The organism is Paenibacillus sp. EB106-05-06-XG162 (assembly GCF_058791655.1).
Map to the genome: position 1 here is coordinate 1 of NZ_JBYTDT010000009.1, position 115,343 is coordinate 115,343.

Genomic DNA, 115,343 nt, shown 5'->3' on the forward strand with positions numbered 1-115,343 from the left:
CAGAGGGTGGTTTGGGTAAAGATCTTTTGCGCATTCAACAGCCCCACATTTTTCTTTATCTTCAATTTGGTTCCACTAAGAATTTATCTGTAAGCGGTCAAATTCTAAGGATACGTGAGCAATTAAGAGAAAAGCGTTTCTCCATAGAGGGAGTTTAGTAAATTAGATAGAAGGTAATATTTAGATTGCATCGAATTATTAAGTGTTTAAAAAATCGTGGAGGATAAGAATAGCTGAAGATGCACTTTTGCTTAATTATCACCCTCCAAAAATTGAACTGGAAAAGTCGGATGTCAAATATGGGACCCTGCTATTCTATAGCAGAATGGAGGCCATTGAATGAATATGCTGGAAAATTTGAACGGGGCATTAGAATACATTGAACAAAACCTTGAGAATGGAATAGATGAACATGAGGTGGCTAAACGCGCATATTGTTCTGTATATCATTTCAAGAGAATGTTTTCATATTTGGCGGGTATTCCTATCCAAGAATATATTCGTCGTAGACGCCTTACACTTGCAGCTTTTGATTTGCAAAATAGTAGGCTCAGGGTGATCGACATCGCAGTAAAATACGGATACAGTTCACCCGATGCGTTTACACGTGCATTTATAAGCTTACATGGAACAACCCCAACCGAAGCAAGAACTAACAACCGTTCACTAAAAGCATATCCTCCAATGACCTTTCGATTATCTATAGGAGGTAGTGAGCCAATGAAGTATAGGATTGAGTATAAGGATTCGTTTCAACTGGTTGGGATCACGAATCGTGTTACAGCAGTAGATGTTGGGGAGCATCCAGGTGTAGAACAGGTTTGGAAATCAACAGAGATTGAGACGTATGCCGAACTAAAATCTCTTAACAATCAAGAGCCTTACGGAATTCTACATGTGAGTTTTGGAGAAGGTGTACGTGAGAAGCGAGATTATGATTATTACTTGGCCGTGGCAACTACGAACCCTTGCCCCGAAACCTTCTCACAATTCATTGTGCCAGCTAAGACATGGGTAGTATTTGAAATGAAAGTTCCTTGGGAAAAAGAAAAATGGCATCGCATCTATGGGGAATGGTTTCCTTCCTCAGGATATGAGCAAGTTGAAGGACCTATGATACAGGTTGGTCCTGAAATCCAAATTGGCGTTGAAAAACAGGTGTTTACTGAAGAATTGGATGTCGAATTATGGATTCCCGTTACTAAGGTTCAGCATAATAGATAATTGTACAGACTGCCGATATTGAACGGCAGTCTTGCTGTGTTTTAAGAAAGGTTCATTGAAGTAACGGGCAGTTTAATGAAAAGATATTGAGTTAATTTAAAAGCTATTAAGCTAGCAGTACACTATACCGCAATAAGCATTTGGGAATAAGGTTAATTATTACATTTTTGTATCTTTTATTGGTGCATATCGGTATTCGTCTAGACAGGAAAGATAAAGAGGATAGACCCCACGAATAGGAGTTGATTTGCTTTTGAGAGGCTATTTTCTTGATGAAAGGCTCATAAATAGTGCATTGTATTATATGGTAGTGCAGAGAATATATAGATAAAAATTTAAAATATTGAATTTGTGAAAAGGTTGACATCGATTACTCGGTATATTAAAGTATAAATAGTTACAAAATATTAACCAATTGCCGAATTTCGTTTTTGAAAACGGGGGAACCATCCCGGGTGAATTATTCTTGTAAGCAAGAGAATATAGGGAACCTTTAACCGAACCCTCAGCTAACTCCGTAGGCATCGAAGGGAGAACAAGGTTCTGAAGAAACTCATCTTATCTTTATTAGGAGCTGCAGTCGTATTCACTGCCGCTGCACCAAGTACATTTGCAAGTGAGGTTAAGCTAGAAAGTGAAGTGAATCACGTACTAGGGACACCATATTTATGGGGTGGTACCACTGTTGCAGGGTTTGATTGTACCGGATTTATCTTGTATGTATTAAAAAAATTTGATGTGACTGACCTACCGCGCACATCCCAGTCACAGGCTAAAGTAGGGACACCGATAGCTAAAAAGAACCTACGAACGGGAGATTTAGTGTTTTTTAATACCTTAGGTACGGGTATCTCCCATGCAGGAATTTACATAGGTGACAATCAATTCGCTCACTCCTCTAGCAGTAAGGGAGTAAGAATAAGCAAGTTGACGGATACGTACTACCAAGATCGTTATGTTACAGCTCGGCGTGTAGTAGATGAAAAGAGTTATCATGAAATGGTGAATTAGTGTTTGCATGAAAAAGGATAAGCCTGATCTATACCCCATAGAGTAGACACCTAAAAAAGGTCTACTCTATGGGGTACTTTTCTATATACTTAAGGAAATAAAAATTCGGCAGTAGCGGCTTTGGATGAATTCGAGAGGGAATGGGGCAATAAATATGCCTATACCTCATAATACGATTGGGCAGGATAGTTTAAAACATTTTCAAATGAGATGATGTAACTAATACGGTAAAATCACGTCTATATATAGGTGATTTTATGTTAAAAGGAGCTTGGGATGCGTCGAAAAAAAACATTTATTATACCTGTTACGGGATTTTTAGCTTTACTGGTAGTGTTCATTTATTTAACTCCATTTGTAGGAAACCTAGTAGCAAATACAAGGTTTGAAGGATACGCTAGGAACGTTGGTATTAGAATAATTAAAAAATCCCCACCTCTTCCCAGTGTTGCTTCGGGGCAAACTCAAATTCCAGTTATCCAGAGTAGTTATTGTTGGGGCAATTTAGGATGTGCAGATTATGCAGGAGGAAATACAATGTTAAGAGGCATTACACCTACTGCTATAACTCCTGAAGGAGACATTACAGTTTCTTTTGCTTATAAACCAGCACCTAATGGGTTGAACATTCAGCAATTTGTCGATGATAAAACAATACCAATTCCTTTGAAAAATGGATCTTTTAATGCTCCAAAAGAACAAGGTACTTATTACTACGGGATTTCAGCGTTCTGGACAACCGATGATGGTGAATTTTCGAAAGGTGATACATCAGCAGTTTTTGTTATTGAAGTTAGATGATTGAACTTACGGGCAGATTTATTCAGTTCAGAAATAAACAATAAATGGTACAATCAACTGAATGTGGGTTATGATAATGTGAGGTGAGATGAGGTGAAAAGAGTATGTTTGTACTTGCTCATACTAGTGACGATGGCTGGATGTAACTCAACATCAAAATCAAACACAACGTCATATTTGATGATTATTAATAAGGACATAACAGGAAAGGAATACTGGATAACCGCTACTGACCCCTTCGCTAAATCAAAACAACAATTTAAAATAACAATTGATGATGAGAATACTTGGAATCTTATTGAAGAAAATCATGAGTATCTGGCGAGTTACGAATACACATCCTTAGAAAAAACGGTGAACCTGTTAAGTATAAAACATCCTTCGAAGCCAAAGTAAGGTTTTGTCGTGATATTTCGCTAACGGGACACGATAGTTGAATCATGATATAGAGGCAGCTGGTCAAACGATTAACATGTGTCGCAGCCATTGCCGGACTGTCCGCAAAAACGGTCGATACCGCGAGCGCCTTTGCCTACCCGATTATCTTCCTGCCATTTATCAGCTCGGCGTTTGTGCCAACCGAGTCGATGCCGACCGTCGTTCGCGTCTTTGCCGAAAACCAACCGGTGACCTCGATCGTGGAAGCCATCCGCGCATTGCTGTCAGGGCAGCCGGTGGGTAACGATATATGGATCGCGATCGCGTGGTGTGTTGGAATTATGCTCCTGGCTTATATCTTTGCAATGAGAGCGTATAAAAAGCGAGTATAAAAAAAGACATTCTAGCTCTTGCTTGCGGGGGAACATTAATTCAATAGTATTTTGGAGGCAGCCGGCATTTTGTGTTGGATGCCTTTCTTAGTTAATGGGCAGATTACGTTAACTAAAAAATAAAACCGGTACAATCGTTCTATGTCCTTACAACCAATGGGGGACATCCATTTCCATTTGCCATTTACTCGGATGTTAACGCAACTATATTTTCAATTATCCGTCTGTAACCATGATCATACCGACGAATTGTGGGGTGTCAGATAAATGAAAAAAGTGTTACCGATTGTTTTGTTTATATGTATGATCGTTAGTGTTAGTGTACTCAGCCCTAATAAGGTTTTCGCATGTAGTTGCGGCGAACCTAGCGTCCAAGAAAGATACGAGCAATCTAGCGTCGTGTTCACTGGAACTTTAGTCAGTAAAGATAAAGAAGGCGGAAATATTTTTAGTGTAGATAAGGTATGGAAGGGAAGCCTTGAAGATGGTTATGTGCACAGTGGCTTCTATGGGATGTGTGGGACTGAATTTGATGTCGGAAAAAAATATTTAATTTTTACATATAATCATAAAGGCAAAGAATTAACCAGTCTTTGCAGTGGCAATAAACTGATTACTGAGGCAAGCAAAGATATTAAAGCGCTAAACCAATTAACCAATCCCGAATGGGGAAATATATATTTTCTGATATTTTCATTTTTATTCGTAGCAGCAATCTTAATAATAATATGGAGGGTTAAATTGAGGTTCAAAAATAATTAAGAATTTACAAGGGCAAGATGGAGGTCAGTTTTTTCACATTTGATGTTTCTCCCAAAACGGAATTAATAGATGAGATGTTAATAAGTTTATTCACTGAACTAAGAAAGCGATATAAGCTTGGGATCGTTACAAATGGGATATACGATCCTAAATAGAAACAAGGAGCAGGATGCCACGGCAGCTGCTCCTTATTGTATTATGCTATTGGGCAGATATGTTGATAAGCGAAGGATATGGTATCTTGAGAAGGGAATGATTGTATGGCGTGGGCATCAATTAGAACGTTTCTGAATATCCCGGAAAATCTTACTGGAAAGAATGTTAATATTGCGGTTATAGATAGTAGGTTTGCACATCATCCAGATATATCGTCAAATCAGCAACGTGATACATACATTGTAAAAATTTCAGACCCTCTTGCACAGCCTGTTTTAATGTTATCAAATGAAGGACCTTGGAATAAAGGATTGCACGGACTTTCGAGCTCTGCCGCCGCAGCCGGATCCGGGCAACTTTCCAATGGTCATTATTCGGGTGCAGCACCAGCTGCTAACCTCTACTTGCTGGAGACAGGTCCATTCTATACTCCTGATGAAGTTGAAGAAAAGGTTGGCATGGCTCTGGAATGGCTAAGAAAAAATTGGCGTACATATAAAATCCGTGGTGTTGTATTGACAGTCACAGCAACACGAGATACAGGATTACTACCTTGGCAAGCAGACCCTGTTCGTATTTTATGCGAGGAATTAGTTGACGATGGGCTATTGGTTGTTTCATCATCCGGAAATACGAAAGAGTTAACCTGTAATGGTCCGTCAGCATCTCCCTCTGTACTGTCTGTTGGTGGTGTCATTGTTCCAATTGATGCAGATTTTCATCATGCACAAGCTTATCATGGGTGCAGAGGAAATACTTTTGAGAATAAATGGGTACCAGAGATCCTTGCTCCTGCGGAAAACGTTGTTTTGCCAACGCCTTTTCAGTCAGAAGAAGAACGGCTGAATCATTTCACAGCTCCTTATGATGGCTTACCTGCTGATTATGCGAGAACGGAAGGAACATCTTTCTCAGGCCCGATTATCCTGGGTGCCGCTGCATGTATCTGGGAGGCTAAGCCGTCATGGTCCGCGTTTCAAGTAAAACTAGCCCTCCTTAGGTGCAGCAGTTTTTCTCCACATGTATGGAACGAGCTGCAGTCCGGGCTAGTAGATGTTTCTGCCACAGTGAACTTTTCGTTCGAAAATGAACGACTGCCTGCTACCACTCCATATTTACTATGGAAGAGCTGGAAAAGAAGAGAGGATACAGAACGTTTATCCGCAGTAATGAGTCAGGATGATGAGGAAGCTCTTACAGCGCTATTATCTTATTTTTCCGAGACTCTTCCGTTGGAAATGTCTCATCATGCTCACACATTATTACAACACGCTTCATATAAAATTCGTGCTGCGTCAATTATTCTTTTGTCTTACAACCCTGAGTTTGTAACAAATGATGACTTACGACAATTATTTAAAGATAACAACAGATATGTGCGAATGGGAGCTCTACATGCATTCAGCAGGTGTCCGGACTTGTGGGAAGAATTGATAGAGGATCTTGCTTGTCTTTTTTCTGATATTGATTTAGATATCCAATATTTTTCAATGAATCTTGCAGCGAGAGTGAAAAATCCTTTCTTTGTAAAACCTCTCATTTCAGGGTTAAAGAATGATGCGTTAAATCAAAGAGTCTCTATCTTTGGTCAACGATGCAATACGCTTGAACAGATTACCGGTATGAATTTCGACTCGGAGCCTGAGTGGCGTGAAGGTCAGTGCTGGTATTCGGAAAGAAGTACCGAGACAAGACTCGGTATTGCTCAAAAGTGGTTAGAGTGGCAAAAAGGCAATTTAATAAGCTAACTGTTTTTTTGCTTCAAGCCCCTGTGCCGTCATATATGTAAAGTTAAGTAAAGGTATTCATTGCCTATAACCCAGCAATTTCCCAATGTTATGATATTTTCATATCAGATGCGCAGCTGATGTTATTACAATGTGAAGATGGAAGGGACGATCAAATGATGGGTAAAGATAATATCATTAAAGCGATGCTCTCTGAAAAGGTAAGTATGACACCTAATGGATTTGTTGCAGATCATTTAAGCCCACAACAGTTTGCAGATAGCTACGAATTGTTTTTTGACAAGATTCTTGAGATCAGTTCATCAGATATAGCGGGAGTTGAAGGCTATGGTGAATTTAATGATGATTGTAAAACAGAATATGGGACCTGCAGGGAATTTTTGATCGATACATTTGCAGATGATCATGAGGGGTATTGGTTTAATTGGAGGGAAATGTTCGAAACAACGGTTTTAGAACGTGATTTCTTTGAGAAATACTTTAAGGAAATGGAGGGTAGAACTCGTTATTGTGAAGGAAATCGATATTTAGTTTATAATAATACGTTTTTCGAGAATATGATTACGGATGGGAAGACGATTGTCGGTTTCCCTGATTGGAGCAGATCCGGCATTTGCGATTTCCTATTGGATTTTGCCATTATGGACTTAAATAAGCCTTACTTGAAGATACCAGAACTGTTAGCTGAGTATTGTAAGAAAAGGGATATCGTCATACCGGATTTTAAAGAAAGATACTTATGTATGGCTTATTATAAAGGGATCGATACCTTGCGTTGGCATGCATCAATTGATGACACGGAATCCTGCATGTCCATCATGAAATCCATCAGCGAATTGAAAGATCGACTTTACGTCTTATAGATGGTGATGATATGAAATATGAAAATGCTGGCGATGTGATACCAGAGGAGCTATTGAAAGAAATCCAGAAATACGCGGCAGGCAAACTTCTTTATATTCCTACTGGTGAAGAAAAAAAGGCTTGGGGTGAGACGTCCGGTTACCGAGATCAACTCCAGAAACGCAACCTCATGATTCGCAATAAGTATGCTCATGGCGTTACGGTTTCGGAACTTGCAGACGAATACTTTTTATCCTTGGATTCCGTAAAAAAAATCATCTATTCGAAGAAGAGCAATAGACATTTATCATATGCTCCGACTTTGGAGTCAGCTGTACAGTATGCGAATGACGGGATGTTGGAAGAATGGATTCAATGCTATCTGCTGCTTACCCGAAAAGTTATTCCCATTCTACAAGATTTCGTGAAGGAAGATCATCTATATATTGGCGTCGTAAAGTTTCCACTGCGTCTCATTCAGCGTGATGAAATAGAGATCGAGGAAAACCATGAAGCTGAAGATGATGACCATGCAGCCGCTCCGCCACCGCTTCTCGTTCAGTACGAAGAAGGCAAATTTCATTGCATCGTTCAGAAGAAGTTATTAAACGTATTAAAACAACGCAAAGTAAATGCTTATCCGACCATAATCGTTATGAAAGGTAATGACGATTATAGAAGGTTTATGAAATACTACGGAACCATATTCTTTTTTGTTGATAAAGTATGATTTTGATAATAGAGATAGTAATTCCACTATAAAGTCACGAAGGCAGCCGGTCAGCACGATCGGTTGCTTTTGTTGAACGAACGGGCAGTTATCTTCAACAACTTTGAGTACTTGTAGGTTCCTATCCTACTGGATGTAAATTGGAATATTATAGTATAATTATTGAAGCATTTAGCAAAAGGGGGAGTTGGTTGTGCGAGTTGTCAAATTTGATTATCCTGTGAATGAAATACCCTATAAAGAAATAGGGGAACGTAATTTAAAATTCTATATATTAGAGCCTGACTCCCGCAAAAAGGACAGAACAGCTATTTTATTCTTCGTTGGTGGTAGTTTTGGAAAGGGGCCACGAACGCCAGCAGATTTTCAACATCAAGCAAAGTATTTCTCTTCAAAGGGTATAGTTTCAGTCTGTGTTGACTATAGGACAGGTCATGATGAAGGTTTTTCTCCAGTTCAAGCAATTTGTGACGTTAAATCCGCTGTTCGGTGGTTGAGGGGGAATTCCGATGACTTGGGAGTAGACCCCAATAAAATCGTTGTGTGTGGTTCATCTGCGGGTGGATACATTGCTGTGTCCTCAATTATGTTTGAGGATGTAAACGATGACAGTGATAATCAAAGTACAAACTATATTCCAAATGCGTTAGTCGTTTTCGGTGCTGGAATGGATGGTGTTGATATCATGAGGAGACGTTACCCGGAACTGCTTGAAAGGGCAATGGACCTGTCACCTCTTCACAATATTAAAAAGTGCTTACCTACAACCTTATGGCTATGCGGAACAGCCGATGAACTATATGAGCAAAATAAAAACTTCGTTAATCTCATGAAAAATGAAGGTAATGACATAACGTTTGTTACATATGAAGGCATGGAGCATGGTATCCCCAACTATGGAAGCCACCCAAATAAGTCATATTATGATACCACTCTTAAAATTGATGATTTTTTGAAAACGATAGGATTTGTTTAATCCATGTTACTTAACTTACAGGACACGAGAGATAAGGGGCTTGCTTGGAGGCAGCTCCTTCTTGCTTTGTTGAAGTTAACGTAATAATAATCTCTGGACCGAAGATATTGTTGCTACTTTCATCCTCCATCTTCCTTTTGTGTCTTGATGCTATGATCCTCATTCTTACATGCCTCCTGGAAATGAAAAATGACCCCTCGAAAGGGGTCTTGTTACAGATGAGAGATTCGGTTAGACCATTTTCAACCATCTCGAAATCAAGGTAGGATTCAAGTGGGTGAAGAGCAAAAAGTGAAGGATGGCATAAAAAATGATGACCCCCGTCGATTTCAGAGGTCATCTCTTTACTTATGCAGTGTATTATTTCTGAATGAGAACCAGCGTATTGACTTTGATCTTATCGTACAGCCAACGGATATCTTTGTTATGCATCCGGATACAGCCTGCGGATACGTATTTGCCAATGGAGGATTCATTGTTGTTGCCATGGATGCCATACGCATACGACGTGTGCCCGTTTTTCTTCACTTCCAAGCCTAGCCAGCGGTCTCCGAGGGGATTCTTCGGATCACCGCCTTTGATTTTATCTTTGTAGTAAGGCCTGTTTTTGATTTTCTCTTGAATTGGGAAGAGTCCTTCAGGCGTGTACGATGACTTCTTGCCTGTTGCTACAGAGAAGGATTTGATGGCTTTCCCCTTTTCGAAGTACGTCAACTTGTTCGTCGACTTATCAATGACTATGAATTGGGTGTATTCCGCATACTTGCTGTTCAGCTTGGCGGCTTCCGCATGACTAGACGCAGGAAAAAAGATGATCCACAGCAAGGTAAAAAGAATACCGGTAACGAACAACTTCTTCAACCAAGTTCACCTCTCCGAATGGTGTTATGCACCATTCATTCTATGAGGTCAACGGTCAATTATTGTATGTCCCCGAAAATTATAACGAATGCGTCGATCGAACATTATAATTAAATCATTGGCTCTTAATTGCTGGGTCATAGATTTAACAATAAGAACAAATAAAAGGTGACCCTAGAAAACATCAAAGGTCACCTTTTGTGAAATTTTAAACTTTATAACTCAGCTTAAAAGCCTTTTCCACCAAAGGTCTTGTAACAAAATTATAAACAACAACAGAAATTATTAAACCTACACCAAGACTCCTAATATTGGTGCAAATAAGATAAAAAATTAGAAGCATTACTACTAAATCGACTATATAATATCCAATTTTTTTCTTCTCAATTGTCATTCTGTTCACCTTATCTTAAGTTTTTTTTAATCAGCATTGCTGGCTTAATGGTCTGTTTAATAATTGACTAACAATCTTTATTTTTGAATAAGGAAATAAATGAGAACATTCCCTAACCAAAGATTAACCACTCTCTTTATTTTTGTCTACTTAATTTGGTGTTGGACGACAAGAACATCCAATTGAGCCGATTAGATACTCACCTAATCGACATTGGATGCAGAACGCCTTTCTATTAACATACGTAAGTTTTGGATTAACGATCAGATAGCCGTTATTGGTGGGTGGATTATATACGATAGTGAAATTCGTATGCAGAAGGTATTAAATAACCAATTTGGATTAAATATGGGGTGATTCGATGTATACTTTGCGTGAACTGAAAACCTGTGATCTATCCAGTATATGTTCCTTTCCTCAAACCGAGGAGGAAATGATATTTTCGTTCCCAAGAGCGGTGTTTCCATTAACACCGGATCAGATTATCGGAACAATCGGAAGCAGATTAAAGCCAACTGTCGTATTACATAATGATAATGTCGTTGGTTTTGCATGTCTCTATGACATTCAAGAGAATATATGCTCCCTGGGTAATGTAATTGTATCGTCGGAATATCGGGGAAAAGGAGTCTCTGAATTTCTTCTTCAAGCATTATCAACAATTGCAAAGGAAGAGTTAAAAGTAGATACTTTACAGTTGATATGTCAAAATACTAACACACGTGGTCTAATTTTCTATAAAAAACAAGGTTTTAACCCAGTTGAACTATTCTGGAATCAGAGACAATCAGACGAATATGTAGTAGGAATTCGTATGCAAAAGTCATTGTGATTATGAACTATCTGGTATATTTGTTCAGCTTTAGTAGGCTCTCGTCATGTTATGATGATTCAACTCACGGGAGAGAAGTTCAACAATATACCTGATGAGGTGGAGAAAATATCACTAAAATTGGTATAATTTAGTGGATGCGGATGTCTAAAGGAGTGAGTTTTATGATACCGGATACTATAAAGAACCAAGTTTTTGCCCAAATCGGTTGTCAGTCATCAGATGCTAAACTCCTTGGAGGTTACAACAGTAATGTTTTCGAGGTTAATATAGGTGTAGATATTGTAGTCAAAATTCTGGACAGATCTGTTACTACCGTTACGAGTCTTTTATCTGAATTTGAATGGTTAGAGTATATACATGCACATGGGCTTAATGTGGTGAAGCCATTACGCCTAAACGCAGATAAATACATTCATCACATATCAGACGATTTTTATTTTGTCATATTTGAAAAGGTTAACGGTGTGCACGTTGGTCCTCATGACAACGAAGTTTGGAATAAAAAGCTATTTGGAAAATGGGGAGAGACCATGGGAAGGGTTCACTCACTTGCAAAAAGTTATAGAGCAAAAAACGAGCGTCCTCATTGGTTTCAAAACAATCTGTTTTATGAAGCAGCTATCCATCTTGAACCGTTTCTAGTGCAAAAATGGAGGCAATACGACAGCGATTTTAAAAACTTGCCTGCAACCCAAGATAATTTTGGATTGATTCATGGTGATCTCCATCATCACAATTTTATACTTAGTGGAAACGAGTTAACACTTATTGATTTTGGTGATAGTGAGTACCATTGGTTCGCTTATGATATAGCCGTCGCCATCTACCATGTTGCACAAGCCGAACAGATGCGATCAGATAGGCAAGAGTTCATCAAATCCTTTTTCAACTCTTTTATGAGCGGATATTCTCGCGGCAATTCAGTCACTGAGTTCATTTCACAAATTGATTATTTTATTGACTATAGGCATCTATTCTCATATACGTATCACTCACGTTATTCGGATAAGAGCCAATTGGCGGAGCAACAGTTAAAGTATCTCGATGAAATGCGATTATCCCTAATCAAGGAGTCATCATTTTTAGGGTTTTCGTTGCTATGATAATGAGCGGACTCTCAACGAGGGATAAGAGAGTAAACGACAATATTTCACACATAATGACTCAAGGAGGATTAAAATGAAATTTTTTTTATCATCATCATTTAATTATGGAACTGAAGAATTAAGATTGAAAGAAATGACAGCAAAAGGGAATAAACATGTTGCTTTTATACACAATGCACTAGACTTTGCGACTGATTTGGAAAGAAGGAATAAAAGTGATGCAATGAACATTTCCGATCTTGAGAGATTGGGTTTTAATGTAGATATTTTAGACTTAAAACAGTATTTTAATAACTCAAAAGAACTAGAAGAAAAACTCGAACATTACGATGTTATATGGGTTAGAGGCGGCGATACATTCGTTCTGGCACAAGCCATGAAATTGAGTGGTTTTGATGAGATTATTAAGAAATATCATAGAGACAGTAAAAATATTGTCTATGGGGGATATAGTGCAGGTATATGTATCCTAGGACCAACACTAAGGGGACTTCACCTAGTAGATGACCCCAATCAGAAGCCGTACGGAGAACAACATCAAACCATTTGGGAAGGCCTAAATATTTTGAATTATGCTATTGCCCCACATTATAAGTCGGATCATAAAGAATCTGAAGATATGGATAAAGCAGTTGAATATATGATCGATCATAAAATCCTTTTTAAAGCTTTGAGGGATGGAGAAGTCATTATTACCGAATGAGTGTAGGGTACAGGAAAACGGGACACGATAGTTAATCATCAAAACAAGGAACAAATCGCCGCGGATATGTTATTTGATTCTACCGTTGATACAGAAATTCAACCACTGGTTTAGTTGTAAAATACACCTCAATACCATAGAAATTCAGTTACGATATAATCAAAGTATACATTGATGGAGGTGTTCTAAACCATGCTAGAAGATGCTAATAATCTTGGTGAAAGAATCAGTCAGCTTCGTCGCAGCAAAAGTATGACACAAGAACAATTAGGGCTGTTACTTAATGTTTCCGCCCAAGCGGTTTCCAAATGGGAAAAAAGTGACTCCTTGCCCGACATTTCTCTTATGACAAAGTTGGCAGACGTTTTTGATTGCACAACAGACTATTTGCTCGGAAGACCTAGCAATTTGCAAGCCATGTTGCCTCAGATAAGAGTGGAACTTCGGAAGATGACCCAAGAACAGAAAATAAATTTTATGGGCGAGCTGATTGATGCAGCATCTCACAACGAAATGACACCTGCATCACACCCCGCACTAACTCAAATCCAACTAGGTCCAACTGGATTGGGTCTGTGGGCAAAAGATAGATTAGTTTGTATTGCTACTTCACTTTTTTTAAACGAAGCTACTGAATCAATGCATGAATCAGTCGAATTTCCAATGAATATTTTACCTGCGAGTATAATTACAGTTCTATATGAACTGTTGCTTAATAATGAAAACTTACAGCCAGACTTCACTCCAATTGAAGATTCGATACTTCGCTCACGACTACCCACGGACATGAATTTTGACAAAGTAATCATAGATTGTATTGAACTCGGTTTTGTGGAAAGAGTCCGAGGTGGGTATAGACTTAATGTTAAAGGTGATATTGCAACACAATTGTTTTCAATCGTGCATCGGGTTGTAAGTAAGCCTGATTCGTTTTCTTTTAGTTTTTCGTAAAATTAGTGTTCATCGGTGTCGCTTTACCTTATACATGATAATTAAATACTTAATTAGCATTGGGCTGTCGGCATGGTTCGGCAGCCTATTGCTTTAACGGGCAGAATTCTTCGAGATCAAAATTTTTTTCTAAATACATGTCAAAAAGATTCTCCATATGAAGCTTTAGGATCATCGCAAGCTGGAGGCATTCAATGAAAAGCATCATATATATTAGATGATATTGGAAAAGCACCATCTCTGCCGTCTCGCGGTGAGGATGGTGCTTTAGCACTCGAACGGTACGCAATCAATGATTAATGTCGCACTTGTTCATGATGAAAGAAATCTGATTCTCGAGTCGGTTGATCATTTCCTGCGATTCGGCATCTTCTGTACCCCGTCCACGAAGATCTGCGAGCTCTTGCTTGAGCTGATGCAGGTCATCGCCTGCGTTCGCGCAGTTGTAATGGCTCTCTAGATTATCGAGCATGTCGGATCCTCCAATCGGTAGTGGGTTTACTTCCCTATTATGGAGATTTTCGCTGAACTTATTCAGGGAGGTATAGGTGTATTTGGACGACTGCATAGGGAAAGGGCGAGAAAGCCGTTTTATTCGTTTACAAACTTGCTGCCAGCAATGTTCTTACCACGTGCAAGCCAGAACTTGAAGTTTGGATTTTTGTCGGGAATGACTTTTGCTTCCGTAGAAAAATATCTCATTGTATAACCACACCGACGATACGTACTTGTATTTGCTGCGGTGCCGTGTATAATACGTGAGTCGTGTAGCGAACATTCGCCCCATAAAGATATTTTATAAGTTATGGTACTAGCTCTTCAGAACCGTTGGAGCAGCGGGGGAACTAGAGTTTTTTCATGATGATGTTGGCAGAGTGGTGAAAGTACTCTTTCATTTATTTAACAAAACAATGAATCTGACACCAGTTAATGCTAATCAAGAATTTAACTAAAGGGCACGATAGCATTCCTGTAATGAATTATTGGAACAAATACTTAGAATAATAAGAGTTAAAACGTATTTCACCAATTGACTCCCCAGTTACAAGAAATGTATGATGATAGTGGGACTATCATCATTAATTATTCTTTTGTGAAGAAGGAGGGTCTATATGAATTACAGAGAAAGAGAGTATGAGTTTGTCACCATTGACAATGAAAGCTTTGGCGGTTACATTCGTTTGCCGTCACTTGTCACCAAATTTTTCATTAAAGCAAATGTGAAAAAAATTAGAAAAATGATGGGTGGCGTCAGTAAAGATATCTCCGTAAGGCCGATTCATATCGAAGACCGCAATATCAAAGGGGATAATAGCGATTTTCGGATTCGTCTTTATAAACCGGAAGGCGATGCAAAACGTCCGCTAATGGTTTTCCTTCATGGCGGTGGTTGGTTTGGTGGCTCTATCGACGCGGTTCACGATTATTGCAAGGCGGTAGCTGACCAGGCTGATTGCGTTGTACTATCTGTCGATTATCATTTAGCACCGGAAGCTCCTTTTCCGGAAGGACTCGAGGATTCCTATGCGGCGGTGAAGTGGGGTGTCGAACATGCCGAAGAGCTCAACATCGATGTCGATAACTTGATCGTATCAGGGGATAGCGCAGGGGGCAATTACTCTGCAATTATTTCAATTCTAGCTAGAGATCGTGCAGAATTCCATATTTCTAGACAAATTTTACTTTATCCTGCAACAGATTTATCCGTTATGGGCAGTGATATGACGAATAAGTCAGAGCGTGCTTTTGGCGAAGCGATCCTAGAGATGTATTTGAAAAAATCGAAGGAACCTCTAGATAGTCCGCTCGTTTCTCCGATGCATTGTAAAGATCATACCAAATTACCGGATGCATTGATCGTCGTTGGTGATTTGGATTTCTTAAAAGACTCGTCTTTGGCCTATGCGAATAAGCTGAAAGACGCTGGCAACAAAGTTCATTTCTCCTTATATAAAAACACAAGACACGCTTTTATCGATAACACAGGGAATTGTAAACAAGCCGAAGATTTCATCGGTGAAGTTAATGATTTTATCAACGGCCGACTATAAGCTTACACATTGTCAGTATAATTCCAGTGTGGAATCAAGAGGGGCCGTGCCCCTCTTGATCATATCAACCGAATCTCATCGCTCCACATTTTCCTGCAACATCCTCGTATAAACAGATCTCTTATCTTCCGCGATAAATTGATCCAAGATTGCAATGCAGTTCTGTAAAGTCCCTGGCAAATCCTCATTTCTCTCGTCTTCCTGCTTCAGATGACAGCCTTCTTCTGTGAACGATACAATATCTTCGATCTCCATTCCCGTCTGCTTCAAGCCATGAATGAACGCACTACTATGAAATTTAAACAAAATGATGCACAAAAACAACGGATAGAACGTATCACCAGTAATCACTTTGTTGTCGGTATCGACATAAGCCTACTACAGGAATAAAGTTAATGGTAAAATATAACTATTATTACTCGTTATTTGCTCTGAAGGGGCGCACAGTTACTCAAAATGCTGTAACTTGCAACTTTAGAAGGTTTGCCTTTAAGACGCTTTTGCTGGTAATATCGCCATGGATTTCGAGGGCCATGGTCACTTCGTTCATATGTATGAGTATTCTAAGAAGTGAATATGAGTAGTTATAGTCAGAGAAGTCGTCGGCATCATACCAACACAATATTCACATCGGGCCGACCCTTTGGGGGTTAAGGCGATGTGTGACGTTATGAATATAAGAACTTTATCCGAAACTGCTGATCTATAATAAAATTTACAAGGAGCAATTTTTCATGAAGAAAATTCAAGTAGGTATCATTGGAACTGGATTTGGTGCTAATGTACATGCTCCTATTTTTGGATTACATGAAGGATTTGAAGTAAAAGCTATTACGAGTGTCTATAGAGGAAGAGCCAATGGGACACTTATAGATATTGATGTGAACAACATATATACAGACTGGAATGAGATGCTAGAAAAAGAAGAGCTAGATTTAGTATCAATTGCCTCATCTCCAAATTATCATTATGAGATGACCTTAGCATCCATAAATAAAAATATTCATGTATTATGTGAAAAGCCTATGGGAATAAACTCAACACAAACTTTGAAAATGCTCGAAGCACAACAAACAACAAATGTGATGGGGTTTGTTAATTTCCAGTGGAGACTGACTCCAGTAAGGCTAAAGATTAAAGAAATTCTTCGCAACAAAGAACTAGGTGAGATTCAATATATAAAATATCATGGAAGTTTCTCAAGTTATAAAAATCTAACATCTCAGTATAGAGGATGGGAGGGAAGAAGAAAGGAAGGAGGGGGTCTTTTATTTGCAGTAGGATCACATATGATTGATTCATTGATGTGGTGGATGGATCAACAAATTACTGATGTCTACGCAGATTTAAGAACCATAGTACCAGTCTATTACGGAATCGATGGAATTGAGGAAAGAGACTCTGAAGATGCATTTAGTATAATTGGACATTTTCAGAATGGTGTATCCTTTACTGCAGATTTATTCTATCCTGCATTGCGAGGAAACGGCTGGGAATTGGAGATCTACGGGACAAAAGGATCGCTGATCATGAACAATGACAAAGACATTAAGATAAGTTTTGGAGGAGAATTTCATAAAATAACTATTGAAAGTCAGGAAGTGCCTAGTCAATTACCAGCTCCTGCAAATCAATATTTCAATGGATTATACCCAATGGTTAATTTGATTTATAAATCTATTGTTAATCATAAAGTATATCCAGACATACCAACTTTTATTGACGGACATCAGGTTCAGATGGTGATGGACGCAATCTATCAATCTGCTATAAACAAAAAAATAGCACTAGTAAAGAATAAATGAGATAAAAAATCGTGTACGTAGTTTCATGAGGTCAGCAGCATCGGATAAACCAACACCGCATTCACTCGCTGGGCCGTTGGCCCTTGGATCGCAAGAAGGTAAGAAGCCAAGAAGCGAAGTCAAGCGATCAACCCTGCAAGGCTAAGTCTTCAATCCGGCGCTGAAGCGGCTTACGCCTCTTAATTTTTTCCTTCAAATCAACCATTATTTAATCTAAGCACTGAAGATATAAATGAAGCTTACAAATTTGTTAAGAGTATAGGAACAGAGATTGTAACCGAAATTGCAAGATACCCAGATCTATCTGATTTTTCTTTCAAGGACCTTGATGGGAACATTTTGATGATTTGTTCATGCATAACGGAGAATTAATACTAGGAGGGGCTATATGGCAAATAAAAGAAAGCGATATGTAATTATTTTATTGTTAATAATATTGTTTGGCCTATCAGCTTGCACGAATACTAAATTTGATTTATACGAAGGAAAGTCTTTAAATATAGCAGTTATTGGAGAACCACCGCAAGTTATAGAAGAGCAAGTAACCTTTAAAGAAATTTCATTTGATGATTTGGATAAAGGAGCCTTAGAAGCGTATGATGCTGTTTTTGTTATGAGAGAAAATCTTTATCGAGCAGCTGAAAGACAATATGCAGACATCTATTCAAATTCACGAATACCAATCTTTTTTATTTCAACTACAAGTCATATACCATTTACTGAAAAGGATATTGAATATGGAGAGATTTGGGATTGGTCTCCAGGTGTTAGCTATGCTGTCGGTGTATATAAATCAAACGAAGACGATACATTAAAGGGCTGGGGATTAAGTTTGTATAATGATGAAAAAACCGACGAAAACATAGAAGAGGTTTACTCAAGAATCTTTATGAAAATAGAAGAACAAAGTCCGTCGGACAACGTGAAGACCTACTAATTTTCAAACAGGAGAAAATGAAATGTCACCTTTAATTAAAGGAATTATTCTCGGGTTTTCCATTGCAGCACCAGTTGGGCCGATTGGAGTTTTATGTATCCGAAAGACATTACATCAAGGTAGTTTTATTGGATTCATTTCCGGTATAGGTGCCGCAACAGCGGATGCCATATATGGAAGTGTTGCTGCACTTGGGATTACAATCGTTTCCCAATTTTTATTAAGTCAATCGGCTTGGATAAATTTGTTTGGAGCTGTGTTCTTAATATTTTTAGCATATCGTACATTCAAGGCACCAGTCAGAAATAATATTGAGATGGCGAATGAGAGGATGAATTATCTCAGGACATTTACAACGACATTTTTTTTAACATTGACGAATCCATTGACCATCGTATCGTTTATAGGAATATTTGCAGGAATGGGACCTGTATCCAAATCATCAGTAAATATAGTCTTAGGTGTATTTTTAGGCTCAGCATTATGGTGGTTATTATTAAGTACGATTGTAGGATTGTTTAGACAAATGATTAGTAATCGAACAATGAAGTTAATTAATATGATATCAAGTCTCATTTTATTGGGATTCGGAGTATATAGTATCTATAAAGCTTATACAGGTCTATTCTGAGAGTGAATCTCTCGGGTACAGATACAAGAAAGTGATAGGAAATATCCTCAAAAAATTAAAGAAAGGGAGTTTTTCATGGAACTTCAAGAAATCAATCAAAAATTAAAAGAAACAAGAGACGAATTACTAGGAATTCTGAATGGTTTGAGTGGAGATCAATTAAACAAACGGAAAGGTTCAAACAGTTGGAGTATTAGTCAGGTATGTCAACACTTGATTAAGACAGAAGAATTATATGTCGTAGCAATAAAGAAAGGATTAAAGAGTAAGGAAGATTCATTCATAGAGAATAAACCATTAGAGTTTCTACTTAATAGAAGTATAAAGTTAGAAGCTCCTGAGATTGCTAAACCAACTGATGAAATTTTAGAATATCAAGAAATCATTGAAAAATTAAACAATTCAAGAGCGAAGTTATATGACATATTAAACACAGTAGAAGACCCCTCACTGCTGAGTAGAAGGCATTTTATACACCCAGTCTTTAAAGAGATGTTATTGATTGAATGGGTTAGGACACTGTACTTGCATGAACAAAGACATATGAAACAAATTAATGAAATTAAAGATGGATTTTAGTAAGTAGCTTCAACACCAAGTAGATTTTTATTTGATCAAAAACATAACGAGACATGGGATGAATATGGGGGAGCAGTTATCTCCGGTATGGAATCGCCAAATGCAAGCGAAGACTGGTTTGTAACATTTCAAGAACAGAAGTGTGGTTAGGACAACCAAAATACTTATAAGGATGTGCTAGAAAAGGTATGGGCGGCAACGAGTGAGTGGTAAAGGATTAATCTCGGATCTCAATCATAACGCCAAAATCAAAACAGCCGCCGGCTCTCAAAGCCAGGCGGCCGTTCCTATTTTTCCTTACTTTACTTCGTTCAGACGCTCTTCCAGACGATCCCAAGTTTCGGTGATGCCCTGCAGCATGCCCATGTCCATGACGGTCTTGAGGGCCTCTGCGGACACATATTCACCACGGTTGACCAGCTTCGTTTTGCCGCCCAGATCGATGAATTCCAACGTGACCTCGGTCGATGGCATGTTCTCGTTCGTATTGCATTCGGCATCCGAGAAGTAATCTGTGTAGTTGATCGTCTTCGGCTCGACAATGTCCTTGTAAACGGCTTTGCCCCAAGACTCCATGCCGTAAAAATCACCTTGATTCTGATCGACACACTTCATGCAGTAATGCCAAACGCCGCCTGGCCGGAAATCGACGTTGCAAACCGGAACCTCCCAACCTCTCGGTCCCCACCAACGCTTAAGATGCTCAGGGTCTTTAAACATCTCGTACACGAGATCGCGCGGTGCGTCGAAGACGCGCTCCAGCACCAGCACCCGTTCGTTTTCTACACTCGAAACCATTGAATTGTTTGACATTGTAAATCCTCCTCAATATTTGAATGAACTTATGATTTCTCCTTGTTGTGCAACTAATGCAAGAGTTGCACATCGTCTTGTTGAATTGAATATACATCATAAAGAATATTCCTGTCAAGGAATATTTAAACGATATATGAGGGCACAGGATGCAAAAGAAGATGATTCGCAGCATGACAAAAAAAGGCAGCCATTTCGGCTGCCTTCTTCTCTAATCATGTATATCGGCCCACATCTCATCTTCGACATCCAAATGGATCTGATCGCGATAGACACGGCGATTGTATTCGGAAAACATATAACGTTCGATGGCCTCAAGCATATTGGCTTCGACGAGATACTGCAGACGGCCCTGAATGGTCACTTCTGCGGTAAACCCGTTCTCTTCATCCCAGCACAATTCAACGAGTACATCTGTAGGTCGAACTTGTTTGCGTTCCGCCATGTGAGTACAAATGGCATTAACGATTTCATCCATCGATAAGCGCATAACTTAGTACCTTCTATGGCGATCGCCATCTGCTACTTTACGACGGTTCTTGAAGTAAGTGAACAGAGAGCGTACAATTGCAAAAATAATGAAGATTGCTGCGACGTTAATAAGTAGGCCGAACATATTTGCCATAAATCCGGAACCTAACATACTTCCGAATAACATACCAGCAAGTCCACCCATCATCAATCCGCCTAAGAAGCTACCGCCACTGAAAAATCCTCTTTTACCCGTAGTAGCAGTCGTTCCGGATTTAGTTCTCGAACCGCTGTCCGATTTGTTCACATTGTTCTGCGATCTTGACGGCGTGTTGTTGTACGATTTTGTACCCGATTTGAACCCGCCACGTGGCTTGGCATCGATAACACTTGGTGTAACGACGACCATCATGAGTAAGAAAGCCATCATGACTAATACCAATTTACGCATGCTTTCTGATTCCCCTTTGTAGGTTGTGTATGATATTCTTCACATTACATACGAACGTAAACGAACATGGTTTCAATTATTTCAATAAATCGATTAAAATAATCTTATTAATTGACGAGAGTGGGGAGTCGATCGTGAAGTACCCGGAAGCATATATTGACTATTTAGTGGAATTCCACGGGACACGAGATTATTTTGAGTGCCATGAGATTATGGAAGAGCATTGGAAAGTGGACGCGCAGGATCCGTTAACAGTGACATGGTTAGGTCTCATTCAAGTCGCGGTATCAAGCTACCATCACCGACGGGGGAATCGAGCAGGCGCAGTGAAAATGCTCCATACGGCGATTAAGCATAGTGATCCGCAGCCGTTAAGTCAATTAGGAATCGATGCTACAGCATGGATTAAAGCATTGCAAATACGTTACGAAGCACTTGTACGGCAGCAGGAAGCACTCTTTACTGATCTAAATATACCCCTTGTAGATGATCGGTTAATTGCGCGTTGTAAGCAGCGATGCATAGAAGCAGGATTGACATGGTGTGCACCAAGTGATACTTCGAATGTGGAGCTTATTCATCGGCATAAGCTTCGCGATCGATCTGAAGTCATTGCAGAGCGTAAGAGGCAGCTCGCAGCCAGACATGCGAACAATGCGTAACTTAGGATAATCATTTCCAATCCATGTATATATTCCCTCCGTGGAGCTTTCTAGATAAATACAAAACGAGAGCTTTTTATAAGCTCTTTTTTTTAATTCAGTACCTTGCATTATTCAGTAGTGTGCTATATACTCTTCTTAGGTAGTGAATGATGTTCAGTACTGATTAATGGATTCTTAATACAATAAATGAAGCGGGTGAACCGAGTGAACGTCCAAGTACAATTCAAAAAAGGCGTATTGGAGTTATGTGTCCTTTACTTGATTCATAAACAAGATAAGTACGGCTACGAATTGGCGCAGCAAGTATCGGAGCATATTGAGGTGGCTGAGGGCGCGCTCTATCCCTTATTAAGGCGACTCGTCAATGATGGGTATTGTTCTACCTATCTTCAAGAATCAACGGAAGGACCGCCGCGTAAGTATTACCAGATTACGCCGATAGGTGAGATCTATTTGAAGGAAATGATTACGGAATGGCGAAGATTTGTTGGAAGTGTAACGAAGTTAATTGGGAAGGATGAGACCCTTGAATAAAGCGGAGTTTATGACATTACTTGAAAGACATATTGTATTAATGCCGGTACACGAGCGCAATGAACTGTTACAGGAGTATGCGGCACATTTCGAATTTGGGCGTCAGAACGGGAAGTCGGAGGAAGCCATTGCTCAGGAGTTAGGGCATCCTGTCGAGCTTGCCTACGAAATTTTGGGTGATCGCTATGTGGATCCTCAATTATATTCTCCGCCGCCGAGTCCATCATCGACAGGGGGCAGGATTGGGAAGGCGATCGGATTATTCTTTCTGAATCTTCTACTCGTGATTCCTATGGGAGCTGCGCTCTATTCTCTGGGTGTTGCGATCACGGGAATTCTCGTAGCTTGTCTGTCTGCGCCGCTGCTCGTCGTTGCGGATTTTGTTATCCATGGGCAGTTTGTGATGTATAAAATTTTCTTGGCACTCATTATGGTTGGTATTGGCTTATTTATGGTGTTTGGCGTGAAGAACATGTGGAAAGGCATTATTCATGGAACTCTGCGCTATATCCAGTGGAATATGAATACTGTTACGGGGAGTGAGAGACGATGATTCGCAAATTTACTTATTTCATAGCGACATGCTGCATTGTCATAGGTGTCATAGGATTGTTAGTTTATGGGGTCAAAGACCCTACTGTGAAGGATGTGGCTTACACGAAAAAATGGGATTTCAAGGCGGCGGAATTCAAGAACTTCATACTTAATAGTGATTATGATATCGATGTTGAATTTAGGGAGAGCCCTGATCAGTCAGGCTACGTAGAACTCTCTGGCAAGCTTCCTCCGGAGAAGATTGCGTCCCTTGAAAATGTTGAAATCCAAAGTGAAAGCTTGAATCTGGATCTTGAGCGGGATTCACGATTTCAATTTCAAGTCTTTAATTTTTCATTCTCATCAGATCAGAAGCTTGTGATTGCTCTTCCACAAGGAGAAGTCCTAGATCAAATGGAGCTTAATAGCACGTCGAGTAATATCGATGTGGAACGTGCACGAGCAAAGTCGGTAATGATGAAGACAACATCGGGAGACATGAATGTCAAGCAACTAGATGCAGAACAGGTGAAGCTCGAAGCGGCATCGGGCAACATCAAGGGGCAAGAATTACAAGGTCAGGTCGAATTAACGACGAAATCGGGAGAAGTTCGACTGGATCAGCTCTCTGGAGATATCGTGGCAGTTGTTACTTCGGGCAATATTGACGTAAAAGATCATGTGGGGACGGCGAATCTTCGTACCACATCGGGGAATATCGAATTAACGCAATTGCAGATTACACCGGAAGTGAGTCTCGAATCGACGTCGGGGAATGTAGACTTGACCATCCCGCAAGCATTCGATGGGGTCTATGATGTGAAGACGAATTCGGGAGAAATCGAAATACCGGATACGACGTTTACGACGAAAGATATGGTGAAAGCACGCACTTCATCTGGTAATATTACAATTGATAAGAAGTAAGAAAAGCACGCCTTCACGATCGCATTCGTGAGGCGTGCTTCTTTGTTGTCACCCAATAGGATTAATTCACTTCAGCCATTTCCAATTTGCCCGTCTCGGAATCCATAATTAGACCATGAACTTGGACACTGCTTGGCATTAATGGATGGTTGCGAATAATCGCGACGCTGCTCACGACGCCTTCTTCAACACTTTCGAATCCACGCAAGAAGCGGTTCATCTTGATGCCGGAATTTTCAAGTGTTGAGATAACGGTCTCTGAGATTCCACGCTCAATAGCCTGTGCCACAATATTCTCGGAGTTTAATTTCGTCATGCCGCATCCGCGATGGCCTACGACTAAGACTTCTTCAGCTCCTAGTTCGTAGATAGCCACCAGAATACTCCGCATGACCGATCCGAAAGGCTGGGTGATGATCGCTCCGGCATTTTTAATGATTTTAGCATCGCCGTTCTTCAGATTCATGGCTTTTGGCAGCAACTCGACAAGACGAGCATCCATACAGGTTAAGATGACGAGCTTTTTCTCCGGGAACTTGTCCGTTTTATAGGTCTCATAACCTTTCGTCTCAACGAAGGCTTGGTTGAATTCTAGAATCGTCTCAAGATTTGACACAGGGATTCCTCCTCATTATATCTGGAAATTGTATAATCCAATTGGCTAAGCTCTACGATCCACTAGCTTAACATTGGAGCTGTAAATCTGGCTATCACTGGATAATTTGAAGCTGGTCGACCCGCTAAGATCGATCTTCATGCGCTCTTCAAAAAAAATGATCCGCGCTTTATCCGTGGCCATAGGTGGCCCGTTCGAGTCCACAAGGATATCGGTCTCTTCGATGGCCGAGACCAAATGCAGCGCAGGTAGTCCGTTGCAGCCGCAACCGTCGGTGTCGTAGACGAGCTTGAGATAGCAGGTTGTAGAACCCGTGCCGATTCGCTCACTAATCGCTTCGAGTGCTTCGTCTGTCAGATGAATGTACATGCAGGTTCTCCTCTCCCTTGTGTGACATATGTCATCTTTTTCTCTTAACAGTTGATTATACGCCTTGCAAAAAGTATCATCAAGAGGTGAGTGAAAACCAACGAATTAGAATATATTGCGAGGGGCGGTAATCGAATGAATCCAGTGATTGAACAACAAGTGAAAGATTTTCGCGAATTGGTTCAAAAAATTAAGAGTTATGAGGAAGCACTTGGTGTGATGTACTGGGATTTGCGTACAGGTGCGCCTAAAAAAGGAATGGAAGCCCGTTCTGAGGTCATCGGCGTTCTATCGACCGAAATGTTCAAATTATCCACATCCGATGAGATGGGTGAATATGTTGCGGTATTGTCAGAACCAGAGGCATATGCTCAGCTAGATGAGATGAATCAGAAGATCGTCCAGGAATGTAAGAAAGAGTATGAGAAGAGCAAGAAGATCCCAGCGAAAATGTATCAGGAATACGTGGTGCTAACAACACAAGCGGAGAATGTCTGGGAAGAAGCAAGGGAAGCAGATAATTTCGAAATGTTCAAGCCTTATTTAGAGAAGGTTGTAGCCTATAACCAGCAATTCATCGATCTATGGGGTGCGAAAGAAACGCGTTACGATACATTATTGGATATGTATGAGCCTGGATTAACTGTTGCGAAGTTGGATGAAGTATTCGGTGAAGTGCGTGCGCGAACTGTTCCGCTTGTTGCTGCTATTGCGGCATCGCAGGACAAACCGGATATGTCGTGCCTGGAACAGAAATTCGATATTGATAAACAGCGAGAAATCAGTCTATTCTTGCTAGAGCAAATGGGATATGATTTTGATGCGGGTCGTCTCGATGTGAGTGTACATCCATTCGCGACAGGCTTGAATCCGGGAGATGTACGTATTACGACACGTTATGACGAGAAGGATCTACCGAATTCCTTGTTCAGTTCATTACATGAAGGCGGACATGCACTCTACGAGCAGAACATTTCGAAGGATCTGATCGGAACACCTCTATGTACCGGAACTTCAATGGGGATACATGAATCACAATCCCGGTTCTGGGAAAATATGATTGGACGCAGTCGGTTGTTCTGGAATCGATATTATAAGGATGTTCAACGCATATTCCCAGGTCAGCTCGATGTATCTGCAGATGCGTTCTATCGTACAATGAATCGTTCAGAGGCTTCGTTCATTCGTACGGAATCCGATGAGTTGACTTATAATCTACATATCATCATTCGTTATGAAATTGAGAAAATGTTGTTCAATGAAGGATTAAGTGTTGCGGATTTGCCGGCGGTATGGAATGCGAAGTATGAGGAATACCTTGGTATTACACCTCCATCGGATAGTTTGGGCGTTCTTCAAGATGTTCACTGGGGAGGCGGAGGCTTCGGTTATTTCCCATCGTACTCTCTCGGTAACATGTATGCTGCACAGATGATGCATACGATGCGTCAAGAGATGCCAGAGCTGGATAGTTATATTGAACAAGGCCGATTGGCACCGATCAAAGAATGGCTCACGGATAAGGTTTATCAATATGGTAAGAGCCAGACGCCGGGCGAGATCATTCAGCGCATTACAGGCGAGGAATTGAATCCTACTTATTTGATCGAATACTTAGAGAATAAATTTAAAGAAGTGTACAACCTACAATAAAAGCCTTAAGAACCAGAAAAGCTCATCCTCCTGTTAGGGAAGATGAGCTTTTTCGTGCTGCCTTGCTAACTAGAACGTTGATGGATTTCGAATTGGTTTTCCGAATTGGGGGATAGTCTAAGATCTCGCACGAAGCTCTTCAATTGTCTGTTTCATCCACTCAATATCGCAGCGAAACAGTGCAATTCGGTGTCTAATCGTTAGATTAACGCCATGTAGATGCTCTACATGGGGGGGGACAGCTTCATAGGATGCGAGCAATTCCTCCGTTTTCGCTAACCGCTCGTTCAAGTATCCGATGACTTCGTCCTTCGGTAATTGATCCATGAAGCAGATGCCAATATCGCCATGCGGCAAGTAATCATTCACTTGGACCAGGGACATGCGCAGCAATTTATAGAACTTCTCCTCACCCGCTGGCGTAATGGAGTAGACTTGTTTGGCAGGTCGATTCCCGTCTTGCTCCGTTGTCGCTTCAATTAGACCCGATTCATTTAGCTTCTTCAATAACGAATAGGCAGTTGCCTTCTTCATATCCGATACGCGCCCCAGATTGCGCTCAATAAAATCATTAATTTGGTATCCATGCTGACTTTGGGATTTCAACAGCCCTAGAATGAGTAGTGTACGCTCGTCCATTTGTGCCCCTCCTAGAAGTAATTATTCTACAGGTGATTAGTCACACTTGACTATATCCGTGTAAGTGGTAAACTTACGGTATAACGTGTTTAGTCATATGTGACTATATACTGACATTATACATGGGAAGCGGTTGACGCTCAACAAGTACGTTGAATGGAGTGAGAGGGATGAAACGGAATTTAACATGGAGCTTAATTATTTTTGCTGTTGGCGTATTTATGGGCGCATTGGATAACGGCATTATTACAGCAGCGCTCACAACGTTGAATCGATCTTTTGGTGTATCTCCAACATGGGGAGCTTGGACGATTACAGTATATACCTTGGGTCTTGCGATTAGTGTACCGATTATTGGCAAACTTTCTGATCGATACGGGCGCAAGAAACTGTTCATTTTTGAGGTCTCATTATTTGGTCTAGGATCATTGCTCGTCGCATTAAGTCCGAATTTCACCTGGTTCCTTGTGTGTCGATTCATCCAAGCCATGGGTGGCGGCGGAATATTTATTATTGCAAGTTCCTTTGTCTTAAATACATTTCCACGCGAGAAACAGGGTCGGATGCTCGGGATTCTCGGTGGGATGAACGGAATTGCATCGGTCCTTGGCCCGAATATCGGATCTTTCATATTAAATATGACAGGCAGTTGGCATTGGTTGTTCCTGATCAATGTTCCGATTGCGATAACACTCGCGATTCTGGGGATGAAATTCATTCATGAAGAGCAGAAATTGACCGAAGCACGGCTTGATTATGCTGGCGTTGCGATTCTCAGCTTGGCTGTACTCTCTATGATGTACGGATTGACAAAGCTTGATGGCGTTAACCTTGTCGACAGTCTGACTTCGGGACCGTTTCTTGGATTTATTGCAATAGGACTCGTCCTGCTCGTGATCCTCGTAGTAACGGAACGCCGAGTTGAGAAATCATCAAAGGATCCGATCTTGCCGATTTTTCTATTTAAGAACGGGGTGTTTTGTTGGACCTTGTTCTATGCGATGCTCTCGGGGACGATTATTGCTTCCATTATCTTCGTTCCAGGCTTCATTGAACAATATTTGGGTGTAAGTTCGGCGGTCTCGGGTTATTGGTTCACGCCGCTCGCTCTAGCAGCTGGGGTTGGCGCCGCGTTAGGAGGCAGACTGGTGGACCGTAAAGGTTCTGTCTTCACGATGCTGACAGCAAGTGCGATTGCTGCGTTAGGCTTCTTGTTATTCGCAGTATGGGTAGAGCAAATCTGGCAGATGGTCATCGCGAGCTGTCTTGTAGGGATTGGGTTTGGTTCGATGCTGGGTGCGCCAGTGAATATTCTCGCTACAGAGAATGCAGGTGATAACAAGGGGGTTGCACTAGCGACAACGTCCTTGTCTCGTCAGATTGGATTGACGCTCGCACCAACATTGTTCGCGGGATTCCTTGCACGTTCATTCATGCATATGGGGGATGCGATTAAGTCGCATTTAGGTGAAGCGAATATTCAAGCTGGTGCAGGTGCATTGCCGAACATGCCGACACAAACGGATTTCAGCACGATACAAGCGGGATTTGCGCAAATTCCGGATCCAACGACGAAGAAAGCTTTAATGGATGCGCTGCACGAGGTCGTAGGGATAGGCTATCATGGCTTGTTTTACGCCGCTATGACGATCTGTATCGTATTGTTCGCAACAACGCTCGTCATTGGTGTTGTTCGCAAGAACAAGCAAGGGAGAGAACCACTGCACCAGAACTTATGAGATATTTCAAGCCTTGATTGAAAGCACCCTCCGGGGTGCTTTTTATGTTTGATAAATTAAACTAGGCTTAAGGAAGGAATATTTGAATAAATAAAGAAAATATATCATGTAACCACAAGAAATATCATTACAACGATCCCTTTGAATTTATATACTATTACTTAACTAAGTAGATCGCCCTGCTTTAGTACTCTATTGAAGGCGATCTTCTTTGTTATATTATAGTTAGCGAAGTAACAAATAACCCGATAATAACTGGCATACGTATGGAGGGTATCCATGTTCAAACAAAAAGATCGAGAGATTACGCTGCATTTTATTCGAACGTTTATACTGATTATTATTATTCCATTCATCTTATTTATCTCAATATTTTATAAATATTACTCAACCTCATTAATTCACAAGTCCATTGATCAAATGGATCAGCAGCTGGATGCAGCATCTAAAAATATGAACTCCGAGCTGAAACGAGCCTCCCTTACCATCTCTACCATCGCGAACGTGAATGACCACACGATATTGGATGCAGTCTCAGCATGGAGCAGAAGCTCAAGTTCAGTAGAGAAAATTCAACTTGCGCGTGAGATCGATGCTTACTTAAATATTATCTCGAATTATAGCAATGAGATTGTAAGCGTTATCTTTACGTTGAAGGATGGAGGTTACTATTATTTTAAGAATTCTCCTACGATTTCCGATTCTTCCATTCGCAATCTGCCATGGTATCAAGAGACGCTGAGGAACAGCAATGGGACAGCAGTCATTGTTGATAGCCTGAACGGCATTACTTCAGATAAACAGGACATGTTTACTTTATTGCTTCATCCGGATCAATCGCTCGAAACAGAGGTTGAGATGGTTTATTTGATTACCCACGCCTCTCTGCCAGACTACATTCATAAGAATCCAGATATTGAACAATTCATGATTGATCGGAACGGTAATCGAATTGTGAATCAGAACTATCATGATAAGGTAGATCCAGAAATCTTAAAGGAAGTATCCAAGATGCTGAAGAAGCCATCTCATAATCGAGATGAGGATTACACCTTTATTAATATAGATGGAGCGAATAAGCTTATTAAGCTGTATTCATTTGAGAAATCAGGTTGGAGTATCGTCAATATTTTAGATGAGAACATGGTTACGAGAGATGCAAATCAATTTTTAAAAATTTCCATCATTTTCATATCTGGTAGTTTTGCTTTATTTCTATTGTTTTTATTAAGTTTTTTTAAAGATATACTTAGGCCATTGCAGAATCTCATTCGAGCGATGAGAAAGGTGGAGACAGGAGATTTTTTTACGGAGGTAAAGGCAGACGGAAGAGGTGAGATTAAGCGGCTAGGCTATTCTTTCAATCGTATGGTTAGTCAGATCAGAGATCTTATGAAAGAGCGAGATTTGAAGGAACGAGCGCGCAGCCAGGCTGAAATCGAAGCTTTGCAGTCTCAGATTAATCCACACTTCTTATCGAATACATTGAATTCCGTTCGGCTTATGGCGATGATCGCGAAAACAGACAATATTCGTAAAATCATTGAGAGTCTATCTGCTCTTCTGACGCATGTATTTCGTGAACCCAACTCACTAGCTCCGATCGGTCAGGAGATCAAAGTACTTGAGTCCTACGTGCATATTATGCAGGTTCGTTATGGAGGCAAGCTGAATATACAGTTTGAAATTGATGATACGCTTTTGAATTACAGCATGCCCAAAATGCTGCTTCAACCGATTCTCGAGAATGCCATTTTCCATGGACTTGATCAACAACATATGAATGAACTTATTGAGGTGAAGGCGATTCGGCATGAGCTTGGCGTGTGCTTCACCATCACGGATTATGGTAAAGGAATGACAGACGAACAAATTAGAGGATTGCTGCAGCAGGGTGAGAAATACCAGCGTGGGAATTTTAGTGGGATCGGTGTAGATAATGTGTTACAACGAATTGAGCTTAATTATGGTCATCCGTACGGTGTAGAGATAGATAGCAAGTTAGGTAGAGGAACTATCGTTACGATTCTGCTGCCATTGATATGAACATGATATGTGAGAGGACGAGTCGTATGATGAATGTGATGATCGTAGAAGATGAGACGATTATGAGATTGGCATTATCTACGCTGATTGACTGGGAATCGAATGGATTTCGGATTGTGTATGAAGCGAGTAATGGGTATCAAGCACTTCAATATATCAAGGAAAACCGAGAAATTGACATTGTGATTACGGATTTGAAGATGCCTGTCATGGATGGTTTAGAGCTTATTGATGAGCTCAATCAGTTGAATGGAACGTCTCCACATGTTGTCATTCTAAGCGCGTATGATGATTTTGAATTTGTAAGGAAGTCATTTAAGCGAGGAGTCAATGACTACATACTTAAATCGGAGATGGATCCGAATGTTGTACTGGATCTCTTGAATCGGATCAAGCACGACTGTGAAGTAGAACAGACGATGTCTAGACAATCGAGTGAAATCCGTCATGGGGAACGGATGCGATTGAAACAGCATACCATTCGGGAATGGCTTGAAGTTGGCGCGAGTCCTCAGTTGGAACCTTCTATTCTGGAGGATTCGAACATGAGGTTGGAATGGACCAACATTACCGTTTCCATGATTCGAGTAGAGGGTTTTGCTCAGGTGCAGGAGCGGTATGGTTCGTCTATTGGGGAGTTTGTAAGTTCAGTGTTGAAGTCTATAGATCAGGTACTCGCGGAGGCCGGAACAGGTGAAGTCATTAGCTGGAACACGTATGAATACGTGGTGCTCTTATCGTTTCAAACAAACAGTTTAATGTATGTCAGGCAGAGTATTTCGCAGATCATGAATCAAATCATATTTGTACTGAAGGAATACATCAATATTCAAGTCACGATAGGCGTAAGTGAGCTGTGTGAAGAATTAAAGCAAATTCCAGCGTTTTATCTTCAAGCTCGCAAAAATGCGGATTTGCGCTTTGTGATTAATAAGCATCGAGTCATTTACCCTGAGGATGCTAACCATTTCTTGAAGCAGTCAGGAGAGAGCCTGATCGGGAAAGAGCAAGCCTTGCTGGATGCATTGAAGGAGCGCGAAGAGCAAGCGGTTCTGCAAGAACTAGACCATATGTTTGTACGGATCAAGCGTTCTGCTTCGATGGGGAATGAGGTGCTGCGTGCCCGGTATATTGAGCTTTTAATGATATTGGTAAAGTTCATGTATGATAACGACTACGTAAATAGCCAGGAAATGAACAAAATCGAAGAGATGTATCGAATGGCTTGGCAGGTTGAATCTTCAGATAGTTTGCAAGACTCGATTTCAAATCTGGTACTTCAGCTTCTGCAAGAAAGCAATAAGAAGGCGGGACAGATGCATCGGGTTGTAGCCATTGCGCAAGCTTATATCATGGAACACTATCGGGAAGAAATCACGCTTGGGAAAGTAAGTGAAATGGTGCATTTAAGTGAAAGTCATTTCAGCACATTGTTCTCGAAGGCAGTAGGAGAGACGTTTAAGGAATTTGTTACCAAAGTACGCATGGAAAAGGCAATGGAAAGTATGAAGAAGGAGCCTTATCTCAAGATCTATGAGATTGCAGAGCGTACAGGTTATGCGAGTACAGAGCATTTTAGCCGGGTTTTTAAGAAGGCGACTGGCGTAAGTCCAAATCAGTTCATAAGATCGGTTGCCAAATAGCCCAAAACTTTATCATGATTTCGAATGTTTTATCATTCTGACCGCTTATCGGAAGCGCTATGATAGAAACAGCAAATGAGTAATAGCTTATATCCAATAAGTATAGGAGGAATGTTATATGCAACAAGTTCGACCACGTATAACACGCATTTTATGTACGCTAATGATCACAGCCTTAATGGTACCAATGTTCTCCGCATGTGGATCTAAAGGGAGTTCAGACGAGGGGAAAACTGCTCAGCCGGATACGAAGCAGGAGCAGAAAGTTGAAGAGAAGGAGCCTGTAACGTTAAAGTTCCCCATTTGGTCAACGATTACGGAGGATTTATTTACAAAGCTTGATCTTGTAAACGAATACAAAAAGGAACATCCGAACGTCACCATTGAATTGGAGCTGTTAAAGGATACAGAGTATGAAAATACGATGAAGATCCGAAATTCAGCGAACGAATTGCCGGATATTCTGCCGCTGAAATCGTCTTGGCTGATTAATTTCAAGGATAATATCTTACCTCTTGATGACTTGGATGCAGCCAAAAACAATTTATTCGCAGCTGATTTCAAGGTGGGTGATCATATTTATGGTGTACCCGAAAGCCAATTCAATGAGTTCGTCTGGTATCGGAAGAGTATCTTCCAGGAATATGGCATTGAGATTCCTAAGACCTGGGGAGAGTTCGTAAGTGCTGCTAAAAAGATTAAAGACGGCGGCAAATTTATGCCGTTTGCCATGGGCGGTAAAGACGCTTGGCCGAATTATCCTTTCAACGAATTTATGCCTTCGCTTGTAGCAGGAGATGGGGATTACTGGTCAACGATGGCGACGAAGGATGAACCTTTCACGAAAGGCCAAGCCTTCTATGATGCATATGCGAAAATTCAGGAACTGTATAATGGTAAATTTATGGGTACTGATCCCCTCGGTGTTGGCTTTGACCAATCCAAGCTGATGTTTGGTTCCAAGCAGGCGGCGATGATTGCGCTTGGTCAATGGTTCGGCAGTGATTTGAAATCGATGAAGGATGTGGATATCAATGATGTAGGTGCCTTCTTGTTACCTGTTCGTGATTCCGAAAGCGATCCGTTTAATACGATTTCGATGGTAGATACGTTCTTTACGATTCCAAAAACATCGAAGCATCCAGACGAAGCGAAAGAATTCATTAACTGGTTCTTCAGTGATGCATGGTATTCCAAATATTTGACCGAGGCTCAGCTTCAATCGACGATGAAGGATGTTAAGATTGATCTAGGTCCAATGTTCAAGGGTGCTTTTGATGTGTCGAATCTGAATTATGTGCTCTATAAAGGCGGCAGTGAGGATTATAAGAAGATTGAATCGGCGATTAAGTTCGATGTGAAGAAAATGGGTCAAGACATGATGGCAGGCAAAGATTTCGATAAGATGATGCAGGAAATGAATAACAGCTGGAAAAATGCCCGTTCCAAATTAAAATAAATCTCAATTCGAGAAGTTGAGTAATGAGGAAGGTGGCTACCGTTTGGATTAGCCACTTTCCTTATATATATAAAGAAATGGAGGGGTAGAAATGAGAACGATTTCTATGCAAAGAAACATACTGTTATTCAGCTTTTTGTTTTTACCTGTATTGCTGCTGTTGATGTTCGTATTGTACCCACTGTTCGAACTTATTCGATTAAGTTTTACCGATTGGAATGGAATGGATGCGAAGCAAGTTTACATTGGTTTCGACAATTACATCAAGATGTTTACCGATTCATCCGATGTATGGCTGTCCCTTCGCAATAACGGATTCTACTTCATCTTTCATTTCATTATGATTCCGCTTGAATTAGCGATTGCGGTTGTATTAGACAGTAAGATTCGTGCCAGCAAGTTTTTTAAGACCATCGTATTCATGCCCTACATTATTAACGGGGTTGCGATTTCGTATATGTTTGCCTTCTTCTATAGTCCTATTAATGGTGGGTTAAATGGCATTCTTGAAGTGCTGGGGCTAGAGTCGCTCATACAGAACTGGCTCACGAATGAATCCATCGTGAACCTTAGCTTGGTGTTTGTATCGATCTGGCGATTCTCAGGCTTCCATGTCATCTTATTCCTAGCAGGCTTGCAAGCCATTCCTCAGGATCAATTCGAGGCAGCTAAAATCGATGGCGCGAGCAGCACCCAGAATTTCTGGTATATTATCGTTCCCGGTGTGAAAAAGGTACTAGAGGTTCTTTTGTTCTTAAATGTCGTTGGGGCACTGCAAGTGTTCGATATTCCATATATTATGACACAGGGCGGCCCGGGTCATGCGAGTAGTACATTCACATTATATACCTTGGAGACAGCCTTCAAATTTAACAACTTCGGTATGGCTTCAGCGATGGGGATTACGATGTTAGTTCTCATTATTGTCCTGAATAGTGTACAGAAGAGGCTGTTCAACTTGAAGGGAGTTGATGAGGAATGACGCCTCGATTAGGAAGTGCAGTGAAGAAGCTTGCCGTATATTTCATTCTAATTACGATTTGTCTCATCGTCTTCATTCCGTTACTCATCACATTATTCGCTTCATTTAAAACTTCGATGGAGATTGGCTCTGAATTTTCGCTAAAGCCGCCTGCAAGTTTTGATTTCGATAACTACGGCGTTGTATTGGATAAAGGGAAATTTCTACAGGGGTTTGGTAATTCGATGTTCCTGGTTGCAGTCAGTGTTGTCATTAATTCTTTAATAGGAACAATGACAGCTTATGCGATTAATCGATTTGATTTTCGCTTGAAGAAGATCATTCTCGGTCTCTTTGTAGCCGGTATGATCATGCCCGGTATGATTACTGAAATTTCACGGTTTACAGTCATTAAAAATCTTGGACTTTATAATACGATTTGGGCTCCAATTCTGATTTATGCAGCAGCGAATTTGGTTCAGCTCTACATTTATACACAGTTCATCAATGGTATTCCCAAAGAATTGGATGAGAGTGCAATGCTCGATGGATGCTCATACTTCACAGTCTTTAATAAAATGATTTTCCCACTTCTGCTGCCGGCAACGGCAACACTCGGTATTATTAAAGCGGTTGATGTGATGAACGATATGTATGTTCCATATCTGTACATGCCTTCAAGTAGTCTTAGAACGTTGACGACGACCTTGATGTATTTCAGTAGTTCAAAGTTTGGAAGTTGGGACTATCTAAGTGCTGCGATTGTCCTGGTTATGTTGCCGACACTTTTGATTTACCTTCTATTTTCAAAGTATATCTTCAAAGGAATTGTTGCAGGTGCTGTAAAAGGGTAAGAACTTGGCAGCAACGTAAAACGGATACCGTCTCAAAGGATGGTATCCGTTTTTTACTAAATACAGAGGCAAATGCATGGCTAATTGCCCATCGAAAAAATGATCAGAAAATCGAAATTATTGTCATTAAATTATCTGAAGCTTGAGGGTAGGCTGAGAACTATAAATCATTTATGTATCCGCTTTCACCAAATGATCTCCCGACTTAAATTGCCCCTATTCTCCCCTTTTTTTTCAACACACTAATGTGGAGGTGAAGTAATATAAGACGCTAATTCGAAGGCCAAAGGCTGCAACAGCATCTACAATCCTTTCGGTTAATATTATATTGTAAAGAGGTGTACTATGAAGAGAATAACGACATGGCTTCTAATTTTCTCATTAATATTAGGAATGGAATACTCAAGTACAGCTGTATATGCTGAGAGCGATCGTACTGTTCAGGCAACTGCAAATGGTAGAACCGAATTAAATATGAATAGTGACTGGGGATTCTACAGAGGTGATTTAGCTGGTTCAGAGGCCATTGACTTTGATGATCAGGCATTTGCCAATATAACCGTTCCACACACCATGAGACTGGAGAAGAAACATGCGAATGGCGGGCGAGCAGTATATCAAGGAATAGGTTGGTACAGACGTTATTTTACGGTTGACGAGATGTATCGAGGAAATACAATCAATATCGACTTTGAAGGTGTCATGACCGACAGTGAAATCTATTTGAATGGAGAGAAAATATATACTCGTAATGGTGGTTATGTCGGATTTTCTGTAGATATTACGGATAAGGTGAAATTTGGTGAAACCAATGTTTTAGCCGTAAAGGTATCTAGCTATGACAGTCCAGATACACCGCCAGGAAAGCCAGTAGCCAATCTCGATTTCCATTACTATGGTGGTATTTACAGAGATGTAACCATGCGGATTACAAATAAGTTGCACATTTCAGATGCATTACAGGCTGATAAAACAGCTAGTGGCGGAGTTTTTGTGACTTATCCCGAAGTGAATAAAACTTCTGCTAAGGTGAATGTAAAAACGCATGTCGTAAACAAAAATAATACATCTGCAGATACGAAGGTTGTAAGTAAAATTGTGGACAAGGAAGGAAATATCGTTGCTCAGGGTGAAGCTGATGCTGCAAGCATACCAGCAGGTGGGGATAAATCGTTTAACCAGGATGTAACGATAACTAATCCTAACTTATGGCATCCAGATACACCTTATCTGTATTCTTTAGTCAGTGAAGTATATAATGGGTCAACTTTAGTAGATTCTGTAACGACGAAGATAGGGATTAGAACAATAGAGTACAAGGCAGATGGCTTCTACATCAATGGTGAAAGATTATATTTGCGCGGAGCCAACCGTCATCAGGCCTTTCAGAATATCGGAGATGCAGCTCCTAACGCGATGCAGTATCGTGATGCCATGCAAATCAAGGAAAATGGATTTAATGCGGTTCGTGCGACGCATTACCCCAATGATGCGGCCTTTTTGGATGCAGCTGATGAATTAGGTTTATTAGTGATTGAATGTCAGCCCGGCTGGCAGAACTTCACGAAAAGTCAAAAGTTCTATGATCTAACGTTAAGAGATACGCGGGAAATGATCCGACGTGACAGGAACAGACCGTCTGTCATCTTATGGGAAACTTCACTGAATGAGACGGGCTATTCAGCAGCATGGGCCAAAGAGGTAACTGCGATTGCTCATGCAGAATATCCTGGCAATCAGATGTATACCGCAGCAGACCATGGACTTCAGGGATCTTTTTATGATGTGAACTATAAAGTCGTGGATACGAATTGGGCAGCTGACCCAAGCAAATGGACTGATTTTGACCCCAACAAGCCATTTTTTACTCGCGAATGGGGTGATTTCGAAGAATCTAGCAAGGCGCTGAGAAAAGAAGGCGAAGACGCTATGAATGCTCAGATTTTGACGCGTCAGAGATATCTGAATGGAGATGGTTACTCGGACTGGGGTGGCCTAGATGCGAATGATAGAATAGGCGGATACTTCTTATGGAGCTGGAATGACTACGCACGCGGATCAACGACGAAGACACTCGGAAGCGGAACAGTCGATATCGATCGATATGAAAAATATGACTACTACTGGCTGCAGTCCATGCAATCGGCTAGAAATTCGGCTGTTGGTCCAATGGTGTTTATCGCAAGCACATATTCGGGAGCCTCAAGCCTAAATATCAACGTATTCAGTAACTGTGACCGTGTTAAGCTGTATCAGAATAATGAACTGGTGAAAGAAATGACAAGGGAAGAGGCTCTGAAATCTGTTCCGAACATCGCTAAAAAAGGTGGCAGCCCAATATTTACATTTAAATTAGATAAGTTTGCGGCTGGAGAACTTAGAGCAGAAGCGATTTTAGATGGGAAAGTTGTGAAAACGCATACAGTTAGAACACCAGGTCAAGCTGCTGGGATAGAAATCGAAGTACGCGACAGAGGAATAGCGCCAGTAGCAGATGGTTCGGATTTAATACCCGTATACTTCAAAGTCGTTGATGAAAATGGAACGGTAGTACCCAACTACGAGGGTAAGGTTAAAATTTCTGTAACAGGTGAAGGGGAGCTCGTCGGCAAACATATTGAACGAATAGGTGTCGAAGAACAGAACGTTGAAGGCGGTATAGGTTTCGCATTTGTAAGAACGGCAGATGTCAGTGGAAATATTAACATTCATGCTGCAGCAGAAGGATTAAATGCGGGAACCAAAACCGTAAGTACAGTCCCTTATGAAGGGCAGTTTGTTCCTGACGGACAGCATACACCATGGGTTGGCGGCGTTGATAAACTAGAAACGACAGAACAGAACTATAAAAATATTGCCAATGGTAAACCTGTTACAAGTTCTTCTGAACAATCCGGCAACTTTGCAAGGAATGCAGTGGATAACGACGAAGGTACAAGATGGTGTGCGAGTGGAGCATCCTTACCACAGTGGATCCAGGTTGATTTACAAAAGAGTAACGCTATAGCTGGTTTTCAGGTGATGTGGGAGAGAAGTACAAATGTTTATAAGTACAATATTGAAGTATCAGAGGACGGAATGAATTGGCAAAAAGTTGTTGATCAAACGTTAAATACCATGCCTAATGGATCTGAAGAAACAAAGCTAGTAGAAACAAAAGGGAGATATGTAAGATTAACGATTGTTGATCATATAACCAATGGAGATTGGGCATCTTTATTTGAGTTTAAGATCATACCTTTAGAAAATGAAGAACCCGGTGACAGAATTACAGATGCGAAAATAGAATCTATTACATCCTCTTCAGCAAGTGAAGCTGACAGAGGCACGGATAAGCTGAGAGATGGTGTAACGACGATCGGAACAGGCTGGTTGTCCAAAGAATTGACTCTTCCGCAGTCCGTGACAGTAAAATTCAACAAACCGCAATCCGTTGCTGGAAGCCGTATTTTCTGGGAAAAGGACAGTAACTGGTACACGTATGATTTAGAAGTATCTAAGGATGGCCGCACCTGGCAAAAGGCACTCGATAATCGCTATGTCGGTGGACAGCACTTCACACCAGAAAAATTTGCTAAGCCGTATGACAATATCAATTATGTTCGCGTAACAATCAAGGATATTACGGCTGGCGGCGGGTTCAGAATCGGGATGGCGGAGCTGATCTTATACGGTCAGGATTACGTGGAACCAGAGAAGAAAGAGTTTGACTATGTTAGCGATCTGGAATGGGTTTCGGCACACAGTGATTATAATGCGGTACTTAAGGATAAACCGCAATATGGCGGTTCCACCCTTGATTTGAACTCTGCAACAGGAGTTAAGACCTTTACGAAAGGATTATCATCAGATACAAATTCAGAGGTTGTATACAAGGTGGATGGTCGTGAGTATACAAGATTCCAAGCCTATGTAGGAATTGACAAGAAAGCTCCTAAAATGGGTGGAGAAGCGATCTTCAAAGTATTTAAAGATAATGAGTTAATCTATACAAGTCCTGTCAAGATGCGAGACGACAACTGTGAATTTATTGATCTAGATGTCACAGGAGCCAAGCAGATTAAACTTGTTGCTGAATGGAATAATAACCCTGCAAATCCTGAAGCAAGGTATAATACGCATGTTGACTGGGCAGATGCCAAATTCATCTATGGCGTAAGTGTAATAGAACTGAAAGCAGCGATTGCAGCCGCTCAGGTCAAGGTGGATCAAGCAGTCGTTGGTAATCAGCCTGGTCAATATCCGCAAGCAGCCGTAGATGCATTGAAAGCAGCGATTGCAGCAGCACAGCGCGTTGTTAATACAGCAGCAACGCAGGTAGAAGTGACAGCCGCGCTTGAAGCGCTGCAAGCCGCGGTTCAAGCCTTCGATAAGGCCGGAGTGGCTTCGCCGTCCGGCTCCATCACGGCGCCAGCTACAGTAACTGCTGACAAAACATTCAACGTACAAATCGGTCTCAGCAGCGTAACGCAAGGGGTATATGCGCAGGATCTATCGATCGATTTCGATCCGGCAAGGCTCGAGTTCTTGTCTGCGAGCTCCCTCATTCCGAGGGTTAGCATCATTGTTAAGAAGACGACGCCGGATGGCAAGCTGCGGTTCATCGTGGCAAGCGAAGGCCCAGGTAATGCCGTAACAGGCACGAAGAATGTCTTTGAATTGACGTTCAAAGCGAAGGAAGTAGCTGGAGCAGCGGTAAATAGTGTTATCTCGATGACGAAGGCCATGATTTCGGATGCCGAAGGAGCAGAGATAACAATTAAAAATGCGAGCTCAACCGTCCAAGTGGTGAAGGAGCAGCCGCCGGTTGCGACGGGCGACTTGAATGGCGACAGCAAAGTAACGATCGGTGACCTTGCGATTGCTGCTGCGAACTATGGCGCAACCAAGGATAGCCCGAACTGGAATAAGCTGCAAATGGCTGACTTTGATAAGAATGGCGTCATTGATATCAGCGACTTGGCGGCAATTGCGCAGAAGATTTTTCAATAATGCATTAACGCAAACGTAAATTTGTAATGGTATGACGAGATGAGAGCAGCTCGAGGCGATCTTGGGCTGCTCTATTTTCGAGACAGCTTTTTGATATTATGAGGTTCGAGTGTGCTGGAAGGGTTTTTCTTTGGCACTTATCGTAAAATTGATCATGAAATCCAAATTATCGTCATTAACCTATCCAAGGCGGGAGAGTAAGATGTAGACATAAATCATTCTTTTTATTATCTTTCCTCATTTATGAATCACACCAAACAGATAAATAGCATTTTGTAATCGGAATGCTCCTCCCTATCAAAATTTCCATAAAATTACACATTCAGAAATATGAAACCCCAAAATTGCATATCAACCAGTTACTTACTTCAACTATTTAGTCAGTTTCTAGAGAAAAAAAGCAGTTCTCTTGTTCCGTGATTATAGTTCTTATAATCATATATTTAGTTTGAAGGAGGTAATTTATATTGTTTAGTTCCAGACAAAAAGCAAGGAAAGCATTGGTGCTGGCTGTGATAATTGCATTGTTTGTCAATTTTCCAACCTTATCCAGGGCGGCGGACAATGGAAACGGTACGTACACAAATCCGATCATGTGGGGAGATTATCCAGATAACGACGTGATCAGGGTGGGAGACACCTATTATATGTCATCCACGAGTATGCACCTCTTTCCCGGAAGTCCCATCATGAGTTCCAAAGATTTGGTGAACTGGACGTATGAGAGCTATGCTGTCGACAGAATGGCAGGCGACATGTACGATCTCAAGAATGGGCAGAATGCCTACGACGAAGGTCCATGGGCGACCAGCTTAAGGTATCATAATGGCAAATATTACTTGATGTATAACATTAATCGAGATGCATCATTTGTAAGCGTTTCCAATAGCGCGAAGGGTCCTTGGACGATTTACAAGCTGGAAGATGAACTCTACGATCCTGGCCTATTTTTTGACGACGATGGGAAAGTGTACGTTGTACATGGTCAAGGTCAACTCTACCTAAGTGAATTGAAAATCGTGAATGAAGAAACGGGTCACCTTTCCATTATTTCTAAGAGAGCCCCCGGCGCATCAAGAAATGGAAAGATGATATACGACTATAAGGGCGGTTATTATAACGAAGGATCACACGTTTATAAAGTTGGAGAATACTATTACATCCTTAGTACGCCGACCTGGAATAAAGGCTCGAAGAAGGAAATCGCCATCCGAACCAAAGATTTGGCCAATGGTCCTTATGAAGTAAAGGATATCATGACCAGCTTTATGAATTTTACGGGCAATGGCATTCATCAGGGGGGGATCGTAGATGTTCCTCAGGGTGAAGGCAAGGCATCGGAGTGGTGGTCGGTCATTTTCCAGGATCGAGGGAAGCTGGGACGTGTTCCAACCTTGCAGCCAGTGCACTGGAAAGACGGATGGCCGTATATGGGAGAGCTAGATGGAGAAAAAGCGGCTGTTACTTTTAAGAAGCCTAATATACCAGGTTTGGGTACAACGGAGCCAAAGTCGCCTGCAACATCAGATGAGTTCAGCGGCAGTGCGTTAGGCCTGCAATGGCAGTGGAATCACAATCCTGACAATGCAAAGTGGAGTCTTGCTGAAAGATCCGGATATATAAGACTTAAGACATCCAGCGTAACCAATGCTTTAGCCTATGCACGAAATACGCTGACGCAGCGAATCATCGGTCCGGATTGCACGGCAACTGTCAAGATGGATATAAGCCATATGGCTGACGGCGATCAGGCGGGATTATCTGTCATCCAGAAGGATTCCAACTTCATTGGCATAAAGAATGAAAATGGAAAGAAGAGAATCGTTGTTCAAGACTTGTGGACGGAACAGGCAGCTATCGATCTTCCGGAAGGAACGACAAACATTTGGTTTAGAGCCGAAACCCCAAGATTCGAATATCGAACAGAGTTCTCATACAGCCTAGATGGCGTGAATTTTACGAGATTAGGCGGAAGGTATGACATGCGTTACGGAACCTATGTCGGAATGAGGTTTGGTATTTTCAACTTTGCTACAAAAGCCCTTGGCGGATATATCGATGTGGATTCGTTTGCACTGACAACGACTGAAAATCAAGGGAATTTATTTCAAGTAGATGGGAAGATCGATGCCGAACGTTATGACGATCAAAACTATGTCACGGATAAAAATCTTACGATCAACACGAAAACGGAGTGGACGAATGATGATGTAAGCGACGGATATGACCAAAGTATGGCGAATATTAAGCATGGCGACTGGCTGCGTTACGATCAAGTAGATTTTGGTGATGGAGAGGCAACATGGTTTAACGCTAGAGTAGCAAGTAACAAACAGGGCGGCACGATAGAAGTTAAACTAGCCGATGCTGAAGGGAATCCGGCTCTGACGATCGCGACATTGCAGATTCCGAATACAGGGGATTTGAATGTGTATGTCAATACGCAAGCAGAGCTTACCAAAGAAGTGACAGGCAAGCAAAAAATATTCTTAGTATTCAACGGTGCGGATAAGGAAATGTGCAAGCTCAACTGGTTTATGTTCGGGTCAGGCGATTATCCAGGGATTGCAGCAGTTCCGGCTCATGTCCAAGTGGGTTCATCGAACAGCTCGACGATTGATATCGCATGGGATGCCGTCCCCGGGGCGTTACAGTATGACATGATGATTGATCACAAGATCATAAGCAATGCTACAAGCCCATTTTCAGAAACAGGCTTACTTGCTGGATCAACGCATGCCGTACAGGTTCGATCCAAGAACTTTGCAGGGTTTAGTGATTGGAGTGAGGCTGTAAAAATTTCAACGGAAGCTGACCCTGAAATGATTCCTTCAAGCGGCATGACGGTAACAGCTTCAAGTGAAGAGACGCAAGATGAAGACAATAAGGCAGCAAATGTCTTAGATGGAAACATAGATACAATATGGCATACCAAGTGGAATGGTGGAAATACCCCTCCGCACACATTGGATTTCAACTTGGGCCAAACCTATGACGTATTTAAGCTTCAATATATTCCAAGACAGTCCGGTGGAGATAACGGCATTGTAACCAAGTACAACATCTATACGAGCATGGATGGTGTGAACTACACCTTAGTCAAGGAAAAAGGAACTTTTGTAAACGATTCCATGCCAAAGATCGTAACCTTTAAACCCACGCCAGCCAATCATCTGAGATTTGAAGTATTAGCTGGGCATAATGGCTACGGTTCCGGCGCCGAAATAAACATTTACCAAAATGCAAACTCCATACCGGTTGTGTCTGGCAACAAGCCAGCTGCAGCTAGCAGTGAACAAACAGGCTTTGAGGCTTCGAAGGCTAACGATGGTGATCTAGCTACCGCATGGAAAGCTGCAGATGAAGATCCGATGAAGACTTGGACGGTAGACTTGGAAGAAAAGTATGATCTGACGGGGATCGAGCTTGAATGGGCTACTGCAAACGCAAGCAAGTATAAGGTTGAAGTCTCGAGTGATAACAAGGTTTGGACGCTTGCCGTTGACAGAACGGCGGATATAGAAACCAGCAAGGTGAAAACAGATAGAGTCTCCAATCAAGAAGTAAGGTATGTCAAGGTAACATTTACAGAAGGGATCGCAACCATTGATGAAATAAGAGTTCGCGGTACCAAGAGCGTCATCGTACCGGAATCACGCAATGTCGTATTGAACAAACCGGCGACAACAGATAGCCAGCAGAATAGCAATCCAGCATCGGCAGGCAACGATGGGGATGAGTCAACGCGTTGGTGTGTGGCGGACGACAAGCATCCACATTACTGGCAGGTGAATCTGGGCGGGAAGTATGATTTAACGGGTTCAAAGGTCATTTTTGAAAAAGCTGGCAAAGCCATGATGTATAAGATCGAGGTTTCAAGTGACGCTGCTACTTGGTCGACAGTGCTTGACCATATGAATAACACGACCAACACGGAACAAGTCAGAACAGATAACTGGACCGCGAAGGGTATTCAATATATCAAGGTCACTGTCATGGGATACCCGGAACTATGGGCAGGGTTCCGTGAATTTGAAGCGTACGGCGCAAAATCGCCGGTCGTGGATACAACAGCGCTGGAAGCGGTGATTGCGACAGCTCAGGTCAAAGTAGATCAAGCAGTCGTTGGTGATCAGCCAGGACAATATCCGCAAGCAGCCGTAGATGCATTGAAGGCAGCGATTGCAGCAGCAAAGCGCGTTGTCGATACGGCAGCAACGCAGGCGGAAGTGACTGCCGCGATTGAAGCGCTGCAAGCCGCGGTTCAAGCCTTCGATAAGACCGGAGCAGCTGCGCCGTCCGGCTCCATCACGGCGCCAGCTACAGTGACTGCTGGCAAAACGTTCCATGTGCAAGTCGGTCTCAGCGGCGTAACGCAAGCGGTATATGCGCAGGATCTATCGGTCGATTTCGATCCAGCTACGTTCGAGTTCTTGTCTGCGCGCTCTCTCATACCAGGGGTCAGTATCATCGAGAAGAAGACAACGCCGGATGGCAAGTTGCGGTTCATCGTGGCAAGTGAAGGCCCGGGCAATGCCGTAACAGGCACGAAGCATGTCCTTGAATTGACGTTCAAAGCGAAGGAAGTAGCTGATACGGCGGTTAATAGTGTCATCTCAATCACGAAGGCCATCATTTCGGATGCCGCAGGTGTTGAGACGACCATAGGCAATGCGAGCTCCACCGTCCAAGTGGTGAAGGAGCAACCGCCGGTTGCGACGGGCGACTTGAACGGCGACGGCAAAGTAACGATCGGGGACCTTGCGATTGCTGCTGCGAACTATGGCGCAACCAAGGATAGCCCGAACTGGAGTAAGCTGCAAATGGCTGACTTTGACCACAATGGCATCATTGATATTAGCGACTTGGCGGCGATCGCGAAGAAGATTATTCAATAATCCTGGCTGAACGCAAAGGAGGTGATGCTGATTTAATGAAAAAAATTGTTTGAGATGAATGATAAGCATTTGGTAAGGAATAGATGAACCCCGAAGGAGGTAACAAAAAAATGTCACTGTCTAAAGTCATTAAAAATTTAGCGCTTGTGGTAGCCTCTGTACAGATGATTAGCATTACCATCCCTGCATTTTCAGGCGTTGCGGATGCTGCAGCTAATGACGGAATCATAGAATCCAATCAAATGAAAGTACAAGTAGATCAGAAATTCCCACGAGTCATCAAGTATGAGCTGGGAAATAAAATGTTGAACGGCTCGGAAGAGGTATTGGACAAAATTAGAATTAACGGTACAGACTATGTACCAAAAGTAGATTACACGGAAAGCGATAACAAAGCGGATTATACGTTAACGATTAGCGAACTGAATGTCGTCATAAAGTTATCCTTAACGGTAAAAGACAATACGCTTGACTTCTTAGTCACCGATGTGAAAGAAAACGGTTCAGCAAAAATACATACCATTGAAATTCCAAACCACAGCTTGGTATCGGTTAGAAGTACGGAAGCGGGTGCCAAATTTGCCGGTTCCAGGATGGAAAACGCTGTTTATAAAAAAGGTGATGTGTATCAAGATGTATCAGGAACTCCTGCGGTAGATAGTACACCCAAAAACTATATGTACGCGTTCATTAACAATGATGAATTGGCAGCAGGGGTTTGGTCAAATGCATATGGTGATACAAATGCGGATGGAGACAATGACAATCACCGTATTGTGAAACAGACGACCAAGAAAACAGATTACTCTCGTACAGCTATGTGGAGTGCTTCATGGGTATACCGTGGAAATAATATGCCTAATGATATAACTGAGCCATTACCACATACCAAAGTAGTTATCACAGCGGACGCGAATGCTGATGCGAAGTTGGATTGGCAGGATGCAGCCGTTGCATATCGCGATATTATGAACAATCCTGTAGGCAGCGATCGCATGTCTGAACTTGTTGTTCACCGTATACCCATGAACTTTGGCAGCCAGGCAACCAACCCCTTCTTAAAGACATTAGATGAAACAAAGCGAATTTATCAATCAACCGATGGGCTTGGGCAGTGGGTGGAGCTAAAGGGTTACCAAGCAGAAGGGCATGACTCTTCGCATCCGGATTACGGCGGACATATTGGTGTACGTCAGGGCGGACAGCAGGATATGGATACGCTTGTAAGAGAAGCACAGAGCTACAATGCTTTCATGGGTGTTCATATTAGTGGAACAGGTGCTCACCCGGAAGCAAAGGCTTTTGATAATGAACTAGTTAATCTTAACAAAGGCGGATGGGATTGGCTAGATCAATCCTATGACTTTGATGACCCAACGTACCGTAGAGAAGTTTATACTGGCAACCGAATGAATCGTTTACAGATGTTAAAGGACGATGCGCCAACACTTGACTTTATTTATGCCGATGCTTGGTATGAGCAGGGCTTTAATGGAAGAAGATTTGCTAGAGAAGTGAATTCTCTGGGATGGACCCTTACGACGGAGTTTCCAAATGTATTAGAAGATGAAGCTGTGTGGAATCACTGGTCCGTTGACTATGATTACGGCGGCAAGAACATCAAGGGTTATAGCAGTGATATCGCAAGATTCGTAAGAAATCATCAGAAAGATACGTGGATCGCTCGTCATCCGATCCTAGGCGGTACGGAGGCAAATGATGCTGAAGGCTGGCAGGGTAGAGTGGATTATGATGAGATGATCAATATTGTATTCAAAACAAATCTACCAACGAAATATCTGCAAAGCTTCCCAATGACGAAGTACGATGTGACGGGCAATGTGGGACGAGTGGAATTTGGAGGAAATGTCGTTGCCGAAAGGACATCAGATGGCAAGAGAACATTTAAGAAAGATGGCAAGAAGCTACTTGAAGAAAATGTAACGATTACGAAAGCTTCTGAAGGCGGTAATACTTACGATAAGGTTACGTATTCCAACCTCAAATATTTATTGCCATGGTCGCCAAATGCCGATAAGACAAAAAGTGAATTGGCAGCTGCTGAAGAAAAACTCTATCACTACAATGAAAACGGTGGAACAACGACTTGGGATCTTCCAAATAGCTGGGAGAATGTGTCAACTGTTAAGTTGTATGCATTAACGGATACAGGTAAGAAAGATGAAAAAGTCATCAACGTCGTTGATGGCAAAATCACGATTGAAAATGCAGCAGAAAAACAGGCTTACGTTGTGTATAAAGGCGATGTTATGCCAAAGGTTGAAGATATGAATTGGGGATTTGCAATGCCTGCCAAGGATCCAAGCTTCAACAGCGGAAAGCTGGATAACTGGGATGTAAAGAGCGGAGCAACCACTGTAGAACGCAACAATCGTGGACAATATGAATTAGTGGTCAAAGGAAATACGGAAGAAACGGTACTAGAAACGCAATTATCAGGATTAAAACCAGGAACTTATTCAACATCCATCTATGTTCAGGTAGGCAATACACCAAACAGTACAAATGCTAGTGATCCAAACACAGCAGGATATGCCAAACGTAAAACGACGATTGGTGTGAAAGATTTCGGCGGGGCAGACCTAACAAACTATACGGAAAGTTCGCCGCTTAAAAACTATATCTCAGCTGACTCCAAGCACAGCACCAATATGCAGAGAATGAGAGTTGTATTTGATATAGCAGCTGGACAGGATACAGCCACATTGTACTTGAAGGTAGCTCCAGGAACAGCGACTGTAACCTTTGACGATGTTCGCTGCGTACCGACCAAGCGAGTTGTGCCGCAATCTCCAGATGTCGTCGCAGCAGAAGATTTTGAGAATGTTGACCAAGGGTTGACGCCATTTGTTATAGCAGATGCTGACGGCGTAAGTGATCCACGCACGCACTTATCCGAATTACACGCGCCATACACGCAAAAAGGATGGAATGGTAACCAAACGGATGACGTATTAAACGGCAACTGGTCCATTAAGTCCCATAAAACAGGCGGCGGTCTGATCATGAGAACATTACCGCAGACTTTACGATTTGATAAAGGAACAACGTACGAAGTATCTTTCAAATATGAAAGCCAGTTCGATAAGAAGATTAATTTCGTTGTAGGCAACGGTACGAAGGAAGTAATGAATGTGCCGATGCCGCAGGCAACCGTTCCTACGCCGTTTACGGTTAAATTTACAGCAAGCACCGAAGATTTCTGGATCGGAACAAGAAATTCGGTTGGCAGTTCGGCAGGGGACTTCATCCTTGATGATCTAGTCGTGAAAGAAGCGAAGGATGCCACCATTGAACCACCGCAAATTTCGCCTGTTGACTTAACGATTATACCTGTAGATGGTATCAGAGCAAGTGCAACGGGTTATGAACCAAGTGATGCACCTAGTAATGTCCTTGATGGAAATACAAGCACGCTATGGCACACAGCTTGGAATGGAAGTAATACATTACCACAATCTATTACGCTTAATCTAGGAAAAGCGTACAATGTCAACAGAGTAGATGTAACGCCAAGACAGGAGACGAATGGTAAAGGCGAAGCAAGTGGTAATGGCTTCATTACCAAATATGACTTATATGTGAAGTACGCTGATGCTCAAGATTTTGTAAAAGTTGTAACAGATGGTGTGTGGGAAAGAACAATTGCGACAAAAAAAGTAGCAATGGATAGTTCAAAGCCAATAACTCACGTTAAGTTAACTGCATTAGAAGGAATTAATAATTGGGCGAGTGTTGCTGAGATGAGAGTGGCTCAAGAAGCTCCATCCATAACTGGTCCCAATAAAGTTGAAGTTAGCACGACAGTTGGTATGTATCCGGAGATGCCTGCAACTGTTAAGGCAACATTGAGCAATGGCACACAAATGGAATTGCCAGTTCAATGGACAGCGATCGCCCCTTCCAAATATGCTGAAGTTGGGACATTTGAAGTTATAGGTCACATTAATGGCGCTCAGGATGCAGCGATTACAGCGACCGTAACCGTTACAGCTGGCGGAGCTGTAGATATCGTAGATGCCAAAGTAATGAATGTTTATACGACGGTAGGAACTGCACCTGTTATGCCAGACAAGGCTAAGATGGTCACTTCAAACGGTACAGTGATCCAAGTGCCAGTCACTTGGGATACAATTGCTGAAAACAGCTATAAAAATGTTGGATCATTCAGCGTAGCAGGCACAGTAACAGGAACGAATATTAAGGCTCAGGCTATTGTTATCGTTACAAATTCAAGAACTGAAATTGTTGCAATTCCTACAACAAAAATGAGCACGGTTATTGGCGTAAAGCCGTTGTTACCAGGCACGATCGAAGTAACGATGAGCGATCAATCGAAGCGATTTGTATCTGTTACATGGGATAGTATTTCTGATGAGCAGATAAGCAAAGCAGGTCAGTTTACTGTAAATGGTACGATTGAGGGTACGGATAAGAAAGCTATTGCTGAAATTACAGTAAAAGAAGATCCGAACATTGCACTTAGAAAACCTGCAACGGCAAGCAGTCAACAGTCAAGCAATACGGCAGCGATGGGTAATGATGGCCAAACATCAACGCGTTGGTGCGTAAGCAATCCAAGTACTGAACATTGGTGGAAGGTCGACTTGGGAGCACAGTACGATGTTACGGGTTCCAAGATAACTTGGGAATCCGCTTCAAGTACGATGAAGTACAGAATAGAAGTCTCTTCGGATGGAGAAGCCTGGCAAAAGACGGTGGATAAGTGGGGTACTCCAGTAACTGAAAGTGTTACAGAAGATACTTGGTCAGCGAAGCAAGTAAAATATATAAAAGTAACTGCTTTGGGTATTGATCCAGCGTGGGCGGGTTTCCGTGAGTTTGAAGCTTACGGCGCTAAATCAACGGTTGTGGATACAACAGCGCTGAAAGCAGCGATTGCAGCCGCTCAAGTCAAAGTGGATCATGCTGTCGTTGGTAATCAGCCAGGACAATATCCGCAAGCAGCACTAGATGCGTTGAAAACAGCGATTGCAGCAGCACAACGTGTTGTCGATACAGCAGCAACGCAGGCAGAAGTGACAGCCGCGATCGAAACGCTTCAAGCCGCGGTTAAAGCCTTCGATGATGCCGCAGCAACGGCTGCGCCGTCCAGCTCCGTCACGGCGCCAGCTACAGCGACTGCTGGCAAAGCGTTCAACGTGCAAGTCGGTCTGAGCGGCGTAACGCAAACGGTATATGCGGAGGATCTATCGGTCGATTTCGATCCGGCAACGCTCGAGTTCGTGTCTGCGCGTTCCCTCATTCTAGGGGTCAGTATCATCGAGAAGAAGACAACGCCAGATGGCAAGCTGCGGTTTATCGTGGCAAGCGAAGGCCCGGGCAATGCCGTAACAGGCACGAAGCATGTCCTTGAATTGACGTTCAAAGCGCAGGAAGTAGCTGCAGCGGCGGTCAATAGTGTCATTTCGATCACGAAGGCTATTATTTCGGATGCTGAAGGAGCAGAGATAACAATCAAAAATGCAAGCTCCACCGTACAAGTGGTGAAGGAGCAACCGCCGGTTGCGACGGGCGACTTGAACGGCGACGGCAAAGTAACGATCGGTGACCTAGCGATTGCTGCTGCGAACTATGGCGCAACCAAGGATAGCCCGAACTGGAGTAAGCTGCGAATGGCTGACTTTGACAAGAATGGCGTCATTGATATCAGCGACTTGGCGGCAATCGCACAGAAGATCATTCAATAATGTAGCAAAATAATAGAAAATTCCTTCGAAGAAGATCGTCAGCACTCGTGCAGGCGGTCTTCTTTGAAATATAAGGAATTATAGCTGCGCATATACTCTGTTCTTATATTTCTCGCTTAAACGCTTGCCGTCCTTATAAGGACGCCGGAGGCGTTTACGCTTGCTCGTGATGCAATCCTAGTATTCCATTTCCTATCGTCGGGAGGAAGATCGTATGAGGACAAAAAAGTTGCGTCAATGGTTTACGGCCATGTTAGCTTCGGTAATGGTGGTTACGTCTACACCCGTTATGGCATTTCAAGACCTTTCATCAGATGGACCGGAGACAACAGCAGAAGGTACAAATTTATCTGTTAATAACAGTAATGAAATGAAGCTATGGTATCAGACGCTAGGTAACGACTGGTTGTACGATGGGCTACCCATTGGTAACGGAAATTTGGGTGCCATGATACTAGGTAAGACGGAAGCAGAAAAAGTTCAGTTGAATGAAATCACGTTATGGACAGGTGGACCCAATACGCCCGATTATACTGGCGGTAATGTAAAGGATGCGTATAAGGCTTTACCCGGAGTAAGAGAAGCTTTGTTTGCGGGTAAATTTGATGAAGCTTATGAGCGATCTAAGAAATTACTTGGAACAGGGAAAGGCTTGGATGCTTATCAAAATCTAGGTGATTTTACGCTTGACTTTACAGGGAATGCTCGTACCTCAAAACCGACGAATTATCGACGTGAATTGGACCTAAATGAGGGAATCGCAAGGGTTGCTTATGAAAACAATGGGGTTAAATTTAAACGCGAATATTTGGCGAGCAATCCAGGAAACGTGATAGCCGTTCATTTATCATCAGACAAGGAGAATGAAATTGGGTTTAAGTTGAAATTAACGCCTGATGCAAGTGCAAACCCATACTCTCAAGTAGGTAAAACATATACAACAACAGTTCAAGATGGTGTGATTAGCTGCCAGGGTACGGTTGCAGGCAGTAAAATGAAGTTTGCTGTACAAATGAAGGTCGTTGCTCCAACTGCAGACATGACGATGAATGCTGACGGTACGATATCCGTAGCAAATGGTGAAGATATCACGATATTTTTAACGGCTGGAACCAATTATGATATGACAGAAAGCCATCTTATACAAAGTATAGATTCATTTAAGACGGTTGATTATCTAGATGATCGCGACCCCAACGGTGATGTAGCCATGAGCAAAGCGGCCGCTAGAATTGACGTTGTTTCCAAAATGAGCTACTCCGATTTTAAAACAAGTCATATAGAAGATTATCAACACCTATTTCATACAGTCAGCTTAAACTTAGGTGATTTAGAAGATGCGAATAGACCTACCAATGAATTAATGCGGGATTATCAGACAGGTAAAAAGGAAAGTAGATATATTGAGGCGTTGTTATTCCAGTTTGGACGTTATTTATTAATTTCATCATCAAGAAAATCGTTGCCTGCGAACCTGCAGGGGATATGGAATAACAGTAATAAACCGATGTGGTCAAGTGACTACCACTTAAACATCAATATGCAAATGATCTACTGGCCTGCATTTGTAACTAATATCGATGAAACAGCAAATCCAGTTATTCCATTCCTTCGTTCTTTAATGGAACCTGGTAAAGTTTCAGCCAAAGAACATTTTGGGATAGATAATGGTGGTTGGGTAGTAAACCATGTGACGAATATTTTTGGTATGACGGCTATAGGGCAAAGCCTTGACTGGGGATTAGCACCGGGTTCCGCAGCATGGGTTAGCATGATTCTCTGGGATTACTATCAGTACACGCAAGATGAAGAGATATTGAAGCAGATATACCCGATCCTTAGAGATCAGGCGAAATTCTGGAAAGATTACTTCGTTATGGATCCGAATACAGGCGAGTATGTCATCGCTCCTTCAACTTCACCGGAACATGGCCCAGTGGGCGTAGGTTCTACTTATGATATGTCGCTCGCATATATGTTGTTGGAAGATGTAATAGAAGCCAGTAAGATCATGGGGCAGGATAAAGACTTAAGAGCTGAACTCGAAGCCATTTTAACCAAAATGGATCCTATCAAAATAGGTAAATCCGGTCAGATCAAAGAATGGCGCGAAGAAGATGAGTACAACAAGCATCCCGATGGAACATCCATAGGTGATCCGACACATAGACATTTAAGCCAGTTAATGGGTCTTTACAATGGGGATATGATTACCCGGGAAGATAAAGAGCAGATGGATGCAGCGATAAAGACATTAGAATTACGTGGTGATATGGGCTGGGATGCCAACGGTTGGAGTATGGCGTTGCGAATGCTTTTATGGTCACGGATCGGAGATGGCAATAGAGCATTAACGCTTTATCAGGATACGATTAAATATGCCATGCTGCAGAACTTAATGAGCAGTGCGTTGGGCTTTGTATATCAGATGGATTCAAACGGTGGTGTGACAGCAGGAGTAGCCGAAATGCTTCTTCAGAGTTATGCAGGATATATCGAGCCATTACCGGCATTGCCACAGGATTGGGATGCAGGTTCATATACGGGACTTAAAGCGATTGGCAACTTTGAATGCGATGCTGTCTGGTCAGACAACAACTTAAATAAATTCACAGTTCGTTCTCGTTCTGGTAAGCCCTTCAAAGTAAGATATCCTGGGATTGGTCAGGCAGCGGTGACGTCAAACGGGGCAAATGTTGATTTTACGGTCATTGACGCGAATACGATTGAATTGAATACAACCAAGGATACAGAATATGTTATTAGCAACATTCCAACGAGGTTAACTGCACCAACCCATTTAGAAGCCTATCGCTTGGATGATCACAAGGTTGATGTGACATGGAACGCTGTTGAAGATCCAGATGCAACATATAACGTATACCGTATGGTTGAGAGCGGAAGTTATGAATTATATGCTTCACATATAACAGATGCCAAATATCAAGATACAAATGCCGATGTCTCATTAGGAACTATTTATTATAAGATTGCTGCTGTGAAAAATAACAAAGAAGGTATGCTGTCTAAACCGGTTAAGGCAATAAAAAGAAATATTGCTCTGAAAAAGCCAGTAACAACCAACAGTGAGCAAGGAAACAACTTGGCTGTATTCGGTAATGATGGTAACGAACAAAGCAGATGGTGTGGCAATACGCCATCTCAGGTGCAGTGGTGGAAAGTTGACCTACAAGACACATTTAACATAGCAGGTTCAAAGTTTATTTGGGAATCAGACAATAATGAAATGTATTACAAGATAGAAGTATCTGCTGACGGAAGTGCGTGGGAGACGGTAGTAAACCGGTATGACAGTCATTCCGTGACTGAAAAAGCAACCGAAGATAAATGGTCAGCTCAACATGTCAGATATATAAAAATAACATTCCCGGGAAGTCCTAAGGTACCAGGCAATCCGGCCGTGTGGGCGGGTTTTCGTGAGTTTGAAGTTTATGCAGATTCCACACCGGTCGTATCTGGCAACAAGCCAGCTGCAGCAAGTAGTGAACAAACAGGCTTTGAGGCTTCAAAGGCTAATGATGGCGATCTAGCTACCGCATGGAAAGCTGCAGATCAAGATCCGATGAAGACTTGGACGGTAGACTTGGAAGAGAAGTATGACTTATCTGAAATCGAACTTAAATGGGCAGCTGCTAACGCAAGCAAATACAAGGTTGAAGTGTCAAGCGATAACAAGGTATGGACGCATGCAGTTAATAGAACAACGGATACAGAAACCAGCAAGGTTAAAACGGATAGAGTCTCCAATCAAGAAGTAAGGTATGTCAAGGTAACATTTACGGAAGGGATCGCTTCGATTGATGAAATAAGAGTTCGTGGTACGAAGAGCGTCATTATACCGGAATCACGCAATGTCGTATTAAACAAACCGGCTGTTTCAGATAGCCAGCAGAATAGCAATCCGGCATCAGCAGGTAACGATGGGGATGAGTCAACGCGTTGGTGTGTGGGTGATGATAAGAATCCACACTACTGGCAGGTGAATCTGGGCGGGAAGTATGATGTAACGGGCTCAAAGGTCATTTTTGAAAACGGCGGTAAGGCCATGAAGTATAAAATCGAGGTGTCAAGCAACGCTGCAAATTGGACCACCGTGATTGACCATATGAATAACACAACCAACATGGAAAAGGTCAGAACGGATAAGTGGACTGCTACGGCGGTTGAACATATCAAGGTCACTGTTATGGGATACCCGGAACTATGGGCAGGGTTCCGTGAATTTGAAGCGTACGGCGCAAAATCGCCGGTCGTGGATACAACAGCGCTGAAAGCAGTGATTACGGCAGCTCAGGTCAAGGTGGATCAAGCAGTCGTTGGTAATCAGCCTGGTCAATATCCGCAAGCAGCCGTAGATGCTTTGAAAGCAGCGATTGCAGTAGCAGAGCGCGTTGTCGATATGGCAGCAACGCAGGCAGAAGTGACAGATGTGATTGAAGCGCTGCAAGCCGCGGTTCAAGCCTTCGATAAGGCCGGAGCAGCTGCGTCGTCCGGCTCCATCACGGCGCCAGCTACAGTGAATGCTGGCAAAACGTTCAACGTGCAAGTCGGTCTCAGCGGCGTAACGCAAGCGGTATATGCGCAGGATCTATCGATCGATTTCGATCCGGCTACACTCGAGTTCTTGTCTGCGCGCTCTCTCATGCCAGGGGTTAGCATCATCGAGAAGAAGACGACGCCGGATGGCAAGCTGCGGTTCATTGTGGCAAGCGAAGGCCCGGGCAATGCCGTAACAGGCACGAAGCCTGTCCTTGGATTGACGTTCAAAGCGAAGGAAGTAGCTGATACGGCGGTTAATAGTGTCATCTCAATCACGAAGGCCATCATTTCGGATGCCGCAGGTGTTGAGACGACCATAGGCAATGCGAGCTCCACCGTCCAAGTGGTGAAGGAGCAACCGCCGGTTGCGACGGGCGACTTGAACGGCGACGGCAAAGTAACGATCGGTGACCTTGCGATTGCTGCTGCGAACTATGGCGCAACCATGGATAGCCCGAACTGGAGTAAGCTGCGAATGGCTGACTTTGACAAGAATGGCGTCATTGATATCAGCGACTTGGCGGCGATCGCGCAGAAGATTATTCAATAATGCAATAACGTCACTGTAAATCTATGACGAGATGAGAGCAGCCCAAGGCGATCTTGGGCTGCTCTATTTTACATATTGGAAGATTCTTGGCGATACCGTAAAAATGATCAAGAAATCCAAATTATCGTCATTAACCTATCCATAGCGGAAGAGTAAGATGTAGACAGAAATCATTCGACAATTTATTCATCTGCACGGTATAGATCATGATATTTGAGATCCTATAGTGAAGAATACAAGATTTCTAAAAGGAACGTTTGTAAGCGATTCCACTTCGAGGCCTCTTCCACAAGAGCTGAAGCAGTCACTTTGATTCTAGCAATGTAAAATGCAAAGTAAGGTTTGCTCTAGAATTCATTGAACTCAAAGGAGGTGATATGAACATCATGGCCATTGCATTGGAGAAGAATGACAAATATTGGAGAATAATAGATTAAACCCGAAGGAGGTAACAAAATGTCACTGTCAAAGGTAATAAAAAATGTAGCCATTGTGGTAGCCTCTGCACAGCTGATCAGCATTGCAATTCCTGCGTTTTCAGGAATGGCGGATGCTGCAGCTAATGATGGAATCATTGAATCAAATATAATGTCAGTTCAACTAGACCAGAATTTCCCAAGAGTCATCAAGTATGAGTTAAATAATAAAGAATTAAATGGTTCAGAAGACGTATTAAACACAATAAGAATTAACGGAACAGACTATATACCAAAAGTAGAGTATATTGAAAGCGATAACAAGGCCGATTATACACTAACGATCGACGAATTAAAGGTAGTCATTAAGCTGTCAATTACAATTAAAGACAATACGCTTGACTTCGAAGTAACAAAGGTAGAAGAAAATGGTTCAGCAAAAATACATACCATTGAAATTCCAAACCATAGCTTGATATCGGTTAGAAGTACGGAAGCGGGTGCCAAATTTGCCGGTTCCAGAATGGAAACCGCTGTTTATAAAAAAGGCGATGTCTATCAAGATGTATCGGGTACGCCTGCAGTAGATAGTACACCAAAAAACTATATGTACGCGTTCATTAACAATGATCAACTGGCAGCAGGTGTATGGTCGAATGCATATGGTGATACCAATCAAGATGGAGACAATGACAACCACCGTATTGTGAAGCAGACGACAGCGAAAACGGGATACTCCCGTACAGCTTTGTGGAGTGCTTCATGGGTATACCGCGGCAATAGTATGCCTGATAAGATGACTGAACCGTTACCACATTCGAAAGTAGTTATCACAGAGGACGCAAATGCTGATGCTAAAATGGATTGGCAGGATGCAGCCGTTGCATATCGCGATATTATGAACAATCCTGTAGGCAGCGATCGCATGTCTGAACTTGTTGTTCACCGTATACCGATGAACTTTGGCAGCCAGGCAACCAACCCCTTCTTAAAGACTTTAGATGAAACAAAGCGAATTTATGAATCTACAGACGGGATTGGACAGTGGGTGGAGTTAAAGGGTTACCAAGCAGAAGGGCATGATTCTTCACATCCGGATTATGGCGGACATATCGGTGTGCGTCAAGGCGGACAGAAGGATATGGATACACTTGTAAGAGAAGCACAGAATTACAATGCTTTCATGGGCGTACATATTAGCGGTACAGGTGCTCACCCGGAAGCAAAGGCTTTCGACGATCAATTAGTAAATGTTAACAAACCCGGCTGGGACTGGCTTGATCCATCCTATGACTTTGATGACCCAACATATCGTAGAGAAGTTTATACTGGCAACCGAAAGAACCGTCTACAGATGTTAAAGGACGATGCGCCAACACTAGATTTTATTTATGCGGACGCATGGTATGAACAGGGCTTTAATGGAAGAAGATTTGCAAGAGATGTGAATTCTTTTGGCTGGGCTCTTATGACGGAGTTTCCAAATGTATTAGAAGATGAAGCCGTTTGGAATCACTGGTCTGTTGACTATGATTACGGCGGAAAGCACACTAAAGGCTATAGCAGTGATATCGCAAGATTTGTGCGAAATCATCAGAAAGATACGTGGATCGTTCGCCACCCAATCCTAGGCGGTACGGAGGCAAATGATGCGGAAGGCTGGCAGGGTAGAGTAGATTATGATGAGATGATCGATGATGTATTCAAAACAAATCTACCAACGAAATATCTGCAGAGCTTCCCAATGACGAAGTACGATGTAAAAAACAACGTAGGAAGAGTGGAATTTGAAGGAAATGTCGTTGCGCAGAGAACAGATGATGGAAAAAGAACATTCACGAAAGATGGTAAAAAACTTCTTGAAGAAGATGTAACAATTACACAAGCTTCAGAGGATGGTAACACTTACGATAAAGTAACGTATTCAAATCTTAAATATTTGCTGCCATGGTCACCAAAAGCGAATAAGACCAAAAATGAATTAGCAGGTGTTGAAGAAAAGCTGTACCACTACAATGAAAATGGCGGAACAACGACGTGGGAGCTTCCAAATAGCTGGAACAATGTATCAACCGTGAAGTTATATACATTAACAGATACGGGTAAGAAAGATGAAAAAGTCATCAACGTCGTTGATGGTAAAATCACGATTGATGCGGAAGCAAAACAGGCTTACGTTGTATACAAAGGTGATGTTACGCCAAAGGATGAAGATATGAATTGGGGATTTGCAATGCCTGCCAAGGATCCAAGCTTCAACAGTGGAAAGCTGGATAACTGGGATGTAAAGAGCGGAGAAGCCACTGTAGAACGCAACAATCGTGGACAATATGAATTAGTAGTCAAAGAAAATACGGAAGAAACGGTATTAGAGACTGGGTTATCAGGATTGAAACCTGGAACCTACTTAGCTTCCATTTATGTTCAGGTAGGGAATACACCAAATGGTACAAATGCTAGTGATCCAAACACGGCAGGAAATGCAGGACGTAAAACGACGATTGGCGTGAAAGATTACGGCGGAGCGGATATGACGAACTATACGGAAAGTTCGCCGCTTATGAACTACATTTCAGCTGACTCCAAGCACAGCACCAATATGCAGAGAATGAGAGTCGTATTCGATGTAGCAGCAGGACAGGATACAGCCACATTGTACTTGAAGGTAGCTCCAGGAACAGCGATTGTAACATTTGACGATGTTCGCTGCGTACCTACCAAGAGAGTTGTGCCGCAATCTCCAGATGTCGTCGCAGCAGAAGATTTTGAGAATGTTGACCAAGGGTTGACGCCATTTGTTATAGCAGATGCTGACGGAGTAAGTGATCCTCGTACGCATTTATCAGAATTACACGCTCCATACACCCAGAAAGGTTGGAATGGAAAAGAAGTCGATGACGTATTGAACGGCGAATGGTCCATTAAGTCCCATAAAACCGGAAGCGGTCTGATCATGAGAACATTACCTCAGACGTTACGATTTGATAAAGGAACAACGTACGAAGTATCTTTCAAATACGAAAGCCAGTTCGATAAGAAGATTAATTTCGTTGTTGGTAATGGTACGAAGGAATTGATGAATGTACCTATGCCGCAGGCAACCGTTCCTACACCGTTTACTGTTAAATTTACAGCAAGCAACGGAGATTTCTGGATCGGAACAAGAAATACCGCTGGAGATTCAGCAGGAGACTTTATCCTTGATGATCTCGTGGTTAAAGAAGCAAAGGATGCTATCATTGAACCGCTACCAATTACACCTGTCGACTTATCTGTTATACCTGTAGATGGGATCAAAGCAAGTGCAACAGGTTATCAAGAAGGTGATAACCCTGAAAATGTTCTTGATGGAAACACAGGTTCATTGTGGCACACAGCTTGGGATGGAAGTGATACATTACCACAATCCATTACACTTGATTTAGGTAAAGCTTACAGTGTTAACAGAGTAGATGTAACTCCTAGACAAAGCCAGCAAAATGGCATGATAACGAAATATGAGTTATATACAAGTGCCGATGGAGTGAAATTTGAGAAAGCAGCAGAAGGCAATTGGGAAGTTAATGCAAATACAAAGTCTATAAATATTAATAATCCTAATCCAATAACTAATGTTAAGTTAACAGCGTTAGAAGGAATTAATGGTTGGGCGAGTGTAGCTGAAATGCGAGTTGCTCAAGAAGCTCCATCCATAACTGGACCAAATACCGTTGCAGTTAGCACTACAGTTGGTATGCATCCGGAAATGCCTGCAACTATGAAGGCAACATTGAGCAATGGCACAGAAATGGATTTGCCAGTGCAATGGCCAGCCATTGCCCCTTCAGAATATGCTGAAGTAGGAACCTTTGAAGTTCTAGGTCACATTAATGGCGTTCAGGATGCAGCGATTACAGCGACCGTAACCGTAACGGCTAGCGGAGAAGCAGATATCGTAGATGCCAAAGTGATGACGGTTTACACGACTGCAGGAACTGCACCTATCATGCCAGCAACGGCTAAGATGGTAACATCGAAGGGTACAGTGATCCATGTACCTGTCTCTTGGGATGAAATAGCCAAAGATCGCTACAAGAATGTGGGATCATTCAATGTAACGGGTACCGTAGAAGGTACGAATATCAAAGCACAGGCGATTGTTATCGTTACAAATCCTGGTCAAGAATATACCGTTGAAGTAGAGAACGGTGAAGGCAGCGGGAATTATGCTCAAGGAGCCACCGTTACATTAGCAGCTTATGGAGCACCAGAAGGCCAACAATTTGACAAATGGATGACAGATAACATTAGCGTTGTATTCGAAGATGCAAGTGCACAATCTACAACATTTGTCATGCCCGGTGAAGCTGTTAAAGTAACAGCAACATATAAGGACGTAACAGATCCAGGTCAAGAATATACCGTTGAAGTCTTGCATGGTGAAGGTGGCGGAAATTATGCTCAAGGAGCCACTGTTACAATCGCAGCCTATGGCGCACCGGAAGGCCAACAGTTTGACAAATGGATGACGGATAAAATTAGCGTTAAATTCGAAGATGCAAGTGCACAAACTACTACATTTGTCATGCCTGGCGAAGCTGTTAAAGTAACAGCAACGTATAAGGACGTAACACCAACAGACGCAACTGCACCAACATGGTCAGAAAATAAAGCATTAACGACTTCGAATGTTGGCAGAAACAGTCTTACACTCTCATGGACGGTAGCAGCGGATAATACGGGTGTAACGAGCTATAAAGTTTACAAGGGTAGAGACGAACTCGTTACCTTGGCAGGTGGTATCACGAGCTATACAGTCGGTGGTCTGTCACCTGACACGCGGTATACCTTCAAAGTCGAAGCAGGCGATGCGGCAGGCAACTGGAGCGTAAATGGTCCGAGTGTAACGGTGAAGACTGAAGCTAACACTCCATCACCAGATCCATCGCCAAGCCCTACACCTACACCAAAACCAAAACCAGAAGATGATAATAAGCCAACGAAGCCAGCAGATCCTGAAAAACCAACGAAGCCTGAACCTCCAAAAGTAGAGCTTACTGATCTTGCGGATCATTGGGCTAAGGTCTCCATTGAAAAATCCGTTGAGCTTGGTTTCGTAAATGGATATGAAGATGGATCTTTCAGACCGAATGGTCATGTAACACGTGGCGAATTCGCAACAATGTTAGCTAAAGCGTTGAAATTGGAGCTTGGCGATACGGAGTATCGTTTTGCCGATAAAGACAAAACCCCAGTATGGGCGCAGTCCTTCATTCAAGCCATTGCTAAAGCTGGTTTCATTTCAGGATACGAAGACGGTACATTCCGTGCGAATAACGAAATAACACGATCTGAATTAGTCGTCATGACTGTTCGCGCACTGGGGCTTGAAGTGAATCCAAATGCGAAACTTATGTTTAAGGATGCCGATCAGGTTCCAGTATGGGCAAAGCCTTATCTGGCAACAGCTGCAGAAGCAGGCTTAATTAAGGGGAATGGGGACGGTAAATTTAATCCGAATTCCTCTTCCACTAGAGCTGAAGCAGTTACTTTGATTCTTGCTATGCTAAATGCAAAATAATAGGAAGTAACATCGAAGAAGATCATCTGCTCTAGTGCAGGTGATCTTCTTGCTTCTTCAAGCGATCGATAGTCAACGAATACAAACAGCGGGCTCTTTTTCTCATCTCAGCTGCTTCGCAATTGGGCAATTAACCCTTTCCTAGGCGAGTGCATACATTGTTAATACCAAAGTAGGTGTCAGGGAGGGGTTTATTTGAAACGGAAATCATGGATTGGCATGCTGCTGCTCGTGATGCTCAGCGGTATGGTGCTGTCGGCATGCTCCGGCTCGAAAAGTGAATCGGTGAAGGTCAAAGTCGGCGAAGTGACGCGCTCCATGTTCTACGCGCCGGAATATGTTGCGCTGGCCAAAGGTTTTTTCAAGGACGAAGGGCTGGATGTGGACCTGCAGACGACAGCAGGCGGAGATAAGACGATGACAGCACTGCTATCGGGCGTCATTGACGTTGCACTCGTCGGTTCCGAGACATCGGTATATGTCGCGCAGCAAGGGGCGGATGACCCGGTAATTAATTTCGCGCAGCTCACGCAGACGGACGGCACTTTCCTGGTCTCCAGAAAACCGATCGATTCGTTTAACTGGGATCAGTTGAAGAATTCTACTTTTCTCGGCCAAAGAAAGGGCGGTATGCCGCAAATGGCGGGAGAGTTTACGCTGAAGAAGCACGGAATCAACCCACAAGCGGATCTTAATTTGATTCAAAACATTGATTTCGCGAATATCGCGACGGCTTTCGCTTCAGGTACTGGAGATTATGTGCAGCTGTTCGAGCCGCAGGCATCGATTTTCGAGAAGGAAGGCAAGGGGCATGTTATCGCTTCATTCGGTGTAGAGAGCGGTAAATTGCCATATACGGTATTTATGACGAAGAAGAGCTTCATCGATAAGAACAGCGATACGGTTCAGAAATTCACGAATGCGGTGCACAAAGCGCAAATGTGGGTGCAGGAGAATAGTCCGGAAGCGATAGCGGACACGATTCTTCCGTATTTCAAGGATACGGATCGGGACATTGCTGTCTCGGTTGTGAAGCGCTATAAGGATCAAGGCTCTTATGCAACGGATCCGATACTGGATGAGTCCGAATGGAATAACTTGATGGATGTCATGTCAACCGCAGGTGAATTGAAATCTAAGGTCGAGTACAAGAGCATAGTAAATACGTCATTTGCAGAAAAATCCATAAAGTGATGAGGAGGGGAGATACCATGTCAGATGTTCCCGTGGTCGGTCTTGAAGATGTCACCCAAGTATATGTCACAGATCGGGAGGCAACGCTTGCGATTGACAGGTTCTCCCTCACGGTACAAACTGGTGAATTCGTCAGTCTCGTTGGGCCGAGTGGGTGTGGCAAGACGACAATTCTCTCAATGATTGCAGGTCTCCTGCTGCCTTCTTCGGGTCAGGTGCATGTGCTCGGAAGAGCCGTACAAGGTCCGACGCCCGTCGTCGGATATATGCTCCAGCAAGATTATCTGTTCCCATGGCGTACGATTCTGGAGAATGCGATGATCGGACTGGAACTCACGGGACAGAAGGATGATGCTTCTCGCGCCTATACCTTACATCTATTAGAAGAGATGGGTCTGCAGCATACGGCTAATTTGTATCCGCATCAATTATCTGGCGGCATGCGTCAGCGGGTGGCCTTGGTTCGAACGCTCGCGACCAAGCCGGATATTCTGCTGCTCGATGAGCCTTTCTCAGCACTTGATTATCAGACGAAGCTGCAGCTTGAGGATCTTGTGGCCTTCACGATGAAGCAGCATAAGAAAACGGCGATTCTTGTCACGCATGACCTCTCGGAAGCCGTCGCGATTAGTGATCGTGTGATCGTACTCGAATCTCATCCAGGCCGATTCCGGAAGGAATTTCAGATTCCGGATGCCATTCGGAATGCCCAACCTTTCTATGCACGCGAGCAGGAAGGCTTCAATGCCTTATTCCATGAAGTCTGGAAAGAGCTTGAATCGACGGAAAGGAGGACGACGTAATGGAATCGACTTCAGCGGGTAACGGCCAGATTCAAGAGCTTCATCAAGCGCATTTGCTTCGCAAGCGGAAAATTCAGCGCAAAGTGCTTGGTACGCAATTGCTGATTCTAATCGTATTTTTTGCTATATGGGAAGTCGCTGGCCGCAATAAATGGATTGATGTGCTTCTATTTAGTTATCCGAGCAAAGTATTTACGCAAATATACAATGACATGTTGGATGGGTCGATATGGGTGCACTTAGGCGCAACAGTGGGGGAGACCATCGTCGGGTTCCTGCTCGGAACATTGCTTGGAACGGCGCTCGCTGCGGTAATCTGGTGGTGGGATTTTGCTGCGAGAGTACTCGACCCCTACATGGTCGTCTTCAACAGTATGCCGAAGGTCGCGCTTGGACCGTTATTTATTGTAGGTTTCGGACCGGGTTTTATGGCAATCGTCGCTACAACCTTGTCCATTACTGTCATGATTACAACATTGACGGTCTATCAGAGCTTTCGCGAGGTCGATCCGAATTACGTCAAAGTGATCCGTGTCTTCGGAGGGAGCAAACGGGATGTCTTCTATAAAGTGATCTTGCGGGCATCATTCCCAGCTATCGTATCGACACTGAAGGTCAATGTCGGCTTGGCTTGGGTTGGTGTGATCGTGGGGGAATTCCTTGTCTCGAAGGTAGGGCTTGGTTATCTTATCATTTATGGTTTCCAGGTATTCAACTTCACCTTGGTCCTCTCCACGTTAGTCCTTATTGCCGTCGTCGCAACGGTGATGTATCAATTCGTCGCTTATCTGGAGCGGAAGCTAACCTGAGGCGTGTCCCCCCAGTTGTTCCTTCGTGCGAAATAGAGTACCATAGAGTTCAATGATCTTTTGTAAAGTGGGTTGACTTGAATGGGATTTCGTGTAATGAAAACAGCCATTGCCACGTTGATTGCGATTCATATCGCGCAGTGGATTGGATTACCAGCTCCGCTGTCAGCGGGGCTGCTTGCAATTCTAGGTGTCGATGTGACACGGAAACGGAGCATCCGGGTCGTCACGGAGCGTTTCTGCGCTTCCATCATTGCTCTACTGTTGGGCAGTCTCATATTTTACATACTCGGTTTCAAAATATTTGCTCTAGCGGTCTATATTTTAATCGCATTTCCACTTTTATCTCGATTCGGGATGAAGGACGGCATTATTCCGAGTACGGTGGCCGTATTCCATATTTTTGGCGCGGAATCGATTACGCTTCATACACTAGGGTATGAGTTGTTGTCTGTAGGCATTGGACTTGGATCTGCGACGCTCGTGAACTTGCTCTACATGCCGAATATGGAAAAGCAATTGATCGTATTACGTACGCAAGTGGATCAGTTGTTCTCCGATATTTTTGTGCAAATTGAACGGAATCTGCGCGATGTGAACTATGCCTGGGATGGGCAAGAGCTTCTCGCGGTGGAGCGGGTTGTAGCGAAAGGAATTGCGCTCTCGAAGCGCGGGGTTGACAATCAGATGCTTCGCACCGATGAAGGCTGGTATATCTATTTCTATATGCGGCAGCAGCAGTTGAACTCGGTTGAACGAATGCTCGATCTGCTCTCCCATGTATATCAGAATCTTCCGCAAGGCGATCAGGCGGCAGATCTCTTTCATTTGCTCAGTGATGACGTCAAAATCAGCTATTATACCGGATTGTCGGAGACGAAATTAAATCATTTCATTAATGAAGCGAAGCAAATGCCGCTTCCTGTAACGCGTTCCGAATTTGAGGTACGGTCTGCTATTCTTCAATTATGCCGCGAGTTACAACAGTTTCTGGCGATTGCGCGGAAGGATAAACAGCGTCAATCATGATCTTATTTCGAACAGATTTTCCGGGGCCCCCCGCGAAGTACCTGAATCAACTTCGAAGCCAAGGCCCCACTATGTGGGGTTATTTTGCTAGATGAGAATCATATAAAATTATGTTTGACCATTTTATCAACATTCGCCTATATCCTGCATACACTTTAAATGAATGATTGTATGGAGGAGGTTAAAAGGATGGCATTAGCAGATAAACATCAATGTAGAGAGATTATTACGAAAGCAATCTGCGGCAAGGGTCGTAAGTTCTCTACCGTAACACATACCGTGACTCCGCCTCATAATCCAACCAGCATCCTGGGGGCATGGGTTATAAACCATCAGTACGAAGCAGTTCGTGCAGGCGACGGCATTGAAGTTATTGGTACTTACGATATCAACATTTGGTATTCATACGACAAAAACTCGCAAACAGATGTAGCCAAAGAAACGGTATCATATGTAGAACACGTTCCACTGTCGTATCTGGATCCGAAACATAGAGCGTCGACGCAAGAGGTTGCTGCGGAGGCAACGCAAGAACCGAACTGCGTCGAGGCGAGCGTGTCTTCTAACAAGTCGAGTGTATCGATCCGTGTGGAACGCGAGTTTGCCGTTGAGATGATCGCTGAGACCAAAGTCTGTGTTAAGGTCTGCCCGAATGGTTGCGCGGATCATGATGACAAAGATTACGATTTCAGCTACGAAGACGGCGATTACGATGATTTGGACCCGGATTTGCTCGATGATGAAGTGTAAGGGACTCGTTAGTCTAATATATGCATCTAGAGGGGCGGTGTAGAGGGCAGGAGCCCTCCTTTTTTTTGAAATATAAAAATCAGTTACACGAATCAATGAAATTCACGGGTTGAATGCGAATGGCGTTGTATGTGGGTTTCGGGGCAGCTGCTTGCCAGAAGCTTTGGTGTGCGTGAGACGGGGTGGTGGCTAGATGAATACTTGGATATGGATAGACGGAGAAGGAATGGCTCTCGAATTTGCCAGTAAGCATCCGCCAAATGAACTGATACACGCGCTTCGACAGGTTAGCGGCATGGAGGGAAAAGTGACAAGACAACCAGATGATCCGGTGCCCCGCATGAGGTCGGCTCAAGCAACGAAAACCTTGATGTGGGTTCGTTGGGAAGGGACGGATGCGACAACCTCCAATTGGCTTGCACGCTTCCATGAACCGCAATCCTTCATTTACCGAACGAACTGTGATGCACCACATGTACAACGCCGGCAGGACGTGGATCTAAGCACAATATTAGCTCGGCATGGAGTACCTATCTCGCAAGAGAAGGGCATACGGCGATACAAAGTACATGTCTATCATTTGCGTGTGCTCGCTGTTTTTCGTTGTGTCCTTTTAGGGCCAAGTGGCCTATCTTCGGATCAGCCTATCGATTTAGACCGCTCAGATGCTGTCATTCGTCGTATTTGCCGATTGGCAATTCGCGCACTCTATTGCGTTGGTTGGGATATTGGGGAAGTTCATATTGAGCAGCAGCAGAGCGGTGGGATGGTAGTGGTAGAGTCATTGCTATCCCCGCCAGAGCTCAGTTCCAAAGAGCTAGCAAGGTATTATGCCCAAGCGATGCTTCATGATCGCGATCGATTTCGTGATGAAGCAGAGCGATCAACACCTGCCATGCTTGGGATGGACCCTGAGTTTATACTATATGATGCGGACCAAGGCAAGGCCGTATCTGCATCGAAATTTCTGCCAAAGGAAGGGCCTGTCGGCTGTGATGCCGTCTGGGTTCGAAGCAGCGGAAATCGCTTGGATGATGGTGGGATAGAGCAGACGATGACCGTGAATTCACCGATCTATCCATTGGTTGAGCTCAGGCCTGAACCGCGTGAAGAGCCGCGGGATTTGATCATTCAATTAATGCGCACCATGCAATTGGCGGCAAGAACGATTCCCGATTCCAATCTGCGCTGGCTGGCTGGCGGCATGCCGCTGCCTGGACTTGCAATTGGTGGTCATATTCATTTTAGCGGTTTGTGGTTAAATGCACAGCTGCTTCGTGTACTAGACAATTATATTGCGCTCCCAATTGCGATCATTGAAGCCAAAACGTCGGCGAGACGAAGACCAAGGTATGGTATACTTGGGGATTTTCGCGTTCAGCCGCATAGTGGCTTCGAATACCGAACCTTACCGAGCTGGTTGGTCTCCCCTGTTGTGACCAAAGGGGTTATTGCCCTCGCGCAGCTCGTCGCATTGGAATATCGCCTTCTAACGCGTCGATATACAAATGACGATCGTGTCGTAGAGGCTTTTTATGAAGGCAATTCACAGTTCCTTGCCGATTATTTCGAACCGTTATATGAGGATTTATCTCACCTCCCGTCCTACGGGAAATATGCCCGTTATATTGAACCGCTCATGGATCGGATTAGACAACGTGTTCCATGGGATGAGCAGCAGGATATTCGCAAGTTGTGGAAAATCCCTCCCTTTCAATGATCTGTCTCGTCATTTCTGTTATAATGAGACGGTAATGAAAGAGGTGGAGGTTCGGACATGGCCAAATATACGCCAATGATTGAGCAATATTTATCGATTAAAGCTGACGCTAAGGATGCGTTTTTATTTTTCCGTTTGGGCGACTTTTATGAAATGTTCTTCGATGACGCGATTCTTGCTTCGAAAGAATTAGAGATCACATTGACGGGCCGTGAAGGCGGCGCAACAGAGCGAATTCCGATGTGCGGGATTCCTTATCATTCCGCTGAAAACTACATTCATCGATTAATTGAAAAAGGATATAAAGTGGCGATTTGCGAGCAAGTGGAAGATCCTTCGGTCGCGAAAGGCGTCGTACGCAGGGAGATTGTGCGTGTGGTGACGCCGGGGACGGTCATGGACAGCCGAACTTCGAATGAATCTGCCAATAACTATATGGTCTGTCTATCTGTGCTGGATGGACAACTCGGCTTATCCGCATGTGACTTATCAACGGGTGAGTTGTATGTGACTTCGTTCCCTTATTCCAATGAGCGATTGCTCGATGAAATGAACATATATACCCCTTCCGAAATTTTGTGTGATGAGGAATTGTTATCGCATGTCAGACAAGAATTTACGGTAGCGGGGAAGCCGGTGCTCACAACGTCGTGGCTGAAGAGCGACGATGCTCTTGTCGTGCGCCAATTTGGCGATTCGGCATGGTCCAGACTGGAGACGGTGCGTCGGCGTGTCGTGTCGCGGATGGTTGCTTATTTGAATGAGACGCAGAAGCGGTCTCTCGGGCAGCTGACGCAGATTCGCAGTTATGAGCCGGAGCATTTCTTGATTCTGGATCCGTTCACAAGGCGGAATCTCGAATTGGTGGAGACCGTACGCGAACGAGCGAAGAAGGGATCTCTGCTCTGGCTATTGGATCAGACGGAGACGTCTATGGGTGCGAGATTATTGCGCAGATGGATTGATAAGCCATTAATGCAGCGGGCGGCGATTGAATCCCGTCTCGAGGCGGTAGACAAGCTATTCCATCAATTTATCGTGCGAGAAGATATTCGGAAGCAGTTGAAAGAAATCTATGATCTTGAACGTCTTGTAGGTCGTGTTGCCTTCGGTAATGCTAATGGTAGAGATATGGTTGCGCTGCGGACCTCGCTGCAGCAGATTCCTGCTTTGCTAGAATTGTGCTTGAATTCGCCTTCGACAACTTTGCGGGAGCTGGCGGCCGATGTGGATAGTTGTACCGATGTGCTCTCATGGATCGAGGCCGCTGTGATGGATGAGCCCCCGATTTCTGTACGAGATGGTGGATTGATTCGGGCGGGCTATGATGAACATTTGGATCAACTGCGCGAAGCGAATGTGAACGGCAAACGGTGGATTGCGGATTTGGAGCGCCGTGAGCGGGAAGCGACTGGTATCAAATCGCTGAAAATCGGGTTTAACAAAGTGTTCGGTTATTATATAGAAGTAACGAAATCGCAGATTGGTTCCTTGCCGGAAGGCCGCTATGAGCGGAAGCAGACACTAGCTAATGCAGAACGGTATGTGACACCAGAGCTGAAGTCGAAGGAATCACTGATTCTAGAAGCAGAAGAGAAAATGGTGGATCTGGAATATAGTCTATTCGTACAGCTTCGGGACCGGATTGCGAGCGAAATTACACGATTGCAGAAGCTTGCTGAGAAAGTTGCTGAGGTCGATGTTTATCAATCGCTTGCAACCGTAAGCGCACAGCACCGTATGGTGAAGCCGATATTGACCGATGGCGGAGATCTTATTGTAAAGGCAGGCAGACACCCTGTCGTTGAAGCCGTCATGAACGGCGGAACATTTATCGCCAATGATACGAAGCTGATTCGTGACCAAGAGCAGATTCTATTGATTACAGGGCCGAATATGGCGGGTAAAAGTACTTACATGCGTCAAGTCGCTCTCATCTGCATTATGGCTCAGATGGGATGTTTCGTTCCAGCAGAGCACGCGGAGATCCCGATGATCGATCGGATATTCACGCGAATTGGCGCGGCTGATGATCTGATTGGCGGTCAGAGTACGTTCATGGTGGAAATGATGGACATTCAAGTGATGACGGAGAAAGCTACGCCGCGTAGTCTCGTCATCATTGATGAATTAGGACGCGGCACGTCAACGAGCGAAGGGATGTCCATTGCACAAGCCGTCATCGAATATGTGCATGATCGGATTGGCTGTAAAGCACTCGTGTCGACACATTTCCATGAGCTGGCGCATCTGGAGAGCAGTCTAGGTGGTCTCCGCAATTATTGTATGGCGGTTCAAGAGAATGGTAATGATGTAACTTTCTTGAGAAAATTGATTCCCGGTGCAGCGAGTACAAGTTACGGGATTTATTGTGCGCGGCTTGCTGGGTTGCCTGAATTGATTATTGATCGGGCGTATACCCTGCTGCAAGGGTTCGAATATGCAGAAGCAACGCAAGGTATAACAGAAGTAACCGTACGTGAGGCGGCGGCAGCTGCTGAGGTACCTGCACCGCAGGCCCCAACTGTTACTACGGTTGATCCGGTGATGGGGGAACAGCACCAGGTAGTTGAGCGGAGTGAGGGCGTTGTACAATTGTCCATTTTCGGTGATGAAGATTTGGCTTCATCGAAGCCTGTGAAGAAGACGGATGCACGTGCGGAACGTGTCATCGCGAGTCTGCAAGCTGCGGATATCATGAATATGACGCCGCTGCAAGCGATGCAGTTGTTGAACGAATTGAAGCAGCAAGCGAAAGGTTTAGCGTAACGGACGAGGGAAGAGGGGATGAAGGATGTCGAGAATTCATGTGTTGGACGAGCATATAGCCAACCAAATTGCTGCCGGTGAAGTCGTCGAACGACCTGCATCAGTCATCAAGGAGCTTGTCGAGAATGCGATCGATGCGGGCAGTACGCGAGTCGATGTCACCGTAGAAGAGGGCGGTCTTCAGATGATTCGGGTCACGGATAACGGCTTGGGCATTGATGCGGAGGACTGTGAGAGAGCATTCTATCGTCATGCAACGAGTAAAATTGCAAATGGTCGCGATCTATTCCAAATTCGAAGCCTAGGGTTTCGCGGAGAGGCCTTGCCGAGTATTGCGGCGGTATCGAAGGTGGAATGTACATCTTCCTCCGAAGATAGTGGACTTGGGCGTCGTATTGTCATTGAAGGCGGTACGTTGAAGATGAATGGTGACGCCAATGCTTCACGTGGAACCGATTTTACCGTGAAGGAATTGTTCTATAATACGCCAGCTCGGTTGAAATATATGAAGACAATCCAGACGGAACTCGGGCATATATCGGATACGATGCATCGTATGGCGCTTGCGCATCCGCAGATTGCTTTTACCTTACGACATAATGGGAATATGCTGCTGCAGTCGTTAGGCAATGGGGATTTACTCCAAGTCATTGCAGCAATCTATGGGACTTCCGTCGCGAAATCGATGATCCCCGTGGAAGGGGAGCAGCTCGATTATCGGTTGACAGGGTATATATGCAAACCAGAGCAGACACGTTCGAATCGGAACGCGATATCAACGGTCGTGAATGGCCGGTTTATTCGGAATTATGCGCTGAATCAAGCAATTCAACAGGCCTACCATACCTTATTGCCAATCAATCGTTATCCGCTTGTTGTCCTGCATCTTGAAATGCACCCTACATTGGTCGATGTGAATGTGCATCCGGCGAAGCTCGAGGTGCGATTCAGCAAAGAAGCCGAACTATGCCAGTTCGTGCAGCATACCCTTGGACAAGCCTTGCAAGATCAAGTTCTAATCCCGGCTGCGGCGAAACCGAAGAGCGGGGAGAAGAGTGCTTATATTCAGGAGCAGCTGCAATTTGTGCGCAGAGATTCGGGGATGCAGGCAGAAGCATCATCTTCGCAATCGACGCTTACTCCATCGCCATTACCGATACATTCCGAAGATTTAGGATCGAGAAGCGCGGCCCAGGTGCGTGTAAGCACGGGAATGCCCGAAGTAGAATCGGATCGTACGCCGCTCTATGCAGATCGCAGAAGCCAGCAGGAGCCGATCCCGACGGTAAGAGAACGCGGTCCCTATACAAGCGGTGGCAATACAAACCCAAGATCGTACGCGGGTGCGAATCCAGGAGCATCGAATCAATTATCATCTCCGATGATGGAGCAATTATATCAGGCGCCAGAGACGAGCACGTCATTGCCAGCATTCCCAGAACTCTCGATGATTGGTCAAATGCATGGCACGTATTTGATCGCTCAGAATGATACCGGATTGTATCTGATCGATCAGCATGCGGCACATGAACGCATCAACTATGAGTTTTACTATGAGAAATTCGGCAATCCAGCGGCAGCTTCGCAAGAATTGCTGCTCCCGATTACGCTTGAATTTACACCCACGGAATCGGAAATCATCAAAGCACGGATTCCACTCTTTGAGCAGGCTGGTGTATTGCTCGAGCATTTCGGAGGTCAGACCTTCCTCGTACGGGCCTATCCACACTGGTTCCCAGAAGGAGAAGCTGAATCGCTTATTCAAGAAATGTCAGATTGGGTCTTGCAGGAGAAGTCTGTAGATATTGCAAAGCTGCGTGAAAAGTCAGCCATTATGTGCTCCTGTAAAGCATCCATCAAAGCTAATCAGAAGCTTACGACGTTAGAAGCAGAGGTCCTTATCGAGCGGCTTGCAGCATGCAAACAGCCGTATACATGTCCGCATGGACGACCGATTGTCGTTAGTTTTTCTACCTATGAATTGGAAAAAATGTTCAAACGGGTGATGTAAATTTGAGAATACCCGTTGTTAGACTTATAATAAGGGTGAGGTTATGATCATTACGACGGCAGATTCGTCTTCCGAGCAATCCGTTGCACGGGCTCAAATGCTTGCGCAAGAGCTCCATTGTCGCTATGTTACGAGACAGAGGCATTCAGTCTCGAAGCTCTATTCCATTTACAAGGACCCTGATATGATCATCATTACGGATCAAGAAATTCGGTATGTTCATCCAGAGAAGCCCGCGATGCATTTCCATCCGAGCATGTCGTTCGTCAGAGTCAAACGTCTACTACGCGGTGAGAATGATCCCATGCTTGACATTGCGGACATTCAACCAGGAGATACGGTACTCGATTGTACGGCAGGTCTCGGCTCAGATTCCATCGTGTTCTCTTATGGTGTAGGCATACGTGGGCGGGTCATATCGCTTGAAAGCCAGCTCCCGCTATTCGCACTCGTGAGAGAAGGGCTTCAGACGTATCAGACAGACGTTGATGCGATGAACGAGGCGATGCGCCGGATTCAGATGAAGCATGTGAACCATGATGCATATCTGAGAGAACTTCCGGATCGTAGTGTGGATGTTATCTATTTCGACCCGATGTTCAGGGAACCATTAATGGATTCAAGTGCTCTCAATTCGCTGCGAGATCTTGCGAATCATGCAGCGTTGACAGAGGAGAGCATTGAGCATGCGAAGCGCGTTGCACGCAAGTCAGTCGTATTAAAGGAACAGCGGGACAGTTCAGAGTTTGAACGGTTAGGGTTCTCTTGTGTTCACCGCAACCCGTCCAAAATTACTTACGGAGTGATACACATTGACAACAACGAATCATAAACCGCGCTTACTCGTGTTGATCGGGCCGACTGCGGTGGGCAAGACGGCGTTAAGTCTTGACCTCGCTAGAATGTTCAATTGCGAGATTATCTCAGGCGATTCCATGCAAGTCTATCGACAGATGGATATCGGGACGGCAAAGCTCTCGCCTGCGGAGCAGGAAGGTATCGAACATCATATGATCGATATTCATGAGCCGGACGAGCCGTTCTCCGTTGCGGAATTTCAGGAACGCTGCACGACGCTCATTGCAGAGGTTGAGGGGCGCGGCAAGCTGCCATTCATCGTCGGGGGTACGGGGCTCTACGTGGAGTCGGTATGCTACGGCTTCGAGTTTACAGAGAGCGGGGCTGACGAAGCATTCCGGCTAGAGCAAGTTCAATATGCCGAGAAGCACGGCGCCGAAGCGCTCCATGACAAGTTAAGAGCAGTTGATGCGGTCTCTGCCGATCGATTGCATCCGAATGACCAACGCCGTATTATCCGTGCGCTTGAGGTGTACCACCTTACAGGTAATCCATTGTCCGAGCAGCTTGCGGGACAGACCAAGACTTCGCCATTTGAATTGTGTATTATTGGACTCACAATGGATCGCGCGCTTCTGTATCAACGGATCGAAGCACGTGTTGATCAAATGATTGAGCAAGGGCTCGTTCAGGAAGTGGAGCGTCTATTGAATCAAGGGTATTCGAGGCAGCTCGTTTCAATGCAAGGGCTTGGATACAAGGAGATTGCTGCCTATATCGAAGGGGAATGTTCGTTCGAAGAAGCGGTCACATTACTCAAACGAGACACCCGAAGATTTGCAAAGAGACAGCTCTCCTGGTTCCGTCATATGCAAGAGATTAACTGGGTCGATGTAACGAATCCAGAAAATTTTTCTGAGAAGAAGGAACTAATTCGTGATATAATAGCAGGAAAGTTTCACATCGATCTTGAATATATTTCAAAACAATCTAAATGATATGTGGGGGTACGGCTAATGAACAAATCCATTAATATTCAGGATACATTCTTGAACCAATTGCGTAAGGATAATATTCCCGTTACGGTATATTTAACAAATGGCTTTCAAATTCGCGGCGTGATCAAAGCATTCGATAATTTTACGATTGTGATTGATAGTGAAGGGCGTCAACAAATGGTGTACAAACATGCGATTTCCACGTTTACACCGCAGCGAAATGTATCGTTAGTACAGGATAATAGCTCGAACGAATAATCTTTTTTGAAACTTTTTCATAATGAGTTTCGTTAAATGAAATAGTCATGGATTGGATGAGCAACCCTGAGACGGGTTGTTCTTTTCATTCATGCGGCAAAATCAATAACATCATACTACTTAGAGAGAAATAGGCTGAAAGGGAGTCGGTAGAGATGCCTAATGAACCAAGCAATAGCCGTTCATCGCGCACGGCGGCTAAAAAGCCAAAGAGTAAGAGTAAAGGGAGAAAACCTTTCACTTGGAAAAAGGGATTGCTGCTCTTATTCTTTACGATTGCGATTGCTGTATTTTGCGCAATTGCGGGGTATTTATGGATTATTCTTAATGGGGAACGAATTCTGAAAGAGAATGGCGATAAATACGAGGTCATGGATGAAGCTTCAATTATCTATGACGTGAATAAGAAAGAAGTTACGAAGCTCTATGTAGAAAACCGTGAGCCTGTGACATTTGATGAAATTCCAGAAATGGTACGTAACGCATTTATTGCGACGGAAGATCGTCGTTTTAATGAACACCAAGGTGTGGACTTATGGTCCATCGGACGTGCGGCTGTGAAGGATGTTATTGCTCGCAGTAAGGTCGAGGGTGGTAGTACGATTACTCAGCAGTTAGCGAAGAACTTGTTCTTGTCGCACGATAAGACGTTCTTCCGGAAAGCGACGGAAGTGTCGATTGCTCTTGCGCTAGAGAATCATAAGACCAAAGATGAGATTCTCGAAATGTATTTGAATCGGATTTTCTTCGGTAAAGGTGCATATGGGATTAAGGCGGCAAGTAAACGGTATTTCGGGAAAAGCGACTTGAAGGATCTAGAGATCTGGGAGATTGCAACACTCGCGGCGATGCCGAAGGCGCCATCTTCGTACAACCCATTATCCAATCCGGAAAAGTCTAAAGAACGTCGGGGCGTGGTCTTGAAGCTGATGGCGGATCAAGGCTACATCACGCAGGCACAAATGAATGAAGCGGCGAAAGTGGATTATAATCCAGATGCACAGACCGAAACGAAGCGTGTGTCATCTGCCTTTATTGATTATGCAATTGATGAAGCCGGCGATAAGACGGGATTAACAGAGGATGAACTTTATCGTGGCGGATACAAGATCTATACGACACTCGTTCCTGAAGCTCAGAATGCCGTAGAGGAAGAGTTCGCGAATGATGATAACTTCGAGAAAAGTAAGGACGATCAGCAGATGCAAGGCTCGATGGTCATCATGGACCAACACACCGGTGGTCTCGTTGCGATGGCCGGAGGCCGCGATTACATCCGTAAGGGGTTAAACCGTGCGAAAGTACCTCGTCAGCCAGGTTCAACGTTTAAACCGATTGCAAGTTATGGTCCAGCTCTAGATACTGGGAATTACTTCCCGTGGTCGACGCTGCGGGATGACAAACAGAGCTTTGGTGACTACAGTCCATCTGACTTAGGAAGCAATAAGTATATTGGTCCTGTGAGTTTCACGTACGCTTTGCAGAAATCGATTAACTTGCCTTCGGTATGGTTATTGAATGAGATTGGCGTGAAGACAGGATTTGATTTTGCTAAGAAATTAGGTATTCCATTAGTACCTGAAGATCGCAACTTGACGATTGCATTAGGTGGATTAACATACGGTGCTTCACCGATTCAAATGGCGACAGCCTACAGCGCATTTGCAAATGGCGGATATTATGATCCTGCACACTCGGTCCTTGAGGTTGTCGATCGGGATAATAAATCGGTATATTCCTTCGATGAAGGTAAAGGCGAGCGCGTTATGAAAGAGCAGACCTCATATTACATGACCAATGTCTTGCAAGAGGTCGTTAATAACGGGACAGGGAAATCCGCTAAAATCAGCGGACGACCTACAGCAGGGAAAACAGGAACAACACAGCATGGGATTAAAGGATTCAAGAGCAGTGGCAACCGGGATGTCTGGTTTGTTGGATATACACCTGAATGGACAGGTGCCGTATGGATGGGATATGATAAAACAGATCGTGACCATCTTGTGAAGAAGGGCTCAAGTCAAGCGGCATCACTCTTTAAGAAAGTCATGACTAAGGCGCTCGCGAACAAGAAAAAAGGTGAATTCTCGAAGCCGACCGGTGTCGTTGAAGAGAAGGTGAAGCAGGATAGAGTAAATGGCCTGGTTGCTTCTTATGCTGCGGCTACACAGTCCGTGACCTTGAACTGGTCTGCGCTTAGTGGAGATAGTCAGCCAACTTATCGGGTTTACCGCAAGGAGTCTACGGAGTCGAAGTTCTCCATGGTTGGTGAGGTTACATCCAATAGTTATGAAGATATTCAGGTTGTGCCGAATGCGCAATATGAGTACTATGTCACAGCGTTTTTGGCAAATGTAAATCTAGAGACAGATCCGTCTGCTAAGGTCAGTATCAAAATCGATAATGATTTACCTGACATCGAGCAGCCGCCCGTAGATCCGAATAATCCAGTAACGGATCCGAATGGAAATGGGGGAATCGGAGATGGATCGGATCCATCCACTGAGAACCCAGACGGCGGCAATGGTAATGTGACACCGGACCCAGGAACACCGGATAACTCGAATGGCGGATGGGTAGATCAGGGTACAGGGACAACTGACCAAGGGACGATCGTTCCAGATAATAATGGGAATGGCAACGGTGATAATCAGGGCCATGGTAAAGGTAAAGATAAAAACAAAGACAAAGGCAAGGATAAGCAAGGAAATACGGCTACAATGGATACATTACAAATCCCATAATATGATCAAATTTGGAGTGTGTTAACAGATGCAGAAACCGTTGAACCGTTGGATGCTTCCGCTGGTCTTGGTGCTAACCACGATGCTCATGTTGAGTGCTTGTGGGGGTAAAAATGCGGTAGAGGAGAAGCCGCAGCCAACGCCTGAGACAAAGCAGTCGAAGTCGTGGAAAGAAGCTCCAGCAATGGCGATTGATACGAATAAGAAATATACAGCGAAAGTGTCGACATCGAAAGGCGATTTCACCATCGAACTGTTCGCGAAGGATGCGCCAATCACTGTGAATAACTTCGTGTTCTTAGCGAAGGAAGGCTTCTACAATGGAATTACGTTCCATCGGATTATTGAGTCCTTTATGGTTCAGACAGGTGATCCGCAAGGGACTGGCGCTGGCGGCCCGGGATATACAATTCAAGATGAATTAGGCGGTCCACACAAGTATGAAGTTGGTACCGTGGCGATGGCGAAGACTAGGGCTCCGAATTCTGCTGGCAGTCAGTTCTTCATTGGAACAGGTGCAGATATCGATTCATTGAATGGCACACCTAATTATCCCATCTTCGGTAAAGTGTCCGAGGGAATGGATACGGTGAAGAAAATTGCTGCTACGCCGACGGAACTCGATGATTCTGGACAGGAAAAAAGCAAGCCTATGGAGCAAGTAACCATTAAATCGATAGAAATATCGGAACAATAAATCCTAAAAAAACGTGCCTCAGGCACGTTTTTTTATTTGCTCTGACGCATTACTTTTGAACATGAATTCGATTGACATGAATGTTTTTTGTATGTGGCTGTAGGGGATGACTGGTGTAGGCTTACTAATTGTGGTAAGATTTTTAGTAGAACGTATGGAGAGGGTCATTCCCATGAAACGTAAATTTTCGGATCGCGCCAATTGGCGAAGAATTATCAGTAAGCACTTTACATCGAAATTTGTGGATAAACCGGAGTTTACTGGCTTTGTGACTTTATATACGATCGAGCGGCTTCGGGACCCACTCTGGAAAGAATACGACGGCAAGAAGCTGTGTCTTGCTGATGCAGGTTATTCGTGGCTGCAATACTTTCCGCAGAATGAGAATTTTATTGTGACGGCGATGTTTGATGACAAACAGCGTATTGTTCAATGGTACATTGACATCTGCAAGTCGCAAGGTGTTACGGAACAAGGGGTTCCGTGGTTTGATGATTTGTTCTTAGATATTGTAGTGCTGCCTACCGGGGCTGTTTTTTTGATGGATGAAGATGAACTGGACGATGCGCTTATCGATGGCGATATTACGCAAGAGGATTACGAGCTGGCGACAGATACGGCAAGACAATTGCTGCGGATTATTACGGCACATCTATTCCCATACTTCGTCATGTCAGAGCGTGATCTAAGGTCCGAGTTCGGTATTGGTCATGATGCTCATCCTGGAGACGCTTCGGCGCCGGGGCCTATATGTTGAGAACGGGATCAAAGATGAAGGGGAGCATGATTTTCAGAGTTATGCTCCTTTTCGCCGTTTGCGGACTTATTTGGTTTGTGTATACGCAATGGGTTATCCATAACAAATCATCTGGGCGCGAATTGTCTCATGCCGATGTTGGTATCGTTCTAGGGGCAGTATTATGGGATAATAAGCCGAGTCCGGCACTCGTAGAACGATTGGATTATGCATTATCACTGTATCAAGCAGGTCATTTCGATACGTTTATCGTCACGGGCGGGTTGGATCATCCTTCTCTTCGGTTGACGGAGGCACAAGGCATGGCGGCGTATTTGATAGAGCGAGGCGTGCCTTCAGAGCACATTCTACTTGAGAATCAAGCGACGAGCACCTATGAGAATTTGCTCTTTAGTCGTGAGATCATGAAAGATCATGGCTACAAATCGGCTGTTATCATCACGCATCGCTATCATGGGGCAAGATCACTAGAAATAGCGAATTTCCTAGGGTATCAGAGCCCAGTTGTATCGACCACGGAATCGAAAGTGCTGAATATGGCGTGGCACCAGATGCGGGAGTCGCTAGCGTACACGAAATGGAAGCTGGATCAACTGTGGATAACGATAGGAATGAAAGGTTGACCAAAACTGCTAATATCGTGGACGAAGATAGAATACATTGATTAAAGGGTCAGCACCTAGACTAAAATGAGGTGATGAAGCATGAATGGGCGAGTAGTGGCTTCAACAAATGGACGGAGCGAGACAAGACCATCAAGACAGATCAGTGTTATTCTACGAAACCAAGAACCAAATGCTGCAGTTCAGTCAACGACAGAAGCAGAGAGTACGGGGCAACAAGCGGCCAAAGCAGCTGTGCATAACAGTCACTTTGCAGAAATGCAGAAGGAATTGGACCAATTGATTGGTCTGGATAATATTAAAGAGTTAGTCTATGAAATATATGCGCTGCTGCAAATCTCACAAATGAGATCGGATGCTGGGCTTCTAAGCAGTACACATGTCTATCATATGGTGTTCAAAGGCAACCCAGGTACCGGCAAGACAACAGTAGCACGGATTGTGGCCAAACTATTTCAACAAATGGGTGTGCTCAGTAAAGGGCATTTGATTGAGGTTGAACGAGCTGATTTGGTGGGCGAATACATCGGGCATACAGCGCAGAAGACGAGGGACCTCGTCAAGAAGGCGATTGGCGGTGTTCTGTTCATTGATGAAGCGTATAGTCTTGCGCGCGGCGGGGAGAAGGATTTTGGAAAAGAAGCTATCGATACATTAGTTAAAGCGATGGAAGACATGAAGAATCAATTCGTGCTAATCTTGGCGGGTTATTCCAATGAGATGGAATTTTTCCTTCAGACGAATCCAGGATTGCCTTCAAGGTTCCCGATTCAAATCGAGTTTCCTGACTATTCCATTGATCAATTAATTCAAATCGCTGAGCTGATGGTCAAAGAGCGTGATTACACCTTGATGCCGCAGACGATCATGAAGTTAAGACAACATTTAATACAAGAGAAGAACGATTCGTTCCATGCATTTAGTAATGCACGATACGTTCGTAATGTGATCGAGAAGTCGATCCGCAATCAAGCCGTAAGGCTGCTCAATCAATATCAGCATCAATCACCGAGCCGATCGGAGCTCATGACGCTGAAGAACGATGACCTGAAGGTTGAGAAAGAAAAATCAGGGCGAGCATAAGAGTAGAAATCAGCAAGTGATTAAGATAGCAACAGGGAGAGACGAAAGAATCATGACAATCTTTTCAGAACGATTAACGACAATGCAGGCGCAAGTGGAAGAACTTATAGCTGGTCGTATTCATGCGATTGACCGTATTGTGGATGCGAATCAGTGGAAAGTAATTCGTGCATTTCAGCAATATCAAGTAAGTGACTTTCATTTCGCAGGATCGACAGGCTATGGCTATAATGATCGCGGGCGCGAAGTGTTGGATGAAGTATATGCCAAGGTGTTTGGAGCAGAGGCGGCACTCGTGCGGCCTCATTTTGTGTCCGGGACGCATACGATTGGAACAGCGTTATTTGGGGTGCTGCGACCTAGCGATAAGCTCCTTTACATTACAGGGAAGCCATACGATACATTGCACAAAGTGATTGGCAAACCGCAAGACGGTGCAGGGTCACTGCAGGATTTTGGGATCGAATATGATGAAGTCGATCTTCTATCGGATGGTGGGGTAGATTGGGAACTTGTGCGTGAACGAATGACACCGAATACGAAAGTCATCGGCATACAACGTTCACGTGGGTATTCCTGGCGATCTTCGTTCACGGTTGCAGAGATCGGTGAGATGGTTCGCCGGGTGAAGGAGATTAATCCATCCGTCATTGTGTTCGTGGATAACTGCTATGGTGAATTCACGGAAATGCAGGAGCCGACCGAAGTTGGCGTTGATATGATGGCGGGATCGCTGATTAAGAATCCCGGCGGAGGCATTGCAGAGACGGGTGGATACATCGTTGGTCGACGTGATCTTGTGGAGAAAGCGGCTTATCGACTAACCGCGCCAGGGATTGGCGGTGAAGTAGGGGCCATGCTCGGAACGACGCGAGCCATCTACCAAGGCTTGTTCCTTGCGCCGACGCTCGTTGGACAGGCTGTCAAAGGAAGTGTGTTCGCAGCGGCGATGTTCGAGCAACTCGGATTTATTACCAAACCAAGCTGGAACGATCCGCGCACGGATTTGATTCAGGCGATCCAATTCACAAGTGCAGATCATTTGATTCGATTTGTTCAGGGCATTCAGCTAGCAGCTGCCGTGGATTCTCATGTCGTACCAGAACCATGGGACATGCCTGGGTATGAGCATCCCGTTATTATGGCAGCAGGTACATTTATTCAGGGCGGAAGCTTGGAATTGTCCGCCGATGCGCCAATCCGAGAACCTTATATTGCATACATGCAAGGTGGTCTGACGTATTCTCATGTCAAGTTTGGTGTGTTAACGGCACTAGATCAGATGATTAACAGTCATCTTTTGTGAAGTTATCTAACATCTTATTGACACGACGTGATGATGGAGCTATGATATTAACATATCCATGAGAGAAAGGGATGCGTAGAATGGGCGATGATATTCGCAGAAACATGGCTCTATTCCCGATAGGCATCGTAATGAAGCTGACGGACTTAACAGCCAGGCAAATTCGTTACTATGAACAACATGAGTTGATTGTTCCTGCTCGGACCTCTGGTAACCAGCGTTTATTTTCTTTCAATGATGTTGAGCGATTGCTCGAGATTAAGTCGTTGATCGAGAAGGGCGTGAACATTGCTGGAATTAAGCAGGTGATGGTTCCGATGTCGAAGGAGTCGGAAGAAGCGACTGTCCTTACACCGGATACAGAAGTGAAACGAAAAGAACTCTCGGATTCTCAATTGCACCGATTACTAAAGCAACAGCTGCTTAACGGTAAGAGACCGGGCCAAGTATCCTTGATTCAAGGTGAATTGTCTCGATTTTATAATAAATAATAATCAATTATGATTAACAAAGGAGAGGAATACCGTGAGTTTTACAAAAGATGATATTATGCGCATTGCCAAGGAAAAAAATGTTAGATTTATTCGTCTACAGTTCACTGATTTGCTAGGAACGATCAAGAACGTAGAAATTCCAGTGAGTCAGTTGGAGAAGGCGCTTGATAACAAAATGATGTTTGACGGTTCCTCGATTGAAGGTTATGTACGTATTGAAGAATCGGATATGTACTTGTTCCCGGATTTGGATACTTGGTTGATCTACCCATGGGTGACTGAAGATCGCATCGCTCGTCTGATCTGTGATGTGTATATGCCAGACGGCACGCCATTCCAAGGGGATCCACGCGGTATTCTGAAGCGTGCGCTGAAAGAAGCGGAAGAAATGGGCTACACGACGATGAATGTTGGTCCAGAACCGGAATTCTTCCTCTTCAAGACGGATGAGAAAGGCAACCCTACGCTTGAACTGAATGACCAAGGCGGTTACTTCGACCTTGCGCCTACGGATCTTGGTGAGAACTGCCGTCGTGAGATCGTATTGACGCTAGAAGATATGGGATTTGAAATCGAAGCTTCCCACCATGAGGTTGCTCCGGGACAACATGAGATTGATTTTAAATATGCAAATGCGATTAAAGCTGCTGACCAAATTCAGACCTTTAAGCTTGTTGTTAAGACCATTGCTAGACAGCATGGACTACATGCAACATTTATGGCGAAACCTTTATATGGCGTGAATGGTTCAGGTATGCACTGTCATCAGTCGCTATTCAATGGCAAAACAAATATGTTCTATGATGAGAGTGACAAGCTGGGTCTAAGCGAAACAGCTCGTCAATACATGGCAGGTATTTTGAAGCATGCCCGTGGATTCGCAGCGATTACGAATCCAACGGTGAACTCCTACAAACGGTTGGTTCCAGGTTACGAAGCGCCTTGCTATGTGGCATGGTCCGCAAGTAACCGTAGCCCGATGATTCGTATTCCTGCATCTCGTGGTCTGGGAACACGCGTTGAAGTACGTAACCCGGATCCAGCTGCGAATCCTTATCTATCACTTGCAGTGATGCTCAAAGCAGGTCTAGATGGCATTAAGAACAAAATGGAGCTTCCAGCACCTACGGACCGTAACATCTATGTCATGTCCGAAGAAGAGCGTATCGCTGAAGGTATTCCTAGCTTGCCGTCCGACCTTCGTGAAGCCTTGACAGAGCTTGTGAATGACGAAGTCATCTGCAGTGCACTAGGTGAGCACGCATTGACTCACTTCTATGAGTTGAAAGAAATCGAGTGGGATATGTACCGTACGCAAGTTCACCAATGGGAACGCGATCAATACATTACGCTTTACTAAAATGATGAAACCCCTAGCGCTGTAAGTGTTAGGGGTTTTTGTTTAAAATATTTGTAACCTAACAGCCCTCATTGTAGCGGCTGTTTTTGTTTGTTCTAGCGATTTTAGGTCATATGGGCAGCCAAGCCGAATTCTCTTATCGTTGGATCGAATGGTCAGCTGCAGTGTTGCAATCATGATGATATGAACACTATCTGTGGACGGCTCCGTTGAGTTGGATAATGACAAAACGGATGAACATGTGTAGAATGCAAGTTCACCAAGGGAACTTGCGCACTCATGTGACAGAAAAGATGTTGACCATATGCTGTTTTCATCTATAAAAGCATAAAAGAGTCCCTCGATCGCTCGGGAGACTCTTCATAATAAATTAGCATCTGGCTGGAACAACCAGCGATGCTAATATGTATAGCAATTAGTGCATATTGCGGAACAAGCCAATAACTTTACCAAGAATGGTAACGTGATTCAATCGAATCGGTTCCATCGTTGAATTCTCAGGTTGTAATCGAATATGGTCTTTTTCTTTATAGAAAGTCTTGACAGTAGCTTCGTCATCTTCTGTCATCGCTACGACGATATCGCCGTTATTCGCTGTCTGCTGCTGGCGGACGATAACAAAATCTCCATTATGAATACCAGCCTCGATCATACTTTCCCCCATGACGGAGAGCATAAACACGTTCTGGTCATGTACGAATTGCTCTGGAAGCGGGAAATAATCTTCAATGTTCTCCGTCGCAGTAATTGGCGCACCTGCAGTAACTTTCCCCACGATCGGTACCTTCGCAATCATCTGCGTATAGAGATGTGTATGTTCGGATTCTTCCTGACTCAGGAGTTCGATGGCCCGCGGTTTGGTAGGGTCGCGGCGTATTAAACCCTTCTTCTCTAATCGATCCAAGTGGCCGTGCACAGTGGAGCTGGAAGCTAGACCGACAGCTTCTCCAATCTCACGAACAGAAGGAGGGTAACCTTTAGATCGTACTTCATTCCTTATAAATTCTAAAATAGCTTGTTGTCTATTGGATATTTTAGACATGAGGTTCAACTCCATTAGTAGACTTTTACAAAATTATAGCATAGAACTACCGTTCGTACAAACATTAGTTCTAAATTGCAAGAATGAGGGGAACGAACGTTCTAAAATAGTGTTGACACAAACGAATGTTCGTGTTAAATTATGGACATAGAAAACAGAACAAACGTTTGGGGTGCTGATTATGCTAAAGTATAGCTCATATCAAAGTGTGTATAATAACCGTTCCGAGGTCGTGAATAGAGACTCTTTTCTTAAGAAGAAGATTGTTCAGGTTGTATTGTTCTTAGTCCTTGTATGCAGTTTGACGAGTATGGGATTATTGAATGCATTTGCTGCAGATACGCGTGAAGGGGAACGTAATGCGAACATTCCGTTGCAGGTTGTTGTATCATCAGGGGATACATTGTGGGCGATTGCGAAGGAACATAAGCCAGCTGGGATGGATGTTCGTAATTATATTGAAATGATCAAAGACCTGAATGGTAAACGGAACAGTTCCATTCAATCAGGTGAAGTGATTAAATTACCAATTCTATAAAAGGTTAATTCGTATGCTCGATAGGGCATAGGCCCTGCTGAGAGTGGAGGGGTTACCCTTGACAACCTCTATTGTAAATGTCAAAGTAATATAGACAGAATAGGGGGGATAGTGATGAATTTCGACAAGATTGTAGAGCGAATTAATGAATTGGCTCGTAAACATAAAACGGTAGGTTTGACGCCGGAAGAGACGGTTGAACGGGACGCGCTTCGTCAACAATATATTGATGGGTTCAAACGTTCCTTGAAGCAGCAACTGGATAATATCGAGTTTGTTGATGAGGATGATAATAATCCAACAATTAAACATTAGATGAAGCAAGTTTTCCTTCGGGAAAACTTCCAAGGAGGAAGAATTTCGATGGCCCGTTCATGGGAAAGAATGGTACGCAAGAACACGAAGAATGTAAATAAGGCTCGTAAGAAACAGGGGCAACAAGTGATCGGTGCGAGTAGAGACGCGAAATCGGGTGTGGATCGTTATGTTGGAAGAAACTTGATCCTACCTATTACATTAGTAGCATTCGGATTATTGTATGCACTACTATATTCCGCTGTAGAACAGAAGACCTCGCCAACCCTGTTCTGGGCAACGGTGGGGTTATACATATTCCTTGGCGTTGTAATCTTCCTGCGTAGACCTTATATTAGTGTAGATAAATCTTCTGTAGGGACACGTCGTTTCAATCGAGACGTACGTCTAGATGCTAGCCAAATCAAAGATATCACCGTGCAAAAAGGTTACGTCGTCATTGGTACGAAGGCTAAAGGTTCCAACTGGGTGTTCTCAAGATTGATGAATCGTTACGATACGGTAGTGATCGGTGAGCGGTTGAAAGAGTTTGCACGCGTCAATAATGTTCCTTTTGAAGAGCGTTAATTATATAGAGCACTGTAAAGGTATGGGGGAGAAGAGAGATGACGATTAAAGCCGTATTATTCGATCTGGACGATACTTTATTATGGGATGATCGCAGTGTGAAGGAAGCGTTTGAAGCTACATGTGCTGCAGCAGCTCGAGCATATCCTCAAATTCAGTCTGTAGATTTGGAAGAAGCAGTAAGACGAGAAGCTAGAGCACTCTATGAATCTTTTCCGACATTCCCGTTCACACAGATGATTGGAATTAACCCTTTTGAAGGGCTGTGGGCGAATTTTACGCATGGGGAACAACAAGAGTTTCGACAATTACAAGCCTTAGCGCCTAGTTACAGAACAGAAGCGTGGACACGTGGTCTGAAGTCGTTAGGGGTTGAAGATGCGGAGCTTGGCGAACGATTGGGTCTATTATTCGCGACAGAGCGTCGGGCTCGTCCTTACGTATATGAAGAGACGTTCCAGATTCTAGATGAATTGAAAGGGAACGTGAAGCTCCTATTATTAACCAATGGGTCGCCTGACTTGCAACAGGAGAAGCTTAACGGAGTACCTAATATCATTTCTTATTTTGATCATATCGTGATCTCTGGCGCATTCGGAGAAGGTAAGCCAGCGTCATCTATATTTAGACATGCGATGGCTGCACTTGAGATTGAGCCTCATGAGGGGCTTATGGTGGGTGACAAGCTTACAACCGATATTAAAGGCGCACTTGGTGTTGGAATGCATGCCGTATGGGTTAATCGACATGGTGCACAGCGCTCGACTGAAATTGTTCCTGATTATGAAATCATGCATCTCTCTGAACTTCACAATATTATACAGCAACATGTATAAATAGAGGGAATCCCTTGTTCTGAATATGGAACAAGGGATTTTTGCATTCTGCTATGACATTTGATACAAAATCGTCACAAAGAATTGACAAAGATAGCCCGAATGAGTCATTCTTCTCGTGTACAATCATTTTATAATGAAAAAGGAATTTGTTGGCTACATAGAGGAGAGGTTATGATGAAGAAGTTAATGGTAATAATGCTTGGGGTAGTATTGTTATTAACAGCGTGTGGTGGAGCGAAGCAGACAAGCTCCATGAAAGTCGGAGATTTTGCGTATACAGATCAGGCTGGGCAAGCGTTCGGACTTGCTGATGTGAAAGGTAAAGTGTGGCTTGCCGATTTCGTATTTACGAATTGTAACTCAGTCTGTCAGCCAATGACTTTCAATTTGACAGATCTTCAGAAGAGAATAAAAGCGGAAAATCTGGATGTCACGTTCGTATCCTTCAGTGTAGATCCAGACCGTGATAAACCTGAAGTTATGAAAGCGTTCGCTGACAAATTCGGCGTGGACTTTGCGAGCTGGCATTTCTTGACGAATTATAAACTTGAAGATATTCAGGCTTTCGCGAAGTCATCATTTAAGACGATTGTAGAGAAGGAACCGAGTTCAGATCAGATGATTCATGGCACATCGTTCTACCTGGTTAGCAAAGAAGGATATATTATGAAGAAGTATAACGGTGTTGAAGATGTTCCTTATGATCAGATCATTAAGGATATTAAAGATTTATCCTAACCGATGATGGAAGTAGACAAGAAAGGAATGCAAATGATGAGAATGAAAAAATGGAGTACTCTGGCTGTTGCTTGTATTCTCCTGATTGCCTTAGTATCGGGTTGTTCAGGATCTAAATCAGCAATGAATCACGATGGAATGGACATGGATATGGACATGAACGAGGATGCAATGAATCCGATCAAAGTAGAGATTATTCTGCCGGAGCAGATTGTTGCGAATAAAGATCTTGAGCTTCAAGCGAAAGTGACGCAAAGCGATAAACCTGTCGATGATGCACAGAAAGTCATGTTCGAGGTATGGCGTGGAGACGAGCAGGAGCATGAGAAAATAGAAGCAAAACATACGAGTGATGGGGTTTATCATATTGAAAAACAATTCGCTGAACCTGGGGAATATACGATGATCGCGCATGTATCAGCTCGTGAAATGCATTCCATGCCTAAGAAAACATTCCAAGTAACAAAATAACAAGAAAAGCCCGCTTATGTCTGAAGAAGACGAAGCGGGTTTTGATTATTCGGCGAAAGATCGAATGGATTATGCCTTTTGAAACGCAGGATCATTATAGGATGTTGCAATCCAACCATCTTTCTCGATAAAGAGGCGAACGGCAACGATTTGACGATTATCCATCAAAGTAAAGAAGTGAGGTGTATGCTCAGGAACGGAGATCACATCACCAGCTTCTAATTCGACGTTAAAATAACCTACGTCGTCTTTTCCCTTGATGATGAAAATTCCCTTTCCCGCCGTAATGGCGCGGATCTCATCTTCCGTATGTGTATGGACGTCTTCGAACTTCGTAAGCAGTTCTTCAAGATTAGGTGTCGAATCCGATAATGTGATGATATCCCAGATCTGATAGCCGCGACGTGCAGCTAGATCACGAATCTCTGCGTCATAGGTAGCGAGAACTTCGGCCTTCTCTTCATCGGAGAGGACGAAACGCTCACGAAGGTTTTCTGGCAACTTAGTTGCATCCCAATGTTCATATAATACTTCTTGGTTCGCTAGAAATGCACGAACTTCTTCTTCGCCTGAAATACGCGCCCCTGTATTACGAATGTAAATTTCAGCCAAAATAATCCCTTCTTTCCTATAAATTAACTAGATATTGATTGTATTATAGTAGATTTTACGCTGGCTGTCGACTTTTAATGCATTGACACTTTTCTAAAGTTTGGTATTCTGTTAAACTAATTCTTAACGTTTTTGCAGTAGGAAGGGGATTAGGCATGAATAAACTGAGCATACAAGAACAAATGAAACATAAAATCCTTATCCTCGACGGCGCAATGGGAACGATGATTCAGCGTGAAGACTTAACGGCGGATGATTTTGGGAGCGAAGAGCTAGATGGCTGTAATGAGATTCTTGTTCTTACGCGGCCGGATGTGATCCAGAAGATTCATGAAGAATATCTAGAAGCTGGCGCGGATATTTTGGAGACGAATACATTTGGTGCCACAAGTGTGGTACTTGCGGAGTATGATTTGCAAGACCGAGCGCGGGAGCTCAATTTGGCTGCTGCCAAGCTAGCAGTGGATGCTGCGAAGAAATACTCTACGCCGGAATGGCCACGTTATGTTGCAGGTGCATTAGGCCCAACGACGAAAACATTGTCGGTAACGGGTGGTGTCACGTTCGATGAGCTTGTAGATTCCTATTATGAGCAAACACTAGCATTAATCGAGGCCGGTGTTGACACAATATTACTTGAGACGTCGCAAGATACATTGAATGTGAAAGCGGGCAGTATCGGAATTAGACGTGCATTTGAGACCGCGGGGAAGACACTACCATTGATGATCTCTGGGACGATCGAACCGATGGGTACAACGCTTGCCGGGCAGAACATTGAATCTTTATATATCTCGTTAGAGCATTTGAAGCCGATCTCGGTTGGACTCAACTGTGCAACAGGTCCTGAATTTATGCGTGACCATATTCGTTCATTGTCTGAAATTGCAGATACGGCAATTAGTTGTTACCCTAATGCGGGGTTACCAGATGAGAATGGTCACTATCATGAATCCCCGGATTCGTTAGCGAAGAAGATGGCAGGGTTCGCGGAACAAGGTTGGCTTAATATTGCTGGTGGATGCTGCGGAACTACACCGGATCATATTCGCGCATTAGCGGAGACGATGAGCCAATTCAAACCACGGAGCGCATTTGGAACACATCCTCCTGCTGTATCCGGAATTGAGACAGTATACATTGAATCGGAGAACCGACCCTACATGGTTGGTGAACGGACGAACGTATTAGGCTCCCGAAAGTTCAAACGTCTGATTGCAGAAGGAAAGTATGAGGAAGCATCCGAGATCGCACGTGCGCAAGTGAAGAGCGGTGCACACGTCATTGACGTCTGTGTACAGGACCCGGATCGTGAAGAATCCGAGGATATGATGAAATTCTTGGAACTCGTTGTGAAGAAGGTCAAAGTACCTCTCGTCATCGATACTACGGATGCGAAGGTTATCGATCTGGCACTGAAGTATTCGCAAGGGAAAGCAATTATTAACTCCATTAATTTAGAGGATGGCGAAGAGAAATTCGAACATGTCGTCCCATTGATTCATAAGTATGGTGCAGCAGCGGTTGTCGGAACGATAGATGAGCGTGGACAAGCAATCACGCGGGAAGATAAGCTGGAAGTTGCAAAGCGCTCCCGAGACCTTCTAGTGAACAAATACGGAATGCAGCCAGAAGACATTATTTTCGACCCGCTCGTCTTCCCAGTTGGGACAGGGGATGAACAATATATCGGCTCGGCAAAAGAGACAATTGAAGGGATTCGCCTCATTAAGGAAGCGATGCCGGAATGTCAGACGATTCTAGGGATTAGTAATATTTCGTTCGGGTTACCAGAAGCAGGGCGTGAGGTGCTGAACTCTGTCTTCTTGTATGAATGTACGAAGGCAGGACTTGATTACGCCATTGTAAACACGGAAAAATTAGAACGTTATGCATCGATCCCTGAACACGAGCGTCGTCTGTCCGAGGAATTACTGTACGATACGAATGATGCGACACTTTCTGCTTTTGTAGCGGCTTTCCGGGATAAGAAGGTCGTAAAGAAAGAGAAGGCTTCGAACTTGACGTTAGAAGAGCGATTAGCATCTTATGTTGTCGAAGGAACGAAAGAAGGCCTTATTCCAGATTTGGACGAGGCACTTAAGAAGTACACTGCGCTTGAAGTCATTAATGGACCGCTGATGGAAGGGATGTCTGAAGTCGGTCGATTGTTCAATAATAACGAGTTGATCGTTGCTGAAGTGTTACAGAGTGCGGAAGTGATGAAAGCGTCTGTCGCACATCTGGAGCAATTTATGGAGAAGAATGAATCCTCTGTCAAAGGGAAGATCATGCTCGCAACGGTAAAAGGCGACGTGCACGATATCGGAAAGAACTTGGTTGAGATCATTCTATCGAATAATGGATTTCAAATCGTTAATCTAGGAATTAAAGTTCCGCCTGAACAGATTATCGAAGCCTACCGCAAAGAGAAGCCGGATGCCATCGGGCTATCGGGACTACTCGTGAAATCAGCGCAACAGATGGTACTAACCGCGCAAGATTTACGCAATGCGAATATTGATGTTCCAATTATGGTTGGCGGTGCAGCGCTGACACGGAAGTTCACCAAAACGCGTATTTTGCCCGAATATAATGGGCTCGTTCTCTATGCGAAAGATGCGATGGACGGCCTAGATCTTGCGAATAAACTTATGGATCCGACGCATCGTCAACGCATGGTTGAAGAAACGGCGGCAATCTTGGAAAGTGTAGGAGAGGAAGAAGAGAAGAAGCCTCTGCCGAAGCTAACGCGGGCAGTACGTTCCAACATTTCTCAAGATGCACCGGTATTTATACCGCCTGATCTCGATCGTCATATTCTTCGCGATTATCCATTAGGTCATATTATTCCATATGTGAACATGCAGATGCTGCTTGGGCATCATCTCGGTCTGCGTGGTTCAGTAGAACAGTTGCTTGCGGAGAAAAATCCGAAAACGGTCGAGCTTAAAGCGACGGTCGATGAAATATTGCAGAATGCAATCTCGGATGGAACGATCAAAGCGCAAGGCATGTATCGGTTCTTCCCTGCACAATCGTCAGGTGATAGTATTATAATCTATGATCCACAGGATACAACGAAAGTTCTTCACACTTTCACATTCCCAAGGCAGCAAGTGGAGCCATTCCTGTGTCTAGCAGATTATTTGAAGTCGGTTGAGAGTGGAATCATGGATTACGTCGGATTTTTAGTCGTGACGGCGGGTAACGGTGTCCGTGAGCTAGCGACGAAGTATAAAGATGAGGGCGACTACCTGAAATCCCATGCAATTCAAGCGACAGCGCTAGAAGTGGCAGAAGGACTGGCGGAGCGGGTTCATCATATGATGCGTGATATTTGGGGTTACCCGGATCCGCAGGAGATGACGATGAAGCAGCGTCATGGGGCAAGATATCAAGGCATTCGGGTATCCTTTGGTTATCCTGCATGTCCGGATCTTGAAGATCAAGGACCACTATTCGAGCTCATGAAACCAGAGGATATTGGCATTGAACTGACAGAAGGGTTTATGATGGAACCAGAGGCATCTGTATCTGCGATGGTATTTGCTCATCCGCAAGCGCAATATTTTAACGTTGAGAAAGTATAATATAGAATAAAGACACAAGAGCCTCCGCCCTAGTTGGAGGCTCTTGGTGCAGGATGGAGGGATTGTTAGTGGAGCTCTATTTCTTAGGGACAGGTGCAGGAATGCCGACGACAGAGCGGAATGTCACGTCCGTAGCACTTCGAATGTTCGACGAACGCGGTACATTCTGGTTGTTCGATGCCGGAGAAGCAACGCAGCATCAAATATTGAAGTCGCCGCTTAAACCGAGTAAACTTGAGAAAATATTCGTTACCCATTTGCATGGAGATCACATCTTTGGGCTTCCGGGGTTATTATCTAGTCGCTCCCACCAAGGTGGAACGGAGACACTTGAAATTTATGGACCTGCAGGGCTTCGACAATATATTGAAACGTCGTTACAATTAAGTCAGTCTCATCTCAATTATGACATCCATATCACAGAGATTGATGAAGGCATTGTCTTTGAAGATGGGCAGTGCAAGGTCGAGGCCTCACGATTGGACCATCGGATTGAATCCTTCGGTTATCGGGTGGTAGAGAAAGATCGGCCTGGACGGATCGACGTCGAAGCCTTAACAAAGGCAGGCATTCCGCCGGGGCCGATCTATGGCAAGTTGAAGCAGGGGGAAGATGTCGTGCATGAAGATGGTTCTGTGATCTATGCGCAGCAGTACATCAGTGAGCCAATCCCTGGCACGATCGTAACGATTCTGGGGGATACAAGGCCGTGTGAGGGATCGAGATACCTGGCGCAGCGTGCAGATGTGCTCGTTCATGAAGCGACATTCATGGAAGGACTCGAGTCGTTAGCCGAGACCTTCTACCACAGTACAACAAGACAAGCTGCCGAGACGGCGCGAGACACAGGTGTTGGACAACTCATCTTGACCCATTTCAGTGCACGATATAGTGATGTCGAGCCGCTTATGGAAGAAGCCAAACAGATTTTCCCCAATACTCTTGCAGCGAAACAACTGGAGTTAATTCCAGTTCGTAAGCGTCGTGACACCACAACCTGAAGAAGAATGAAAAGGAGGCTATACCGATGTCAGACTTTGATGATCGCCGCAGAAATCGCTTCGATACCCCAGGCAACAGACGGAATTTCCTAAATGTCATTGCGATATTGTTGATCCTCTTGAGTATAGCAGGTTACGTTATTTATATGTTTCGCTAAGTTCCATTGAAGCTTGATGCGGCCTAGGTTCATTTGATCGCATACAAGCTTTCAGTCTTTTACAAGGCAATACTTTCCCGGGAAAGCGCAGGATTTGACAAGGATTGATGCCTTGCAACATCGTTTGCGCATCTTTTACAATAGGAAATACTTGATAGAGAGAGGGATATCCAATGAAACCGATACATTTTGCTTTTACGGGGCTGGGTGCCATTGCCAAAACCCATATTGTTGCACTACGCGCCATGCCTGTTATTCAGAAAGCTTCTTTTGTACCCGTATTAGATACGTTAATTACAAGAAATCCGGATGCCAATCGTGAACAAGCGCTTGCGATGGGTTTTCAGAAGGTGACCAATGATCTCAGTGAGGCGCTCGAGAATCCTTCCGTACATATTGTTGATATCTGCACGCCTAACGCGATGCATTTTGCTGAAGGGACGGCTGCTTCGGCCGCAGGCAAGGCCATTTACTTTGAAAAACCCCTGACGGAGACATATAGCAGAACGGAAGAGCTGGTCAGCCACATTTCAGCAAACACGCTTCAGCAAGTTGCGCTTGTCTATCGTTATCACCCCGCTGTCATGAGGATGAAGGCCATTTTGCAAGAAGGAATTATTGGAGATGTTCTTCAGTGCAACTGTTCCTATCTGCGTTCAGGATACCTAAATGCTGAGCGTCCTGTCTCATGGCGATTAAATGATACATTATCTGGCGGCGGCGCAATTACGGATTTGGGCATTCATGTGATCGATTTGCTCGCGCATTTGTTCGGGGAACTAACGGATGTGCACGGAGAGACGAATATTTTTGTAAAAGAGCGTCCAAAAACACAAGGATCTGATGAGCGTGTGCAAATGACGGTAGACGATTGGGCGAGCTTCTTCTATACGACGAAGAGTGGTGTCAGGGGGACGGGCGAAGTATCTCGTATCGCTTGGGGATCGGATCGTTTCAGTGTGCAGATCGTGGGAACCCGCGGAAGTATCACTTGTGATCTTGAAAAGGATATTACACCGAAGGTATCTATGTTGTCGGGCCCGACACCAGCGCTACCTGTGCCATCGAGTCTGCAGCTTATTCCAAATGACAAAACAACCATGGGCGTATTCGTCGATAGTCACTTTGGAGCCTTGAACCATTTCCTGCACCGTTATATTGGTGAAGATCTATGGGCGAATGAGGGGCTTGCTCCGACGATGAAGGATGCAGCGCATGCTGAAATGTGGATCGATCAGATTCTTCGTTCGAAGGCCTAATGGATTGCAGCCTTGCATGGAATTCGCTATGATAGAGGCACTGTGTACAAGGAGCTTTTTAGATAGGCAGAGGAAAGGGAATATACCGATATGCGGAATTCAAATAAAGCATTACTAATTGATTTGGATGGTACATTATATCACGGGAAGCATCGTATCGACGGTGCAGACTTATGGATTCAAGAATTGCAATCACTTCATATACCTTATTTGTTCGTAACGAATAATTCATCGCGCACCCCTGAAGATGTTGCTGCGCATTTGGTTGAGATGGGTATCCCTGCAACGCAAGAGGATGTCTACACGTCCGCATTGGCTGCAGCACAATATGTAAAAGAACATTATCCGCAAGGTGTAAGAGCGGCGGTTATCGGAGAATATGGTTTAGAGACGGCATTGCACGATATTGGGGTTCAAATTACTGAGGATCAACCGGAAATTGTCGTGCAAGGGATTGATCGATCTTTTGACTATGCCAAATTAACACAAGCTGTTCAATGGATTCGTGAAGGTGCAGCATATATTCTGACCAACCCCGATCTTCTCTTGCCTTCGGATACAGGTATTATGCCGGGTGCAGGGACATTGTCAGCTGCCATTCAAGCTGCAACACAGAGGGAGCCGATTGTCATGGGCAAACCCTCCAATATTATTATGAATTACGCGCTCGCAAGGCTTGATTGTGAACCTCAAAATGCGATCGTGGTGGGTGATAACCCACTTACGGATTTGCGGGCGGGACAGGCTGCAGGTTGTGATACAATCCTCGTATTGACCGGACTAGCAACAGAAGCGAACAAGGACCAATTGTTGGCGCAAGCGGGTGTACAGCCATCGATGGTCTGTAAGGATTTGTACGAGGCTGCTGCTGTCACATCGGGCAGAAAATCGCAATAGAATACATACATACCTACCTATAGGATTCATCATCTCGTACGCAACATGGAGGGAATATACGTGTTAGAACTACCGGAACTAGAAACCTACAAAAAATTGCTCTCTGAGCAAATCATCAATAAACGGATTACAGATGTGACTGTAAAGGAAGAGAAGCTGCTCAATAGCGAAGTTTCCGAATGGACCAAGGAATTGCAAGGACGAGAAGTCTTATATATTGAGCGTCGCGGGAAACAACTGCTCTTTCACTTGGATAACGGGAGAAGACTGCTGCTAAACCTTGGTGTTGCAGGGCAGATTCAATATGATACGGAAGGGACGGAAGATGGGAGCGGGACAGCATGGGACGCGCAAGTGATGATTCATTTTGGTCAACAAGTGCTTCGTTTACATGGTATTCGACAAGGATATGTCCATCTTCTCAGTGCGAAGGAAGCTGATCAGCTTCTAAGCGATCTTGGCCCTGAATTGTTGGATCGTAAAATGACCCTGGAGAAATTCCGGATGTTGTTCGCCCGTAAACGTGGCATGCTGAAATCTGCGCTTGTCCAGCAGACATTCATTGCAGGAATCGGGAACGGTTATGCGGATGAAATTGCGTTTGAAGCAGCGCTGCTGCCATCGGCGAAATTACAGGAATTAACGGAGGAAAGCGTTGAAAGACTGTATCACAGTACGTTGACCGTACTGCATGATGCGATTGCGTATGGGGGCTTGGGCGAGCAGCCGCTGAATACGCAGGATCACCTTACAGGTGGCTATAAATCGCACGTACGTGTGATTGAACGTGAAGGGCAAGCTTGTGAGCGATGCGGGTCATTGATTCAGAAATCCGAAGTCGGTTCTCGAAAAACGTTTTATTGCGCGAACTGTCAAAAAGAACAGTAGACTCGAATCTGAGGGGGAATGAGCATGATACATGTATTTTTAGATGACATTCGCCGTTGCCCGGAGGGATTCGTCTATGCGCGATCGGCTGAAGAATGCCTCATACTGCTGGAAGAAGAGGAAGTAGATATACTGTCATTGGATCATGATCTAGGCATTTATCAGCCCAATGGGACGCAGCTTGTGAAGCAAATGGTACTTCGGGGCTTATATCCGCGGGAAATTTATTTACATACCTCCAGTTTATCTGGTCAGAGAACGATGTACGAATTGTTCTATCAGAACAAACCCGATCATGTCATCCTGCATAATGGTCCGATGCCGCAATCGGTAATATCGCGCATTCGAGAGGCTGCCCATGAAAGAAATCAATGAGCAGGATCTATTCGAACGAATCGAACATGTAGAGGTGTACAGGCCATTTGGATTGTATCTATATACACCGCTGTGTGGTACATGTAAGGCGGGCATGCGGATGCTGCACGTGGTCGAAGCGATGTTGCCGGATATCGAGCTATTGCAGATCAATTTGAATTTTTCCCCTCGTCTTGTGGCGAGGTATCAAGTACGGAGTGTGCCTGGGCTGTTCTTATTCGACCCGAAGAGGAGAGGCGAACCGGTGCAAGTCTACGAGATGCGGTCCGTAGAACATTTATTCAACATCATTAAGGATGTGATTCGATGATTTCGATGCAACATATTAAGCTAAGACGCGAAGAGCGGCAAATTCTAGATGATATCACACTTCAGATGAATGAAGGAGAGCATTGGGTGATCCTTGGGCGGAATGGTTCAGGGAAAACGACGCTGCTCGAGATGATGACAGGTTATATGTTCCCAAGCTCGGGGCAAATTGATGTCATGGGCAATCATTATGGACAATGCGATATTCGAGAGGTTCGTAAGAAAATCGGGTATATCAGCCAATCGTTAATGGAGAAATTAACCCTTCGTGATCCCGTATGGGAAGTGGTCGCTACAGGCGAATATGGTTTTCTTCGGTTCTATCAGGAGATCCCTGAAGAGGTTGTCGCTAAGGCGCACAGCCTGATTGAGGAAATGAATCTTGGGCATGTCGCGAACAATCTACTCGGCACATTATCGCAAGGCGAGCGGAAGAAAATTATGTTGGCGCGCGCATTGATGGCTGATCCCCAAATTCTCATTTTGGACGAGCCTTGTGCAGGACTTGATCTGTATGAGCGAGAGAAATTCCTTGATCAGATTAATATTTTGAAGAATCGAGATATTGCACTTGTCTATGTTACACATCATCTGGAAGAAATTGTACCGTTATTTACACACGTCGCATTAATTCATCAAGGAAAACTGGTGGCTGCCGGAACGAAAGAATCGGTGCTCACCCCTGAAATATTAAAACAAGCATACGAAGTGCCGCTCTCGCTCGAATGGGTAGAGGGACGACCATGGATTCGGGTGCAAGGCTTGGAGGTCAATAACCGTTGAAGGGACAACACGAACAACACGAACAACAAGAACAACAAGAACAACAGCACGATATCACATCCAAATGGATTTGTACGGCCAATCATGGCTTTATTGCCTATGCACAAGAGGAGCTTCGTCGCCGTTTTGGACAAGTAAAGGCGATGGTTCTCATGCCTAGCGAAGTCATTCTTGTTACATTGCCAGCGGATGCAGCACAGGTCTTGCGTGAGTTGCAGAGCGACCCGCTTATTTTCTTACGTCATATTCAGAAAGTACAACAAGAATTTAATCTCTCGGAAGCTGGTCAGGAGGAATTGAACACAGCGATCGTCAGTTTCGTTCAATCCCATCATGAACTCCAGAGCGGTCAATCGGTAGCGATTCAAATCCGTAAAGGTTCGAATGAAGCGGGTCCTTTAGACTTAGGTCTTATGAAATCTGCGATTGAGGCAGGTCTTAACGATGCTGGCTTGGAGACGGTAACGCGTGACTCCGATTGGATTGTATCGATTTTTGTGGGAAAAGATTCCGTCTACGTCGGCGTCTCGACGCCAGCAGCCAATCTAAGCGATTGGTCCGGCGGTGCGCTGCGATTCCAGCGTGAAGAAGGTCAAATTTCTCGGGCCAAATTCAAGTTGTTAGAAGCTGAGCGATCGTTTGGCCTAGATCTGGCGACATTCTCGGAAGGGCTTGATATCGGCGCAGCTCCTGGTGGTTGGACTTCGCTGCTGCTAGAGCGGGGATTGAAGGTGACCGCAATCGATCCTGCAGAGATGCATCCATCTTTGACTGCGAATCGTAGACTGACTGTGTTGAAGAAAAATGCGTCTGAGGTGAAATTCCACGAATCGCAATTCGACCTTATCGTGTGTGACATGAGCTGGAGTCCAATGCAAATGGTACGTCTCGTGATGGATTTGTTATATGCGCTCAGATCGGGCGGTACAGCCATTATTACAGTGAAGCTGATGCACAAAAAGCCGCTGCAAACCATTCGTGATATCACGGAGAAATTCAGCGAGCATATGGAAATTCGACGCATGAAGCAGCTGGTGCATAATCGCGATGAGATCACACTGTATATGGTGAAATATTAATTAGGTGTATAAAAATGAATTTGCATATGGACAATCCTGGAATAGATGATATATAATGTGACCAATGCAATCTAATATGAAATGGATAGGGAAAGCATCCCGAAACCATGTCGTTCGACCGTAGCGTCGATCGTCATGATTCGAGAGGCTTTCCCTTTTTGTTGTTCCAAAAGGAGGTGGGCTCATGAAATGGGTGTCTAAGGTGAGCGTACATCAGGTGCTGGGAGGGCGTTATCGGGTCATCAAGCAAATTGGCGAAGGGGGGATGAGTTATGTCTATCTGGTTGAAGACTTAAAGCTTGTCGGTAAACGTTGGGCTGCAAAGGAAACGAAGCTATTGCAGCCTGATGATGCGGTGGGGGTAGCGGCGGAAGCGGCCATGCTGATTAGGCTGAATCATCCGAACTTGCCGCAAATTGTTGATTTTATCGGGCCGGACGAGGAGGGTTACATTTATTTATTCATGGATTATATCGAAGGAGAGACGCTTGCTGCAGACTTTGAGAGACGTGGACGATCGTTAACATTCGATCATATCCTTCGACTTGGTATTCAGCTCTGCGAAGTACTCCAATATCTCCATCAATGCCAGCCGCCAATTGTATATCGGGATTTGAAGCCATCGAATGTCATGATGGATGTACATGGTCAGATCCGGCTGATTGATTTTGGGATTGCAAGACATTTCAAGCCGAATCAGGAGGAAGACACCGTTTGTCTAGGTACGGTTGGCTTCGCAGCTCCGGAGCAGTATGCAGGCAAGCAAAGCGACACACGCAGTGATCTCTATGGACTTGGCGCATTATTGATGCATTTCGTAACGGGAGGGAGGACGAGCCAATTTGGGAAGGCAGGGATGGACGCTATTCCGCAAGAGGTGCCAGCGGCATTCCGACAGTTGTTGCAGAAGTTGTTAGAACGAGATCCGAATCTACGAATCCAGACGGCTAGTGAAATCCGAGAGAAGCTGGAGCAGATTCATGTGGAATTGGCCAAAGCTTGGAAAGGAAACCAACCAGCCTCAAGCACGCTACGATGGCGAGGGACAGGCACGATTGCACTGATGGGGGTTCATTCCGGGGTAGGGACGACACATACGGCGATTATGATGGCGCATTACTTAGCTCATTCCAAGCAAAGAGTTGCCCTTGTGGAATGTATGCGGTCTGAAGCATTTTACCGTATTCGGTCAATCTTTGACGGGGAACCCATGAGGAGAACGGGAGAACGATTCACGATTCATGGTGTAGACTATTATCCTTTTCTCGAGTCGCGCAGCCTGATCCCTTTACTCCACGCAGATTATGATGCCATCGTTCTGGATCTGGGTGTTTATGGAGAATCGTCCATGTACGCTGAGTTTCTAAGGGCGAATTTATCGTTTGTCATCGCTTCTGGTGCGGATTGGAGGCAAGAAGATCTATCCGAATTTATTCGGCAAGCAGGATTCACTCACACCGCAGCAAGTTTTATGGGGCTAATTCCTCTCGCAACGCAGCAGGTGATTCGTGATATGGAACAGGCAACAGCGATTCCTCAACTGCATGCCATCCCCTATCATATAGATCCGTTCCACATCGATGAAGATGCGCGGTTAGCACTCCAAGCCGTCTTGCCGATTGAACAGACCCCTACGAAGTGGCGGCAAGGAATCGGTAAGCTTTTATTCTCAAGAAGGAGCAGAAGGGATGTCAAAAATTAGACAACGGACGAAAAACTTATGGATCGCGGGACTCATTGGCGCGGCCATTATGGGCTGTTTGTTCCTCAGTTATGCCGTCTACTGGCAATTACACGTTCAGAAAATAAAGCGGGATACAGAGCTGCAATACGAACAGCAAATATCCGCGCTGCAAGCGGCTCAGCAGGAGCAGCAAGCTAAGAAGCGCAGCGTGTGGGTTCTGAAAGCCAACGTGCCTGCTGGCACACGAATTGCAGCGCAACATATTGAGTCGCAAGAGATTGACCTCAATCATCTTCCTGCGAATTTGATAAGCAGCAAAGAGAAGGTCGTCGGTAAAATATCTAAAATCGACTTGTCCGCGAATACCGTTCTTATTCCATCCATGTTCTATGAAGGACAAGCAACACCGAATGATCTTCGTAATGAACAATTTGCTCAGATCCAATTACCTTTGAATTTGCGTGATCAGGATGTCGTCGATGTCCGAATTCAGTTCCCAACAGGTCAAGACTATATTGTTCTGTCCAAGAAACGCGTGCAACAAATCGCAGCGAATACGATCAGTATGCAATTGACGGAACAAGAAATCTTGATGATGTCGAGTGCGATGGTCGATGCATTGATCCATCACGGTTCAATTTACAGCTTAACGTATGTTGATCCAGGTATGCAGTCCGGCGCGATTGTGAATTATCCGTCGAATGCCGAAGTGCTAGAGTTGATCGAGACCAACCCCAATATTGTGGAGGTAGCGAAGACGGCGCTCGCGAAGGTGGCTCGTAAGAAGCTAGAGGCGGCGCTAGCCGAGAAACAAGTGCTCTATGGGGATGTTGCCATTAGATCATCTGTGACACCACAACCGGCAGTGGGCAATCCGCAACCAGCATCACCGGGGGCACCAACCATCGACAAGTTGGAAGATGGAGCACTGACCAATGAAGAGCAGACACACCTATTCGAGCAATCACCGAAATCTAGTGATGATGCAGGGAGTGGTCAGTGATGCGCAAAATTATGGTCATCGGCAGCTGTGAACAGAGTGACTTCCTATTGCTCGTGTGCAAGGTGCTATCCCATGCAGATGGGCGCGTACTCTTCATCGATGGATCGAGATCTCGAAGCACGACGCATTATATTTCATCCCTCCTCCATGTCGGGGAGATCGTTGAATTTGAAGGTTTTGATATCGGAGTTCACTTCTCGAGCTATGTCGATGTGTCGAAATGGTTGGAGGACCAAGATCAAGGTGATTATGATTTCGTTATTATTCAATCAGATGATCGAAATTTTTATGATCGATGTTCTCTAGAGGCGATGGACGCCCATGTTATTCTGACGCAATTCGATAAAGGAAGCATCCAGCGAAATGAGCAGATTCTTACAGATTTACGTCTTACAGAGAGAGCTGTCGTTCCTTTTGTCGGGCTATACGTGCCGTATGTGGTGTGCAGTATTCATGAAGAGTACATCGAAGAACGATACAATAAGCTCGCTGTTCAATGGTCAGATGATAAGCTTCGAATTCATTATGATGAGCGATTGTATGAGCGGTTCATTGATGGGCAGTTCGCTGAGCGATTGAACCTTAAACGACTATCAAGAAGTTACAGACGCCAAATCATTGCATTTGTTCAGCGTATTTCCATGCTAGAGATGAATCAAGTAAAAAGAGCTTTTCGCATAGCAAGGAGGAGATGATGGAATGGGCAAACAAGTAGTCTTTTGGGGGCCAGTTCATGGACAGATGGGAACGACTTCAAATTGTATTTCGGCAGACTGCATGATCGGTTTCGAATCACCGATCCGAACACTGATTGGAAGTACGCAGGGAGCCTTCTCGACGATGGAATCGGTTGTGTTGAAGCCCTCGGAACGTCTTGGAAGAGAACCTTTTCAACGGTCAGGATTGGATGCGCTCGAGCGACTGGCCCTTAATCAACGGTTAACCGCGATGAATTTATCCGATTACACGATTCCACTATTGTATGAAAGATTGGACATCCTTCGAGGATCACAGCGCAAGAATTCTCAGGAGGGGTCCATTGATATAGAGTTGTGGGAAAAGATTCTGGGACATGCGAAGCAAGCCTATGATCTGGTCATGCTTGATGAGAATAGTGGTATTCGCCAGTCTGGAACGATGCAAATGCTCCAAGCATCAGATGTGATTGTGATTAATTTGAACCAGAATGCAGCCATTCTGGAGCAATTCAGTGCAAATCAGGAGCTAATTGAGCTCCTTCAGACGAAATCCTGTGTCTTTGTCCTGGGCCAATACGAGCCAGGATCAAAATATACGGTACGTAATATCGCACGAAAATATAAGTTTGTTGAAGAGTTATGTACGATCCCACGCTGTGTGGATTTTATGGATGCATGTAATGATCACAGTGTACTTGAATTCGTGCTTCGTCATCGTAATATCGGGTCACGTCACCCGAATTATACGTTTATTCAAGAAACTCGGCGGTTTGCGAATACCATTCTGAAGCACGCTGGGGTGGACTCGGAGTTATTTTGCGAGAAAGGGGCTTGATGCATGGATATATCGTATGTGATGAATCTTGGGCTGATCCTGCTCATCATCGCAATCGTAGGTGTATTGCTGTATTTGAAGCTGTCGAGCCCTGATGTCAAGCAGCTCTCGCAGCAGCAATCTGTCCAGACGATGCAGGATCAACAATTTACGATCGTTCAGATGACTGCTTATGTTCGAGAGTATCTTCATGAACATGTAAATGAAAATATTTATGCATTAGGATTATCGGGTGAGGAACTTAGGCGCCGGAACAATAAGCGTCTGGAACTGCGCCAGGCACTGAAAGGCTGTGTATACGGGGATCTTCAAGATAAGCAGTTCGTGAAGGATTTGATCTATGATTTGCTCGTGACAACCTATGGACTGAATGAACGCAATATTAACCAGGTGATCCCTTTTGAAGAGGTAGAACGTTGTACGGATCAGGACTTATTCGAAATTATTCTATATTGGTATAAAGGAAATTATGGTCTTAATGCACTATCTACGCTAATTCAGACCTATCAATTGGATGAACTGAGATTGCTGAATGAAGAACAAGATACGGAAGGATATCGAATTACGGCAGAAGATATACGATTCATTTACATCAATGAGTATCGGCCGTTAACGTTCGAACAGAAGTTACATATTATCGTCCAACGTATTTATCAATCTTACAAAGGATTCAGTGTCGTTGATGAAATTCGGGATATGCGGATTGATGGCGTGTCTGGAGGGGTATCTGGGGTCCCGGGGTCCATTTCATTCATGCATTTACAAGAACAAATGACGGGTAGAAGGTCGGGCTTATCTTCAATCGATGCACCTAAATCCTATGATAGTGTATGGATTTTCTACCGTGGGAAATCGATTCATATGTCCTTTCTCAGCTTTGGATCAGAAATCGAGTTGAAACGGGTATGTCAGAACATCTATAAGTACAACAATCCGGGGCAGTTATCAGAGACAGTTGGTTATAAAGTGAACGAAATGAAAGACGGGTCACGTATCGTGGTCGTTCGCCCGCACTTCGCAGAATCATGGGCATTCTTCGTCAGGAAGTTCGATATTCCGAATGCATCCCTTGAATCCTTAATTCAGGATCAGAATGCGGAGATTGTGATCGATTTGCTCAAATATTTGATGAAAGGGGCAAGGATTACCGCGATTACTGGGCAACAGGGGAGTGGCAAAACAACGCTGCTCATGGCGCTTGTCCGCCATATCTATGGGACGTTGACACTTCGTGTTCAGGAAATGGCTTTCGAGCTGCATCTTCGGAAAATTTATCCGTATCGTAATATTCTCAGCTTCCGTGAGACAGATCATATACGAGGACAGGATGGGCTAGATGTGCAGAAAAAGACGGACGGCGCGGTTAATATTATTGGCGAAGCAGCGACCGATCCCGTAGCAGCGTGGGTGATTCAATCTTCCCAGGTGGCGAGTTTGTTCACCTTGTTCACACATCATGCGAAGACCTTCAATGATCTTATTTTCTCACTGCGAAATTCATTGCTTAAAATCGGGGTCTTCTCCAATGAACGGATTGCGGAGCAGCAAGTGGTTCGTGTTATTGGGTTCGATGTGCATCTTCGGATGGATCGAAATGGTCATCGGTATATTGAGCGGATTACAGAATGTGTTCCTTCAGGAGACTTGGCGTGTGAGAACACATACGAAGCATTCAATATTGTGGAGTACCGAGAAGGTGCTTATGTTGCCGTAAATCGGCTTTCCGCCCGGAGTATAACAGAGATGTCAGAACAGATGTCAGAACAGGATGCTGTAGAACTTGCTGCTTTCGTGGAGAACCATTGGGGGGAACGTTGTGGAGCTTAAATCGATCCTTCTTCTTGTCGTAGGGTGTTCCATATTGCTTGCCTCTTTCCTTTTTATTGTCTACCGTATTGTCGAGCGTAGGCAGCGAAGTGCGATCCATGGGCAACTTCGATCTAGGCAATTATGGGAGCGGCTGCATACGAAGAAATGGGGGGAGCGGCTGAGTCAACTTTACCAGCGTTGTTACTTCATTTTCGGTCGAATCCCTGTACTGCGTCAGTATGTACACAAAATCCGTCGGCGAATAGCAAGTATTCATGCTTATGATGAACTGACGATGCGGCGTGAGACGGTCCATATCGTACTAATAACGCTTTTGTTAGTGATGGTTACGTTTGGATTACTCATCATGATGCATCAGAGCTTAACTTCATTGGTCGTGGTGGGTCTAACTTTCTTAATACTCAACAATATGATGATTGATATGTTCGTTCATCGGGTAGAGAACCGACTATTGAAGCGATTTGTCCATTTTCTTGGGGATGTCAGACATTACTATCATGCACATGGAATGATTGAAGAAGCAATCTGGGACGCGTCCGAGCATGCGACACACGAGGCAGAACAGCATGGCAAGAAGATTTATGACATTCTAACCTCTGCTGAAGCAGAAGTTCTATTGGAACAATATTATGAAGTTGCGCCGAATCGCTTCCTAAAAGGGTTCGCAGGGATCTCACATCTTATTTCAGAGTATGGAGACAAGGTTCTGAAATCGGGTTCACTTTATCTGAATGCACTATCGCAATTGACCCAAGAAGTCCAGATGGAGCTGCTTCGAAGGGAGAAGCTGAGTTATCTGCTACGAAGCTTGACAATCATTGCTGTGGCACCCGTATTATTTACCGATCCTATCGAACGATGGGCAAGAGATCATTTTGCCGTTATGGGACAATTCTATGATTCGAAGTTCGGGCTGTTGATGAAGACCGTTGTCTATCTTACGATTATCATCGCGTACGTACTGCTGCGTAAAATTCAGGAGAATGATGAAGGGAAATTTGCTAGGTCCAAGCGGAAGAGAAAGTGGGAGAAGGTGCTGTATGAGCTTCCTTGGATTCAGATCATCGTCGATCGGCTTGTCCCTCCATTATTCTCGAAGACTTATGAACGCATTAAAAATCTTCTCAAAGACGGTAATTCTACCCTTCCGATGGAATGGTTGTATTTGCATCGATTGGTCTATGCGGTTGGAAGCGGAATTGTTGTGCTGATTCTATGCATATATCTGCACATTGTCGGAAGTCAACAGATTCTTAATGTGACGAACAATCCAACTATGGTGTTAGGTCGTTTAGATGCCCAGGAACAGATTAAAGTGGATGTGGGGTTGAAGATCGAGCGCGAGATCACATTACAAATGCAAAGCCAGCGTGAATCGTTGCATAAGAAGGTTGCTGAGGCTGTGGAACGCAGTACAATACAATTCAAGAATGCAACAGATCAGAAAAGCACCGTGAAGCGTATCGTAGCGAAGATCGAACGACTGCGTGATGAATATTTGAAGTGGTGGGAATTACTGGTGAGTCTAATCATTGGATGGATCGCTTACTCTATTCCGATCGGGCTGCTCTACTTCCAGAAGCGAATGCGTCAAATGGATATGAAGAACGAAGTAGATCAATTCCATACGTTGATTGGAATTTTATGTGAAATGGACCGCACTTCGGTAGAGAGCATACTGGAGTGGCTTGAACGATTCTCTTCAATATTCAAAGAACCGCTTCAGCGATGCCTTCTGCACTATGAAGCAGGCGCTGAGCAAGCGCTAGAAGATTTGAAAGAAGAGGTGTCGTATGTTTCATTCTTGCGAACGATTGAGAAATTACAGCTTGCAGTGGATAAGATCCCTGTCCGAGAAGCTTTTGATGATCTTGAATCGGAGCAATCTTACTATCGAGAATTGCGCAAGCAAGAGATGGAACGAGTGCTCAATGCGAAAGCCAATTGGGGTCAAATGATCGGCTTCACACCGCTTTATGCACTGATCTTCTTATATCTCGTTATTCCGCTCGTCTATACGAGCATGAATCAAATGCAGAACTATTACGATCAAATTCAAAAAATAAATTAGGAGTTGGGAATTATGGGTAATGCACAAAAAGCACTAGTGATGGCAGCGGGTATTTTTTTGGCGATTGCATTGATTACGATAGCGGTGGTCCTATTCATTTCCGCACAGGAAGCAACAAAGACAGCACAGAACAATTTCTCGAATATTCAGACGGAGCTCTCGCAGACTGCTTTTACTGTGTATGACAATACCGTTGTTAGTGGCTCTCAAGTGGTTAATGCATTAAGAAAATTTTCAGATAAGGATCAATTCGGGATTCAAATTATGACAGGGAAGAATCGCTCAGGTTCCTGGTATGGTAAGACAATTGATACAGCTAGCAAAATTGATGACCCTAATTATGGATCAGTAGTTGATAATATCCCCCCTACAGGGAAAATGGCAGAGGCGATCAATGAAGCGAAACCGGATTATGTGAACCCGAGCGGGAAATTCCGTTCGAGGATCATCATGGACAGCAGTAATGTCATTCGAGGCATCGTATTTGAACAGAATTAACGGTTATGAGCGAAAAAGGGAGTCTTCAAGACTCCCCATTTGGTTAGAGAGGGTGCCTATCTATGGATGAACGCGTCAGGCACATGTTGGAGTTATCTGTTGCGGTAATCATTTTTCTCGTCGCCATGGATTTATTCTTTGGATCGACTGGGATAACTACAAAAGGACTGCAGCACGTGTATGAAGTGAATGCTTCCAGTGATCGAGATCTGAAGACAACGGTTGAAATCGAAGGGCAATATGAGGTGACGGGTGCAGACATTGTAGCGATGATAGGATTACTTGAGCATTTAGATGCTCCTATCGTTGTTGATGGAATCAGATATAGTCCTGGGATTCATGTAGAGGATGTGGACTTGTCACACATCGAAGTAAAGATGCAGTATACCGAGAAGGTTGAACGAAGCGCAGATGGCGCGGTTAGGTTGATTATTTATGAATCTTGAGAGGGGAAGCGATAATGATCAATTCGATAGCGAAGGTAGCAGGGTTAATATTAGCCGTATTATTGTTATTCGTTTTTCCTAATCAAGATTTATACCAAAGGCAGGATGATATATCTTCCATGCTGGTCTATAAGAGTGTTACGAACTTTGTAGATGCAGCGAGAGACATCGGTTATGTTACACCACAAATGTATAATGACTTTTTCAATGAATTGGCTATGACAGGGAATTCTTATGATATTCAAATGGAACATCGACAAAAGCGTTATGACCCTGTCTATCTCGATCCTACGGATGTGAGTACTTTTCAGGATGATGTTCTGCTGAATTATGAATACCATGGTCGCGGGGATATACTAGCAACCCTATTTCCGGATAATACGAAAGCCGTGGACGATAAATCGAGGCACTATGAAATGAATATTGGAGATTATTTCGGTGTGACCGTAACAAATACCAATCGAACAGCTGCAACGGTCATGATGGATGCGCTAACCGGGGGGATATCTGCAAATCATAACATTGTGGTTCCATACGGAGGTTTAGTGCGCAATGAAGATCACTAAATTGGCTATTATTTTTGTGCTTATTGCATTCCCTTTTACATGGCTGAATAGGCTCCATGCCTCAGAACAGTCTAATAATTTACGAACGGAGACGGCATATAATTCGATGCTGGATACGGCGGTGGATGATGCAGCTTATGCACTTCACTCTAAGCTTAAGCAATCCGAGCAATATTCTGGATACGATTCTGATAAAAGGTATAGCCTCGATGTTCAACTCGCTGTGAGTACATTTTTTAATACCATTTTCATCAATATGAATGCTGTTGAAGATCAAGTGATTCAAGAGTCCATTAAACATTACATCCCTGCTGTAGGTGTCATTGGATATGATGGGTTCACCTTGTATACGGAAGAAGAGTATCAGGCTTCCGGACAGAGCTACTACAAGCATATTATGAGGCCACTCAAGCCGTATACGCATGTGGATGACAAAGGAAATGTGCTTCGATTCACGCTCGATGATTATGTGGTCGTCTATAATCCGAGCACAAAGCAGTGGTCTCGTGGGAATAGGCAGGAATTAGGGGATAGGATAGATATCCCTCTGTTAAGGGATGCTGCGTTATTCGATTCAGTTCGTCGGCAGACGATCATCGAGCATATTCAGAACGAGCTTGCATATGCCATCAATAAGCACAATGAGAGAGCTAGAAGGAATGGAATTAGTTATACGTTTACGCTCCCTACCATACCGGATGAAGAATGGCAGAACAGTATCAATGATGTGGGTGTTATTGCTTTTATTCAAGGTCTTCCGATGGGGAGTGGGGTGTATAACAACTATGCGCTGGGTGGATCTCGTATTCTCAAAGCGTCTCTCTATTATGGATTTACTCTGAATGGCATCAAATATGTTTATCCTAGTAAATGCACATCTGTTAATCCTGAGAAAGTCTTCTCTTCACAAAGGGAAGCTGCGGCAGAAGGGTACATTCTGAAGCGGTGCTAGCGGATAGTGACAAATTGTAACAAGAATGGAGTTTGTTTATGTCATATTATGGTATAATTTATAGGCTATAAAATGAAATAATGGGAAATATGTGCATAATGATATCGGGCGAATGTACCGATATTATTTTGTATGCTGAAGAAATTTCGTGTATTCTAGCGTTATTTAATGATAGAATCCGAGATTTTCTTCATAAACCCATCGACGCTTAGGAGGAGAAATAATGAAAAAGGTAATGATCTCAACAATGGCTGCAGCTGTTCTTTTGGCTGGAAATATGGCAGAACCAGTTTTGAACGCGGAAGCGGGTGTTCTTGATAACACAATAAGTAATACCAGTCTAACATTTAAGGATGTTCCGGCTGCGCATTGGGCTGCTTCTGCTGTCGCATCAGCTGTCCAAGATGGCTACTTGAAAGGGTACACCGATGGAACGTTTAAACCAAGTGCTCCGGTGACGAAGGCCGAAATGGCTACGATCCTAGGACGGTTAACAGAGCAACCTGTTGTAACAACAGGGAACAGTGCGAGTTTTACGGATATTCCTGACTGGGCAACCGAAGGCGTTCAAGCAGCCGTAGCAAAGGGATTTATTGATCCATCTAAATATGCTGGGAAGTTAGATGCGAAGGCAGCTTTAACCCGTGGTGAGATGGCTATTTGGTTAGCGCAAGGACTGGCTGCGGTGAGTCCTGACTATAAGCAGGCACTTTCCGATGTGACGAACACTGTCATCCCTGCAAAGGAATACTTCACAGGAAAACTACCTGAATCACAAAAAAATAGCGTTGCTTTAGCAATGGGAACTGGATTAATGAGTGTCGGTAGCGATAAAAACTTTGGAACGGATCGGACTACAACACGAGCAGAGGTAGCAACACTAATTGCAAGATATACTTCTGTTGCAAAGAAACAACCAGATGACTTCAAAGGCTTGCAAGAACTACGAGCTGTAGGTTTGACCGGAACAAACTTGAAGGTAACCGCGCCCTCTTATGTAAAATTGCCTAAAGAGAGATTACCAGAAAGCTACGACTACAACAAAATAACCGACGACTTTTCTAAAGTTCGAAATAAAGAATTGGTTACACGCGCGGATTATGCAGCAGTAAAAGTGAAAAACTGGATTGTCGTAAGTCCATATGCAAAAGGTGACCAGCGTAGTATTTACTATCCTGTCTTTATGGATGAGGGAGATACCGCCTTAAATGGAGCTTATTTTTCTTTCGCAGAGTTTGATATGAAAATTAAGGTGGACTCTATGAGTCAAACACAAGCTGGAAATCTGTTTAATTCCCCCGCTATAGATCCATTAAAATCACCTTCGTCGAAAGCTTATAAAGAATATTCGCTACCACATACCAATGATATTACTAAGAGTAGAGGTATTTTTACAGTAAATAAACCTCATTATTGGGGAATTGGCTTATTATGCTTTGATGATATATTCTTTTCTAAGGTAGATCTCAAAGCTAAGGATGGTACTGAATATTATGTCGCCCAAAAAAATGATTAAGGGTGATAATAATTGAGCAAACCCAAGAAGCATAAAAAGTCTCTCTCAACTATATTAGCTATAAGTTTAATATTATTACCTATACTTACTTACTCCAATGTTGTCTTTGCTGCTGGGGGACCAGGTTCAAAACCTCCATTAAATGCTCCACACTTTGAACCGGCTGGTCCTGCAAAATCACAAAAAAAAATAAGTCCAGTTCGAGGTGTTGCAAGTACTAGTCCAGGTACTTACATCTATCAACAAGATGACTTGAGATGGAAAGTTGATGGGTCATGTAATGGGCAATTACTAGAAAACAATCCATCAAAAAATAAACCCGTTTCATCCTTGGTATGTGAAATTATTGATTTAGATCATCCAGTCTATATGCCCACCGAATATATTGATAGTCTTGGCGCTGCGCATCCTACAAGTGAGTTTACTGATGTCTCATTACGTCCTATATATATGGATCAAGCGAAATACAAAGTTGGAGATCCAATTTTGGTTAGTGTAGATTCTTTCATTGGTAGAAAAGCACAATTCACTATCCAAATCGGGGGAGTCATTGAACCATCTGCTTATAGACAATATAATCTCGATCACCCAAAAGATCACCCCAAATTTGAGGCCGATTATCTATTTCATACTGATGTATATTGGGTAGCTCTAGCGGAAGTGACTAAGGAAATCAACCTAACTGGTGGGGGAACATTAACAAAAGGGGAGACTAAACAACTCAATGCCACTGTGAAAACCAAAGCTGGAGATGGAAGCTTTGGACCTGAAACTAACGTCAATACCGGTAGTGGAGGTACATCTACTTGGAAATCCTCTAATGAATCAGTTGCTACTGTAAGTGCTTCTGGTTTAGTGACTGCTGTAAACAAGGGCACTACAACCATTACAATACTTTGGGAAAAAGACGGATATCAATTAACAACTACAGCTAATATTGGTGTAGGTACTGACCCAGATCCCGGCTGTGGCGGTAAACCATGCGGAAGTGGGCAATGTACCTTTACGATAGGAAGCCCTATGCAATCCTCTGCTGTCAATTTGAGTGACATGGACCCAAATGCAAATGGAGTTATTAAAGCAGACAATAGAGACTCTGAAAAGTTCGATGTATTAAAAGGAATTCCTACTTCGGAATCTTTATTTACCAATGCATTCGCAGATAACTATCTATTTAAGCATATTTGGGCAAAAATGTCCGGGAAGATCGATTATAATTGTTCGGTTGATGTAACTTATAAAAGAGAATGGACGGTTTCAGGACCGGAAGTGTGTGATGACAAAGGCAAATGTAAACCTGGACCAGCTGTTCCTGAAAGCGATACACAATCAAAAACTTACTCATTTTCGTTTACTCGTGACTTCTCGTATTGGCAAATCAATAATTTAGAAGTATATAAGATCAATCGGGCGTCAATGAGCAACTATGCTTTACCAGGTGGAATGGTAACGATGAACCCTTCTGGGTACACACCTCCTAGTCTAGATTCTAAACATGATGATTCTGTTAACAGTCATGTGAGACCAGGAGAAACCGCATCGATCAATTTTACTCCTCCTGTCCGAACGGGTGGTTTGAATTCTCCGCCATCTTTGCCGGATGACACAGGCACTTTAAAAGGTATGGCACAATCGAACACTCCCGAAAGCAAAGTAAATAACGACATGGTTAAATTCAACAATAATACGATCATGGATCATTCCGAAGTGACGAAAGACGGCCCTACGCCAACGAATATCCCTAATCCAACGACCATTGGGCGCGATGTACTTTACAAGCCGAATAATTTGATCAGTAGCACGTTGTTGAATAGAGTTGATACGCCCAGCACCGGGACAATCTATTACGATTTATTGCCGAATAATATTAACGGCGGTTCAAATACACAATTTCCAATTAACGGCATTAATACCATAACCGTACACACCCCAACCGTCATTTATGCTGGCGTTAGTGATGATCAAGAGCATAACCAGAAGACCAAGCCGAATCCAGCAAGGTCCGCGATCATCTTGGACCGTCCATTTACGATCATGATGCCAACGAAGGGTCAGCACAGGAGTATACCCGGCTATGGAAACCGAGATTATCAGAAATATATTAAATTAAAGGAAGTCTGGTTTCCTTTTGATGTGAAGACAGAATCGGGCACGTTCATTCCGAAGAAAACATGGTACAGCATACCGGTAAGCGATCAATCATCCAATTTCTCCCTACCTGTATGGGTGGACGAGGGCGATTATACGGTACTATTCCGCACTTTTGCAGAGAATTCACCTGGAACTGGATTTACGACGCAAACGAAGGCCAATCTCAATCTCGTGAACCATGTAGCAACAGATACCGTAGATGTCGAAGTTATAGGCAGAGTTTATGATTTCCGAGTTACGGATGTAGAAGATTACCTCTGGGAAGGAGTATTTCGGACGGGTAAGGGCAATCAGGCGCATACGGGGAAATGCTACTGGGTTGGAACCAACGGGATTGACGGCGCTCTGCGAGGGAATCAAGTACCCTTCGTACTCCCAATATTAAAGGGAAGCAATCCGCTCCAAGGTCACTCTAATATTACAGTCAAGCAGGGATATAAATTCAAATTTGATCTGAAAACCAAAGGGAA

Annotated in this window: 92 protein-coding genes, 2 pseudogenes and 1 riboswitch (1 of these 95 running past the window's edge); of the genes and pseudogenes, 82 read left to right on the plus strand and 12 right to left on the minus strand. The window is 43.8% G+C overall.

The genetic code is table 11. From position 1 onward, the window contains the following. Window positions 1-339: 339 nt before the first annotated feature. From AC3WU2_RS18620 to AC3WU2_RS18660, 9 genes and pseudogenes are all read left to right on the plus strand, one after another. The gene (locus AC3WU2_RS18620) at window positions 340-1,224 is read left to right on the plus strand and encodes an AraC family transcriptional regulator (protein ID WP_492456601.1); all 885 of its coding nucleotides are present in this window, start codon (window positions 340-342) and stop codon (window positions 1,222-1,224) included. 406 nt (window positions 1,225-1,630) lie between these two features. Further along, a riboswitch (cyclic di-AMP (ydaO/yuaA leader) is annotated at window positions 1,631-1,763 on the plus strand. 4 nt (window positions 1,764-1,767) lie between these two features. Beyond that, window positions 1,768-2,235 (plus strand): C40 family peptidase, encoded by a 468-nt coding sequence (locus tag AC3WU2_RS18625; protein ID WP_492456775.1) that lies wholly within the window; start codon window positions 1,768-1,770, stop codon window positions 2,233-2,235. Between the two features lie 276 nt (window positions 2,236-2,511). Then, window positions 2,512-3,036, plus strand: a complete 525-nt coding sequence (locus AC3WU2_RS18630) for a hypothetical protein (RefSeq protein WP_492456602.1) — start codon at window positions 2,512-2,514, stop codon at window positions 3,034-3,036. Window positions 3,037-3,503: 467 nt separating this feature from the next. Then, window positions 3,504-3,806: pseudogene (locus AC3WU2_RS18635) on the plus strand (ABC transporter permease); the annotation flags it as partial. A 267-nt stretch (window positions 3,807-4,073) separates the two neighbouring features. Then, the gene (locus tag AC3WU2_RS18640) at window positions 4,074-4,568 is read left to right on the plus strand and encodes a hypothetical protein (protein ID WP_492456603.1); all 495 of its coding nucleotides are present in this window, start codon (window positions 4,074-4,076) and stop codon (window positions 4,566-4,568) included. Window positions 4,569-4,828: 260 nt separating this feature from the next. Further along, window positions 4,829-6,472: a S8 family serine peptidase gene (locus AC3WU2_RS18645; RefSeq protein WP_492456604.1), complete on the plus strand. Its 1,644-nt coding sequence runs from the start codon at window positions 4,829-4,831 to the stop codon at window positions 6,470-6,472. 155 nt (window positions 6,473-6,627) lie between these two features. Further along, the gene (locus tag AC3WU2_RS18650) at window positions 6,628-7,335 is read left to right on the plus strand and encodes a hypothetical protein (RefSeq protein ID WP_492456605.1); all 708 of its coding nucleotides are present in this window, start codon (window positions 6,628-6,630) and stop codon (window positions 7,333-7,335) included. A gap of 11 nt (window positions 7,336-7,346) precedes the next feature. Then, window positions 7,347-8,045 carry a CD3324 family protein gene (locus tag AC3WU2_RS18655; protein ID WP_492456606.1) on the plus strand — a complete coding sequence of 233 codons (699 nt, stop codon included), beginning with the start codon at window positions 7,347-7,349 and terminating at the stop codon, window positions 8,043-8,045. A 193-nt stretch (window positions 8,046-8,238) separates the two neighbouring features. After that, window positions 8,239-9,021: an alpha/beta hydrolase gene (locus tag AC3WU2_RS18660; protein WP_492456607.1), complete on the plus strand. Its 783-nt coding sequence runs from the start codon at window positions 8,239-8,241 to the stop codon at window positions 9,019-9,021. A gap of 10 nt (window positions 9,022-9,031) precedes the next feature. Here AC3WU2_RS18660 and AC3WU2_RS18665 read toward each other — a convergent pair whose 3' ends face one another. Both AC3WU2_RS18665 and AC3WU2_RS18670 read right to left on the minus strand, forming a co-directional pair. Next, complete coding sequence (locus AC3WU2_RS18665; RefSeq protein ID WP_492456608.1) at window positions 9,032-9,184, minus strand: hypothetical protein; 153 nt, start codon at window positions 9,182-9,184, stop codon at window positions 9,032-9,034. 197 nt (window positions 9,185-9,381) lie between these two features. Continuing rightward, complete coding sequence (locus tag AC3WU2_RS18670) at window positions 9,382-9,882, minus strand: L,D-transpeptidase (RefSeq protein WP_018755546.1); 501 nt, start codon at window positions 9,880-9,882, stop codon at window positions 9,382-9,384. A gap of 755 nt (window positions 9,883-10,637) precedes the next feature. On the opposite strand from AC3WU2_RS18670, the gene AC3WU2_RS18675 reads away from it, so the two are divergent. The 4 genes from AC3WU2_RS18675 to AC3WU2_RS18690 all read left to right on the plus strand — a co-directional run bounded on the left by AC3WU2_RS18675 (window position 10,638) and on the right by AC3WU2_RS18690 (window position 13,871). After that, window positions 10,638-11,108: a GNAT family N-acetyltransferase gene (locus tag AC3WU2_RS18675; protein ID WP_492456609.1), complete on the plus strand. Its 471-nt coding sequence runs from the start codon at window positions 10,638-10,640 to the stop codon at window positions 11,106-11,108. Between the two features lie 164 nt (window positions 11,109-11,272). Beyond that, window positions 11,273-12,214 (plus strand): phosphotransferase enzyme family protein, encoded by a 942-nt coding sequence (locus AC3WU2_RS18680; RefSeq protein ID WP_492456610.1) that lies wholly within the window; start codon window positions 11,273-11,275, stop codon window positions 12,212-12,214. Between the two features lie 76 nt (window positions 12,215-12,290). Further along, window positions 12,291-12,920 carry a Type 1 glutamine amidotransferase-like domain-containing protein gene (locus AC3WU2_RS18685; protein ID WP_492456611.1) on the plus strand — a complete coding sequence of 210 codons (630 nt, stop codon included), beginning with the start codon at window positions 12,291-12,293 and terminating at the stop codon, window positions 12,918-12,920. 192 nt (window positions 12,921-13,112) lie between these two features. Continuing rightward, window positions 13,113-13,871 carry a helix-turn-helix domain-containing protein gene (locus AC3WU2_RS18690; protein WP_492456612.1) on the plus strand — a complete coding sequence of 253 codons (759 nt, stop codon included), beginning with the start codon at window positions 13,113-13,115 and terminating at the stop codon, window positions 13,869-13,871. Window positions 13,872-14,160: 289 nt separating this feature from the next. On the opposite strand, the gene AC3WU2_RS18695 is transcribed toward AC3WU2_RS18690, so the two are convergent. Further along, on the minus strand, window positions 14,161-14,343 hold the full coding sequence (locus AC3WU2_RS18695) for a hypothetical protein (RefSeq protein WP_018755553.1): 183 nt from the start codon (window positions 14,341-14,343) through the stop codon (window positions 14,161-14,163). A gap of 640 nt (window positions 14,344-14,983) precedes the next feature. On the opposite strand from AC3WU2_RS18695, the gene AC3WU2_RS18700 reads away from it, so the two are divergent. Further along, a complete protein-coding gene (locus AC3WU2_RS18700; RefSeq protein ID WP_492456613.1) occupies window positions 14,984-15,922 on the plus strand; it encodes an alpha/beta hydrolase in 939 nt (312 codons plus the stop codon). A gap of 75 nt (window positions 15,923-15,997) precedes the next feature. On the opposite strand, the gene AC3WU2_RS18705 is transcribed toward AC3WU2_RS18700, so the two are convergent. Beyond that, window positions 15,998-16,228 carry a hypothetical protein gene (locus tag AC3WU2_RS18705; RefSeq protein WP_492456614.1) on the minus strand — a complete coding sequence of 77 codons (231 nt, stop codon included), beginning with the start codon at window positions 16,226-16,228 and terminating at the stop codon, window positions 15,998-16,000. Between the two features lie 428 nt (window positions 16,229-16,656). Here AC3WU2_RS18705 and AC3WU2_RS18710 point away from each other — a divergent pair, with 428 nt between their 5' ends. From AC3WU2_RS18710 to AC3WU2_RS18730, 5 genes and pseudogenes are all read left to right on the plus strand, one after another. Then, entirely contained in the window at window positions 16,657-17,727 is a 1,071-nt protein-coding gene (locus AC3WU2_RS18710) for a Gfo/Idh/MocA family protein (RefSeq protein ID WP_492456615.1), read from the plus strand. Between the two features lie 225 nt (window positions 17,728-17,952). Then, window positions 17,953-18,099: pseudogene (locus AC3WU2_RS18715) on the plus strand (VOC family protein); the annotation flags it as partial. A gap of 16 nt (window positions 18,100-18,115) precedes the next feature. Then, a complete protein-coding gene (locus AC3WU2_RS18720; protein WP_492456616.1) occupies window positions 18,116-18,664 on the plus strand; it encodes a hypothetical protein in 549 nt (182 codons plus the stop codon). Between the two features lie 22 nt (window positions 18,665-18,686). Then, a complete protein-coding gene (locus AC3WU2_RS18725) occupies window positions 18,687-19,295 on the plus strand; it encodes a LysE family transporter (RefSeq protein WP_492456617.1) in 609 nt (202 codons plus the stop codon). 75 nt (window positions 19,296-19,370) lie between these two features. Further along, window positions 19,371-19,874, plus strand: coding sequence for a DinB family protein (locus AC3WU2_RS18730; protein ID WP_492456618.1), 504 nt, complete (start codon window positions 19,371-19,373; stop codon window positions 19,872-19,874). Window positions 19,875-20,171: 297 nt separating this feature from the next. On the opposite strand, the gene AC3WU2_RS18735 is transcribed toward AC3WU2_RS18730, so the two are convergent. The 3 genes from AC3WU2_RS18735 to AC3WU2_RS18745 all read right to left on the minus strand — a co-directional run bounded on the left by AC3WU2_RS18735 (window position 20,172) and on the right by AC3WU2_RS18745 (window position 21,609). Continuing rightward, window positions 20,172-20,687 carry an SRPBCC domain-containing protein gene (locus tag AC3WU2_RS18735; protein ID WP_492456619.1) on the minus strand — a complete coding sequence of 172 codons (516 nt, stop codon included), beginning with the start codon at window positions 20,685-20,687 and terminating at the stop codon, window positions 20,172-20,174. Between the two features lie 211 nt (window positions 20,688-20,898). Further along, window positions 20,899-21,177 (minus strand): YxcD family protein, encoded by a 279-nt coding sequence (locus AC3WU2_RS18740; protein ID WP_018755565.1) that lies wholly within the window; start codon window positions 21,175-21,177, stop codon window positions 20,899-20,901. A 3-nt stretch (window positions 21,178-21,180) separates the two neighbouring features. After that, a complete protein-coding gene (locus AC3WU2_RS18745; RefSeq protein ID WP_492456620.1) occupies window positions 21,181-21,609 on the minus strand; it encodes a hypothetical protein in 429 nt (142 codons plus the stop codon). A gap of 134 nt (window positions 21,610-21,743) precedes the next feature. Here AC3WU2_RS18745 and AC3WU2_RS18750 point away from each other — a divergent pair, with 134 nt between their 5' ends. From AC3WU2_RS18750 to AC3WU2_RS18765, 4 genes are all read left to right on the plus strand, one after another. Further along, a complete protein-coding gene (locus AC3WU2_RS18750; protein ID WP_492456621.1) occupies window positions 21,744-22,271 on the plus strand; it encodes a DUF309 domain-containing protein in 528 nt (175 codons plus the stop codon). Between the two features lie 207 nt (window positions 22,272-22,478). Beyond that, window positions 22,479-22,808, plus strand: a complete 330-nt coding sequence (locus AC3WU2_RS18755) for a PadR family transcriptional regulator (protein WP_314587831.1) — start codon at window positions 22,479-22,481, stop codon at window positions 22,806-22,808. Further along, window positions 22,801-23,361 (plus strand): DUF1700 domain-containing protein, encoded by a 561-nt coding sequence (locus tag AC3WU2_RS18760; protein WP_492456622.1) that lies wholly within the window; start codon window positions 22,801-22,803, stop codon window positions 23,359-23,361. Before AC3WU2_RS18755 ends, AC3WU2_RS18760 begins: the two co-directional genes overlap by 8 nt. After that, a complete protein-coding gene (locus AC3WU2_RS18765) occupies window positions 23,358-24,269 on the plus strand; it encodes a DUF4097 family beta strand repeat-containing protein (protein ID WP_492456623.1) in 912 nt (303 codons plus the stop codon). The genes AC3WU2_RS18760 and AC3WU2_RS18765 overlap by 4 nt, the downstream gene beginning before the upstream one ends. 61 nt (window positions 24,270-24,330) lie before the next feature. Here the strand turns inward: AC3WU2_RS18765 and AC3WU2_RS18770 are convergent, their stop codons facing one another. Both AC3WU2_RS18770 and AC3WU2_RS18775 read right to left on the minus strand, forming a co-directional pair. Next, on the minus strand, window positions 24,331-24,885 hold the full coding sequence (locus AC3WU2_RS18770) for a beta-class carbonic anhydrase (protein ID WP_018755571.1): 555 nt from the start codon (window positions 24,883-24,885) through the stop codon (window positions 24,331-24,333). A gap of 45 nt (window positions 24,886-24,930) precedes the next feature. Beyond that, window positions 24,931-25,254, minus strand: a complete 324-nt coding sequence (locus AC3WU2_RS18775; RefSeq protein ID WP_492456624.1) for an iron-sulfur cluster biosynthesis family protein — start codon at window positions 25,252-25,254, stop codon at window positions 24,931-24,933. 135 nt (window positions 25,255-25,389) lie between these two features. Here AC3WU2_RS18775 and AC3WU2_RS18780 point away from each other — a divergent pair, with 135 nt between their 5' ends. Further along, the gene (locus AC3WU2_RS18780) at window positions 25,390-26,907 is read left to right on the plus strand and encodes a carboxypeptidase M32 (protein ID WP_492456625.1); all 1,518 of its coding nucleotides are present in this window, start codon (window positions 25,390-25,392) and stop codon (window positions 26,905-26,907) included. A gap of 117 nt (window positions 26,908-27,024) precedes the next feature. Here AC3WU2_RS18780 and AC3WU2_RS18785 read toward each other — a convergent pair whose 3' ends face one another. Further along, entirely contained in the window at window positions 27,025-27,546 is a 522-nt protein-coding gene (locus AC3WU2_RS18785; RefSeq protein ID WP_492456626.1) for a PadR family transcriptional regulator, read from the minus strand. Between the two features lie 170 nt (window positions 27,547-27,716). On the opposite strand from AC3WU2_RS18785, the gene AC3WU2_RS18790 reads away from it, so the two are divergent. From AC3WU2_RS18790 to glnA, 30 genes are all read left to right on the plus strand, one after another. Next, on the plus strand, window positions 27,717-29,285 hold the full coding sequence (locus AC3WU2_RS18790; protein ID WP_492456627.1) for an MFS transporter: 1,569 nt from the start codon (window positions 27,717-27,719) through the stop codon (window positions 29,283-29,285). A 279-nt stretch (window positions 29,286-29,564) separates the two neighbouring features. Beyond that, window positions 29,565-31,331, plus strand: coding sequence for a cache domain-containing sensor histidine kinase (locus AC3WU2_RS18795; protein WP_492456628.1), 1,767 nt, complete (start codon window positions 29,565-29,567; stop codon window positions 31,329-31,331). A gap of 26 nt (window positions 31,332-31,357) precedes the next feature. Further along, entirely contained in the window at window positions 31,358-32,974 is a 1,617-nt protein-coding gene (locus AC3WU2_RS18800; RefSeq protein ID WP_492456629.1) for a response regulator, read from the plus strand. Between the two features lie 118 nt (window positions 32,975-33,092). Further along, window positions 33,093-34,433: an ABC transporter substrate-binding protein gene (locus AC3WU2_RS18805; protein ID WP_492456630.1), complete on the plus strand. Its 1,341-nt coding sequence runs from the start codon at window positions 33,093-33,095 to the stop codon at window positions 34,431-34,433. Window positions 34,434-34,524: 91 nt separating this feature from the next. Next, window positions 34,525-35,415, plus strand: a complete 891-nt coding sequence (locus AC3WU2_RS18810; protein WP_492456631.1) for a carbohydrate ABC transporter permease — start codon at window positions 34,525-34,527, stop codon at window positions 35,413-35,415. Continuing rightward, a complete protein-coding gene (locus AC3WU2_RS18815) occupies window positions 35,412-36,248 on the plus strand; it encodes a carbohydrate ABC transporter permease (RefSeq protein WP_492456632.1) in 837 nt (278 codons plus the stop codon). Before AC3WU2_RS18810 ends, AC3WU2_RS18815 begins: the two co-directional genes overlap by 4 nt. 345 nt (window positions 36,249-36,593) lie before the next feature. Beyond that, window positions 36,594-41,240 (plus strand): discoidin domain-containing protein, encoded by a 4,647-nt coding sequence (locus AC3WU2_RS18820; RefSeq protein WP_492456633.1) that lies wholly within the window; start codon window positions 36,594-36,596, stop codon window positions 41,238-41,240. A gap of 467 nt (window positions 41,241-41,707) precedes the next feature. After that, window positions 41,708-46,138, plus strand: a complete 4,431-nt coding sequence (locus AC3WU2_RS18825; RefSeq protein ID WP_492456634.1) for a discoidin domain-containing protein — start codon at window positions 41,708-41,710, stop codon at window positions 46,136-46,138. 110 nt (window positions 46,139-46,248) lie between these two features. After that, window positions 46,249-51,870: an endo-alpha-N-acetylgalactosaminidase family protein gene (locus AC3WU2_RS18830; RefSeq protein WP_492456635.1), complete on the plus strand. Its 5,622-nt coding sequence runs from the start codon at window positions 46,249-46,251 to the stop codon at window positions 51,868-51,870. Between the two features lie 214 nt (window positions 51,871-52,084). Then, entirely contained in the window at window positions 52,085-56,980 is a 4,896-nt protein-coding gene (locus AC3WU2_RS18835) for a glycosyl hydrolase family 95 catalytic domain-containing protein (RefSeq protein WP_492456636.1), read from the plus strand. A gap of 456 nt (window positions 56,981-57,436) precedes the next feature. Beyond that, entirely contained in the window at window positions 57,437-62,956 is a 5,520-nt protein-coding gene (locus AC3WU2_RS18840) for an endo-alpha-N-acetylgalactosaminidase family protein (protein ID WP_492456637.1), read from the plus strand. A 195-nt stretch (window positions 62,957-63,151) separates the two neighbouring features. Beyond that, window positions 63,152-64,150 carry an ABC transporter substrate-binding protein gene (locus AC3WU2_RS18845; RefSeq protein WP_492456638.1) on the plus strand — a complete coding sequence of 333 codons (999 nt, stop codon included), beginning with the start codon at window positions 63,152-63,154 and terminating at the stop codon, window positions 64,148-64,150. Between the two features lie 17 nt (window positions 64,151-64,167). Beyond that, on the plus strand, window positions 64,168-64,953 hold the full coding sequence (locus tag AC3WU2_RS18850) for an ABC transporter ATP-binding protein (RefSeq protein WP_492456639.1): 786 nt from the start codon (window positions 64,168-64,170) through the stop codon (window positions 64,951-64,953). Beyond that, window positions 64,953-65,762, plus strand: a complete 810-nt coding sequence (locus AC3WU2_RS18855; RefSeq protein WP_492456640.1) for an ABC transporter permease — start codon at window positions 64,953-64,955, stop codon at window positions 65,760-65,762. The genes AC3WU2_RS18850 and AC3WU2_RS18855 overlap by 1 nt, the downstream gene beginning before the upstream one ends. Window positions 65,763-65,843: 81 nt before the next feature. Next, complete coding sequence (locus tag AC3WU2_RS18860; protein ID WP_492456641.1) at window positions 65,844-66,791, plus strand: aromatic acid exporter family protein; 948 nt, start codon at window positions 65,844-65,846, stop codon at window positions 66,789-66,791. A 189-nt stretch (window positions 66,792-66,980) separates the two neighbouring features. Further along, window positions 66,981-67,541, plus strand: a complete 561-nt coding sequence (locus AC3WU2_RS18865; RefSeq protein ID WP_018755591.1) for an outer spore coat protein CotE — start codon at window positions 66,981-66,983, stop codon at window positions 67,539-67,541. Between the two features lie 193 nt (window positions 67,542-67,734). Further along, window positions 67,735-69,261 carry a putative amidoligase domain-containing protein gene (locus AC3WU2_RS18870; protein ID WP_492456642.1) on the plus strand — a complete coding sequence of 509 codons (1,527 nt, stop codon included), beginning with the start codon at window positions 67,735-67,737 and terminating at the stop codon, window positions 69,259-69,261. A gap of 57 nt (window positions 69,262-69,318) precedes the next feature. After that, complete coding sequence (gene mutS, locus AC3WU2_RS18875) at window positions 69,319-72,030, plus strand: DNA mismatch repair protein MutS (protein ID WP_492456643.1); 2,712 nt, start codon at window positions 69,319-69,321, stop codon at window positions 72,028-72,030. A gap of 25 nt (window positions 72,031-72,055) precedes the next feature. Continuing rightward, complete coding sequence (gene mutL, locus AC3WU2_RS18880) at window positions 72,056-74,041, plus strand: DNA mismatch repair endonuclease MutL (RefSeq protein WP_492456644.1); 1,986 nt, start codon at window positions 72,056-72,058, stop codon at window positions 74,039-74,041. 43 nt (window positions 74,042-74,084) lie between these two features. After that, entirely contained in the window at window positions 74,085-74,873 is a 789-nt protein-coding gene (locus AC3WU2_RS18885; RefSeq protein ID WP_492456645.1) for a class I SAM-dependent methyltransferase, read from the plus strand. Then, on the plus strand, window positions 74,854-75,837 hold the full coding sequence (miaA, locus tag AC3WU2_RS18890) for a tRNA (adenosine(37)-N6)-dimethylallyltransferase MiaA (protein ID WP_314587805.1): 984 nt from the start codon (window positions 74,854-74,856) through the stop codon (window positions 75,835-75,837). The genes AC3WU2_RS18885 and miaA overlap by 20 nt, the downstream gene beginning before the upstream one ends. 18 nt (window positions 75,838-75,855) lie before the next feature. Then, window positions 75,856-76,095, plus strand: a complete 240-nt coding sequence (hfq, locus tag AC3WU2_RS18895; RefSeq protein WP_018755597.1) for an RNA chaperone Hfq — start codon at window positions 75,856-75,858, stop codon at window positions 76,093-76,095. A gap of 155 nt (window positions 76,096-76,250) precedes the next feature. Next, the gene (locus AC3WU2_RS18900) at window positions 76,251-78,839 is read left to right on the plus strand and encodes a PBP1A family penicillin-binding protein (RefSeq protein ID WP_492456646.1); all 2,589 of its coding nucleotides are present in this window, start codon (window positions 76,251-76,253) and stop codon (window positions 78,837-78,839) included. Between the two features lie 28 nt (window positions 78,840-78,867). Next, the gene (locus tag AC3WU2_RS18905; RefSeq protein ID WP_492456647.1) at window positions 78,868-79,536 is read left to right on the plus strand and encodes a peptidylprolyl isomerase; all 669 of its coding nucleotides are present in this window, start codon (window positions 78,868-78,870) and stop codon (window positions 79,534-79,536) included. A gap of 172 nt (window positions 79,537-79,708) precedes the next feature. Continuing rightward, a complete protein-coding gene (locus tag AC3WU2_RS18910) occupies window positions 79,709-80,293 on the plus strand; it encodes a ribonuclease FAU-1 family protein (RefSeq protein ID WP_018755600.1) in 585 nt (194 codons plus the stop codon). Between the two features lie 26 nt (window positions 80,294-80,319). Further along, entirely contained in the window at window positions 80,320-80,916 is a 597-nt protein-coding gene (locus AC3WU2_RS18915; protein ID WP_492456648.1) for a YdcF family protein, read from the plus strand. Between the two features lie 81 nt (window positions 80,917-80,997). Then, the gene (spoVK, locus tag AC3WU2_RS18920; RefSeq protein WP_018755602.1) at window positions 80,998-81,999 is read left to right on the plus strand and encodes a stage V sporulation protein K; all 1,002 of its coding nucleotides are present in this window, start codon (window positions 80,998-81,000) and stop codon (window positions 81,997-81,999) included. 52 nt (window positions 82,000-82,051) lie between these two features. Then, window positions 82,052-83,305 (plus strand): methionine gamma-lyase family protein, encoded by a 1,254-nt coding sequence (locus AC3WU2_RS18925; protein ID WP_018755603.1) that lies wholly within the window; start codon window positions 82,052-82,054, stop codon window positions 83,303-83,305. Between the two features lie 80 nt (window positions 83,306-83,385). Beyond that, window positions 83,386-83,796: a MerR family transcriptional regulator gene (locus AC3WU2_RS18930; protein ID WP_018755604.1), complete on the plus strand. Its 411-nt coding sequence runs from the start codon at window positions 83,386-83,388 to the stop codon at window positions 83,794-83,796. Window positions 83,797-83,830: 34 nt separating this feature from the next. Then, the gene (glnA, locus tag AC3WU2_RS18935; RefSeq protein WP_018755605.1) at window positions 83,831-85,159 is read left to right on the plus strand and encodes a type I glutamate--ammonia ligase; all 1,329 of its coding nucleotides are present in this window, start codon (window positions 83,831-83,833) and stop codon (window positions 85,157-85,159) included. Between the two features lie 415 nt (window positions 85,160-85,574). Here the strand turns inward: glnA and lexA are convergent, their stop codons facing one another. Further along, entirely contained in the window at window positions 85,575-86,201 is a 627-nt protein-coding gene (gene lexA / locus AC3WU2_RS18940) for a transcriptional repressor LexA (RefSeq protein ID WP_018755606.1), read from the minus strand. 181 nt (window positions 86,202-86,382) lie between these two features. Here lexA and AC3WU2_RS18945 point away from each other — a divergent pair, with 181 nt between their 5' ends. The 6 genes from AC3WU2_RS18945 (at window position 86,383) to AC3WU2_RS18970 (ending at window position 89,669) form a co-directional block, all read left to right on the plus strand. Continuing rightward, the gene (locus tag AC3WU2_RS18945) at window positions 86,383-86,739 is read left to right on the plus strand and encodes a LysM peptidoglycan-binding domain-containing protein (RefSeq protein ID WP_492456649.1); all 357 of its coding nucleotides are present in this window, start codon (window positions 86,383-86,385) and stop codon (window positions 86,737-86,739) included. 114 nt (window positions 86,740-86,853) lie between these two features. Further along, window positions 86,854-87,054: a DUF896 domain-containing protein gene (locus AC3WU2_RS18950; RefSeq protein ID WP_379347729.1), complete on the plus strand. Its 201-nt coding sequence runs from the start codon at window positions 86,854-86,856 to the stop codon at window positions 87,052-87,054. A gap of 48 nt (window positions 87,055-87,102) precedes the next feature. Next, window positions 87,103-87,621, plus strand: coding sequence for a hypothetical protein (locus tag AC3WU2_RS18955; RefSeq protein WP_492456650.1), 519 nt, complete (start codon window positions 87,103-87,105; stop codon window positions 87,619-87,621). A gap of 38 nt (window positions 87,622-87,659) precedes the next feature. Next, the gene (locus AC3WU2_RS18960; protein WP_492456651.1) at window positions 87,660-88,457 is read left to right on the plus strand and encodes an HAD family hydrolase; all 798 of its coding nucleotides are present in this window, start codon (window positions 87,660-87,662) and stop codon (window positions 88,455-88,457) included. Window positions 88,458-88,634: 177 nt separating this feature from the next. Then, entirely contained in the window at window positions 88,635-89,198 is a 564-nt protein-coding gene (locus tag AC3WU2_RS18965) for an SCO family protein (protein ID WP_379348886.1), read from the plus strand. Between the two features lie 123 nt (window positions 89,199-89,321). Continuing rightward, entirely contained in the window at window positions 89,322-89,669 is a 348-nt protein-coding gene (locus tag AC3WU2_RS18970; protein ID WP_492456652.1) for a FixH family protein, read from the plus strand. A 69-nt stretch (window positions 89,670-89,738) separates the two neighbouring features. On the opposite strand, the gene AC3WU2_RS18975 is transcribed toward AC3WU2_RS18970, so the two are convergent. Next, window positions 89,739-90,281, minus strand: a complete 543-nt coding sequence (locus AC3WU2_RS18975; protein ID WP_492456653.1) for a 1,2-dihydroxy-3-keto-5-methylthiopentene dioxygenase — start codon at window positions 90,279-90,281, stop codon at window positions 89,739-89,741. Between the two features lie 155 nt (window positions 90,282-90,436). Here AC3WU2_RS18975 and metH point away from each other — a divergent pair, with 155 nt between their 5' ends. The 22 genes from metH to AC3WU2_RS19085 form a co-directional block, all read left to right on the plus strand. Further along, window positions 90,437-93,874: a methionine synthase gene (gene metH / locus AC3WU2_RS18980; protein WP_492456654.1), complete on the plus strand. Its 3,438-nt coding sequence runs from the start codon at window positions 90,437-90,439 to the stop codon at window positions 93,872-93,874. A 68-nt stretch (window positions 93,875-93,942) separates the two neighbouring features. Next, window positions 93,943-94,875, plus strand: a complete 933-nt coding sequence (gene rnz / locus AC3WU2_RS18985) for a ribonuclease Z (protein ID WP_492456776.1) — start codon at window positions 93,943-93,945, stop codon at window positions 94,873-94,875. Window positions 94,876-94,901: 26 nt separating this feature from the next. After that, a complete protein-coding gene (locus tag AC3WU2_RS18990) occupies window positions 94,902-95,033 on the plus strand; it encodes a hypothetical protein (RefSeq protein WP_314587789.1) in 132 nt (43 codons plus the stop codon). A gap of 173 nt (window positions 95,034-95,206) precedes the next feature. Then, window positions 95,207-96,292: a Gfo/Idh/MocA family protein gene (locus tag AC3WU2_RS18995; RefSeq protein WP_492456655.1), complete on the plus strand. Its 1,086-nt coding sequence runs from the start codon at window positions 95,207-95,209 to the stop codon at window positions 96,290-96,292. A 90-nt stretch (window positions 96,293-96,382) separates the two neighbouring features. Further along, complete coding sequence (locus AC3WU2_RS19000) at window positions 96,383-97,189, plus strand: TIGR01457 family HAD-type hydrolase (protein WP_492456656.1); 807 nt, start codon at window positions 96,383-96,385, stop codon at window positions 97,187-97,189. A 60-nt stretch (window positions 97,190-97,249) separates the two neighbouring features. Beyond that, on the plus strand, window positions 97,250-98,077 hold the full coding sequence (locus tag AC3WU2_RS19005) for an Fpg/Nei family DNA glycosylase (protein WP_492456657.1): 828 nt from the start codon (window positions 97,250-97,252) through the stop codon (window positions 98,075-98,077). Between the two features lie 24 nt (window positions 98,078-98,101). Beyond that, window positions 98,102-98,452 (plus strand): cyclic-phosphate processing receiver domain-containing protein, encoded by a 351-nt coding sequence (locus AC3WU2_RS19010; protein ID WP_492456658.1) that lies wholly within the window; start codon window positions 98,102-98,104, stop codon window positions 98,450-98,452. Continuing rightward, window positions 98,436-98,762, plus strand: a complete 327-nt coding sequence (locus AC3WU2_RS19015; RefSeq protein WP_492456659.1) for a thioredoxin family protein — start codon at window positions 98,436-98,438, stop codon at window positions 98,760-98,762. The genes AC3WU2_RS19010 and AC3WU2_RS19015 overlap by 17 nt, the downstream gene beginning before the upstream one ends. Further along, on the plus strand, window positions 98,759-99,544 hold the full coding sequence (locus AC3WU2_RS19020) for an ABC transporter ATP-binding protein (protein ID WP_492456660.1): 786 nt from the start codon (window positions 98,759-98,761) through the stop codon (window positions 99,542-99,544). Before AC3WU2_RS19015 ends, AC3WU2_RS19020 begins: the two co-directional genes overlap by 4 nt. Continuing rightward, entirely contained in the window at window positions 99,541-100,623 is a 1,083-nt protein-coding gene (locus tag AC3WU2_RS19025; protein WP_492456661.1) for a 23S rRNA (cytidine(2498)-2'-O)-methyltransferase RlmM, read from the plus strand. The genes AC3WU2_RS19020 and AC3WU2_RS19025 overlap by 4 nt, the downstream gene beginning before the upstream one ends. 184 nt (window positions 100,624-100,807) lie before the next feature. Further along, window positions 100,808-102,325, plus strand: coding sequence for a serine/threonine protein kinase (locus AC3WU2_RS19030; protein ID WP_492456662.1), 1,518 nt, complete (start codon window positions 100,808-100,810; stop codon window positions 102,323-102,325). After that, on the plus strand, window positions 102,312-103,310 hold the full coding sequence (locus tag AC3WU2_RS19035; RefSeq protein ID WP_492456663.1) for an SAF domain-containing protein: 999 nt from the start codon (window positions 102,312-102,314) through the stop codon (window positions 103,308-103,310). The genes AC3WU2_RS19030 and AC3WU2_RS19035 overlap by 14 nt, the downstream gene beginning before the upstream one ends. Next, entirely contained in the window at window positions 103,310-104,005 is a 696-nt protein-coding gene (locus AC3WU2_RS19040; protein ID WP_492456664.1) for a hypothetical protein, read from the plus strand. Before AC3WU2_RS19035 ends, AC3WU2_RS19040 begins: the two co-directional genes overlap by 1 nt. 4 nt (window positions 104,006-104,009) lie before the next feature. Then, window positions 104,010-104,843, plus strand: coding sequence for a chromosome partitioning protein ParA (locus tag AC3WU2_RS19045; RefSeq protein WP_492456665.1), 834 nt, complete (start codon window positions 104,010-104,012; stop codon window positions 104,841-104,843). A gap of 3 nt (window positions 104,844-104,846) precedes the next feature. After that, a complete protein-coding gene (locus AC3WU2_RS19050; protein WP_492456666.1) occupies window positions 104,847-106,670 on the plus strand; it encodes a pilus assembly protein CpaF in 1,824 nt (607 codons plus the stop codon). Further along, window positions 106,660-108,744 (plus strand): hypothetical protein, encoded by a 2,085-nt coding sequence (locus AC3WU2_RS19055; RefSeq protein ID WP_492456667.1) that lies wholly within the window; start codon window positions 106,660-106,662, stop codon window positions 108,742-108,744. Before AC3WU2_RS19050 ends, AC3WU2_RS19055 begins: the two co-directional genes overlap by 11 nt. Window positions 108,745-108,756: 12 nt before the next feature. After that, complete coding sequence (locus AC3WU2_RS19060; RefSeq protein ID WP_018755630.1) at window positions 108,757-109,242, plus strand: hypothetical protein; 486 nt, start codon at window positions 108,757-108,759, stop codon at window positions 109,240-109,242. Between the two features lie 62 nt (window positions 109,243-109,304). Further along, complete coding sequence (locus tag AC3WU2_RS19065; protein WP_492456668.1) at window positions 109,305-109,688, plus strand: hypothetical protein; 384 nt, start codon at window positions 109,305-109,307, stop codon at window positions 109,686-109,688. A gap of 14 nt (window positions 109,689-109,702) precedes the next feature. After that, window positions 109,703-110,254, plus strand: a complete 552-nt coding sequence (locus AC3WU2_RS19070; protein WP_492456669.1) for a hypothetical protein — start codon at window positions 109,703-109,705, stop codon at window positions 110,252-110,254. Beyond that, complete coding sequence (locus AC3WU2_RS19075; RefSeq protein WP_492456670.1) at window positions 110,241-111,206, plus strand: hypothetical protein; 966 nt, start codon at window positions 110,241-110,243, stop codon at window positions 111,204-111,206. Before AC3WU2_RS19070 ends, AC3WU2_RS19075 begins: the two co-directional genes overlap by 14 nt. 223 nt (window positions 111,207-111,429) lie before the next feature. After that, on the plus strand, window positions 111,430-112,722 hold the full coding sequence (locus tag AC3WU2_RS19080) for an S-layer homology domain-containing protein (protein ID WP_492456671.1): 1,293 nt from the start codon (window positions 111,430-111,432) through the stop codon (window positions 112,720-112,722). Between the two features lie 12 nt (window positions 112,723-112,734). Next, a protein-coding gene (locus tag AC3WU2_RS19085; protein WP_492456672.1) for a DUF5704 domain-containing protein crosses the window boundary here: on the plus strand, window positions 112,735-115,343 show its 5' portion. Its footprint extends 757 nt past the window's final position; only the first 2,609 of its 3,366 coding nucleotides appear in the window; it begins with the start codon at window positions 112,735-112,737; the stop codon falls past the right edge of the window.

What these genes read in the sequence shown, in the direction of transcription:
- AC3WU2_RS18620 (WP_492456601.1), top strand. Translation starts at nt 340, where the DNA reads ATGAATATGCTGGAAAATTTGAACGGGGCATTAGAATACATTGAACAA.
- AC3WU2_RS18630 (WP_492456602.1), top strand. Translation starts at nt 2,512, where the DNA reads ATGCGTCGAAAAAAAACATTTATTATACCTGTTACGGGATTTTTAGCT.
- AC3WU2_RS18640 (WP_492456603.1), top strand. Translation starts at nt 4,074, where the DNA reads ATGAAAAAAGTGTTACCGATTGTTTTGTTTATATGTATGATCGTTAGT.
- AC3WU2_RS18645 (WP_492456604.1), top strand. Translation starts at nt 4,829, where the DNA reads ATGGCGTGGGCATCAATTAGAACGTTTCTGAATATCCCGGAAAATCTT.
- AC3WU2_RS18650 (WP_492456605.1), top strand. Translation starts at nt 6,628, where the DNA reads ATGATGGGTAAAGATAATATCATTAAAGCGATGCTCTCTGAAAAGGTA.
- AC3WU2_RS18655 (WP_492456606.1), top strand. Translation starts at nt 7,347, where the DNA reads ATGAAATATGAAAATGCTGGCGATGTGATACCAGAGGAGCTATTGAAA.
- AC3WU2_RS18665 (WP_492456608.1), bottom strand. Translation starts at nt 9,184, where the DNA reads ATGAGGATCATAGCATCAAGACACAAAAGGAAGATGGAGGATGAAAGT.
- AC3WU2_RS18675 (WP_492456609.1), top strand. Translation starts at nt 10,638, where the DNA reads ATGTATACTTTGCGTGAACTGAAAACCTGTGATCTATCCAGTATATGT.
- AC3WU2_RS18680 (WP_492456610.1), top strand. Translation starts at nt 11,273, where the DNA reads ATGATACCGGATACTATAAAGAACCAAGTTTTTGCCCAAATCGGTTGT.
- AC3WU2_RS18685 (WP_492456611.1), top strand. Translation starts at nt 12,291, where the DNA reads ATGAAATTTTTTTTATCATCATCATTTAATTATGGAACTGAAGAATTA.
- AC3WU2_RS18690 (WP_492456612.1), top strand. Translation starts at nt 13,113, where the DNA reads ATGCTAGAAGATGCTAATAATCTTGGTGAAAGAATCAGTCAGCTTCGT.
- AC3WU2_RS18695 (WP_018755553.1), bottom strand. Translation starts at nt 14,343, where the DNA reads ATGCTCGATAATCTAGAGAGCCATTACAACTGCGCGAACGCAGGCGAT.
- AC3WU2_RS18700 (WP_492456613.1), top strand. Translation starts at nt 14,984, where the DNA reads ATGAATTACAGAGAAAGAGAGTATGAGTTTGTCACCATTGACAATGAA.
- AC3WU2_RS18710 (WP_492456615.1), top strand. Translation starts at nt 16,657, where the DNA reads ATGAAGAAAATTCAAGTAGGTATCATTGGAACTGGATTTGGTGCTAAT.
- AC3WU2_RS18720 (WP_492456616.1), top strand. Translation starts at nt 18,116, where the DNA reads ATGGCAAATAAAAGAAAGCGATATGTAATTATTTTATTGTTAATAATA.
- AC3WU2_RS18725 (WP_492456617.1), top strand. Translation starts at nt 18,687, where the DNA reads ATGTCACCTTTAATTAAAGGAATTATTCTCGGGTTTTCCATTGCAGCA.
- AC3WU2_RS18730 (WP_492456618.1), top strand. Translation starts at nt 19,371, where the DNA reads ATGGAACTTCAAGAAATCAATCAAAAATTAAAAGAAACAAGAGACGAA.
- AC3WU2_RS18735 (WP_492456619.1), bottom strand. Translation starts at nt 20,687, where the DNA reads ATGTCAAACAATTCAATGGTTTCGAGTGTAGAAAACGAACGGGTGCTG.
- AC3WU2_RS18740 (WP_018755565.1), bottom strand. Translation starts at nt 21,177, where the DNA reads ATGCGCTTATCGATGGATGAAATCGTTAATGCCATTTGTACTCACATG.
- AC3WU2_RS18745 (WP_492456620.1), bottom strand. Translation starts at nt 21,609, where the DNA reads ATGCGTAAATTGGTATTAGTCATGATGGCTTTCTTACTCATGATGGTC.
- AC3WU2_RS18765 (WP_492456623.1), top strand. Translation starts at nt 23,358, where the DNA reads ATGATTCGCAAATTTACTTATTTCATAGCGACATGCTGCATTGTCATA.
- AC3WU2_RS18775 (WP_492456624.1), bottom strand. Translation starts at nt 25,254, where the DNA reads ATGTACATTCATCTGACAGACGAAGCACTCGAAGCGATTAGTGAGCGA.
- AC3WU2_RS18780 (WP_492456625.1), top strand. Translation starts at nt 25,390, where the DNA reads ATGAATCCAGTGATTGAACAACAAGTGAAAGATTTTCGCGAATTGGTT.
- AC3WU2_RS18785 (WP_492456626.1), bottom strand. Translation starts at nt 27,546, where the DNA reads ATGGACGAGCGTACACTACTCATTCTAGGGCTGTTGAAATCCCAAAGT.
- AC3WU2_RS18790 (WP_492456627.1), top strand. Translation starts at nt 27,717, where the DNA reads ATGAAACGGAATTTAACATGGAGCTTAATTATTTTTGCTGTTGGCGTA.
- AC3WU2_RS18795 (WP_492456628.1), top strand. Translation starts at nt 29,565, where the DNA reads ATGTTCAAACAAAAAGATCGAGAGATTACGCTGCATTTTATTCGAACG.
- AC3WU2_RS18800 (WP_492456629.1), top strand. Translation starts at nt 31,358, where the DNA reads ATGATGAATGTGATGATCGTAGAAGATGAGACGATTATGAGATTGGCA.
- AC3WU2_RS18805 (WP_492456630.1), top strand. Translation starts at nt 33,093, where the DNA reads ATGCAACAAGTTCGACCACGTATAACACGCATTTTATGTACGCTAATG.
- AC3WU2_RS18810 (WP_492456631.1), top strand. Translation starts at nt 34,525, where the DNA reads ATGAGAACGATTTCTATGCAAAGAAACATACTGTTATTCAGCTTTTTG.
- AC3WU2_RS18815 (WP_492456632.1), top strand. Translation starts at nt 35,412, where the DNA reads ATGACGCCTCGATTAGGAAGTGCAGTGAAGAAGCTTGCCGTATATTTC.
- AC3WU2_RS18820 (WP_492456633.1), top strand. Translation starts at nt 36,594, where the DNA reads ATGAAGAGAATAACGACATGGCTTCTAATTTTCTCATTAATATTAGGA.
- AC3WU2_RS18830 (WP_492456635.1), top strand. Translation starts at nt 46,249, where the DNA reads ATGTCACTGTCTAAAGTCATTAAAAATTTAGCGCTTGTGGTAGCCTCT.
- AC3WU2_RS18835 (WP_492456636.1), top strand. Translation starts at nt 52,085, where the DNA reads ATGAGGACAAAAAAGTTGCGTCAATGGTTTACGGCCATGTTAGCTTCG.
- AC3WU2_RS18840 (WP_492456637.1), top strand. Translation starts at nt 57,437, where the DNA reads ATGTCACTGTCAAAGGTAATAAAAAATGTAGCCATTGTGGTAGCCTCT.
- AC3WU2_RS18850 (WP_492456639.1), top strand. Translation starts at nt 64,168, where the DNA reads ATGTCAGATGTTCCCGTGGTCGGTCTTGAAGATGTCACCCAAGTATAT.
- AC3WU2_RS18855 (WP_492456640.1), top strand. Translation starts at nt 64,953, where the DNA reads ATGGAATCGACTTCAGCGGGTAACGGCCAGATTCAAGAGCTTCATCAA.
- AC3WU2_RS18860 (WP_492456641.1), top strand. Translation starts at nt 65,844, where the DNA reads ATGGGATTTCGTGTAATGAAAACAGCCATTGCCACGTTGATTGCGATT.
- AC3WU2_RS18865 (WP_018755591.1), top strand. Translation starts at nt 66,981, where the DNA reads ATGGCATTAGCAGATAAACATCAATGTAGAGAGATTATTACGAAAGCA.
- AC3WU2_RS18870 (WP_492456642.1), top strand. Translation starts at nt 67,735, where the DNA reads ATGAATACTTGGATATGGATAGACGGAGAAGGAATGGCTCTCGAATTT.
- mutS (WP_492456643.1), top strand. Translation starts at nt 69,319, where the DNA reads ATGGCCAAATATACGCCAATGATTGAGCAATATTTATCGATTAAAGCT.
- mutL (WP_492456644.1), top strand. Translation starts at nt 72,056, where the DNA reads ATGTCGAGAATTCATGTGTTGGACGAGCATATAGCCAACCAAATTGCT.
- AC3WU2_RS18885 (WP_492456645.1), top strand. Translation starts at nt 74,085, where the DNA reads ATGATCATTACGACGGCAGATTCGTCTTCCGAGCAATCCGTTGCACGG.
- hfq (WP_018755597.1), top strand. Translation starts at nt 75,856, where the DNA reads ATGAACAAATCCATTAATATTCAGGATACATTCTTGAACCAATTGCGT.
- AC3WU2_RS18900 (WP_492456646.1), top strand. Translation starts at nt 76,251, where the DNA reads ATGCCTAATGAACCAAGCAATAGCCGTTCATCGCGCACGGCGGCTAAA.
- AC3WU2_RS18905 (WP_492456647.1), top strand. Translation starts at nt 78,868, where the DNA reads ATGCAGAAACCGTTGAACCGTTGGATGCTTCCGCTGGTCTTGGTGCTA.
- AC3WU2_RS18910 (WP_018755600.1), top strand. Translation starts at nt 79,709, where the DNA reads ATGAAACGTAAATTTTCGGATCGCGCCAATTGGCGAAGAATTATCAGT.
- AC3WU2_RS18915 (WP_492456648.1), top strand. Translation starts at nt 80,320, where the DNA reads ATGATTTTCAGAGTTATGCTCCTTTTCGCCGTTTGCGGACTTATTTGG.
- spoVK (WP_018755602.1), top strand. Translation starts at nt 80,998, where the DNA reads ATGAATGGGCGAGTAGTGGCTTCAACAAATGGACGGAGCGAGACAAGA.
- AC3WU2_RS18925 (WP_018755603.1), top strand. Translation starts at nt 82,052, where the DNA reads ATGACAATCTTTTCAGAACGATTAACGACAATGCAGGCGCAAGTGGAA.
- AC3WU2_RS18930 (WP_018755604.1), top strand. Translation starts at nt 83,386, where the DNA reads ATGGGCGATGATATTCGCAGAAACATGGCTCTATTCCCGATAGGCATC.
- lexA (WP_018755606.1), bottom strand. Translation starts at nt 86,201, where the DNA reads ATGTCTAAAATATCCAATAGACAACAAGCTATTTTAGAATTTATAAGG.
- AC3WU2_RS18945 (WP_492456649.1), top strand. Translation starts at nt 86,383, where the DNA reads ATGCTAAAGTATAGCTCATATCAAAGTGTGTATAATAACCGTTCCGAG.
- AC3WU2_RS18950 (WP_379347729.1), top strand. Translation starts at nt 86,854, where the DNA reads ATGAATTTCGACAAGATTGTAGAGCGAATTAATGAATTGGCTCGTAAA.
- AC3WU2_RS18955 (WP_492456650.1), top strand. Translation starts at nt 87,103, where the DNA reads ATGGCCCGTTCATGGGAAAGAATGGTACGCAAGAACACGAAGAATGTA.
- AC3WU2_RS18960 (WP_492456651.1), top strand. Translation starts at nt 87,660, where the DNA reads ATGACGATTAAAGCCGTATTATTCGATCTGGACGATACTTTATTATGG.
- AC3WU2_RS18965 (WP_379348886.1), top strand. Translation starts at nt 88,635, where the DNA reads ATGAAGAAGTTAATGGTAATAATGCTTGGGGTAGTATTGTTATTAACA.
- AC3WU2_RS18970 (WP_492456652.1), top strand. Translation starts at nt 89,322, where the DNA reads ATGAATCACGATGGAATGGACATGGATATGGACATGAACGAGGATGCA.
- metH (WP_492456654.1), top strand. Translation starts at nt 90,437, where the DNA reads ATGAATAAACTGAGCATACAAGAACAAATGAAACATAAAATCCTTATC.
- AC3WU2_RS18990 (WP_314587789.1), top strand. Translation starts at nt 94,902, where the DNA reads ATGTCAGACTTTGATGATCGCCGCAGAAATCGCTTCGATACCCCAGGC.
- AC3WU2_RS18995 (WP_492456655.1), top strand. Translation starts at nt 95,207, where the DNA reads ATGAAACCGATACATTTTGCTTTTACGGGGCTGGGTGCCATTGCCAAA.
- AC3WU2_RS19000 (WP_492456656.1), top strand. Translation starts at nt 96,383, where the DNA reads ATGCGGAATTCAAATAAAGCATTACTAATTGATTTGGATGGTACATTA.
- AC3WU2_RS19010 (WP_492456658.1), top strand. Translation starts at nt 98,102, where the DNA reads ATGATACATGTATTTTTAGATGACATTCGCCGTTGCCCGGAGGGATTC.
- AC3WU2_RS19015 (WP_492456659.1), top strand. Translation starts at nt 98,436, where the DNA reads ATGAAAGAAATCAATGAGCAGGATCTATTCGAACGAATCGAACATGTA.
- AC3WU2_RS19020 (WP_492456660.1), top strand. Translation starts at nt 98,759, where the DNA reads ATGATTTCGATGCAACATATTAAGCTAAGACGCGAAGAGCGGCAAATT.
- AC3WU2_RS19030 (WP_492456662.1), top strand. Translation starts at nt 100,808, where the DNA reads ATGAAATGGGTGTCTAAGGTGAGCGTACATCAGGTGCTGGGAGGGCGT.
- AC3WU2_RS19035 (WP_492456663.1), top strand. Translation starts at nt 102,312, where the DNA reads ATGTCAAAAATTAGACAACGGACGAAAAACTTATGGATCGCGGGACTC.
- AC3WU2_RS19040 (WP_492456664.1), top strand. Translation starts at nt 103,310, where the DNA reads ATGCGCAAAATTATGGTCATCGGCAGCTGTGAACAGAGTGACTTCCTA.
- AC3WU2_RS19045 (WP_492456665.1), top strand. Translation starts at nt 104,010, where the DNA reads ATGGGCAAACAAGTAGTCTTTTGGGGGCCAGTTCATGGACAGATGGGA.
- AC3WU2_RS19050 (WP_492456666.1), top strand. Translation starts at nt 104,847, where the DNA reads ATGGATATATCGTATGTGATGAATCTTGGGCTGATCCTGCTCATCATC.
- AC3WU2_RS19060 (WP_018755630.1), top strand. Translation starts at nt 108,757, where the DNA reads ATGGGTAATGCACAAAAAGCACTAGTGATGGCAGCGGGTATTTTTTTG.
- AC3WU2_RS19065 (WP_492456668.1), top strand. Translation starts at nt 109,305, where the DNA reads ATGGATGAACGCGTCAGGCACATGTTGGAGTTATCTGTTGCGGTAATC.
- AC3WU2_RS19070 (WP_492456669.1), top strand. Translation starts at nt 109,703, where the DNA reads ATGATCAATTCGATAGCGAAGGTAGCAGGGTTAATATTAGCCGTATTA.
- AC3WU2_RS19075 (WP_492456670.1), top strand. Translation starts at nt 110,241, where the DNA reads ATGAAGATCACTAAATTGGCTATTATTTTTGTGCTTATTGCATTCCCT.
- AC3WU2_RS19080 (WP_492456671.1), top strand. Translation starts at nt 111,430, where the DNA reads ATGAAAAAGGTAATGATCTCAACAATGGCTGCAGCTGTTCTTTTGGCT.